The organism is Streptococcus sp. 68 (genome assembly GCF_013277415.1).
Lineage (GTDB): Bacteria > Bacillota > Bacilli > Lactobacillales > Streptococcaceae > Streptococcus.
On record NZ_VMMX01000014.1, the window covers coordinates 1 to 113,213 of the forward strand.

At 40.1% G+C, this 113,213-nt stretch carries 97 protein-coding genes, 1 tRNA gene, 3 pseudogenes and 3 riboswitches; of the genes and pseudogenes, 11 read left to right on the plus strand and 90 right to left on the minus strand.

The genetic code is table 11. The features are described from left to right. Nucleotides 1-101: 101 nt before the first annotated feature. The 20 genes from holA to HT720_RS08360 all read right to left on the minus strand — a co-directional run bounded on the left by holA (nt 102) and on the right by HT720_RS08360 (nt 20,384). Entirely contained in the window at nt 102-1,139 is a 1,038-nt protein-coding gene (gene holA, locus HT720_RS08265; protein ID WP_173275589.1) for a DNA polymerase III subunit delta, read from the minus strand. A 32-nt stretch (nt 1,140-1,171) separates the two neighbouring features. After that, nucleotides 1,172-2,107, minus strand: coding sequence for a dihydroorotate oxidase (locus tag HT720_RS08270; RefSeq protein WP_173275592.1), 936 nt, complete (start codon nt 2,105-2,107; stop codon nt 1,172-1,174). Nucleotides 2,108-2,436: 329 nt separating this feature from the next. Continuing rightward, on the minus strand, nt 2,437-3,627 hold the full coding sequence (gene metK, locus HT720_RS08275; RefSeq protein WP_112443480.1) for a methionine adenosyltransferase: 1,191 nt from the start codon (nt 3,625-3,627) through the stop codon (nt 2,437-2,439). Between the two features lie 369 nt (nt 3,628-3,996). Then, on the minus strand, nt 3,997-5,340 hold the full coding sequence (locus tag HT720_RS08280; RefSeq protein ID WP_173275595.1) for a DEAD/DEAH box helicase: 1,344 nt from the start codon (nt 5,338-5,340) through the stop codon (nt 3,997-3,999). Nucleotides 5,341-5,480: 140 nt separating this feature from the next. After that, complete coding sequence (locus HT720_RS08285; protein WP_173275599.1) at nt 5,481-6,296, minus strand: endonuclease/exonuclease/phosphatase family protein; 816 nt, start codon at nt 6,294-6,296, stop codon at nt 5,481-5,483. Nucleotides 6,297-6,347: 51 nt separating this feature from the next. Continuing rightward, a complete protein-coding gene (locus HT720_RS08290; protein WP_173275602.1) occupies nt 6,348-8,528 on the minus strand; it encodes a PTS transporter subunit IIBC in 2,181 nt (726 codons plus the stop codon). A 418-nt stretch (nt 8,529-8,946) separates the two neighbouring features. After that, nucleotides 8,947-9,873 carry a permease-like cell division protein FtsX gene (ftsX, locus tag HT720_RS08295; RefSeq protein ID WP_000625541.1) on the minus strand — a complete coding sequence of 309 codons (927 nt, stop codon included), beginning with the start codon at nt 9,871-9,873 and terminating at the stop codon, nt 8,947-8,949. Beyond that, nucleotides 9,866-10,558 (minus strand): cell division ATP-binding protein FtsE, encoded by a 693-nt coding sequence (ftsE, locus tag HT720_RS08300; protein WP_000022265.1) that lies wholly within the window; start codon nt 10,556-10,558, stop codon nt 9,866-9,868. The genes ftsX and ftsE overlap by 8 nt, the downstream gene beginning before the upstream one ends. Before the next feature lie 17 nt (nt 10,559-10,575). Next, a protein-coding gene (prfB, locus tag HT720_RS08305) for a peptide chain release factor 2 (RefSeq protein ID WP_100104218.1) occupies nt 10,576-11,671 on the minus strand; the annotation gives its coding sequence in 2 pieces (ribosomal slippage) (nt 10,576-11,598 and nt 11,600-11,671; 1,095 coding nt in all). A 107-nt stretch (nt 11,672-11,778) separates the two neighbouring features. Next, nucleotides 11,779-12,435 (minus strand): CBS domain-containing protein, encoded by a 657-nt coding sequence (locus tag HT720_RS08310; protein ID WP_000268659.1) that lies wholly within the window; start codon nt 12,433-12,435, stop codon nt 11,779-11,781. Between the two features lie 414 nt (nt 12,436-12,849). Further along, nucleotides 12,850-13,560, minus strand: a complete 711-nt coding sequence (locus HT720_RS08315; protein ID WP_000062200.1) for an ABC transporter ATP-binding protein — start codon at nt 13,558-13,560, stop codon at nt 12,850-12,852. After that, a complete protein-coding gene (locus HT720_RS08320; protein ID WP_001185995.1) occupies nt 13,560-14,324 on the minus strand; it encodes an ABC transporter ATP-binding protein in 765 nt (254 codons plus the stop codon). The genes HT720_RS08315 and HT720_RS08320 overlap by 1 nt, the downstream gene beginning before the upstream one ends. After that, nucleotides 14,324-15,280 (minus strand): branched-chain amino acid ABC transporter permease, encoded by a 957-nt coding sequence (locus tag HT720_RS08325; RefSeq protein ID WP_000662286.1) that lies wholly within the window; start codon nt 15,278-15,280, stop codon nt 14,324-14,326. The genes HT720_RS08320 and HT720_RS08325 overlap by 1 nt, the downstream gene beginning before the upstream one ends. 3 nt (nt 15,281-15,283) lie before the next feature. Continuing rightward, on the minus strand, nt 15,284-16,153 hold the full coding sequence (locus HT720_RS08330) for a branched-chain amino acid ABC transporter permease (protein ID WP_000941427.1): 870 nt from the start codon (nt 16,151-16,153) through the stop codon (nt 15,284-15,286). A gap of 116 nt (nt 16,154-16,269) precedes the next feature. Continuing rightward, complete coding sequence (locus HT720_RS08335; RefSeq protein ID WP_000726146.1) at nt 16,270-17,430, minus strand: ABC transporter substrate-binding protein; 1,161 nt, start codon at nt 17,428-17,430, stop codon at nt 16,270-16,272. An 84-nt stretch (nt 17,431-17,514) separates the two neighbouring features. Continuing rightward, nucleotides 17,515-17,781 carry a YlbG family protein gene (locus tag HT720_RS08340; protein WP_050223575.1) on the minus strand — a complete coding sequence of 89 codons (267 nt, stop codon included), beginning with the start codon at nt 17,779-17,781 and terminating at the stop codon, nt 17,515-17,517. Nucleotides 17,782-17,859: 78 nt separating this feature from the next. Further along, nucleotides 17,860-18,450 (minus strand): ATP-dependent Clp protease proteolytic subunit ClpP, encoded by a 591-nt coding sequence (gene clpP, locus HT720_RS08345; protein WP_000613475.1) that lies wholly within the window; start codon nt 18,448-18,450, stop codon nt 17,860-17,862. 172 nt (nt 18,451-18,622) lie between these two features. Next, nucleotides 18,623-19,252 (minus strand): uracil phosphoribosyltransferase, encoded by a 630-nt coding sequence (gene upp / locus HT720_RS08350; protein WP_054370555.1) that lies wholly within the window; start codon nt 19,250-19,252, stop codon nt 18,623-18,625. 88 nt (nt 19,253-19,340) lie between these two features. Beyond that, a complete protein-coding gene (locus HT720_RS08355) occupies nt 19,341-19,808 on the minus strand; it encodes a cytidine/deoxycytidylate deaminase family protein (protein WP_000136976.1) in 468 nt (155 codons plus the stop codon). An 18-nt stretch (nt 19,809-19,826) separates the two neighbouring features. Continuing rightward, nucleotides 19,827-20,384, minus strand: a complete 558-nt coding sequence (locus HT720_RS08360; protein ID WP_000004136.1) for a TetR/AcrR family transcriptional regulator — start codon at nt 20,382-20,384, stop codon at nt 19,827-19,829. Between the two features lie 124 nt (nt 20,385-20,508). On the opposite strand from HT720_RS08360, the gene HT720_RS08365 reads away from it, so the two are divergent. From HT720_RS08365 to HT720_RS08375, 3 genes are read left to right on the plus strand one after another with little or no spacing between them, the layout of a single operon-like run. After that, nucleotides 20,509-21,354: a DegV family protein gene (locus tag HT720_RS08365; protein WP_173275605.1), complete on the plus strand. Its 846-nt coding sequence runs from the start codon at nt 20,509-20,511 to the stop codon at nt 21,352-21,354. Between the two features lie 57 nt (nt 21,355-21,411). Further along, entirely contained in the window at nt 21,412-22,584 is a 1,173-nt protein-coding gene (locus tag HT720_RS08370) for an NAD(P)/FAD-dependent oxidoreductase (protein WP_173275608.1), read from the plus strand. Nucleotides 22,585-22,632: 48 nt separating this feature from the next. Then, complete coding sequence (locus HT720_RS08375; protein WP_173275611.1) at nt 22,633-23,154, plus strand: DUF1697 domain-containing protein; 522 nt, start codon at nt 22,633-22,635, stop codon at nt 23,152-23,154. Nucleotides 23,155-23,195: 41 nt separating this feature from the next. Here the strand turns inward: HT720_RS08375 and HT720_RS08380 are convergent. Next, a pseudogene (locus tag HT720_RS08380) lies at nt 23,196-23,936 on the minus strand (MerR family transcriptional regulator). A 339-nt stretch (nt 23,937-24,275) separates the two neighbouring features. Between HT720_RS08380 and HT720_RS08385 the strand changes: the two are divergent. After that, nucleotides 24,276-25,616, plus strand: coding sequence for a sodium-dependent transporter (locus tag HT720_RS08385; protein ID WP_173275614.1), 1,341 nt, complete (start codon nt 24,276-24,278; stop codon nt 25,614-25,616). A 41-nt stretch (nt 25,617-25,657) separates the two neighbouring features. Here HT720_RS08385 and manA read toward each other — a convergent pair whose 3' ends face one another. The 8 genes from manA to HT720_RS08425 all read right to left on the minus strand — a co-directional run bounded on the left by manA (nt 25,658) and on the right by HT720_RS08425 (nt 33,219). Further along, a complete protein-coding gene (manA, locus tag HT720_RS08390) occupies nt 25,658-26,602 on the minus strand; it encodes a mannose-6-phosphate isomerase, class I (RefSeq protein ID WP_173275617.1) in 945 nt (314 codons plus the stop codon). A 258-nt stretch (nt 26,603-26,860) separates the two neighbouring features. Next, nucleotides 26,861-27,121 carry a SemiSWEET family transporter gene (locus tag HT720_RS08395; RefSeq protein ID WP_173275620.1) on the minus strand — a complete coding sequence of 87 codons (261 nt, stop codon included), beginning with the start codon at nt 27,119-27,121 and terminating at the stop codon, nt 26,861-26,863. A 178-nt stretch (nt 27,122-27,299) separates the two neighbouring features. After that, complete coding sequence (locus tag HT720_RS08400; RefSeq protein ID WP_173275623.1) at nt 27,300-27,467, minus strand: hypothetical protein; 168 nt, start codon at nt 27,465-27,467, stop codon at nt 27,300-27,302. Nucleotides 27,468-27,748: 281 nt separating this feature from the next. After that, nucleotides 27,749-28,096 carry a VOC family protein gene (locus HT720_RS08405; RefSeq protein WP_173275625.1) on the minus strand — a complete coding sequence of 116 codons (348 nt, stop codon included), beginning with the start codon at nt 28,094-28,096 and terminating at the stop codon, nt 27,749-27,751. A 110-nt stretch (nt 28,097-28,206) separates the two neighbouring features. Beyond that, nucleotides 28,207-29,982, minus strand: a complete 1,776-nt coding sequence (gene spxB / locus HT720_RS08410) for a pyruvate oxidase (RefSeq protein ID WP_173275628.1) — start codon at nt 29,980-29,982, stop codon at nt 28,207-28,209. Nucleotides 29,983-30,188: 206 nt separating this feature from the next. Then, a complete protein-coding gene (locus HT720_RS08415) occupies nt 30,189-32,432 on the minus strand; it encodes a heavy metal translocating P-type ATPase (protein WP_173275631.1) in 2,244 nt (747 codons plus the stop codon). 9 nt (nt 32,433-32,441) lie between these two features. Next, the gene (locus tag HT720_RS08420; protein ID WP_173275634.1) at nt 32,442-32,813 is read right to left on the minus strand and encodes a cupredoxin domain-containing protein; all 372 of its coding nucleotides are present in this window, start codon (nt 32,811-32,813) and stop codon (nt 32,442-32,444) included. Nucleotides 32,814-32,823: 10 nt separating this feature from the next. Then, nucleotides 32,824-33,219 (minus strand): CopY/TcrY family copper transport repressor, encoded by a 396-nt coding sequence (locus HT720_RS08425; RefSeq protein WP_173275782.1) that lies wholly within the window; start codon nt 33,217-33,219, stop codon nt 32,824-32,826. A gap of 184 nt (nt 33,220-33,403) precedes the next feature. After that, a riboswitch (TPP riboswitch) is annotated at nt 33,404-33,501 on the plus strand. A gap of 83 nt (nt 33,502-33,584) precedes the next feature. Here HT720_RS08425 and thiD point away from each other — a divergent pair. Next, a complete protein-coding gene (gene thiD / locus HT720_RS08430) occupies nt 33,585-34,376 on the plus strand; it encodes a bifunctional hydroxymethylpyrimidine kinase/phosphomethylpyrimidine kinase (RefSeq protein ID WP_173275638.1) in 792 nt (263 codons plus the stop codon). A 159-nt stretch (nt 34,377-34,535) separates the two neighbouring features. Here the strand turns inward: thiD and thiE (HT720_RS08435) are convergent, their stop codons facing one another. The 22 genes from thiE (HT720_RS08435) to typA form a co-directional block, all read right to left on the minus strand. Further along, nucleotides 34,536-35,168, minus strand: a complete 633-nt coding sequence (thiE, locus tag HT720_RS08435) for a thiamine phosphate synthase (RefSeq protein WP_173275641.1) — start codon at nt 35,166-35,168, stop codon at nt 34,536-34,538. After that, nucleotides 35,161-35,964, minus strand: coding sequence for a hydroxyethylthiazole kinase (locus tag HT720_RS08440; RefSeq protein WP_173275643.1), 804 nt, complete (start codon nt 35,962-35,964; stop codon nt 35,161-35,163). Before HT720_RS08440 ends, thiE (HT720_RS08435) begins: the two co-directional genes overlap by 8 nt. Then, a complete protein-coding gene (gene thiW / locus HT720_RS08445; RefSeq protein WP_050236841.1) occupies nt 35,964-36,488 on the minus strand; it encodes an energy coupling factor transporter S component ThiW in 525 nt (174 codons plus the stop codon). The genes HT720_RS08440 and thiW overlap by 1 nt, the downstream gene beginning before the upstream one ends. A 4-nt stretch (nt 36,489-36,492) precedes the next feature. Next, complete coding sequence (gene tenA / locus HT720_RS08450; protein WP_112443460.1) at nt 36,493-37,185, minus strand: thiaminase II; 693 nt, start codon at nt 37,183-37,185, stop codon at nt 36,493-36,495. Nucleotides 37,186-37,195: 10 nt separating this feature from the next. After that, on the minus strand, nt 37,196-37,846 hold the full coding sequence (locus HT720_RS08455) for an energy-coupling factor transporter transmembrane component T (protein WP_112443459.1): 651 nt from the start codon (nt 37,844-37,846) through the stop codon (nt 37,196-37,198). Nucleotide 37,847: 1 nt separating this feature from the next. Next, on the minus strand, nt 37,848-39,233 hold the full coding sequence (locus tag HT720_RS08460; RefSeq protein ID WP_173275646.1) for an ABC transporter ATP-binding protein: 1,386 nt from the start codon (nt 39,231-39,233) through the stop codon (nt 37,848-37,850). Then, nucleotides 39,234-39,794, minus strand: coding sequence for an ECF transporter S component (locus tag HT720_RS08465; RefSeq protein ID WP_050242359.1), 561 nt, complete (start codon nt 39,792-39,794; stop codon nt 39,234-39,236). Between the two features lie 156 nt (nt 39,795-39,950). Further along, nucleotides 39,951-40,039: riboswitch (TPP riboswitch) on the minus strand. Between the two features lie 208 nt (nt 40,040-40,247). Continuing rightward, complete coding sequence (gene thiE / locus HT720_RS08470; RefSeq protein ID WP_173275649.1) at nt 40,248-40,877, minus strand: thiamine phosphate synthase; 630 nt, start codon at nt 40,875-40,877, stop codon at nt 40,248-40,250. 1 nt (nt 40,878) lies between these two features. Then, the gene (gene thiM, locus HT720_RS08475; protein WP_173275652.1) at nt 40,879-41,661 is read right to left on the minus strand and encodes a hydroxyethylthiazole kinase; all 783 of its coding nucleotides are present in this window, start codon (nt 41,659-41,661) and stop codon (nt 40,879-40,881) included. Nucleotides 41,662-41,789: 128 nt separating this feature from the next. Then, nucleotides 41,790-42,458, minus strand: coding sequence for a TenA family protein (locus HT720_RS08480; RefSeq protein ID WP_173275654.1), 669 nt, complete (start codon nt 42,456-42,458; stop codon nt 41,790-41,792). A gap of 215 nt (nt 42,459-42,673) precedes the next feature. After that, nucleotides 42,674-42,762, minus strand: a riboswitch (TPP riboswitch). Between the two features lie 148 nt (nt 42,763-42,910). Next, nucleotides 42,911-44,047 (minus strand): L-lactate oxidase, encoded by a 1,137-nt coding sequence (lctO, locus tag HT720_RS08485; RefSeq protein WP_049531486.1) that lies wholly within the window; start codon nt 44,045-44,047, stop codon nt 42,911-42,913. Between the two features lie 622 nt (nt 44,048-44,669). Beyond that, on the minus strand, nt 44,670-46,160 hold the full coding sequence (gene lysS, locus HT720_RS08490; protein WP_094753782.1) for a lysine--tRNA ligase: 1,491 nt from the start codon (nt 46,158-46,160) through the stop codon (nt 44,670-44,672). A 372-nt stretch (nt 46,161-46,532) separates the two neighbouring features. Beyond that, complete coding sequence (gene pyrE, locus HT720_RS08495; protein WP_000170917.1) at nt 46,533-47,165, minus strand: orotate phosphoribosyltransferase; 633 nt, start codon at nt 47,163-47,165, stop codon at nt 46,533-46,535. A gap of 33 nt (nt 47,166-47,198) precedes the next feature. Next, nucleotides 47,199-47,900 carry an orotidine-5'-phosphate decarboxylase gene (pyrF, locus tag HT720_RS08500; RefSeq protein WP_001206732.1) on the minus strand — a complete coding sequence of 234 codons (702 nt, stop codon included), beginning with the start codon at nt 47,898-47,900 and terminating at the stop codon, nt 47,199-47,201. Nucleotides 47,901-48,132: 232 nt separating this feature from the next. Further along, nucleotides 48,133-49,344, minus strand: a complete 1,212-nt coding sequence (locus HT720_RS08505; protein ID WP_173275657.1) for a cell division protein FtsQ/DivIB — start codon at nt 49,342-49,344, stop codon at nt 48,133-48,135. A 9-nt stretch (nt 49,345-49,353) separates the two neighbouring features. Then, nucleotides 49,354-50,412, minus strand: coding sequence for a UDP-N-acetylglucosamine--N-acetylmuramyl-(pentapeptide) pyrophosphoryl-undecaprenol N-acetylglucosamine transferase (locus HT720_RS08510; RefSeq protein WP_173275660.1), 1,059 nt, complete (start codon nt 50,410-50,412; stop codon nt 49,354-49,356). 1 nt (nt 50,413) lies between these two features. Beyond that, complete coding sequence (gene murD / locus HT720_RS08515) at nt 50,414-51,766, minus strand: UDP-N-acetylmuramoyl-L-alanine--D-glutamate ligase (RefSeq protein WP_173275663.1); 1,353 nt, start codon at nt 51,764-51,766, stop codon at nt 50,414-50,416. Nucleotides 51,767-51,975: 209 nt separating this feature from the next. Further along, a complete protein-coding gene (locus HT720_RS08520) occupies nt 51,976-52,617 on the minus strand; it encodes an ABC transporter ATP-binding protein (protein WP_000571283.1) in 642 nt (213 codons plus the stop codon). A 1-nt stretch (nt 52,618) separates the two neighbouring features. Continuing rightward, complete coding sequence (locus HT720_RS08525) at nt 52,619-54,640, minus strand: bacteriocin-associated integral membrane family protein (RefSeq protein ID WP_173275665.1); 2,022 nt, start codon at nt 54,638-54,640, stop codon at nt 52,619-52,621. A gap of 70 nt (nt 54,641-54,710) precedes the next feature. Then, a complete protein-coding gene (locus HT720_RS08530) occupies nt 54,711-55,013 on the minus strand; it encodes a lactococcin 972 family bacteriocin (RefSeq protein ID WP_173275668.1) in 303 nt (100 codons plus the stop codon). 393 nt (nt 55,014-55,406) lie between these two features. Further along, the gene (locus tag HT720_RS08535) at nt 55,407-55,661 is read right to left on the minus strand and encodes a DUF3165 family protein (RefSeq protein WP_050306033.1); all 255 of its coding nucleotides are present in this window, start codon (nt 55,659-55,661) and stop codon (nt 55,407-55,409) included. 19 nt (nt 55,662-55,680) lie between these two features. Next, complete coding sequence (gene typA / locus HT720_RS08540; protein WP_000164111.1) at nt 55,681-57,522, minus strand: translational GTPase TypA; 1,842 nt, start codon at nt 57,520-57,522, stop codon at nt 55,681-55,683. A 161-nt stretch (nt 57,523-57,683) separates the two neighbouring features. On the opposite strand from typA, the gene HT720_RS08545 reads away from it, so the two are divergent. Further along, complete coding sequence (locus HT720_RS08545) at nt 57,684-58,409, plus strand: 16S rRNA pseudouridine(516) synthase (RefSeq protein ID WP_173275671.1); 726 nt, start codon at nt 57,684-57,686, stop codon at nt 58,407-58,409. A gap of 34 nt (nt 58,410-58,443) precedes the next feature. On the opposite strand, the gene HT720_RS08550 is transcribed toward HT720_RS08545, so the two are convergent. After that, nucleotides 58,444-58,827, minus strand: a complete 384-nt coding sequence (locus HT720_RS08550) for a rhodanese-like domain-containing protein (RefSeq protein ID WP_173275674.1) — start codon at nt 58,825-58,827, stop codon at nt 58,444-58,446. After that, nucleotides 58,827-59,057: a YqgQ family protein gene (locus tag HT720_RS08555; protein WP_001808324.1), complete on the minus strand. Its 231-nt coding sequence runs from the start codon at nt 59,055-59,057 to the stop codon at nt 58,827-58,829. The genes HT720_RS08550 and HT720_RS08555 overlap by 1 nt, the downstream gene beginning before the upstream one ends. 102 nt (nt 59,058-59,159) lie before the next feature. Between HT720_RS08555 and HT720_RS08560 the strand changes: the two genes are divergently transcribed. Beyond that, a complete protein-coding gene (locus tag HT720_RS08560; protein WP_001222592.1) occupies nt 59,160-60,068 on the plus strand; it encodes a LysR family transcriptional regulator in 909 nt (302 codons plus the stop codon). A gap of 53 nt (nt 60,069-60,121) precedes the next feature. Here HT720_RS08560 and HT720_RS08565 read toward each other — a convergent pair whose 3' ends face one another. From HT720_RS08565 to miaA, 5 genes are read right to left on the minus strand one after another with little or no spacing between them, the layout of a single operon-like run. Next, nucleotides 60,122-60,877, minus strand: a complete 756-nt coding sequence (locus tag HT720_RS08565) for an SDR family oxidoreductase (protein ID WP_173275678.1) — start codon at nt 60,875-60,877, stop codon at nt 60,122-60,124. Nucleotides 60,878-60,897: 20 nt separating this feature from the next. Then, nucleotides 60,898-61,827 (minus strand): ribonuclease Z, encoded by a 930-nt coding sequence (gene rnz / locus HT720_RS08570; protein ID WP_173275681.1) that lies wholly within the window; start codon nt 61,825-61,827, stop codon nt 60,898-60,900. Between the two features lie 14 nt (nt 61,828-61,841). After that, on the minus strand, nt 61,842-62,465 hold the full coding sequence (locus HT720_RS08575; RefSeq protein ID WP_173275684.1) for a cystathionine beta-lyase: 624 nt from the start codon (nt 62,463-62,465) through the stop codon (nt 61,842-61,844). After that, complete coding sequence (hflX, locus tag HT720_RS08580) at nt 62,458-63,696, minus strand: GTPase HflX (RefSeq protein WP_173275687.1); 1,239 nt, start codon at nt 63,694-63,696, stop codon at nt 62,458-62,460. Before hflX ends, HT720_RS08575 begins: the two co-directional genes overlap by 8 nt. Then, nucleotides 63,689-64,573, minus strand: a complete 885-nt coding sequence (gene miaA / locus HT720_RS08585) for a tRNA (adenosine(37)-N6)-dimethylallyltransferase MiaA (RefSeq protein WP_173275690.1) — start codon at nt 64,571-64,573, stop codon at nt 63,689-63,691. Before miaA ends, hflX begins: the two co-directional genes overlap by 8 nt. Before the next feature lie 120 nt (nt 64,574-64,693). Here miaA and HT720_RS08590 point away from each other — a divergent pair, with 120 nt between their 5' ends. Further along, the gene (locus HT720_RS08590; protein ID WP_001051780.1) at nt 64,694-64,864 is read left to right on the plus strand and encodes a DUF3042 family protein; all 171 of its coding nucleotides are present in this window, start codon (nt 64,694-64,696) and stop codon (nt 64,862-64,864) included. A 165-nt stretch (nt 64,865-65,029) separates the two neighbouring features. Here the strand turns inward: HT720_RS08590 and HT720_RS08595 are convergent, their stop codons facing one another. The 18 genes and pseudogenes from HT720_RS08595 to HT720_RS08680 form a co-directional block, all read right to left on the minus strand. Further along, nucleotides 65,030-65,869: a thymidylate synthase gene (locus tag HT720_RS08595; protein ID WP_173275693.1), complete on the minus strand. Its 840-nt coding sequence runs from the start codon at nt 65,867-65,869 to the stop codon at nt 65,030-65,032. 96 nt (nt 65,870-65,965) lie between these two features. Continuing rightward, the gene (locus HT720_RS08600; RefSeq protein WP_173275696.1) at nt 65,966-66,925 is read right to left on the minus strand and encodes an ROK family glucokinase; all 960 of its coding nucleotides are present in this window, start codon (nt 66,923-66,925) and stop codon (nt 65,966-65,968) included. 110 nt (nt 66,926-67,035) lie between these two features. Then, a complete protein-coding gene (locus tag HT720_RS08605; RefSeq protein ID WP_173275699.1) occupies nt 67,036-67,728 on the minus strand; it encodes an excalibur calcium-binding domain-containing protein in 693 nt (230 codons plus the stop codon). Between the two features lie 58 nt (nt 67,729-67,786). Next, a pseudogene (locus HT720_RS08610) lies at nt 67,787-67,885 on the minus strand (alpha/beta hydrolase); the annotation flags it as partial. Beyond that, nucleotides 67,886-69,607 (minus strand): aminodeoxychorismate synthase component I, encoded by a 1,722-nt coding sequence (gene pabB / locus HT720_RS08615; protein WP_173275702.1) that lies wholly within the window; start codon nt 69,605-69,607, stop codon nt 67,886-67,888. Between the two features lie 74 nt (nt 69,608-69,681). Continuing rightward, nucleotides 69,682-70,494, minus strand: a pseudogene (locus HT720_RS08620) (ZmpA/ZmpB/ZmpC family metallo-endopeptidase); the annotation flags it as partial. A gap of 184 nt (nt 70,495-70,678) precedes the next feature. Continuing rightward, entirely contained in the window at nt 70,679-76,534 is a 5,856-nt protein-coding gene (locus tag HT720_RS08625) for a ZmpA/ZmpB/ZmpC family metallo-endopeptidase (protein ID WP_173275705.1), read from the minus strand. Nucleotides 76,535-76,555: 21 nt separating this feature from the next. Continuing rightward, on the minus strand, nt 76,556-77,119 hold the full coding sequence (locus tag HT720_RS08630; RefSeq protein WP_173275708.1) for a TIGR01440 family protein: 564 nt from the start codon (nt 77,117-77,119) through the stop codon (nt 76,556-76,558). A 124-nt stretch (nt 77,120-77,243) separates the two neighbouring features. Beyond that, nucleotides 77,244-78,926: a sensor histidine kinase gene (locus tag HT720_RS08635; RefSeq protein ID WP_173275710.1), complete on the minus strand. Its 1,683-nt coding sequence runs from the start codon at nt 78,924-78,926 to the stop codon at nt 77,244-77,246. Continuing rightward, nucleotides 78,923-79,660, minus strand: a complete 738-nt coding sequence (locus tag HT720_RS08640) for a response regulator transcription factor (RefSeq protein WP_173275713.1) — start codon at nt 79,658-79,660, stop codon at nt 78,923-78,925. Before HT720_RS08640 ends, HT720_RS08635 begins: the two co-directional genes overlap by 4 nt. A 70-nt stretch (nt 79,661-79,730) precedes the next feature. Then, a complete protein-coding gene (gene msrB / locus HT720_RS08645; RefSeq protein WP_173275716.1) occupies nt 79,731-80,843 on the minus strand; it encodes a peptide-methionine (R)-S-oxide reductase MsrB in 1,113 nt (370 codons plus the stop codon). Between the two features lie 10 nt (nt 80,844-80,853). Then, nucleotides 80,854-81,420, minus strand: a complete 567-nt coding sequence (locus HT720_RS08650; RefSeq protein WP_173275720.1) for a redoxin family protein — start codon at nt 81,418-81,420, stop codon at nt 80,854-80,856. Nucleotides 81,421-81,439: 19 nt separating this feature from the next. Continuing rightward, nucleotides 81,440-82,150, minus strand: a complete 711-nt coding sequence (gene ccdA2, locus HT720_RS08655) for a thiol-disulfide oxidoreductase-associated membrane protein CcdA2 (RefSeq protein ID WP_173275724.1) — start codon at nt 82,148-82,150, stop codon at nt 81,440-81,442. A gap of 307 nt (nt 82,151-82,457) precedes the next feature. Next, complete coding sequence (locus HT720_RS08660) at nt 82,458-83,318, minus strand: YihY/virulence factor BrkB family protein (RefSeq protein WP_173275727.1); 861 nt, start codon at nt 83,316-83,318, stop codon at nt 82,458-82,460. Nucleotides 83,319-83,496: 178 nt separating this feature from the next. Beyond that, nucleotides 83,497-85,551, minus strand: coding sequence for a cation:proton antiporter (locus HT720_RS08665; RefSeq protein ID WP_173275730.1), 2,055 nt, complete (start codon nt 85,549-85,551; stop codon nt 83,497-83,499). An 11-nt stretch (nt 85,552-85,562) separates the two neighbouring features. Continuing rightward, nucleotides 85,563-85,817: a hypothetical protein gene (locus tag HT720_RS08670; RefSeq protein ID WP_000361085.1), complete on the minus strand. Its 255-nt coding sequence runs from the start codon at nt 85,815-85,817 to the stop codon at nt 85,563-85,565. Next, entirely contained in the window at nt 85,810-86,367 is a 558-nt protein-coding gene (locus HT720_RS08675) for a class I SAM-dependent methyltransferase (protein WP_164226849.1), read from the minus strand. The genes HT720_RS08670 and HT720_RS08675 overlap by 8 nt, the downstream gene beginning before the upstream one ends. Continuing rightward, nucleotides 86,351-87,307 (minus strand): TIGR01212 family radical SAM protein, encoded by a 957-nt coding sequence (locus tag HT720_RS08680; protein ID WP_004249825.1) that lies wholly within the window; start codon nt 87,305-87,307, stop codon nt 86,351-86,353. Before HT720_RS08680 ends, HT720_RS08675 begins: the two co-directional genes overlap by 17 nt. Nucleotides 87,308-87,398: 91 nt before the next feature. Between HT720_RS08680 and HT720_RS08685 the strand changes: the two genes are divergently transcribed. Next, entirely contained in the window at nt 87,399-87,758 is a 360-nt protein-coding gene (locus tag HT720_RS08685; protein WP_164226850.1) for a DUF3397 domain-containing protein, read from the plus strand. A gap of 76 nt (nt 87,759-87,834) precedes the next feature. Here HT720_RS08685 and HT720_RS08690 read toward each other — a convergent pair whose 3' ends face one another. The 6 genes from HT720_RS08690 to HT720_RS08715 all read right to left on the minus strand — a co-directional run bounded on the left by HT720_RS08690 (nt 87,835) and on the right by HT720_RS08715 (nt 98,716). Next, complete coding sequence (locus HT720_RS08690; RefSeq protein WP_164226851.1) at nt 87,835-88,146, minus strand: hypothetical protein; 312 nt, start codon at nt 88,144-88,146, stop codon at nt 87,835-87,837. Between the two features lie 483 nt (nt 88,147-88,629). Continuing rightward, the gene (locus HT720_RS08695; protein WP_173275733.1) at nt 88,630-95,199 is read right to left on the minus strand and encodes a S8 family serine peptidase; all 6,570 of its coding nucleotides are present in this window, start codon (nt 95,197-95,199) and stop codon (nt 88,630-88,632) included. A 744-nt stretch (nt 95,200-95,943) separates the two neighbouring features. Further along, nucleotides 95,944-96,016 (minus strand) — tRNA-Thr (locus HT720_RS08700). 100 nt (nt 96,017-96,116) lie between these two features. After that, the gene (locus HT720_RS08705) at nt 96,117-96,902 is read right to left on the minus strand and encodes an ABC transporter permease (RefSeq protein ID WP_173235024.1); all 786 of its coding nucleotides are present in this window, start codon (nt 96,900-96,902) and stop codon (nt 96,117-96,119) included. Nucleotide 96,903: 1 nt separating this feature from the next. Beyond that, nucleotides 96,904-97,722, minus strand: coding sequence for an ABC-2 family transporter protein (locus HT720_RS08710; protein WP_000594187.1), 819 nt, complete (start codon nt 97,720-97,722; stop codon nt 96,904-96,906). 1 nt (nt 97,723) lies between these two features. Then, nucleotides 97,724-98,716, minus strand: a complete 993-nt coding sequence (locus HT720_RS08715) for an ATP-binding cassette domain-containing protein (protein ID WP_173249981.1) — start codon at nt 98,714-98,716, stop codon at nt 97,724-97,726. Between the two features lie 324 nt (nt 98,717-99,040). Here HT720_RS08715 and HT720_RS08720 point away from each other — a divergent pair, with 324 nt between their 5' ends. Both HT720_RS08720 and HT720_RS08725 read left to right on the plus strand, forming a co-directional pair. Then, nucleotides 99,041-99,328, plus strand: coding sequence for a type II toxin-antitoxin system RelB/DinJ family antitoxin (locus HT720_RS08720; protein WP_173275736.1), 288 nt, complete (start codon nt 99,041-99,043; stop codon nt 99,326-99,328). Then, nucleotides 99,318-99,659, plus strand: a complete 342-nt coding sequence (locus tag HT720_RS08725) for a type II toxin-antitoxin system RelE/ParE family toxin (protein WP_173275741.1) — start codon at nt 99,318-99,320, stop codon at nt 99,657-99,659. The genes HT720_RS08720 and HT720_RS08725 overlap by 11 nt, the downstream gene beginning before the upstream one ends. A 512-nt stretch (nt 99,660-100,171) precedes the next feature. On the opposite strand, the gene HT720_RS08730 is transcribed toward HT720_RS08725, so the two are convergent. The 8 genes from HT720_RS08730 to HT720_RS08765 form a co-directional block, all read right to left on the minus strand. Beyond that, nucleotides 100,172-107,053, minus strand: coding sequence for a YSIRK-type signal peptide-containing protein (locus HT720_RS08730; protein ID WP_173275744.1), 6,882 nt, complete (start codon nt 107,051-107,053; stop codon nt 100,172-100,174). Nucleotides 107,054-107,584: 531 nt separating this feature from the next. After that, nucleotides 107,585-108,274 (minus strand): 50S ribosomal protein L1, encoded by a 690-nt coding sequence (rplA, locus tag HT720_RS08735; RefSeq protein WP_001085675.1) that lies wholly within the window; start codon nt 108,272-108,274, stop codon nt 107,585-107,587. Between the two features lie 207 nt (nt 108,275-108,481). After that, entirely contained in the window at nt 108,482-108,907 is a 426-nt protein-coding gene (gene rplK, locus HT720_RS08740) for a 50S ribosomal protein L11 (protein WP_001085807.1), read from the minus strand. 122 nt (nt 108,908-109,029) lie between these two features. Next, on the minus strand, nt 109,030-109,746 hold the full coding sequence (gene ldcB / locus HT720_RS08745; protein ID WP_166736776.1) for an LD-carboxypeptidase LdcB/DacB: 717 nt from the start codon (nt 109,744-109,746) through the stop codon (nt 109,030-109,032). Between the two features lie 2 nt (nt 109,747-109,748). Beyond that, nucleotides 109,749-110,219, minus strand: a complete 471-nt coding sequence (locus HT720_RS08750; RefSeq protein WP_061088295.1) for an HIT family protein — start codon at nt 110,217-110,219, stop codon at nt 109,749-109,751. 1 nt (nt 110,220) lies between these two features. After that, nucleotides 110,221-111,258, minus strand: a complete 1,038-nt coding sequence (locus HT720_RS08755; protein WP_061088296.1) for a M42 family metallopeptidase — start codon at nt 111,256-111,258, stop codon at nt 110,221-110,223. A gap of 97 nt (nt 111,259-111,355) precedes the next feature. Further along, nucleotides 111,356-112,681 (minus strand): branched-chain amino acid transport system II carrier protein, encoded by a 1,326-nt coding sequence (gene brnQ / locus HT720_RS08760; protein WP_173275747.1) that lies wholly within the window; start codon nt 112,679-112,681, stop codon nt 111,356-111,358. A 170-nt stretch (nt 112,682-112,851) separates the two neighbouring features. Then, complete coding sequence (locus tag HT720_RS08765; RefSeq protein ID WP_173275750.1) at nt 112,852-113,139, minus strand: rhodanese-like domain-containing protein; 288 nt, start codon at nt 113,137-113,139, stop codon at nt 112,852-112,854. Nucleotides 113,140-113,213: the final 74 nt, after the last annotated feature.

Here is a 113,213-nt window from a genome sequence, read left to right on the forward strand (position 1 = left end):
AGTTTGCTCTTTGATTTTCCTTGAGTATAAAACAAGCAAATTAGCAAGAACCCCATGACAAAATAATAATCTTGACACGGGTTATAGTTTCAAAAATAATTTCAATTTACCTGACTAGCAATCTGTAGGAGTGCCTTTTCAAAAAGGAAACCTTTTTCATAAAGACCTGTCTTAATCTGATAGTCTGTCTCAATCAAATAGGAAATAGCTTGCTTCAAAAAGCTCAAGGAAAGTCCTCGCGAATCCCTCAGCGCAAATTTGATTTGATAGGGATTTGGATTACGTCCGAGAAAACTGCCTAAACTACTTGCTATCTGCGATTCTGTTTGCCCAGACTCTGACAAAATTTTCACCTGAGTAAAAGTCCGAAATTGTCCCAGCATGACTGCAATCAGTTTGATTTCATCTTCCCCTTGCAAGGTCAAGTCTCTCACCAAATCGCGCGCCTGATCCATCTTTTTAGTCAGAATAAACTGAGTTAAGTCAAAGATATTGTCCTGCAAGGTCTTAGGAATTGCCTCGACAATGTCCTTTTCCTCAATCACCCCATCTGATTTATAGGACTGTAAAAAGAGGAGATTTTTCTGAATTTCGCTAAATTGAAAACCCGACTTGATGAGGAGATTTTCAAAAGAATGATTGGTAAACTGCAGACCTTGTTTCTGGCTCCACTTTTGGAAATACTGGCGCAATTCTTGTTCTTTGGCTTCTACTGCATCAAAGCCCCTGGCATCACGCTTAAGTAATTTGACTAACCGTCTTTTGCTGTCCAGCTTTCCTTCCGCAAAGATTAACAACTTGGTTGTTGGTGAAGGATTATCAAGGTATTCCTCAAATGACTTGAGCTCATCACCTGTCAAAAAGCGCTTTTTAGCAGTCGTGATATCGACAAAATGGTCTAGTATCACGATTTTCTCATCCGCAAAGAAAGGAAGGCTGACCAACTCCAGTTCTACATCTTTATAAACTACTTCTTTCATATCAAAGTAGGCAAAGTTGAGGTCAGCAGAATCATAGCCAATTTGTTTCAACACTTGACCCTTCATCACTTCAAACTGACCCTGGTCTGTCCCTGTAAAAAGGCTCAGGCTTGGTAAATTTGATAAAGTCAACTTCTGACTCTCTTCAATGGCTAGCATCTTCTCTCCTTCCTTCTGACTTTTTAATTCATTTAATCGATATAGCACAATTTCCCACGGAAATCTTCTAGGCTCTCGTACCCTTTTTCCGCCATGATTGCTTTCAGTTCATTGGTAATACGTTCGAAAGCACCGACGCCTTCTTTGTGAAGGGTGGTTCCCACCTGCACCATACTGGCTCCACAGAGGATATGTTCAAAGGCATCACGACCAGTCAACACGCCACCTGTTCCGATGATTTGAATCTCTGGATTCAAGCGCTGATAAAAAGCATGGACATTAGCAAGGGCTGTTGGTTTGATGTATTCTCCACCAATCCCACCAAAGCCATTCTTAGGACGAATCACGACTGATTCATCTTCTATATAAAGACCATTTCCAATAGAGTTGACACAATTGACAAACTTAAGAGGATACTTATTGAAAATAGCTGCCGCTTGGTCAAAGTGAACAATATCAAAATATGGTGGCAATTTAATTCCAAGAGGTTTGGTGAAGTAGGCAAATACTTCTGTCAAAATCTGATCTGTTGTCTCAAAATCATAGGCAATCTGAGGTTTACCTGGAACATTTGGACAGGAGAGGTTTAGCTCAGTCAGACCACGAAAATCACTCTCTTGGACTTTTTTCAAGATAGTATGGGTTTCCTCTGGAGACATGCCGACTAGAGATAGGAAGAAAGTTCGGTTTGGCTCTTTTTCCTGCAAATCCAAAAGATAATCCAAATAATAGTCTAAGCCATTATTCGGCAAGCCCATAGAGTTGATAGAACCAAGTGGAACATCTTGGTAACGTGGCTCAGGATTTCCCTGACGGAAGTCCAAGGTCGCTGTCTTTGTGACAAAGGTTCCTGCAACTGAGTTTTTAACCCCTTCTAGCTCCTCTATCGTCATACAAGCCACACCTGCTGCATTCATCAAGCAATTGTCAAACTCAAAACCAGCAATTTGTGTTTTCGTTGATACCATGATTCTGATCCTCCGGATTCCTTTTATTGCTAATATTATACCACAGTTTTAATTCTAGGTTTACTAGATTCTATGGTTCTATCTATTTATTCGGAAAAGAAAGTCTAGTGCAGAAGTCATGCTATGGAAACAGCTAGTGTATTGGAAGTTTGAACAAGGCTTGGGTAACAGACTTTTGAATGAAGTCCAAGCAACAAGGAGAAATCTCAACCTTTGTCATTTTTAAAGAAATACATGTAAATCTCTACTTTCGCAAAATAGATTTTCAAAACAGTATCCCAGTATAGTTAAAAACTATAAAAAAGAGAGGAAGTTCCCCTCTTAAGATTTTATTTGATTGCTTCTTTTAAAGCATCTACCTTATCCAAACGTTCCCATGGAAGGTCAATATCTGTACGTCCCATGTGTCCATAAGCTGCTGTTTGACGGTAGATTGGACGTTTAAGATCCAACATTTGGATAATTCCTGCAGGGCGAAGGTCAAAGATTTGACGAGCCGCTTTTTCAAGCTTGCTTTCAGCTACTGTTCCTGTACCGAAAGTATCAATACGGACAGAAACAGGCTGGGCAACACCGATAGCATAAGCCAATTGCACTTCCGCTTTTTTAGCCAAACCTGCTGCAACGATATTCTTGGCAATATAACGAGCTGCATATGAGGCAGAACGGTCCACCTTAGTCGCATCCTTACCAGAGAAGGCACCACCACCGTGACGAGAGTAGCCACCATAAGTATCTACGATAATCTTACGACCAGTCAAACCTGAGTCCCCTTGAGGCCCACCGATTACAAAACGTCCAGTTGGATTGATGAAGAATTTTGTTTGCGCATCCAAGTAAGAGGCTGGAATAACCTCTTTGATAACCTTGCTAATGACATCATTGTGAATTTGTTCGTTGCTGACTTCTGGATCGTGCTGAGTTGAAATAACGACTGTGTCCACACGTACTGGACGGTCATTTTCATCATACTCAACTGTAACTTGTGATTTAGCATCTGGGCGAAGATAGCTGATTTCCCCAGACTTGCGAAGTTCTGCCAGACGACGAACCAATTTATGACTGAGTGAAATTGGCAATGGCATGAGCTCCTCTGTTTCATCCACAGCAAATCCAAACATGAGACCTTGGTCTCCAGCACCAATCAAGTCCAGCGGATCTTGATCTGCATTTCCACGAACCTCCAAGGCTTCGTTAACACCTTGAGCAATATCTGGTGACTGCTCAACAAGTGACGGATGAACTCCCACCGTCTCAGCAGAAAATCCATATTCTGTATTGGTATAGCCAATCTCTGCAATGGTATCACGAACCACACGATTAATATCCACATAGGCATTTGTAGAAATTTCACCAAAAACGTGGACGGAACCAGTATATACAGCTGTCTCAGCAGCAACGTGCGCCTCTGGATCCTTAGCTAAAATAGCATCCAAAATCGCATCTGAAATTTGGTCTGCAATCTTATCTGGATGCCCCTCAGATACAGATTCAGACGTGAATAATTTACGTTCTGACATAAAAATGTCCCCCCTTAAAAATAGTGTTATAGAGTTACAAAGTACTGATAGGTATTTTCATTTTCTAAGAGTTACGACGCGAAAGAAATAAAAACGATACTTTTTTATTTCTGAAGCTAGTAAGGCGCATAGGGTGACCGACTTATAGCGACAACCGTAGAATGACGAGCGACTACTTTGGAGCCGTCATTCTTTGCGAGTTGCGACTCGCAAGAAAAAATAGAAATACCTACCATCTTATCGGGACTATATAACTTTATCATTATACCATTTTTAATCGCAATTTGCAGTCTTTAATGTGGTATTTCGGTTTAGATAGTTCGTTCTCATAAAGCAAAAAGTTGGAGTTCAGTACTCCAACAATTTCTATTAAAATGTTTGGCGTTTAGCTTTACGCTCTGCACGACCGCGAGCGCGATTTTCAGCACGCTTGGTTTTGCGGCGCTTTTCATCAAACGCCCATTGAATTTTCTTCTTATAACCCGGTTTGACTTTTTTCTTTTTCTTTTTGACCAGACCAATCATTTCAATATCAAGTTTATCTTGTTTTTTCTCACGGTTGGCACGACGATCACGGTCATAAGTATCTTGGAATTCTCCATCTTTTACCATCTTAGGAGTAAACTTGATTCCCAATTTCTCCAACTCACGGATATCCGAGTCATCACTTGGCTGATAAAGGGTAATAGCTGTACCTGGTAGGCCATTTCGTCCAGTACGACCAACACGGTGAACAAAGAAGGACAAATCTTGCGGAATGGCATCATTGATGACATGGCTGACACCTTCAATGTCTATTCCACGCGCTGCCAAATCTGTTGCGACAATATACTCAAAATCCAGATTTTTCACCTGGTTCATGATACGTTTGCGCTCACGAGGGGCAATATCCCCATGGATTTTTGCCACCTTCAAGCCTTGAGCAGTCAGATATGAATGCAATTCATCAGCACGCGTTTTAGTGTTAACAAAAATCATTGCCAAATACGGTTGCATCAACTGAGTTAACTGGTAAATTTGAGCATTCTTGTCACGTCCCTTAGTCGAAATCAACCAATTATCAATGGTATCAGAAATGACCGTTTTGGTCTTGATTTTCTCCATAACAGGATTTGACAAGTATTTTTTCAAGAATGGTTGCAGTTTTTGTGGGATAGTCGCTGAGAAGACCATGAATTGCAAGTCTTTTGGAAGGCTTCCAGCAATCTTATCAACAGTTTCCAAGAATCCCATATCCAAGGTCATATCTGCCTCATCGACCACAAAGGTCTTAGCCTTGTGAATAGCTAGGTCACCAGACTTAACTAAGTCATAAATACGGCCAGGCGTTCCGATAACAATATGAGGCTGATTGCTTGCCAATTTCTCAATCTGGCGAGCCTTATCTGTACCACCCACATAATTAACCACACGAACTTCGACATCTGAGTGAGCTGCAATCTGACGCGCTGCTTGGTAAATTTGAGTAGCCAACTCACGACTCGGTGCAGTAATCACTGCTTGTACACTATCGCTGGCTTCATCTAATTGCTGGAAAATCGGTAACAAGAAAGTATGAGTCTTACCTGAACCTGTTTTTGATTCTCCAACCAAATCTCGTCCTGCCAAAACAATGGGAATCAACTTATCTTGTACCTCTGTTGGAGTTGTAAATTTCAACTCCTGCAAGGCTTCTCTAATATAGTTTTTAAATTGAAATTTCGTAAATGACATAATATCCTCGATTCTATCTATCCTATCAATTATACCACATTTTATTCCATTTCAGTAGCCTCACTTATTTAGGCTATTTCCAGTAGCTTCTCTAGTCAGAAAAAGGCTGGAACTTCATGATTCCAACCTCTTTTCAGTCATTATTTCCAGTTTAAAATAGCATTCAAGCCATAGTGATCACTAACTTGCGGACTCTTGTTACCATCAAATACGACATGTAATTTTTCCACCTCTAACTCTTTGGTAGTAAAAACATAGTCGATTCGAAGGGGTTCTGTGTTCCCCTTCCAGCCATCAATTTCTGGTGGAACAGTATAGCTACCACTTTTCTCTTGAGCAACTTCAAATGCGTCTTGTAAGCCTAATGGACTAGCTAAAATAGCTTGGTAACCTTCCTGACCAGCCGGATTGTTGAAATCTCCAGCTAGCAAAAGCGGCTTGTTCAATTCTTTCAAGACAGCCTCAAATCGTGCCCATTCTTCTTGGAAACCTTTATCCCACCAAGAAAGGTGGACACTGGCAACTGCAAGTTCCTTACCATCAACTACAGTTTCAGCCAAGGCAACACGGCGTGTATGATAGTCTGTTGGATCATCCACATCTGAAACTAAAATTTCTCTGGCTTCAATAGGTGTTTTAGACAAGATAGCTACACCTTCATGGTAGCGGTCATAACCGATATGGTTATAGGCCCAAGTCCAGTAGTAATCTTTTCCTTGCTCAGACAACTTTTCAACCAAAAGTCTAACATAGTGGTCTTGGTGAATAGGTTCAGCAGCTGGCAAAGCTTGATAAAGGTCATTAACCTCCACCTCTAGCGAAGTAATATCCTGATTGATTTCTTGGAAACATATCAAATCATAGTCTTTATCAAGAATATCTTCAAGCAAGAGCTGGAATTTTTCCTCAGCTTCTTTTTCCATCCAGCTATGAGTATTGAGTGTTAAAAATTTCATTCTTTTCTCCCAAAATAAGAGGTTGGAATACAGCTTCCAACCTCAAGTATATTACAATTCTACTTTAGCAACTGCTGTTTTAGCTGCAAGAGAACCTGTTTGTTCTAATTTAACTGATTTAATTGCATCACCATTTGTGAAGACAACTACTGTAGAAGTTTCACGACCTGCTGCACGGATAGCATCCAAGTCAGCTGTGACAAGAAGATCACCTGCTGCAACTTTTTGTCCTTCAGCTACATGAACAGTAAATGGTTTACCTTCAAGACTTACTGTGTCCAAACCAATGTGAACAAGTACTTCAAGACCTGCTTCAGTCACAAGACCAAGAGCATGTTTTGTAGGGAAGATGCTTGATACAGTACCTGAAACTGGAGATACAATGTTTCCATTTGCAGGTTCTACAGCAAATCCGTCACCCATCATTTTTTGAGCAAATACTGGATCTTTTACTTGTTCCAAAGCAACAACTTGACCGTCAGCTACTGAGTAAACTTCCTCTGTTACACCTTTGTAGTGTACAGTGTTTTGTTGTGCTTCTGTCATTTGACTTGGAAGAGTTTCAGGAATGATTTCACCTGAATCAAGGATATCTTGGATATCAGATTTCAATACGTCTGCTTTTGGACCGTAGATAGCTTGAACTCCTTGTCCTTTCATGACAAGACCCATAGCTCCTTCTGCTTTCCATTGTTCTGCATTACCGACTTTGTCAGCATCTTTTACAGTTACACGAAGACGAGTCATACATGCGTCTACATCAACGATGTTTGCACGTCCACCAAGAAGGTTGATAATATTTACAGCTTGAGAACCTGCTGCAACTTTCACTTCGCTGCTAGATTCTTCTGAACCTTCAGCAGTTTCGTAGTTTCCGTTACGTCCTGGAGTTGCGTAGTTGAATTTTTGAATCATGAAGTTTGCGATAAAGTACATGATTACAGCAAAGAGAACAGTTACCCAGATAAAGTTAACGATATCCATACCAATACCAGCATTAATTGCTAGTGGTGTACGAGTCAAGAACTCGATTGAACCGAATGAGTGGACACGTAGGTTTACTACGTCAGCCATAGCGAAGGCAGCACCTTGAACAAGTGAGTAAACAAGATACATAGGTGTTGCTACAAACATGAACATGTATTCGATTGGTTCAGTAACCCCTGTCAAGAATGTTGCAAGAGCTGTCGCAATCATCATACCTTTATATTGATGTTTCTTATCAGCATCGACATTACGGTAGATAGCCACGATCACACCCATCAAGATACCGAATGAACCGATCATTTGTCCAACTTTGAAACGAGCTGGGTGAACAGTATCTAACAATTGTTGGTAATGACTTGCATCTGTACCTTTAAGGTTAACAAGGTCTGTTACCCATGCAAGCCATAGTGGGTCTTGACCAAATACTTGAGTACCTTTAGCTGCACCAGTTAAAATGTCATAAGTACCACCAAGAGCTGTATAGTTCATTGGGATAGTCAACATGTGGTGAAGACCAAATGGCAAGAGCAAGCGTTCCAAAGTACCATACAAGAATGGTGCAAGGATTGGTGCAGTTTCTTGTGAGTTGGCAATCCAGATACCAAAGCTATTGATACCTGTTTGAACTACTGGCCAGAAAGCAGCAAGTAGAATTGCAGCGATTGCTGAACGAAGAATAACTACAAATGGTACGAAACGTTTTCCGTTGAAGAATGAAAGTGCATCAGGAAGTTTACGGAAGTTGTAGTATTTGTTGTAAGCAGTTGCCCCTACAAAACCTGAGATAATCCCTACGAATACACCCATGTTCAAGGCTGGAGCTTCAAGAACACTGATAAAGTAATCAGCAACTTTGATTGAACCACCAAAGAAAGTAGTTACCATAGCATCTGGATTTTTCAACATATCGCCTGATACACCAAAGATTGTACCAGTGATACGGTTAATCAAGATGAAGGCAAGACCTGCCGCAAACGCACCACCAGCACGTTCTTTAGCCCAGCTTCCTCCAATGGCTAGGGCAAACAAAATGTGAAGGTTACCGATAACTCCCCAACCGATTTGCTCTAGGACACCACCAGTAATAACGAGTGGAGCAAAGTTAGGGTTAATCATCACGATAGACTTACCGATTGAAATCATCAAACCAGCAGCCGGCATAACCGCGATAACCACCATCAAAGCCTTACCGAATTTTTGCCAAAATTCGAAAGACAAGACATTTTTGAATGTATCTTTCATCATTCAAATCTCCTTTATTTTTATTTAGGCAAACGTTTTACGAAAACGTTTGCACCTTTTATGATTTAATTATACCACTTTAATTTTTTTTGTAAAGGCTTTTATTCAAAAAAATACTCTTTTTTCAAAAAAATTTCTAGTGCCAAATTTCAAGTTCAAGTTAGCAATCAAGAAGTCTTCTCTGAGCGACTTCTTTATACTCTTCGAAAATCTCTTCAAACCACGTCAGCGTCGCCTTACCGTATATATGTGACTGACTTCGTCAGTCTTATCTATAACCTCAAAACAGTATTTTGAGCATCCTATGGCTAGCTACCTAGTTTGCTCTTTGATTTCCATTGAGTATTAGAAGTCCCTTTTCTAAAATTTTTGTAGCAAAAAAGGAGATTTTACAACCTCCTCATAAAAATAATTATTTTACCTAAATCTTCAAGAATCGGCGCATGGATATTCCTGATCCCAATGAACCAATGAAAATTCCAATCACAAATAGTAGGGCAATCATCAAAGGACTAAATAAATCTGGACTAATCATGGATAGATTTTGCCCTACCAACGATTTATTGACAGATTGGTAAACCATTTGATAAACAATAAAGACCAAAACAGATGGTGCGATAGCTCCCAATAAACCGATAAAGGCTCCTTCTAACAAGAACGGCCCACGGATATAACTGTTTTTAGCTCCGACCAAGCGCATGATTTGAATTTCGCGACTGCGGGAAATAATGGTAATACGAATGGTATTTGAAATCAAGAAAACTGCGACAAAAATTAACAAAGCAGCAATCCCTAGTCCCCAAACACGGATAAATGAAGCTAACTTGAAGAGTCTTTCTGTATTGGCACCGCCATCTTGAACCTCAGAGACACCTTCAATTTTTTTAGCATCTTCGGCTATAGTTTTTACATCATTTGGAGTATTTGCCTCTACAATATAGGCATCATAGAGAGGATTGGCATCTCCTTCAAAGATTTTCCAGTTATCTCCCATTGTCTCGGTTAACTTTTCATATTGTTCTTCTTTACTTGAAAAGGTAACACTCTTAACCGTAGACATGTTCTTCAAAGAATCATATACCTTGTGGTAGTCATTATTTGTAACAGTTTGACCTTCTTTTTCAATTGTCTGACTGTTATCTTCCACATCCTTTCGGATATAAACTACTACACGGACATTATTTTCAATATCTGTAGCTAGTTTCGCTGTATTAAAAATAACAGATGCAAATATTGCCACCAAGGTCAAAGTAATCATGACTGAACTGACAGCAGCTACTGTCATCCAACCATTTCGTTTCAAACTTTTTAAGGCTTCAAATAAATGGCGAAAAAATCTACTAATCATCGTATCCATACTCTCCTTTTGATTCGTCACGAACAACACGGCCATTTTCAATGGCAATGACACGGTGGCGCAAGGTATTTACAATCTGGCTATTATGAGTCGCCATCAAAATAGTTGTCCCTTGTAGGTTAATCCGTTCCAAGAGATTCATAATTTCCCATGAATTATCAGGGTCCAGGTTTCCTGTTGGTTCATCGGCTATCAATACTTTTGGATTGTTTACAATAGCACGTGCAATCGCAATCCGCTGTTGCTCTCCACCTGAGAGCTCATTTGGGAAAGAACGAACCTTGTGCTTCAACCCAACCAAGTCTAAAACTTCCATCACACGTTTTTTGATATTACGGCGATTTTCCCCGATTACTTCCATAGCGTAAGCAATATTTTCATAGACAGTTTTCTTTGGTAACAATTTATAATCCTGGAAGACAACCCCAACACTACGACGTAGAAGCGGGACATCTTTCTTTTTGATCTTAACCAGATTAAAACCAGCAACTGATAGGCTTCCTTTATCGATTTTTACTTCACGATACAGAGAACGAATAAAGGTTGACTTCCCTGCTCCTGAAGGTCCTACGATGTAAGCAAATTCCCCCGGTTGAACGCTGACCGAAACACCGCGTAGAGCAGTCGTTCCGTTGTCGTATTTTTTGACGACATCTCTCATTTCAATGATTGACATGTGAGTTCCTTTCTATCTTAGCTAATTCGCCACTTGAGATAGGCATCGATAAAACCATCTAGGTCACCATCCATAACCTTATCTACCTGAGCAACCTCAAAGCTAGTTCGGTGATCTTTTACCATAGTATAAGGTGTGAAGACATAAGAACGGATTTGGCTTCCCCATGTGATTTCTTTTTTCTCACCCTTGAGAGAATCTACCTCCGCAGCCTTCTTCTCTTGCTCCATTTGATAGAGCTTAGCCTGCAACATCTTCATGGCACGATCTCTATTTCCATACTGGGTACGATCCACTGTTGATTGGACAACAATTCCAGTTGGAATGTGGGTTAAACGTACACCTGTTGAAACCTTATTGACGTTTTGTCCACCGGCACCACCTGAACGGAAGGTATCCATCTTGATGTCATCTTCACGGATTTCCACTTCAATAGTATCGTCCAACTCTGGCATCACTTCTACAGATGTGAAAGAGGTATGGCGACGTTTAGCAGAGTCAAATGGTGAAATACGGACCAAACGGTGTACCCCCATTTCTGACTTGAGAAGGCCATAGGCATTAGGCCCTTCAAATGATAAAGTTACTGACTTGATACCAGCTTCATCTCCTGCTTGGTAATCCAATACTTCCACTTTAAAGCCTTTAGCATTACCATAACGAGTATACATACGAAGCAACATATCGCCCCAGTCCTGCGCCTCAGTACCACCAGAACCTGGATGGATTTCCAAGATGGCATTGTTGTGGTCATAAGGTTCTGACAAGAGTAGAGTCATCTCATAGCTGGTCATCATCTTATCAAGTTCGGCTAACTGCGCTACCAGTTCTTCTTGAACCGACTCGTCTTCTGCTAAAAAGTCCAATAAAATTTCAACTTCATCCTGCAACTCTTCCATCTTATGGAAGGTATTGTAGGTGTTTTTTAATTCATTTAATTCTTGCGACGTTTTTTGGGCCGCGATATTATCGTTCCAAAAATCAGGTTCTGTCATCTTGTTTTCCAAGATGGCAATCTCTTCTTCTAAACCTTCGAGGTCAAAGAGACCCCCTGAAAGAAGCTAATTTTTCACGATTTGCGTCAATTTTTTGACGGATTACTGAAATGTCCATAAATACTCCTTTTTTATATCATTTCATTATAGCATATTTTATCATTTCTTTCCATCTTTTGCTATAATCCCTTTTTTATGAAAAAAGAAGCCTTTCGGCTTCCCTTCTTACAAGACTTTTGCTGAAGTGCGAGTGATTTCTTCCACTTGAATACCATTTGCTTCAAATTTTTCTTTCAAAGCTGGTAAATCAATTGATCCATCGATTTGCACTTCGATAATCACCTTACCATCCTTACGTGGAATATTGACTGTATGGGAGATATTCAAATTTTCTTCTGCAATCAAAGAAACAATCTTTCCGAGGACACCGACTTCATCTTCTGTAACAAAGCGCACACGAATTCCTTCTTCACCATAACCAGCAATTTCAAGAAAGGCTTGGAAAACGTCACGGTCCGTAATAACTCCGTATACTTGATGATTATCTACGACAGGAAGAATACCAATCTTGTTTTTCAACATCAGATAAGTTGCATCCTCAAGACTGGCATAGCCTGAGACAGTGACAACATCGCGAATCATGACATCTTTTACTTTTGTCTTATTCAGAAGATAATTCATCTCATAGATAGAAAGACTTGTTGCTTTCGATGGACTTGCTTGTGCAATGGTTCCCTCAGTCACCAAACCAACTAATTGATCATTTTCGATAACGGGCAAACGGTGCAAGCCTTGCTCTCTCATCAAATCTGCTGCATGAGATACTGTTGTATCTGGACTAATATAAACTACCTTGCGGGTCATAAAATCTTTAACTGCCATGAGACTTCTCCTTTTCTATTCTTATCCCTATTATACAATCTTTTTGTAAATCTATCAAACGCTTACATTTCTTTTTCAAAATTCTGAAAAGTATGAATAAGCTAGCAAAAAGAGCTCTAAAATCGAGCTCTGTGAATGAAGAGTGGTACGCTTCATTCCGTTCTGTTTCAATGATTAGGAGCTAACCTTCCAGTGCAGATGAGAATTGCTTCGCAATCTTCATCCACCGATTAAAAAGGTCCCCCGGACTATAATGATGATTACTTCGTAATCCTCATCCACCGACTAAAACAATCCACTGGATTCTGATGATTGCTTCACAATCTTTATCTGCAACCTAAACTAGTCTCCCAGACTATGCGAAGATTGCTTCGCAATCTTCATCTGCCGACTAAAACAATCCACTGGATTGTTTTAGCCACCTAGATACGCTTTTCTTACTTCTTCTGATGAGGCGAGTTCTTTTCCTGTTCCTGATAGGACGATTTTGCCTGTTTCCAGTACATAGCCTCGGTCAGAGATTGCGAGTGCCTTATTGGCATTTTGTTCAATCAAGAGGACAGTTGTCCCTTGCTTCTGAATATCTTGAATGATATCAAAAATCTCTTGGATAAAGATTGGGGCAAGTCCCATTGAAGGTTCATCTAAAAGAAGAAGTTTTGGTGTTGACATAAGAGCGCGTCCCATGGCAAGCATTTGTTGTTCTCCTCCAGAAAGAGTGGCTGCGTCCTGGTTCTTGCGTTCTTCAAGACGTGGGAAGCGTGAAAAAACCTTCTTCAAATTAGCTTGATTTTCTTCACGATTTTTCTTTAAGAAAGCTCCCATTTCAAGATTTTCCATAACAGTCAAGCCAGGGAAGACGTGGCGGCCTTCTGGAACTTGTGAAAGACCACCTGCCACGATTTTTTGAGCTGGCATTTTTTGGATTTCTTGACCTAAAAATTCAATCTTTCCAGAACTTGGTCTAACCAAACCAGACAAGGTACGGAGAATGGTTGTCTTACCTGCACCATTGGCACCGATAAGAGAAACAACTTCTCCTTCATTTACTTCAAAGCTTACATCACGGACTGCTTGGATCATGCCGTAATGTACAGAAAGATTATCAACTTTTAACATAGACATTAGGCTTCACCTCCTAGATAAGCTTCGATAACGCGTTTATTGGTCTTAATTTCGTCTGGAGTTCCTTGTGCAATCAAACGACCGTATTCAAGTACGTAGATACGTTCTGTTACTTCCATGACCAGATTCATATCGTGTTCAATCAGCATGATTGTAATCTTAAATTCATCTTTGATACGGCGAATTAACTCAGTTAATTCTGCTGTTTCCTGCGGGTTCATACCTGCTGCTGGTTCATCTAAAAAGAGAATTTTAGGTTCCGTAGCGAGGGCACGAACAATTTCCAAACGACGTTGTTGTCCGTAGGCAAGATTTTTAGCGAGAGTTTCTGCATCACCATCCAAATCAAAGATTTTCAGCAATTCCAAAGCTTTAGCCTTTAATTCTTTTTCACTCTTGTAAAAAGCTGGTAAGCGCAAAAAACTAGCAAAAACATGTTGTTTGTGATGGTTGCCAAAAGCAATCAAAACATTGTCCAAAACGGTTAAGTCTTTAAAAAGACGGATATTTTGGAAAGTACGTCCAAGTCCCAAAGAAGCAATCTTATAAGGTGCCTTTCCATTCAAAAGGTGACCATCGAGGGTAACTGTTCCCTCACTTGGTTCATAAACACCCGTCAAGAGGTTGAAAAGAGTGGTTTTCCCAGCTCCATTTGGACCGATTAGTCCAACCAGTTCCCCTTCGTTCAATTCAAGAGTCACATCTCCAACAGCTGTTAGACCGCCAAAATGTTTGGTTAACTGTTTTACTTCAAGTAATGCCATTAGTTTTGTTCCTCCTTCTTAGATTTTTTAAAGAAACGTGATAGGCTCAATTCCCATGTTCCAAGAAGTCCACCTGGTCTGAAAATCATTACCAAGACCAAGGCCAAAGCGTAGATGATCATACGTACGCTAGCAACATCTTGGAGAAGCATATTCAAAATTCCAAGAACAATAGCTGAAACGATGGCACCTGTAATGGAACCAAGTCCACCAAATACAACAATAATCAATACGTTGATTGAGTTAATGAATGTGTAATCTTTCGGTACAACAGACCCGATAAATCCTGCCTGAAGTGACCCTGCAATACTTGCAGTAATGGCACCAAAGACAAAGGCGATGATTTTAATTTTAGTCGTATTAACCCCAACTGACTCAGCAGCGATTTCATCCTCACGAACGGATAGGGTTGAACGTCCAATTGGACTACGCAAGAAGTTCAAGGTTGCAATGGTTGTAATCACGACAAAGAAGTAAACCATTTGCCAAGTTGTAAAGTTAGGAATTCCCAAGATACCTGCCGCACCATTTGTAAGGCTTCCACCATTGATGATAAAGATACGGATAATTTCAGAAACACCTAGAGTCGCTACCGCAAGATAGTCCCCCTTCAAGCGTAAGGTTGGAATTCCGACAAGCAAGGCAACTGCCCCTGAAAGCAAAGCACCTATCAGCATGGCTCCAAAGAAGGCACCGTAGGTTGGTGATTTAGATCCAATAATAGCAGCGGCATAGGCACCAATCGCCATGAAACCAGCATGACCAAGTGAAAATTGTCCTGAAAAACCAACGATTAAGTTGAGACCAACAGCCAGAATAATATTAATTCCAATTTGTTGTAAAATCTGTACATAGAATAGGTTGAGTACTCCGACTGAAACCAGTACACTAATCAAGCCATAGCCAGCTAACAAAAGGAGTAACCATAGAATATTAACTTTTAAATTTTCTTTCATCGCTTACACCTTCTCTTTCACATTTTTACCAAGGATACCAGCTGGGCGGACAATCAAGATCAACAACAAAATTCCATAAACAATGGCATCACGGAAGTCTGACATTCCAAAGGCTGTCGCAAAGGTTTCCAATAGACCAATCACAAAACCACCAAGAGCCGCACCAGGAATGATTCCGATACCACCAAGTACTGCGGCAACGAAAGACTTAAGACCTGGAGTAACCCCCATCAAAGGCTCAAGAGAGTTATAATAGAGGGCAATCAGAACACCAGCTGCACCCGCAAGAGCTGAACCCAAAGCGAAGGTAAAGCTGATCGTACGGTTTACATTGATCCCCATCAATTGCGCCGCATCGCTATCTACGGATACTGCACGCATGGCTTTCCCCATCTTTGTCTTTTGAACAATGACTTGTAACAAAATCATCAAAATCAAGGAAATGGCCAAGATCATTAACTGCACGTTTGTTAAGCTAACTGGTCCCAAATCATAGCGAACTGTTTGAATCGCTTGAGGGAAGGCACGGGTATTGGCACCAACCAGATAGACCATGCCATACTCCAATAGGAAAGAAACCCCAATAGCTGTAATCAAAACAGCAATACGAGTAGAGTGACGCAAAGGTCGGTAAGCAAGGAACTCAATCACGACACCAAGAATAGCTGTCGCTAGCATAGCTACAATAAGAGCTACAAAGAAATTCATTTGGAAAGAATTGATCAAGAAATAACCGATAAAGGCTCCCATCATATAAATATCACCGTGGGCGAAGTTGATGAGCTTGATAATTCCGTAAACCATGGTATATCCTAGGGCTAACAGCGCGTATACACTACCTAGAATCAAACCATTTACTAGTTGTTGGAGCATAAGATTCACTCTTTCTATTTATAATTCCGAGGGTTTTCCCTCACTTTTTGATAGGTTCTTAAACATCGAAACAGGGAGTGAGTCCGAGGCTCATTCCCTATTTCAACATTTTTCTATTATGGTTTTACAACTTCTGCTGCTTCAACCTTACCATTGTTCATGGTCATCATGTAAGCAGTTTTGACTGTATTGTGGTCTGCATCGAAGCTTGTTTGACCAGTTACACCTTCAAAATCTTTTGTTTTAGCAAGGTTATCCTTGATTTCACCAGAGTTTTTAGCACCTTTTGCTGCGTTTGCTACAAGGTGAACTGAGTCATAAGCCAAGGCTGCAAATGTTGAAGGCTCTTCATTGTACTTAGCGCGGTAAGCGTCAAGGAAGGCTTTGGCTTTAGCTGAAACTTCTACAGTAGTTGAGAAACCTGAGATAAAGTAGATATTTGATGCTTTTTCAGCAGTTGCTTGTTGTACAAACTCTTCACCGTTAAATCCATCACCACCAACGATTGGTTTGTCAATTCCCATACCACGCGCTTGGTTTACAATCTTACCAGCCTCATTATAGTAACCAGGAACAACGATAGCATCAAAGTCTTTCCCTTTCATTTTTGTAAGGGCTGCTTGGAAGTCTGTGTCACCTGCTACGAAAGTTTCATCTGCAACGATTTCACCCTTGTAGGATTCGCGGAAAGATTTGGCAATCCCTTTAGCATAGTCACTGGCATTGTCAGTGTAAAGAACAACTTTCTTAGCATTTAATTTTTCAGAAACATAGTTTGAGATAATTTTTCCTTGGAAGCTATCTTGGAAAGTTCCGATAAAGAGGTAATCTTGACCTTTAGTCAATCCATCTTGAGTCGCACTTGGTGAGATCAATGGAACACCTGCTTTTGTAGCGTTCGCTACCGCAGCTGCAGTCGCACCAGATGTCGCAGGTCCTACGACTGCTGATACTTTAGATTGGGTTACAAGGTTAGTTGTAACAGAAGCTGCCTCAGCTGTTTCAGACTTATTATCTTTATCGACTACTTCGATTTGTTTTCCATCGATACCACCTGCGGCATTGATTTCATCAACAGCCAATTGGGCACCTTTTTGTTCAGCTGTTCCGTATGCAGCTAAAGAACCTGATTCTTCAAAGTTAAACCCGATTTTAATTGTCTTTTCCTCTACTGAGTTACCAGCAGTGTTGACTGCTCCAGACTTCACTTCTCCACAGGCTGCAAGAAGTGCTACACTTGCAAGCGCCACAAACGATAGGGCAAATTTTTTCTTCATCTTTTTTTGTCTCCTTATTTCTTAAATAGTCTGTTAAGAATATACCGAATTATCAGAAAATTGTCAACACTTTTCTTTAAATTTTTATCTGATAACGTTTTCCTCTCGATAAAGATTGCCCACAAAGGGTGTTTCCAGCTCTTGGATATGACAAACTCTGACTTTTTTTATAAACTTTTCCTTGCTCAAGCGCCCGACCAATTGCTCCACTTCTTGAGTTGGAACATAGAGTTGTAAGTAACGATGTTTCTTGGAATGATAGGTAATATCTCCATAATCCTGCAGTTTTTTTGCATCACGATTATAGTAAAGATAGATAATCAAGCCAGATCGATTGACTTTTTCAAACATGGTAAATCCTCTTTCTAAGAAATCTCTCCCTATTATACCAAAAAAAGCAAACCCAGTCGAGTTTGCCTCCTTTGATTATTAGTTCAATGAATTGTTGGCCATGATTTCATCAATAAAGCCATATTCAAGCGTTTCTTGGGCACTCATCCAGTTATCGCGTTCTGCATCTGCGTGAACTTTTTCGATTGACTGACCTGAATTTTCAGCCAAGATTTTTTCCAAGGTGTTACGAGTTTTAAGCAAGTGTTCTGCAGCGATAGCCATATCAGTTTGTTGGGTACCACCACCTGTACCACCCATTGGTTGGTGAATCATATACTCTGCATTTGGAAGCATGAAACGTTTGCCTTTTGCTCCACTTGATGCAATGACTGTACCCATAGATGCAGCCATTCCCATAACGATGGTTTGGACATCTGCCTTGATAAAGTTCATGGTATCAACGATTGCCAAACCAGCTGATACAGAACCACCAGGTGTATTGACATAAAGGTAAATATCTTTTGTACTATCTTGGGCATCTAAGAAAAGCAATTGGGCAATAACAGAGTTGGCCATGTTGTCTTCAACTGGACCTGTCAGCATAATGATGCGGTCTTTGAGAAGACGTGAGTATATATCGTAGGAACGTTCTCCACGGCTTGTTTGTTCAATAACTACAGGAATCATTTATTTCTCCTTTTGAATTTTAATTTTGTTGGTCAAATGACTGAAGATAAGACTATTATAATATCTAGGTCAAAAAAGGTCAAATTTTTGCTCTGTTTTCATTAGACAGAAACAAAAATTCAACCTCCTTTCGTGATTGGAACTTATTATCCAAGTCAATCTCTTTTTAATTTTATTTCGTACCGAACAAGCGATCTCCAGCATCTCCAAGACCTGGAACGATATAACCGTGTTCGTTCAAACGTTCATCCAAGGCTGCTGTAAAAATTTCTACATCTGGATGAGCTTCTTGAAGGGCTTTAACACCTTCTGGAGCAGATACAAGGCAGACAAATTTGATATTTGATGCCCCACGTTTTTTAAGGGAGTCAACAGCCAAGATTGCTGATCCACCTGTTGCCAACATTGGGTCTACTACAAAAATTTGACGTTGGTCAATGTCCTCAGGCAATTTCACCAAGTATTCAACTGGTTGAAGTGTTTCTTCATCACGGTACATACCGATGTGACCAACTTTAGCAGCTGGAACCAAGCTCAAGAGCCCATCAACCATCCCGATACCTGCGCGCAAGATTGGAACGATGGCCAATTTCTTACCTACCAATTGTTTTTGAACTGTTTTTGTAATTGGTGTTTCGATTTCCACATCTTCTAGTGGAAGATCACGAAGTACTTCATACCCCATCAACATTGCAATCTCATCTACTAGCTCACGAAAAGCTTTTGTGGAAGTATCTGTACGACGCAAGATTGACAATTTGTGTTGAATCAGCGGGTGATTAATAACTTCAATTTTTCCCATTTTTGGAATTCCTTCTTTCAATTTATTCTTCTTATTATACCAAAAAACGGTTTAAAAATCTTTCTAAACCATTTATTTTTGATATTTTTTACATTAGATCAGCCTCTTTAAGAGCTGTCTGTACGGTCTCAAGTGGTAAATGAGTCAATTCTGTTCCCTTTTCTTGATAGAGGTATTGGGCGTAGTCATCCATTCGGTACTGGTTGATATAAACCACACGCTTACAACCGACCTGAAGCAATTGTTTTGTACAGTTGAGACAAGGAAAATGGGTTACATAGGCTGTAAAGCCTTTAGGAACACCACGTTCTGCACCTTGAAGGATAGCATTGACCTCAGCGTGAAGGGTGCGAACACAGTGACCTTCAATGACCAGACATTCGTGGTCAATACAATGCTCGGTACCTGACACCGAACCATTGTAACCAGTGGAAATCACCTTATTATCCTTAACCAGAATTGCACCCACTTTAGCGCGTTTACAAGTGGAACGATTGGCAATTAGTAATGCTTGGGCTGCAAAATACTCATCCCAGGCCAGTCTTTTTTCAGTCATATCTCTTCTCCTTTTTCTCTATTTTTTAAAAAATGGTAACCGTAAATCTGCAATCTTTTCAGCAGGTACCTTCATGCCATCCTTAATCCATTTTAGAAGGACAGAGACGATAGCCGAGCTCCAGAAGGAATGAAGATAAGAGCTGACACCTTTTGATTTTCCATGGTATTTTTCCAGAAACTCCTGCATGGCTTGGACAAAGATTTTTTCCAGATGGTAATCCAAGGCCAGTTGAATCACTCTGGCTTCCTTTCTGGCCTCTCGGAAAAGGTGAACCCAGACCAGATAAAGGTCTGTCTTTAAATCATAATGATGCAACTGTTCCATAATATTGTGGACAGTTCGTTTAAAGACACTTTCTAAAATCTCCTCTTTGGAATCATAATTGCGGTAAAAGGCCGCACGCGAAACGCCTGCACGTTTGACCAATTCAGAAATACTAATCTTAGTCAAGTCCTTTTTTTCCAAGAGTTGTAAGAGGGCTGTTTCAATGGCTTCTCTGGTTAATAAATTGGATTCTTGGTTTGATTTCCTGAGATTTTCAAGAGACTTTTCAGAGATTCTACGTTCAGACATAACATTTTCTTTCTACTTGTCACAACAGACGGATGAGGCTTTTGTTTCAAGGGTTTTCATGATATAATTGTAAAAAAAGACAGAACCTTTGTCAATGTATAACTGACAAAGATGGAGAATTTCTATGACTTGGAAGATTATTGCTGACTCTGGTTGTGATTATCGTCAGCTGGAGACACCAGCTATTGACACGACCTTTGTAAGTGTCCCCTTAACCATTCAAGTAGCTGATCAGGTCTTTGTTGATGATGCCAGTCTTGATATTGACCAAATGATGGAAACCATGTATGCAACTGCAGAAGCTTCAAAATCAGCTTGTCCAAGCCCAGATGATTATTTGCAAGTATTTGAAGGTGCCAAAAATATTTTCCTAGTAACCATCACAGGTACTCTCTCTGGCAGCCACAATAGTGCTCAACTAGCAAAAAATATTTATCTGGAAGAACATCCTGATACTAAGATTCATGTGATTGATAGTTTGTCTGCTGGCGGTGAAGTTGACTTGCTCGTAGAAAAATTAAATGACTTGGTTGACCAGGGCTTATCTTTTGAGGAAGTTGTTGAAGCTATCACTGCCTATCAAGAAAAAACCAAGTTACTTTTTGTCCTAGCCAAAGTCGATAACTTGGTGAAGAACGGCCGTTTGAGCAAGCTTATCGGTACGGTCGTTGGCCTTCTCAATATCCGTATGGTTGGAGAAGCTAGTGAAACTGGAACCCTTGAATTGCTACAAAAAGCAAGAGGAGCAAAGAAAGCGATTCAGGCAGCCTATGAAGAGTTAGTAAAAGCAGGATATACTGGTGGCCGTATCGTCATGGCCCAACGTAATAACGAGAAATGTTGTCAACAGCTCTCAGAGCGAATTCGCGAAACCTTCCCACAGGCGGATATTAAAATTCTCCCGACATCTGGTCTCTGCAGTTTCTATGCAGAAGATGGCGGTTTGTTGATGGGATATGAAATCAACTAAGATCATTAGCAACAAGAGATGTCGAGCATCTCTTGTTTTTTGTGGTACAATAGATCTATGAAACATTTTGATACTATTGTCATCGGTGGAGGGCCTGCGGGCATGATGGCTACCATTTCCAGTAGCTTTTATGGTCAGAAAACTCTTCTCATCGAAAAAAATCGGAAACTCGGAAAAAAATTAGCTGGTACTGGTGGTGGTCGTTGCAATGTAACCAACAATGGTAGTTTGGATGACCTGCTAGCTGGAATTCCTGGAAATGGACGCTTTTTATACAGTGTCTTCTCCCAGTTTGATAACCATGATATCATCAACTTTTTTACTGAAAATGGGGTTAAACTCAAGGTCGAGGACCACGGACGCGTCTTTCCTGCTAGTGACAAATCTCGTACCATTATTGAAGCCTTGGAAAAGAAAATCACTGAGCTCGGTGGTCAAGTTGCTACTCAAACAGAAATTGTTTCGGTTAAAAAGGTGGATGACCAATTTGTTCTTAAATCAGCTGACCAAATCTTCACTTGTGATAAACTGATTGTCACAACTGGTGGAAAATCCTATCCTTCCACTGGTTCGACTGGTTTTGGACATGAGATTGCCCGTCATTTTAAACACACCATTACCGAACTTGAGGCTGCTGAAAGTCCATTATTAACGGATTTTCCACACAAAGCACTTCAGGGGATTTCACTAGACGATGTGACCTTAAGCTATGGAAAACATGTCATCACGCACGATCTGCTTTTTACCCACTTTGGTTTGTCTGGCCCTGCTGCTCTGCGTATGTCTAGCTTTGTCAAGGGTGGGGAGGTTCTCTCACTGGATGTTTTCCCTCAACTTTCTGAGAAGGACTTGGCTGCATTCCTAGAAGAAAATCGTGAAAAATCCTTGAAAAACGCTTTAAAAACTTTGCTTCCAGAACGCTTGGCAGAATTTTTTGTACAAGGCTATCCAGAAAAAGTCAAACAACTGACTGAAAAGGAACGCGAACAACTTCTCCAGTCTATCAAAGTACTCAAAATCCCTGTGACCGGAAAAATGTCCCTTGCCAAGTCCTTTGTTACCAAAGGGGGTGTCAGTCTCAAGGAAATCAATCCCAAAACTCTAGAAAGTAAGCTGGTACCTGGACTCCACTTTGCTGGCGAGGTACTAGATATCAATGCCCACACGGGTGGCTTTAACATCACTTCTGCCCTCTGCACTGGTTGGGTGGCGGGATCAAACCCAATCTAAATCTGAATTATTTAATGGCTAAATCAGCCCCAAAAGAAAGGAAGTCCTTTGGAACATATTATCTTGTTAAGGGGAGTTACTCCTAATGGAAAAAATGCTATCCCTAGAATGTCTTATCTAGTAGATATCTTAACAGAAGCCGGTTTTCAACAAGTTCGAACCTATATTCAAAGTGGTAATATCATTCTTGAAAGTAACTTAGCCTTAGAAAAAATACGAGAACAGGTTCATACTCTAATAAAGGAAAAGATTGGAGCCGATCTCAAAATAATCATTAAGAATAAGGATATTTTTAAAAACATTGTCCAAGAAAACCCTTTTGGAGAACACTATCTTTATGACCGTATACACGTGATTTTTTATCAAGAATCTATTCAAAGCCTCCCTTTAGACAAATTGAAAATTGATTACGGTGAAGAAGAAATTTGTATCGGTAACCATTGTCTTTACCTCTATCTCCCTAGAACTGCAAAACAAAAGAAACTCCATACCAACTATCTTGAAAAGCTTTTTAATGTAGATTTGACCATGCGAAAACTAAATGTAGTAGAAAAATTATTAAGCAAGTAGTGCTTGAACTTAGTAAAAATCGGAAGAATACTCCTCCGATTTTATTTTGTCTGAGTTTGGACATAGTGGGCAATGACATCTGATGTGTACTGGGCAGTGCCAGTTCCAAATTTATCAATGTTTTCCTTAAACTCTGGGTTGTAGACGTAGCCTTTACCGATATGACCGAATACCTCAATGGAGCAGTCAAATCCATAAGTACGAATAGCTTGCAAGAGCTTAGCAGCTTCTTCTTGGTTTTAAGTTGCTGTTACAGGCAGACCAGCTTGAAGATTTTGTGCCAATGCTTGAAAAACTTGGTTGAAGGCAGCCGTAGCCTCATCTTCGTGACCTTTTTGGCGCTCCAGCGCTTGGTCCATGACTTCTTGTCCATATTTCTCTACCGCCTCTTGGTGGTATTTTTGATGGTCTTTGTAGTTAAATCCAGCAAATTTCTCTTGAATGCTCATTTCTCTTTCTCCTTTTTGTTCTTGAATGGTTTTTTGCAAGGTTGAAATCAAGCTATCCAGATGTTGCCTTTCTCGAGTCAAATAGTCCAACTGTCTGGTCAAATGAGGCAATAAATCTGTCCTTTCTTCCTTTAATAGCTCTGCTATTTTTTCTAAAGAAAAACCTAGATATTTATAGTAAAGAATAACCTGAAGGCGTTCCAAATCTTCTTTACTGTAGATTCGATAACCGTTTTCTGACTTTAAAGGAACTAAGAGTCCTATCTTGTCGTAGTGGTGCAGGGTCTTGACGGAGACACCTGAAAGCTGGGCAGCTTCTTTTATATGGTACATGATTTCCTCCTTATACTCAATGAAAATCAAAGAGCAAACTAGGAAGCTAGCCGCAGGCTGTACTTGTGTACGGTAAGGCGACGCTGACGTGGTTTGAAGAGATTTTCGAAGAGTATTACATTGATAGTATAACCCCTCCCCTTAGGTCAGAGTCAAGCGTTTTTGCGAAATTTTTTACTTTATCATAACATGAAAATGGTTTTCTTGACAGACCTTAGAAAACATGATAGGATAGTCAAGTCTATCAATCAAAAGAAACGCTCACTTTAAGTACTTACGAGTCTATTTGCCAAGGGCAGTAGCTTTTTCTTTTGTAACACTAATTTTAGGAGTTTAACTATGTCTGAAAAATCGCAATGGGGTTCTAAACTGGGCTTTATCCTAGCATCTGCTGGTTCAGCCATCGGACTTGGAGCCGTTTGGAAATTCCCCTACATGACTGCTGCTAACGGTGGAGGAGGCTTTTTACTGGTCTTTCTCATTTCCACTATTTTAATCGGTTTCCCTCTACTGCTTGCTGAGTTTGCCCTCGGCCGAAGTGCTGGTGTTTCAGCTATCAAAACCTTTGGAAAACTAGGCAATAATAGCAAGTACAACTTTATCGGTTGGATTGGTGCCTTTGCCCTCTTTATCCTTCTCTCTTTCTATAGTGTTATTGGAGGATGGATTTTAGTCTATCTAGGAATTGAGTTTGGAAAATTGTTCCAACTTAGCGGAACTGGTGATTATGCTCAGTTATTTACTTCAATCATTTCAAATCCAGCCATTGCCCTAGGAGCTCAAGCTGCCTTTATCTTGTTGAATATCTTTATTGTATCACGTGGGGTTCAAAAAGGGATTGAAAGAGCTTCGAAAGTCATGATGCCCCTGCTCTTTATCATCTTTGTTGTCATCATCGGGCGCTCTCTCAGTTTGCCAAATGCCATGGAAGGCGTTCTCTACTTCCTCAAACCAGACTTTTCAAAACTGACAAGTTCTGGTCTCCTCTATGCTCTGGGACAATCTTTCTTTGCCCTCTCACTAGGGGTTACAGCTATGTTGACCTATGCTTCTTACTTGGACAAGAAAACCAATCTAGTTCAATCAGGGATTTCTATCGTTGCCATGAATATCTCAGTATCCATCATGGCAGGTCTAGCCATTTTCCCAGCTATGTCAGCCTTCAATATCCAGTCTGAAGGGGGACCGAGCTTGCTCTTTATCGTCTTGCCTCAACTCTTTGACAAGATGCCTTTGGGAACCATTTTCTACATCCTCTTTCTCTTGCTCTTCCTCTTTGCGACGGTCACTTCCTCTGTCGTGATGCTGGAAATCAATGTGGGTAATATCACCAATCAGGACAACAGCAAGCGTGCCAAATGGAGTGTGATTTTGGGAATCTTGACCTTTGTCTTTGGAATTCCTTCGGCCCTATCCTATGGAGTTATGGCGGATGTTCACATCTTTGGGAAGACCTTCTTTGACGCTATGGATTTCTTGGTTTCCAATCTCCTCATGCCATTTGGAGCCCTCTGCCTTTCACTCTTTACTGGCTACATCTTTAAGAAGACACTTGCTATGGAGGAACTGCATCTTGATGAAAGAGCATGGAAACAAGGACTTTTCCAAGTCTGGCTCTTCCTTCTTCGTTTCGTCATTCCAATCATCATCATCGTGGTCTTTATCGCCCAATTTATGTAATCAAAAAGGACTTGAGTAGTGAACTCAGGCCCTTTCTTACTTTATGGATGGCTAACAATCAATTCCAAACCTTGCCCTTCCAGAGTCCAAGCTTCAACATCACTTGGTAGGATAAAGTGGCTGCCTTTTTGGATTGGATAGTTTTTTCCGTCAACAGTTAGCTGACCTTGACCAGCTAGGACACTGAATAAGCTGTAGTCAGCTGTCTTTTCGAAGTCAACTTTTCCAGTAATTTCCCACTTGTAAACTGCAAAGAAATCATTGGATACAAGGAGAGTGGAACGCAAATCATCTGCTTTAACAGTTACAGGACGGCTATTTGCAGGCTCACCAATATTCAAGACATCAATGGATTTTTCAAGATGAAGTTCACGCAAGTTGCCCTTGTCGTCCTTGCGGTCAAAGTCATAAACGCGATAGGTAGTATCACTAGACTGTTGGGTTTCAAGAATCAAGATGCCTGCACCGATAGCGTGCATAGTTCCACTTGGCACATAGAAGAAATCTCCAGCCTTAACTGGTACTTTTGTCAGCAAGGCATCCCAGTTTTTATCTTCGATTTGCTGGCGGAGTTCTTCTTTTGACTTGGCATTATGCCCGTAGATAATCTCTGAACCTTCATCCGCAGCGATGATGTACCAGCACTCTGTTTTTCCAAGCTCGCCTTCATGCTCGAGTCCATAAGCATCATCTGGATGAACTTGAACACTGAGCCAGTCATTGGCATCGAGAATTTTGGTCAAAAGTGGAAATACAGGTTCAGGACGATTGCCAAATAACTCACGGTGTTCTGCATACAAAGTAGCTAGGTCTGTTCCCTGGTAGCGTCCATTGGCAACTTTAGAGACACCATTTGGATGGGCTGAGATGGCCCAATATTCTCCGATTTTTTCACTTGGGATGTCGTAGCCAAACTCATCACGTAGCTTGGTACCACCCCAAATTTTTTCTTGCATAACTGATTGTAAAAATAATGGTTCTGACATCTTGATCTCCTGTCTGATTTTTCTCCCCTCATTATAGCAAAAAAAGAGTTCGAATTGAACTCTTTTTAACATCTTATAAAGTAGGGAGAAGATTTTATAAAAATAGTAACCATATACTTTTTTCTTTGATAGAGACGAACATAAAAAACTCTCGTAAAGCTAGCTGTAACTGGACTTTTTCCCTCAACTCTCATTCAAAAATTACTTTAATGAAGCATCTATTTTCATAAAATAAAAAGACTGAAACCAGTCTTCTTTTTAAATCAATGCCGTAATAGCTGTTACTAAGCCAAAAACGATACCTGGTGCATTAGCAGCTGCAAGTGGAATATCTCTTTCCCTCTTGAAAAGACCATAGTAAACCCAGAGACTACAGTTGATAGCTGCGACTAGGGGTTGAATGAAGTTGCCTTTTTGACCGGCAAGATTATTCATGATTTGTGGGAAATATGACACATACATCATAACAGACATAAAGGTCGCTGCCCAACCCAACACTTTCATTTGTTTTTCAGACATTTTCAAAACCTCTTTTATTCTTTTATACTTTCTATTTTATAATTTAATACAAAAACAAGCAAGAATTTAAGACTTTTATTATAAAAATGTAAACTATCACAGTCTTGTAATAAGAAACAGACCGGATTGCTCCGATCTGTTTGATCCATAAAATGTAAAAATGAATAGCTCTTGTCAATCAATGAATAGATTGATTGATAGTTTGATTGATTATCAGCAAGCCGTGGTTAATGATTGCAGCAATATCTTCAAGACCATGAAGAATAAAACTTCCTATAATCAATCCTAGAATAATTGAACAGATAATCATGGTCACACAGATTAGATAAATATCCTTTTTTTGCATCTCTTTCCTCCTACTATCTATTCATGGAGATATTTCAATCCCAAGTTCCAGTGAAATAAGAAAATTCACTTACTACAGCTGTTTAATCATATTTCTCCTTTCCACATCAGTCTTATTTTCTGCTATTATATTTTTATTATAATGTTTTAAGAAAACGCTGTCAACCTTTTATATGCAATTGCTTTATATTAAAAGACCGGATTGCTCCGATCTTTCAATAGTTCATATTCTCAATTTCTGTTTTAAGAATGGTTAAGGTTAACGTCAAATGACTAAGCGTCCTATTTCATACGATAAAAATCAATCACTAGACCAGCTGGACCTTTAACTAATAAGGACTCTGTTCCCCAATCCGTTTCACAAATACCGTTTAAAATCTCGACACCGATCTCTTTTAAACGTTGGTAATTCTGGTCTACATTCTCAACCTCAAGGTGAAGAATGATTCCTGACTGAAAGTTTTCCAAAGGAACCAAATGATTTTGAGACAACATCAGACAGTGACTGCCAATCGTAAACTGAGCAAAACCATCATCAGCATAATCTGCCTTTTTATCCAAGATATACTCCAAGTCAGTACAGACTTGGGGAACATCTGCAACGATAATATCTAATTGATTTAAATTCATTTACTCTCCTCCATAAAAAGACCGGATTGCTCCGATCTTTTCAAGTTCCGCTCTATGAAAATCAAAGCATAAAATCTACAAGTTTTATATTTGATTTTCGACGAGAGGAATTATTTAATTGCGCGTGATTGCAATCCTTCTTCTTCCAAGAAGAGACGGAATGGTACGAGTTCTTCTGCTTCGTATTTTTCTTTGAAGGCTTTGATAGCTTCTTCTGAGTGTTGTTTTGGATCCAACTCAAGTACTTCTACTGGAAGTGGACGGTGTGGAGTGATGCGAGCATCGATCACAACAGTTTTACCTTCTTTGTTCAATTTAACAGCTTCTGCAACAACTGCATCGATGTCTTCGATACGGTCAACTGTAAATCCAACAGCACCTTGCGCTTCAGCGATTTTCGCATAGTCAGCATTAGGGAAGTCACAACCAAACAAGTGTTTGTTTGTGTCTTCGTATTTGTCCTTGATGAAGGCATATTTACCATTTGAGAAGACAACGTTGATAACTGGAAGGTCGTATTGAACGTTTGTGATAACGTCTGGGTAGCACATGTTGAATGCACCGTCACCCATGATGTTCCATACTTGGCGATCTGGATTGTCTTTCTTAGCAGCGATACCACCAGGAAGGGCAATACCCATTGTCGCAAAGAGTGGAGATGTACGCCACATGTTCTTAGGTGTCATGTGAAGGTGACGAGTAGATGTTTGAGTAGTGTCACCTACGTCGATTGAGTAGATAGCGTCTTGATCAGCATGTTTGTTGATTGCATTGTAAACTTGATACAATTGCAATTCACCCTCAGTTTTACCTTCGAGTTTGTTCATGTAATCACGCCAGTTTTGGTTGTTCTTAACGTTTGCACGCCACCATGGAGTAGATTCAACTGGATTCACTTTGTCAAGGATTGCTTTCGCTGCTTGACCTGCGTCACCAAGGATTGAAGCGTCAAGGGCGTGACGTTTACCAAGTTTGTAAGGGTCAATATCAACTTGGATGAATTTTTCAGTGTTCTTGAATGCTTCATAAACTTCAGCAAATGGGAAGTTTGAACCAAGGAAAAGAACTGTGTCTGCTTCAAAGACCACTTCGTTGGCTGGTTTCCAACCAACACGGTAAGCAGAACCTGTCAAACCTTCATAGTTCCATTCGAAAGCTTCAAAGTTTTTACCAGTTGTGATGATTGGTGCTTTGATTTTACGTGACAATTCAGTAATCACTTCACCAGCTTTCACACCACCGTAACCAGCATAGATAACTGGACGTTCAGCATTGTTCAAGATTTCAACAGCTTTGTCGATTTCAACTTCGTTCAAAGCAGGAGCGATGAATGAACGCTCGTATGAACCTGATCCATAGTATGAGTTTTCGTCGATTTCTTGGAAACCGAAGTTTACTGGGATTTCAACAACAGCTGGACCTTTTTTAGAAACTGCAGCACGGCAAGCTTCGTCAATAACTTTTGGCAATTGCTCAGCGTAAGCTACACGTTTGTTATATACAGCGATACCGTTGTACATTGGGTTTTGGTTCAATTCTTGGAAAGCATCCATGTTGAGTTCGTTAACTGGACGTGATCCAAGGATTGCTAGGAATGGAGTGTTATCCATAGCTGCATCGTAAACACCGTTAATCAAGTGAGTCGCACCTGGACCACCTGAACCAACTGCAACCCCGATTGAGCCGCCGAATTTAGCTTGCATAACCGCTGCAAGAGCACCTGTTTCTTCGTGACGAACTTGCAAGAAGCGGATATCTTTGTCTTCAGCCAAAGCATCCATCAATGAGCTGAGTGTTCCTGATGGGATACCGTAGATTGTGTCTACGCCCCATGTTTTCAATACATTAAGCATTGCTGCAGATGCAGTAATTTTCCCTTGAGTCATAGTGATAACTCTCCTTCAATTTTTTTAGACTTGGAGAATACGATTACATAGAATTGGAAACGTTCTCCAAACTTTTACTATTCCACTGTATCATATTTATGCTGACTTTTCTAAAAATCTGCTCAAAACTCTCTATTCTCTATTCTAATACAGTTTTGAAAGTGCTGCCATTCCTGTTTTATAACAAAGAAATCTAGTCATTACTTTTAGTATATTTTACTAAAGTTTAGTAAGAGTGAACTAGTCAGAACAGATACAGAACTAAAGGCCATGGCTAGACCTGCCAATTCTGGATTGAGCGCCAGTCCAACACCAGAAAAGACTCCTGCTGCAATCGGAATTCCTACGACATTGTAGATAAAGGCCCAGAAAAGATTGAGCAGAATTCGATGAAAGGTTTTCTTACTCATGTCAAAGGCACGCACCACTCCTAGGAGGTTATTAGTTGTCAACACCAAATCTGCTGACTCGATGGCGATATCTGTTCCAGCTCCCATGGCAATCCCCACATCAGCTACACTGAGGGCAGGAGCATCATTGATACCGTCCCCAACAAAGGCTACTTTGCCTGACTGTTGCAGTTTATGAATTTCATGAGCTTTTTCTTCTGGCAAGACACCTGCAATGACCTCTTCGATTCCGATTTGATCTGCAATAGCACGCGCTACACCTGCATTATCTCCTGTCAGCATGACTGTTTTAAGACCACGCTTTTTCAACTGACTGATGGCTAGCTTAGCATTTTCCTTAGGAATATCTTGCAAAGCAAGCAAGCCTTTGATTTCATTGTCAACAGCCAAAAACACAACTGTCTTAGCTTCTTTTTCCAGTTCTTCTAGTTTATCTTGATAAGTGCTAGAAATATCCATGCCATCCAGCATTTTAGCATTTCCAAGTAAAACTTGTTTTCCATTGATTTTCCCTGAAACACCTTTTCCGTGCAAGGCTTGGAAATTTTCCACAGTGTGAAGCTCAAGTCCAGCTTCATTCGCTCGCTTGACAATGGCCTCAGCTAGTGGGTGTTGAGAAGCTTCTTCTAGGGAGGCTGCCAAGCCAAGCACTTCTACTTCGTCGCCGATGATATCGGTTACCACAGGCTTCCCTTCCGTCAAAGTCCCTGTTTTATCAAAGACAAGAGTTTGAACTTTCTGGATTTCCTGTAGAACCATTCCATTTTTGAGAAGAACCCCCATCTTGGCACTGCGTCCTGTCCCTACCATAAGGGCTGTCGGTGTTGCAAGTCCCAAGGCACAAGGGCAGGCGATAATCAAAACAGCCACCCCATAGAGAAGAGAAGAGACAAAACTCGCTCCAAGCACGACTACACTATCCCTGAGCAAGACGAACCAAACCCAAAAGGTCACAATCCCTAAAATGACAACTGCTGGGACAAAAATCCCTGAAATTTTATCCGTCAAGTCCTGAATCGGCGCACGACTTGTCTGAGCTTTCTTCACAAAATCCACAATCTGAGCCAAAACAGTCTCTGAACCAACTTTTTCTGCTCTAAAAACAAGTGTTCCACTATTATTGATGGTTGAACCAATGACGGTATCTCCAACTGTCTTGTCCACAGGCAGACTCTCACCTGTCACCATAGACTCATCAATACTAGAGATACCTTCTACTACGACACCATCAACCGCAATCTTTTCACCGGGACGCACTCGAATCAGGTCACCTACCTTGACTTGCTCCAAAGGAACTTGAACATAGCGATCCTCACGCAAGACTTCTGCTGTTTTAGCCTGCAAGTCCAGCAATTTCTCCACAGCTTGGGAAGTATTTTTCCGCATTTTCTCCTCAAAAACGGCTCCCATAAGAACGAAGAAGAAGATAAATGCAGCACTTTCAAAGTAAACGGGGAGACCAGCGAAGAGGGCAACTAAGCTATAGAAATAGGCCACTAGGGTTCCCAGAGCAACCAAGGTATCCATGTTGGCATTGTGCTTTTTAAAACTAGCCCAAGCACTTTGGATATAAGGACCACCTGCTACTAGCATAATCGGTGTTGTGGCTAAAAAGGTTCCCCAACGCATAACTTGGTGACTAATTCCTCCTGTCGACATCCCAATCATGAGAATCACAAGAGGCACAGTAAAGATACTAGTAATCCAAAAACGCTGTAAAAGTGATAGAGATTTTCGAGTCTTCTCAACTACGGTATAACTCACCTTTTGCATCTTCATGCCACAAGAAAATTCATGTTGACCTAATTCTTGAGGGGTAAAACGAATTGTTTTCTCTTCGTCTACGCCGATTGGTTCTAGAATACCTTCTTCTTCAAACAGAATTTCCTTATAACAGTTTGAAGGTGTTACACGGTGAAAGGTGATCTCAGCAGGAACTCCTTTTTGCAGTTGAATGTGGGCTGGATGGTAGCCTTTGTCTGCCGTGATACGGATTTTTTGAACACCATTTTCAAGACTTGCTTTTACAATTTCAGTCATATCATTCTCCTATTCTACAATCATCTTGCCGTGCATCATATTCATGCCACAAGAGAAACCATACTCTCCAGCCTGCTCAGGCGTGATTTCCACTATATACTCTTCCCCCATAGGCAGGTCCGCATGTACACCAAAATCTGGAAAAACAATTTGATCCAGACATGGTGAAGGATCCTTACGGTCAAAGACAATGCGGGCTGGTACTGATTTCTTGAGGATAATCAACTCAGGCGTATATCCCCCCATGACCTCCACTCGAATCTCTTGGTAGCCCTTTTTTTGCTGGGCCTTTTGTCCAGACTTTTCAGGCTTTTTGAAAAACCAAAACAAGATAAACGCGACAAGGGCAATACAAATAATGGTTACAATACTATTTAACATGACGTCTCCTTTACATACAATTACATCTTACTTCTCTCACAGCGTTTGATTTCTTCTCAGAAATCACAGCTTCCAAGTCTTCCAAGTCAGCCAGAGTAAAATCACATTCCATAATCAAATCAGCCAACAAATTCTTAATCCTACGGGAACAAACCTTATCTTTGATATCTTTAACAAGCAAGTCTCGACTTTGGTCCAAAGTTAAAAGGGCTGAATAGACAAAGGACTTGCCTTCTTTTTTCCTCGTCAGGCACTCTTTCTCAACCAAACGAGCCAAAAGAGTCTGAATGGTCGACTTGGACCAGTCGAACCGCTCCGCCAGAACCCTGATCAAATCTGAACTGGTCTGCTCTCCTTGCATCCAAATAATCTTCATGACCTGCCATTCTGCATCTGAAATCTGCATCATCACACCTCCTAAATCTACATTTGTCAATTACATTTCTTAGTATACTCTCAAAACCTACATTTGTCAATTATAAAATCAATCTTTTTGTCGAAAAATAGGATTTTAATCATTTGAAAAACGATTTGCAGTCAAATATTACTATATAAACAATAAAAATATGCTATACTAAAGAAAAAAAGAAAACAACCACTAGGGGTGCGTAAAGCTGAGATTAACGACTGTTAGACCCTTTGACTCAATCTAGGTAATGCTAGCTGATGGAAGTGGAAATGATAATGGGGACTAGCAGTCTTCTATTGCCTTCCTGAAACAGACTAGCTTGTTCTTGAGAATACAAACTTCAGTTGGTTGGGAGGTTTTAGATGACTTATTTACCCGTTGCTTTGACCATTGCAGGGACTGACCCTAGTGGCGGTGCTGGCATTATGGCTGATTTAAAGTCATTCCAAGCGAGAGATGTCTATGGAATGGCCGTTGTGACTAGCCTTGTTGCTCAAAATACCAGAGGTGTTCAGCTAATCGAGCACGTTTCTCCTCAAATGTTGGAAGCCCAATTGGACAGTGTCTTTTCTGATATTCCACCTCAGGCTGTAAAAACTGGGATGTTGGCAACTACTGACATCATGGAAATCATCCAACCCTATCTTAAAAAACTGGATTGTCCCTATGTTCTTGATCCTGTTATGGTTGCTACAAGTGGAGATGCCTTGATCGACTCAAGTGCTAGAGACTATCTCAAAACAAACTTACTACCTCTTGCAACTATTATTACACCGAATCTTCCTGAGGCGGAAGAGATTGTTGGTTTTTCAATCCATAATCCGGAAGACATGCAACGTGCTGGTCGCCTGATTTTAAAAGAATTTGGTCCTCAGTCTGTTGTTATTAAAGGTGGGCATCTCGAAGGCGGTGCCAAGGATTTCCTCTTTACCAAGGATGACCAATTTGTCTGGGAAAGTCCACGAATTCAAACCTGTCATACACATGGTACTGGATGTACCTTTGCTGCAGTGATTACTGCTGAACTAGCCAAAGGAAAAAGCCTTTATCAGGCAGTTGATAAGGCCAAGGCCTTTATCACGAAAGCCATCCAAGACGCCCCTCAACTCGGTCATGGTTCTGGCCCAGTCAACCATACAAGCTTTAAAGATTAAAAAAACTCTCTAGTTCCCACTTTAAGGGAATTAGAGAGTTTTTATAGTCTTCGAAAATCTCTTCAAACCATGTCAGCTTTATCTGCAACTTCAAAGCTGTGCTTTGAGCAACCTGCAACTAGCTTCCTAGTTTGCTCTTTGATTTTCATTGAGTATTAATTAGAAAATAATGTCATCCAACTTTGTTAAAAAAGCTTGTGTTTTTGCCTCTATATCTTCTGCCTGCATCAAATCACGCACTACAGCTACACCAGCTATACCCGTGCCGATAAGTTGGTCAATGTTCTCTGAAGTCAGGCCTCCAATAGCAACTACTGGAATGGCGACCCTTTGGCAAATTGTTTTCAAGGTTGAAATCAGGGTGATAGGCGCATTTTCCTTGGTCGTAGTCGGGAAAATGGCTCCTGTCCCTAAGTAATCCGCACCTGATTCTTCCGCTTCTAGGGCTCTTTTTACAGTTTTAGCTGTGACACCAAGTATTTTGTCAGGGCCCAAGACTTGTCTGGCAACCGAAACTGGTAGTTCATCGTCTCCGATATGCAGACCTGCAGCATCAACTGCAAGACAGACATCCAAACGATCATCGATGATCAAGGGTACCTGATAGGCATCTGTTATTTCCTTGACTTGTTTTGCCAGTTGATAATATTGATTGGTTGTGAGATTTTTTTCTCGTAATTGGACTATGGTAACACCTGAACGGCAGGCAGTCTCAACTTTTGCAAGAAAGCTTTCCACGGAATCTTGGTAGCGATTGGTTACCAGATACAGTCTAAGCGCCTCTCTATTCATAAATATCTCCTTTGATAGCATCTAGCCAGTTTTCATCTCTTTTGAGGAGCGAAAGCTGATTGAGTACTTGGTAACGAAAATCTTCCAATCCCATTCCTTGAACAACTATTCTCTCAGCAGAGATATTGAGATAAGAGACGGCTAGGCAAGAAGCTTCAAAACCAGTCTTTCCTTGACTGAGAAAAACGGCTGTTAAAGCTCCAACCAAATCTCCTGTCCCTGTTATCCAGTCTAATTCTGCACAGCCATTCTCCAATACAGCAACCTGATTCTCTGAAACGATGAGATCCTTGGGGCCAGTAACTAAGAATGACATACCAGTATAGGTTTGACACCAGTCTTTCAAGACTTGAATCAAATCCTCAGTTTCTTGATCTTTAGCACTCGCATCGACCCCAACGCCGTGGTGCTTTAAGCCAACAAGACTTCGTATTTCTGACATATTTCCTTTAAGAACCGTAGGGCTATAGTCTAAAAGGTCTCTGACTAGTCCCTTACGAATGGATGAAGCTGTTACGCCAACCGCATCTACTACCATTGGAAGAGAAACTTGAGCTGCATAAGAAGCTGCCATACGGATTGCTTTTTCCTTCTCAGCTGACAAATGCCCCAAATTGATGAAGAGAGCCTGGCTTTGCTTAGTAAAATCAAGAACCTCACGGGGATCATCTGCCATGACAGGTTTGCATCCTAGAGCCAAAACCCCATTTGCCAGCATCTCACAAGAAATCTCATTGGTAATACAGTGAATGAGGGAAGTCGTTTCCAGAGGAAAAGGATTTGTCAATGCCTGCATCAGTCTATCCTTTCAGCAAAGAAATATCCCTGCACTTTTTTAAAGAATTCCTGCTTGATTAAAAATCGAAAGGCAATAAAGGAAATCGCTGTACCAATCAAGGTTGCTCCGAAAAATCGAGGAGTGTAGATAAACCAGCTAAGCTTAGCAGCCGATCCTGTAAAAAGTACCATAACAGGATAGGAAACAATAGAACCAATAATACCTGTTCCCAAAATTTCTCCCAAGGCAGAAAAATAAAATTTTCGACCGTACTTATAAAAGAGACCTGCCAGAAGGGCTCCAAAAGTCGCTCCTGTAAGAGCTAAAGGCGGAATCCCTTGAGTCGTCATACGGATAAAGGCTGTCACTGTAGCCATAGCCAAGGCATAAACAGGTCCCATCATGATTCCTGCTAGAATATTGACTACACTGGACATCGGTGCCATTCCCTCAATTCGAAAGATAGGTGTAAGAACTACATCAAGGGCAATCATCATAGATAAAATGGTTAATTTGTGAACTTGTAATTGGTGCTTTCTCATGCTTCTATTCTTCTCCTTTTTCTAAAGACTGTAAATCGCTCTTCCATGTCTGGTGTTGGTAGGCCATTTCCCAAAACTTGGCTTCCATATGAACACTGATGTGGAAGGCATCTAGCATTTTTTTCTTGTCTGTCTCGTCACTTTCTCGATAGAGTTGATTGACTAGCGCTTCTTCCTCTCGAATCTGTTGCTCCAACTCATCCGTAATATACGTTTCAATCCATTGTTGGTAGAGAGGATTTGGTGATGGTTTAAGATTAAGTGATTTTCCTATATCATGGTATAACCAAGGACAAGGTAGCAAACTTGCAAAGGCAATGCCCAAGTTCGGCTCTGCAAATTGTCGATAAATATGAGAAATGTAATGATAACAGGTGGGAGCGATTGGATGTTGCTCCATTTCCTGATCGCTGATTTCCAATTCCTTGAAAAATTGTTGGCGGATAAATAACTCACCCTCCACTAAACCCTGAGCATTTTGTTTCAAGAGTCTTTTCATCTCTTGGTTTGAAGTCTTATCAGCCAAGAGGTGATAGGCTTCTGAGAAGGCCTTCAAATAGTAGGCATCCTGAATCAAGTAATAGCGAAAGATGGACGGATCTAAATTTCCCTCTTGTAACTGTAATACAAAGGGGTGATGAAAGGAAGTCTGCCAAGCTTCCTTGGATAATTCCATCGCAATATCTGTAAATTCCATAATAACTCCTTTATAAAAATAGACTGGTTTGAAGCAATAAAAAGAAAAGCAGGTAGATTAATTTTGTTTTTTTAGCAATATAAAAAGTCCGATAGCGATTCTCCACCTGTGCATGTTCGTCATATCCATGCGCCGACAGGGCTCTCAGGTAAAGATGGCGCCACCTAAAGACTGTCATCAGAACCTTGCTGTAAATCAAGGGAGACCAAAAATGCAGTTCTTGACCGCGTAATAGGCAAGCTTCCTTGAGAGACTTGATTTCTTGCTGAATGAGGGGGAAGGAATTGAATACCACAATCAAGGCATAGGCCCAAGACCGTGATAACCCCTTTTGAGCCAAGTACAAGAGAAGTTCTTTTAGGGAAATAGAGGAAACAAAAACAAGACCAATACAAACGGTCACAAAGGCCCTCGTTCCAAGCATGACTGCCTGCGAAGCATCTCCATGTAACTGAACTGCCCAGTAGTTGGCAAAGGATGGCAAAATGGCGAGAAGAATCATCCAAGCTAACATTTTAAATCGCCGGTAATAGAGCATAAAGAGAATACAGAATGCGACTACCGAAAGATTCAGAGCAATCGAAGGAATAAAAGATGTTTCCAAGGATAAAATCAGCAAAAAGAGACTGATAATCGGTGTCTGAGTTGCTACTTTGACCATACTATCTCACCTCCCCTTGGATATTGCTACTCTGAGATGTAAGTGGTTTAGTAATGGTCACTGATTTCACATGACGAAGACCCTGACTAGTCATCTCAATCCAATAATCAACCACAGAGATCAAGGGATCTAAACGATGGCTAATGATCAGAAAACTTCTTCCTTGATTTCTCTCCTCCACAATCCACTGACAAAAATAATGGCAGGCTCTATCATCCAAACCTGCAAAAGGTTCATCTAGCAAGATCACAGAAGCCTTGCTGGTCAAGATGGTCAAGAGCTGAAAAATCTTTTGCTGGCCACCACTTAATTGATAGGGACTCTTATCAAGAGCCTGCTCCAGATCAAAATATTGTAAAGCTTGGAAAATTCGCTGATTTCTTTCAGAATCAGGTCCATCTAATTGAAGCTCTTCTCGCAGACTGGCTCTGATAAACTGCTTCTCAGCTTCCTGAACAACACCCGTCAGGTCACGATACAAGCTCTTTTTCTTTTTCAGGACTGTCCCCTTCCAGGTAATGCGCCCCTTATACTTTTGAAATTGAAGAATAGACCGAAAGAGGGTGGATTTCCCGACACCATTATCACCCAAGATACAAGAAATTCCTTGGTAGAATGTAAAATCTGCAATTGAAAAGAGGGAGCGCTTATTCAGCTCACAAGTCGTTCTATCCATATGGAATAGTTCTGGGCTAGAAGCAGCTTCCTTTGAAGTAACCTGTATCATCTCAGAAATAGGGATTTGATTTATTTCCCTTAGTTTTCCGTCTCTTAGCTCCACCATATGGTCGATATAGGCTTCATAATCAGATAAATCATGGTCGCACAAAATAACTGTCTTCCCATCAGAGACCAACTCTTTTAGAATCTCCAATATCTCTATCCTGCTCTTGCGGTCAATGGAAGCGAAGGGCTCATCCAAGAGATAGACCCTAGGATTCATAGCAAAGAGAACAGCCAAAGCAGCCTTTTGCTTTTCTCCACCTGATAAGTGATGGATGGGACGGTGCAAGATGTCCTTGCAACGACATTGCTGGACCACCTCTGCTATTTTAGAATCAATTTCCTGAAGGTGATAGCCGATATTTTCCATGGTAAAAACCAACTCCTCAAACAAGCTCTCCATGGTAAATTGATGATTAGGATTTTGCAAGAGAATACCAACCGTTTGGACACGTTCGATGATAGAAAGCTGACTGACTTCACTCCCATCTATCAGTACTTGACCGCTATAGGGAAGAGAACTAACTTGGGCAATAACTTGAAAGAGGCTCGATTTTCCAGACCCACTACTCCCAACTAACAAGGTAAAAGCTTGCTCATGAAAAGTAAAATCAAGCGGTTCCGAAAAAATTGGGGCCTGAATCTCCCGTAATTCCAGCCCCATCTATGCCTTTCCTCCAGTTGCAAACTGATGATAGAGTTTGACAATGGCACGAACCAAAATGGTACAGAAGAAATAAACAGAAATAAAACGCACCACAAGCAAGGAAAGGACAAAAGGAAGGGAAAAGGCGTAGTAACCTAACTTAATGTATTCATAGACAAAGCTAACAAGCGTAATCCCAATACTATTAGCAGTTAGAGAGAGCCAACTTTCATAGCGATTTCTAGTTACGATAAAACCAAGTTCACTTCCCAGACCTTGAACCAAGCCGGACAAAAGGGCACCTAGACCGAATTGGCTACCATAAAGGACTTCAGCAAGCGCAGCTAGCACTTCTCCAATCGTTGCACTTCCGACTCGCGGAACAAAGATAGCAGCAATGGGCGCAGCCATACACCAGAGTCCAAAGAGGATTTCATTGGCAAAAGCCTGTAAACCAAGAGGTGTTAAGAGTAGGCTGAGAATATTATACACATATCCTGAACCAACGAAAACCCCACCAAAAAAGATAGACAAGAAAGCAAGCAAGATAACATCTTTTAACTGCCATTTTTTCAACATAAAAAACTCCTTTTTTAAAGAAAAGTGGGGCACTCAAGGTGAGCTACCAAAAGGCTTTATATCACCTTCATCCAGTTTCGTAAAAGAAAAAACTCTAATTGCAGATAGGAATTAGAGTTTAGCTTACAAGATTAGACCGTTCTTTTCGACATACGAAAAAAACATTTCACATTTCCCTTCGCCAGTATTAACTGTATCAGGTTCAATGGGTATCATCTCAGCCTAAAGCACCCCAAATGTCTTTATTATTTAATTATGTGATTATTATAACACACATTTTATACTAGTTCAAGAAATTGAACTGGAAATATAGCCTTGCACTCACAAAGACAGCAGATCTTTCTTTTGCAAAAAACAAATGACCTGTTTGATGAATTAGCCATTCAAGATGAATCCGGACATAGCTTTTTAAAAAAGGAAAATCCTACTTACTTAGAATCCAAGGATAGATACCTATTGTTCACTCATTTCTCGAACAGTTTTTTCTATATTTTTTGCATACGATATTGCTGAAATGATTGAAACACCGTCAACATTGGTCTTCATAATGTCTTTAATATGTTGCGTCTGTATCCCACCAATTGCAACTAAGGGCATTTGTGGCAATAGTTTTCTCATCAATTTAAGACCTTCATAACCTATAGCGCCACCAGCATCATCTTTTGACTGGGTATCAAATACAGGACCAACACCAACATAATCTACATATTCAACTTTTGATTGTTGAAATTCTTCCTCGTTTTTTATAGAAAGACCAATTATTTTATCTGGCATCAATTTTCTAATTTCATCAACTCCAAGGTCATCCTGTCCTACATGTACGCCATCAGCATCAATTTCCATTGCCAAATCAATATCATCATTAACAATAAACGGAACATTGTATTTTTTACAAAGATCCTGTAGTTTAATTGCTACTTCGACTTTTTCTTTACCTTCTAAGGCTCCCTCACCTTTTTCACGAAATTGAAATAAGGTTATACCACCTTTTAAGGCTTCCTCAACGACTCTATATAGATCTTTTCCTTGGCAAGTAGCCGTTCCACAAATAAAATATAGTTTTAGTAATTCTTTATGAAACATCTTACTTCACTCTTTTGAATTCCTTTACATCTTCGTCTGTAATCTCGTATAAGGCATTTATAAATTCAACTTTAAATGTTCCAGGAAGATGTCCATTTGGACGTTTTTCTGCCATTTCTCCAGCGATATTGTAAACCAACATTGCTGTTTCTAATGATTTCAATTCTTGACCTTTTTCTAGTCCGATAAAGCTTGCTACTACAGCACCTAATAAGCATCCTGTCCCAATAACTTTTGGCATCATGGCACTACCATTATGAGTCGTTACCACTTCTCCATTTACCGCAATAGCATCCACTTCACCTGTTACTATTATAGGAATATTGAACTTCTCATTTGCTGCTAGAGCAATTTCGTCAATATTATCTACACCTGCACTATCTACTCCTTTAGATGCCACATTTATTCCTACTAAAGAGGCAATCTCGCCAGCATTTCCCCTAATCGCTGCGAGCTTGTAATTATTTATTAAATCTTCGGATACTTTTTTTCTATAAGATCCTGCTCCACAAGCTACAGGATCTAAAACTGCTGGGACATTATATTTCTCTGCAATTTTCAGAGCAGCTTGGTATAATTTCCAATTTTCATCTGTCAATGTTCCTATGTTTATTAATAAACCACCAGCATACTTTAACAAATCCTCTAAATCTGCTGGAAACTCACTCATGGCTGGTGATGCACCTAGTGCTACTAATCCATTTGCTGTGAAATTTTTTACTACATCATTGGTTATGCAGATGACCAAAGGTGCTTTTTCTTTTAATAATTTTAAACTTGTCATATTGAAATACTTCCTTTTCACTTTATACGATATACTGATTTCGATTTATCTCTATCTTTCGTTAAGAAATTTTTTCAGTTACATTGAATGATTTACCTCATCAAATTTGTAACTATCCTAAACCTTCTCTAGGCGTCATAACCAATATCAAAAAAGGCTAATTCTAAAGCGACCGCTTGATTCCAGCGTTGCTGAAGTTCTGTCAAATCTTCTCGACCTTTCCCGACACGATTGAGTTCGTCAACCAGAAATTGAACCCACTCTGCAAAGAAAGGACCTCTGTGGAGATTGATCCATTCCGAATGAATATAGCCTTCAGGTATAGGCAGATCTTTAGAACCCCAGTCTAAATAGAGACCTTCTGCAATGACCAGCATGACCAAAAGATGGGCATAGTCTGATGAAGCCACTGCCGAATACATTAGATCCTGAAAGGCTTTTGTTACAGGATGCAAGGTCACTTCCATATAGTCATTCTCTGCTACTTTTAACTCTTTGAAAGCCTTTTGGAAATAGCCATCTTCATCTGCTTCAAGAAAACCTAGTTGCTTGGCAAAACGAAGCTTGGATTCAAGCTGGTCTGCGTGGGCTACGCAGGCACCCAACATGGATAGGAAGGCATCAAAGAAGTGATAATCTTGAATTAGGTATTCTTTTAAGACCTTATTCTCAATTGTCCCCGCAAAAAGTTCCTTGACAAAACGATGATTGATTGAATCCTGCCAATTCTTCTGACTGCTTTTTAATAATTCTCCAACAATCAAACCTGGCTGAAATGCATAAACCTGTGTTTCCATATTTATTTTTCCTCTCTTTACTCCTTAGTAATCAATAAAATATCAAGAGATACCAAGCAAAATCCTAGTTTCACTTGATCCTTTTAAAGAACATCGAGGGCATTTGCAGAGAGCCACCTAAACAAGCCTATCCAGTTTATATAAACAAAACAACTCCAATTACAATCAAGAATTAGAGTTGACTTACAAGATTAGATCGTTCATTTCGCCATACGAAAAAACTGTTCACATTTCCCTTCGCCAGTCTTAACTGTATCAGGTTCAATGGGTATCATCTCAGCTTAAAGCACCCCAAATGTCTCTATTATTTAATTACTGAACCAGTATAGCAAAAAATGAAAGCCCTAGCAAGATATTTGACCGAAAAATATCTTTATATAGTTTTTGATAGCGATTTATTCTTCCAATACACGAAGAAAAACCTCCACATTCAGTGGAGGCAATCTCTTTTATCAATACAATTTTAAGTCACGAGGGTCAACTGGGAAGGTTGGGTTGTATGGGTTGTGACGAAGCTTGAAGTGTTTGACATCTTCAATAGTCTGAGTTCCAGACAACTGCATAACTGTCTTCAATTCCGCATTCAAGTGTTCAAAGACTTGACGTACACCGACACTACCTCCGAGAGCCAAGCCATAGATAACAGGGCGGCCAATAGCTACCAAGTCTGCTCCTGAGGCCAAGGCTTTAAAGACATGTTGACCACGACGAACACCAGAGTCAAAGACAATTGGCACACGTTTGTCAACTGCTTCTGCCACTTCTTGAAGCGAGTCAAAGGCAGCTGGTCCACCGTCGATTTGACGACCACCGTGGTTGGTTACCCAGATACCAGAAGCTCCTGCAGCAAGCGAACGTTCAACGTCCTCACGGCATTGTGGTCCCTTGACATACACAGGAAGTCCAGAGTATTCAGCGATAAATTCTACATCACGTGGAGACAAGCGTTGTTTAGCTGATTTGTAAACAAAGTCCATTGATTTACCAGCACCTTCTGGCAGGTATTCTTCAACAATCGGCATGCCAACTGGGAAGACAAAACCATTACGCTTATCCACTTCACGATTACCCCCTACAGTAGCATCTGCCGTCAAGACAATCGCCTTATAACCTTCAGCCTTCACACGGTCCATGATGTGGCGGTTAATCCCGTCATCTTTACTAAAGTAAAATTGGAACCAATGAGGTGTCCCTTGGAGGGCTTCAGAAATCTCTGGAAGGTCAACAGTAGAGTAAGAACTGGTTGTGTAAAGAGAACCGAACTCATGCACACCACGCGCAGTTGCCACTTCACCTTGTTCGTTTGCCAATTTATGAGCCGCAACAGGCGCCATAATGATTGGTGAAGACAATTTTTCACCTGCAAATTCAATTTCTGTACTTGGATTTTCTACATTGCAAAGCGTATGCGGAACGATGAGTTTGTGGTTAAAGGCGCGGATATTCTCTCTTAAAGTGAAAGTATCTTCCGCCCCACTAGCTATATAACCAAATGCTGCTTTAGGGATCACTTGTTGCGCCATTGGCTCCAAATCATAGGTATTGATGAAATCTACATGCCCTTCTGCATTGCTTGTTTTGTATGACATAAACTGTCCTCCTTGATTAAGTAAGCGTTTGCTTTTTACTATACATCTATAATAACTCTTTTTTCAATCATTTTCAAGAGTTTTGCTTAAAAACCATCTTATTTTTTCATACAATATACTATCCTTACTTTCCTTAAACTCTAAACTTTAGTCTATATTAAGTGAATCGTTGAGATCTTTTGCTGCCAAGCATTTGAACTACTTTTTTATTTGCTGAGTCTATCTACTAATGCTATAAAAAACAAGTGAATAAGATACCAGAACATCCTCTAATAGGGCCTATGGACTTATATCAGTCCCATATATACTGTTTAAGCAATATACTATCCTAGTTGACGCTAACTTCCTATCCCACTTATTAATTTTTTATTTATAGTGAATCTGAACAAATCAATTGGGGATCCAAGTCAATTTCTAGTACTTTTTGAAAAGTTTCAGCGTACTATCGTAAAATGAAATAAAACATGCGCAAATTGATTAGAGAATTTAAACCAATTTCTAACAATGTCTTAGAAATCAAATTGTACTATTTCAACTTCAACACACTATACTTCATTTTCTCCTTAAATTCAATCTTTTTTTGCATCAAAAAATCCCCTGACAAGAGCCAGAGGATAAGAGTTTATTTCATTGTTGGGAAGAGCAATACGTCACGGATAGTGGTTGTATCAGTGAGAAGCATGCAGAGACGGTCGATACCGATTCCCAAACCACCTGTTGGTGGCATACCGTATTCAAGAGCTTCAATGTAGTCGTAGTCGATACCTGTCGCTTCATCGTCACCAAGTTCTTTAGCTTTAGCTTGGGCTTCAAAACGGCTAAGTTGGTCGATTGGGTCGTTGAGCTCAGTAAAGGCATTACCGTACTCCTTAGTCATGATGAAGAGCTCGAAACGGTCAGTAAAGCGTTCGTCTTCAGGATTTTTCTTCGCGAGTGGAGATACAGCTACTGGATGGCCATAGACAAAGGTTGGTTGGATCAAGGTTTCTTCAACAAACTCTTCAAAGAAGGCATTGATAATGTGACCAACTTCAGTATAGTGTTTCTCAACTGGAACTTTCTTCTCAGCAGCGATAGCTTTGGCTTCTTCCAAAGTCATGTCTTGCCAGAAATCTACACCAGTAATTTCTTTGATAGCATCCACCATGTGAACACGTTTAAATGGTTCGTTAATCTTGATTTCAGTTCCTTGGTAGTTGACTGGGCCGTCGCCTTTAACTGATTTAGCAGCGTGTTGGATAATGCCTTCAGTCAAGTCCATGATGTCCTGGAAGTCTGCGTAAGCTTGGTAAACTTCAATTGAAGTGAATTCAGGGTTGTGAGTAGCGTCCATTCCTTCATTACGGAAGATACGGCCGATTTCATAGACACGTTCCATACCACCCACGATAAGGCGTTTTAAGTGAAGCTCAGTCGCGATACGAAGTACCATGTCAATGTTTTGGGCATTGTGGTGGGTGATAAATGGACGGGCAGAAGCACCACCAGCTTCGTTATGAAGAACAGGCGTTTCCACTTCAAGGAAACCTTTTTGGTCAAGATAACGACGGATTTCAGAGATGATTTTTGAACGAGTGACAAAGCGTTCAAAGCTTTCACGGTTAGAAATCAAGTCAAGGTAACGTTTACGGTAAATTGTTTCAACGTCTGTCAAACCGTGGAATTTCTCAGGAAGAGGACGAAGAGCCTTAGACAAGTGTGTGATGTGAGTAGCCTTGATAGAGAGTTCTCCCATATCCGTACGCATCACTTCACCTTCGACACCAAGGAAGTCACCAAGGTCTGCTTTTTTGAAGATTTCGTAGTTTTCTTCACCGACAGCATCCTTACGAACGTAGATTTGGATTTGACCTTCGCGGTCTTGAAGGTGGGCAAAGCCAACTTTTCCTTTACCACGTTTGGTTACCAAGCGTCCTGCGATAGTAGCTGTTTCGTTTTTATCATGTAATTGTTCTTTATCGAGGTCGGCATATTTATCTTTTAATTCTTGTGAATTTGCAGTACGTTCAAAGCGTTTTCCGAAAGGATCGATTCCTTGTTCACGGAGCGCAGCCATTTTTTCACGGCGAACGATCTGCTGGTCATTTAGTTCTTCCATATGTTCTGTTGACATGGGATCCTCCTAGTTTTACTCAAAATTGAATACGATGAGTCATTTTTTGCGATACTCCCATTTTATCATAAATAACCAAGAAATTCACGGATAATCTTTCAAAACTAAAAAGAACTTGACGCTAAAATCACTGAAAAAACTGGGATAAGCAAGAAATTTCAACATCTCAGAAAAGGGATCTGACCATGTTTATGGATTATACTTTAACCCTTGTAACTTTCATGACGTGTGCTACTTTTTATATAAGAGCAAGCCAAGCAAATCTAAAACTGAAACAATTGACGTAAAAAACATTAACAACTTCAATCTTGTCATTCATATACCTGATATGACAGAATAGTATAATTTTTAACCTTTTAGTCTTTTGATTTTTTACACTTCTTGCCAATTTTCTTGGTCTTCTTTAAAGCGTTTTAGGAGATCCAAGCCTTCTGGGGTGATATAGCCTTCTTCTTGGGCTAGATGGATAAGCTCGCTATAGTTTGAAAGTGTTACTAGTTTGACACCAGCATCTGCAAAATTCTTATCTGCTTTTTGCAATTGGTAACTAAAAATCGCTACAACTCCAAGCACATCTGCTCCTTCTCGTTTAGCGGCTGCTACGGCTTCGAGAACAGAACCACCTGTTGAAATAAGATCTTCAACCACCACCATTTTTTGACCTTGGGCTACACGGCCTTCAATTTGATTACCAGCTCCGTGGTCTTTTGGTTTGCTACGGATGTAGGCAAAAGGCAAGTCCATCTTATCAGCAATGATAGCTCCGTGTGGAATCCCTGCTGTCGCAGTTCCTGCAATCACTTCTACCTCAGGAAAGGCTTCTTTGATGGCTTCCACAAAGCCATTTTCAATGAGAGTACGAGTTTCTGGATAGGCTAGTGTCACACGATTATCCGTGTAAATAGGCGACTTGATACCAGATGCCCAAGTAAAAGGCTCCTCTGGTTTGAGGTAAACGGCTTGGATTTTCAAGAGATGGCTAGCGATATCTTTAGCAAGTGTCATGGTATTCTCCTTTTATTTTTATAATCTAGTTCTTTAATTCCAGTCCTGTGTCCATTCATCCTTGATGGCATGATAAGCTGCAACAGGATCCTCAGCTTGGGTAATGGGACGTCCCACTACGATATAGTCACTGCCGATTTGATAGGCATCAGCAGGTGTCATCACACGTTTTTGGTCTCCAACAGCAGCTCCCTGAGGACGAATGCCCGGTGTTAGACAGATAAAATCTGGATTGGTAGCCTGCTTGATGAGTTGCACTTCCTGAGCCGAGCAAACGACACCATCCAAACCCGCTTCAGCTGTCTTCTTAGCATAATGAATGACAGACTCTTGCAGGCTGGTTTGGATATTTTGAAACTCCTGCATCTGCTCTTCTGAGGTTGAGGTCAGCTGAGTCACTGCAATCAATTTGGCTTGGATTCCAAGACCTTCACGCGCAGCCTTCATCATCTCTACACCACCAGCAGCATGAACATTGGTCATATCCACACCAAGCTGAGACAAGACCTTCATGGCTGACTTGACTGTATTGGGAATGTCATGAAGTTTAAGGTCAAGAAAGACGCTATGTCCCAAGTTTTTAAAATAGGAAATAATCTCAGGCCCCGTTGCGTAATAAAGCTCCATCCCTACCTTTAGATAAAGGCTTTCTTCTGCTGGAAAAAGAGCTAAAAATTCCTTGACTGCCTCAAAACTAGGAAAATCAAGAGCAATGACTGGACGATGTTCTCGCATAGGTTTCTCCTTTTACCTTTGCTAGTGAGAGAGGCTGGGCAACAGAAACCACGAAAAAAGGAACCTGCCAACAGCAAGGTTCCACGAAAAATGGGTAGTCTCCACCCTTTCACCGTCTAACCTTAGCTGCCTCTCTGGACTGCTTTAAAGGTTTTCTATTATTCTATTATTTCTACTAGCACTTGTCAAGTAAAAACATGGCAACCAAAGAGCTATAGGAGAAACGCTAAACCTAGCGACGCGATGAGCGCTGGGTCGTTTGGTTTCGATTGCTCTCTTCCTCTTGTTTTTTCTGTTCTTCTTCTAAACGTTTACGTTCTTCTTCCTGCTTTTTCTCAGCTTGCTTGGCCTCTTGTTTGGCTTTTTCCTCAGCTTCCATAATCAATTTATCCGCTACAGTGTAGCTATAGATTCCAGCTTCCATGTCGACCACACTCGGTTCTGACAATTGAGGTTTAATCTTACTGTAGTAAGGTAATTTCTTACTCATTTCAGACAGGGGAACCAAGACTTCGTCCGAATCATTCATGGTCAATCGAATTAAATCTGAAGTCACCTTGCTTGGGGCTAGTTCCACCTTTTGGATAGCAGATTTGAGTTCTGGGCTAATTTGAGCAAGTTCTGAGACAAAAGCCTTGATTTGTTCGCTGTCATTAAAGAGAACTGATATATAAGTTTCTGGCAGACTCACCAAACTTACCGCACTGGTCTCAAGCTGGCCACTGGAAAGAATAGGATAATGATTTTCACCAGAAATATAGTAGGCAACAATATCATATTCCTTAACCTTGATAGTAAACTTGGTTGGAAATTGATAAACAAGCTGAGCTGATTCAACCCAATAGTTAGACTTAATCTGCTCTTCATATTTTGCCCTGTCTAGCAGAAGGTTAATCGTATAATCCGAATCCTGAATGCCTGAAGCCTGTCGAATATCATCAGCCGTAGTGTGCACCGTTCCCTCAACACGGATATCCTTCATGGTCCCATAAGGACTGAGCAAGTAAGCAGAGACAATCAATAAAAGCAGACTTGGAAATAAAATCGTTAGAGCTCGCAAGATATGGAGGCCAGGAATCTTTGCTTTGGCTGGCTTTTCCTTTGTAGCAAGCTTTTTATCCTGTTCTTCGTCCTCTTTAGGCCCTGATTCTTCTATCTCTTCTTCCTCTTTGTCACCCTCTGGGGCTTCTACTTTTTCTTCAGACTCTTCCTTAGCTGATTCTGGGTCCTTTGCTTCAAGCTCACTCTCTTTGTCTTCAGTTTCATCTGACTTTTCAGATTTTGAAGCCATTCGAGCTTGTCTTTCCTTTTCCTTCTCCTCAGCTAGGGCTGCCTCTTCTTCAGCCTTCTTTTTTAGGTATTCTTGGTTTCGTTTCTGCCATTCTGATAACTCTTTCAATTCTTCGAGGATTTCTTTGCCCTCATTTTTCTTATCTTTTGACATTTACTTTCCTTATGATAAATCTTTTTTCAATAATTGATAAAAATCTGCTAGAGATTTCAATTCCTTAGAAGCCTTCATCTTAGCTTGGTAGTCTTCCTTGTGGCTTAGTAAGTGAGACAGCTTCTCTTCTAAACTGTCCAAGGTCAAATCGCTTTCTTGAAGCTCTTCTGCATAGCCTTTTTTTACAAAGTAGGCTGCATTTTCAATCTGGTCACCACGACTTGCTTCACGACCAAGTGGCACAATAACATGCAATTTTGCCATGGCCAAGAGCTCAAAAATCGTATTGGCACCACCACGTGTCACAACAATATCAGCCAATTCCATCAAGGGTTGATAGAGATTGGTCACATAGTCAACACGAAAAAGATTTTGGCTCAACTCATTCAGGTTAGAATCTCCAGTTAGGTTGATAATATTGTAGCGCTCTGTCAGCTCTTTCTTATGGTCTGTCACCAATTGGTTAAAGACACGAGCACCTGCAGAACCACCGACAAACAATATAGTTGGCAATTGGGGATTAAAGTGGGTTTGAATATCCACCAATTCATCTGGTTCTGGAGTGTTTTTGTCCGAAACCTTGGTCACCGCTCCCACATGCTCGACCTTAGACAAACTTGAAGCTTGTTCAAAGGTTGAATACATCTTCGTCGCAAATTTATAGGCGATTTTATTGGCCAAGCCCATAGACAGGTCAGATTCGTGAATAAAGACTGGCACTCCTGAAACACGTGCTGCGATAACAGGTGGCACAGAGACAAAGCCTCCCTTTGAAAAAAGAGCCTGTGGACAAAGTCGCAACATGATAAAGAGCGATTGGACAATTCCCCATCCAACTTTAAAGACGTCCAGCATATTTTGCCAAGAGAAATAGCGACGCAATTTTCCGGTCGCAATGGAATGGAAGGTGACATCTAGACCCGACTTGAGGATTTCTTGGTGTTCGATGCCACGTTTATCTCCGATATAGTGGACTTCCCAGCCATCTTCGATGAACTTGGGCATTAACAAAAGATTGAGGGTAACGTGTCCAACCGTCCCCCCACCTGTAAAGACAATTTTTTTCATATTATTCTTTTAACTCCGCTACTGTGTCGATAAAGAGGTCGCCACGTACTTCAAAGTTAGCATACATATCCCAGCTGGCATTGGCAGGACTGAGAAGAACCACATCTCCTTGAGTCGCAAGTTCATAGGCCTTGCGGGTCGCATCAGCAATATCAGTCGCATCCACATAAGACACACCAGCCTTGTCTGCTGCCCGTTTGACACGTTCGGCAGACTGACCGAGGATGACCATCTTCTTGAGTCCAGTAATGTCTGGAACCAATTCGTCAAACTCATTACCACGGTCCAAACCACCTGCAATCAAAATGACCTTGCTGTTGTCAAATCCTGACAAGGCTTTTTGAGTAGCCAAGATATTGGTTGACTTGCTATCATTATAGAATTTGACACCCTTGATTTCATCCACAAATTGGAGACGGTGTTTGACACCACCAAAGGCTGAAAGAGTTTCCTTGATGGTTTGGTTGTCTACACCACGGATCTTGGCTACAGCAATAGTCGCAAGGGCATTTTCCACATTGTGGCTACCTGGAACACCGATTTCACTAACTTCCATGACCACTTCTCCACGAAAGTAGAGCTGACCATCTTCCAGATAAGCTCCATCAACCTTTTCAAGTGTTGAGAATGGTACAACTGTAGCTTGTGTTTTAGTAGCTAATTCTTTTGCCAAGTCTTGGTTAAAGTTCAAGACAAGGAAATCAGCCACTGTCATCTTGTTCTGGATATTCCACTTGGCTGCTACATATTCCTCAAAAGAACCGTGGTAGTCGATATGAGTTGGCATGAGGTTGGTAATAACCGCAATCTCTGGATGGAATTCTTGAACTCCCATAAGTTGGAAAGAAGAAAGTTCCATAACAAGAGTGTCCTTGTCTGATGCAGTTTGAGCCACTTGACTAGCTGGATAGCCGATATTTCCTGATAAAAGACCATGTTGTCCAGCCGCAGTCAAAACTTCCCCAATCATAGTCGTTGTGGTTGTTTTACCGTTCGAACCTGTGATACCGATAATTGGCGCTTCTGAAATCAAGTAAGCCAATTCCACCTCAGTCAAGACTGGAATTCCCTTTGCCAAAGCCTTTTCAATCATAGGATTGCTATAGGGGATGCCTGGATTTTTCACCATAAGGGCAAACTCTTCATCCAAGAGTTCCAAAGGATGACCACCTGTGATAACCTTGATCCCTTCTTCCAGCAAACTTTGCGCAGCTGGATTGTCCTCGAAAGGTTTCCCATCATTTACTGTCACAATGGCACCTAGCTTGTCCAACAAACGAGCTGCAGATTCACCAGACTTGGCCAAACCTAAAACAAGGACTTTCTTATTTTTAAATTGATCTATTACTTTCATGTCTCGAACTCCATTTCTACTCCTACTATTTTACCATTTTTATGGAAATAAAAAAGCCACAAAGTGTGTTTGTGACTCTTTCTTCTAACTGATACTCTTCGAAAATCAAATTCAAACCACGTCAGCTTCGCCTTGCCGTACTCAAGTACAGCCTGCGGCTAGCTTCCTAGTTTGCTTTTTGATTTTCATTGAGTATGAATCTTACCATATCATCTATGTGATAAATCGGTAACTCGAATGACTTGGTCCACTTGTTCCCAAATCAGAGGATTGTGGGTCGCAATAATAATGGTCCGATTCGGATTTTTTAAAGATTCTAAGATAGAAAGTAATTCCTCAGAGTTTTTGGGGTCTAGTGAAGCGGTTGGTTCATCTGCGAGAATCAAAGGTGGATCCTTTAAAATTATCTTCGCTAGTGCAACACGTTGTGCTTCTCCTCCTGATAACTCAAAGATAGGTTGCTTCAAATCCAAATAAGAGAGGTTTACACGGTTTAGAGCTTGTTTCATCAAAGAGATTTTCTCTTTTTCCTTCAATTTTTTACCAACTAAACCCAGATTGAGATTCTCTTTGACGGTTTGGCTTTCAATTAAGCCAAAATCTTGAAATAGATATCCCAAGTAATCTCTAAAGAAAACAGAAGGCTTGATGTCCTTAAGAGAGGTGCCATCATAGATGATTTGTCCTTTGTCATACGGCTCTAATCGTCCAATCATATTCAAGAGTGTTGTCTTACCACAGCCACTTGTACCGATTAAGGCATAAATTTTCCCACCTTCAAAATGAAGATTCGTATCTGAAAATAGCTGACGGCTTCCAAATTTTTTAGATATATTCTTTAGTTCAATCATCCTATTTTCCTTTCATAATTGTCATAGAAACACGAGATTCTTTCTGCGCTTGACGGTAAAGCGTCAGAATTGCACTAGCTAGAAAGACTAATAAAGTGAGCAAGCCAATCACCAAGTCTCGACTGCTTAAAATAAAGAGACTAGCACCAAATACAAAACTGGCAAATTGGCTAACCATATACTGAGCATGTGTTTCAAAAAATCGTAAACCTGAAATTCGTTTAATCAAGATATCTCGGCGGAATTGCTCGAAATATAGAAGATTGACAGAATAAAAGAGTAACAAGGAACTAGCTATTCCAACAATAGCTCCTAGGATTAAAGTTGCTGTTTCAGTTTGAACTTCATTATAACGAGTTAGATAAACACTTCTTCCTTCTTTAAGATAGGATACTTGCTCATAAATCCCAGCTTTCTTTAAGAGTTCTAGCCCACTCTCATATCCTTTGATAAAGAGTTGTTTTCCAGCATTGATAGACCAACTAGATTTGGAAATGATACTATCACCTGTAGATGTTGGAGTAAATACAACTAAAATCGGATCGGTTAAGTACTGGATGGATACTGGGCTTTCACCGTTATTATAAATAAATCGCTTTTCTCCAGTTGAAAGATAGCTAACAATCGCTCTCATTTCATACTCTAAAGGAGCGTTTTTATCCTCACTTGATTGTCCGTAATAGTTCAAACTCTCTTCAAAAACTTTCTTAAGTTCTGCTTCCTGTGAACGAAGAGATTCTGGTAGTAAGAGTCCAAATTCTCCTTTTTGAAGATGGACTAACTTCTGTTTGGTCTCAGCATCTACCACGACCTTTTCCTTGTCCAAATAACTTGGGCTGACATAGAGAACATTAGCATCTGGACTATAGGTATCCAGTGTCTCTCCCTGTTCATTTTTTCCTTGAGGATTTGCAAAATGAATGAGATTATCTTTTACAAATAGGGCCTGTTCTTTTTCAACTGCTTCTTTGGAAAATTCATACCACTTATTCTGATTTTCTGTATCTTTTACTCTATCACCTAAACCAAAAGAAATTTGATAATAGTCTGCTCTGTCCTTCCATGCTTGTTTTGAAATTTCAAGTTCTTTCAATCGTTGGTAAGACGTCAAACCTGTCTTAACAGCGTATCCCACTGTAAAGACAGCAACCAACTGACACAATAGGGTTAAAGCCATCAAGCGTTTAAGGGGTAATCTCCCCTTAATAACAGGAACTAATGCTTTGTAACTCAAACTCATTAGATAAAGAAGCATTAGTAAAATTGAAATCGCCAATAAAAACAACAGATAGAAACTAATCCCAAAACCATAGGTGGCTAACAAGATAGGATAAAACAAACCTTGACTAAAAAGAACGACTCCCCCACCTAGGAAGGAAAGGAGGGCTGATAGAAGGAGCCACTTGATATCAGTCGATAAAGAATGCCCCATAATGGATAAGAGAGTCTGACCAGAAAAGAGTTTTATACCTGCTGCTCTCATTTCCTTAATCCGAGTGATAATCACTAAAGCAAAGAAAGATAAGCCAAATATTGCTAAACTAATTAAAATAAGTGGATTTAGTAACATTCGAAAAGCAAGAGAATAGGGAGGTGTCTTTCGGTCAGCAATTGCTTTATAACCCAAATCTCCTAATTTATCGGCAAGCTTTTCTTTCGTCAAGGAGCCTGACAAAAGGAGATAACTATTTAGCGGATCACTACGTTCACGACTTTCTTGGCTAGCTTCTTGGAATTCTTTTGGTAAAGTTCCTTGACCATAAGTTGCATAAGTAAAGTGAGTCGTCCCATCCTTACTCGGCTCTACGATTCTTCTAGCTATTAAACTCTGTTCTGAGTTTACAAAATTCTCCAATTCCTGTTCAAATACCTCACGCGTCGGTTCCTGAGTATCTTTTTTGACACGAAGTAAGGAAACGGAATCATAGCTTGCAAATAAATATTGTGGCGCACGTAAGACAATAATCCAAGCAAGGAAGAAGCTGAGAAAAAAAGTTGATAATAATATGAATAGTTTCTTCATAGTAGACTCCTTATAAACAAAATTCCCCTTGTAATTTCTTACAAAGGGAATTATCTAAGAAAACTAAATATTAGTCGTCATAATCATAGTAAAATGATACTTGTTCCCCAAATTTAGTCCAAATCCAAGCCTTTGAAGTTTCTCCTGCAACTGCTTCTCCTTTATTTGAATGACTATCCCATCTACTTACAAGAGAAGAATAATGATATTTTTTACCATGATAGTAATTTGAAAAAGCCCAACCACCTCCTGAGCCTTCTCCGTATGTCCATACTCCTCCATCTGGATATTGTACAGCGGCTGATGCAGCTCCCAATAATGTAAAGCTTGAAATAAGAGCTAGAGCAAGTAATCTATGTTTTTTCGTTTTCATTTTATTTTTCCTTTCAAAAAAAGCACACCCTGAGCAACAATGCAACAAAATAAATCCTCCTCTCTCTTTTTTTGAAACCGATTTCTTATATAATAAGAATAGCATTTTTATTATTTGTTGTCAAGGAAAAAATCGAATTTTTTAGATATTTTACTATATTACCTTTATGAATAATATTTTTATATTACCTATATGAATAATATTATATAGTAGTTTTATTTCAAAATAATATGCAACCAGTACTAACCAAATATAAAATAGATGTCATTGACAAATTTTATTCAAGTTTTTCCCATTCATATTATCCAAGCAAAAGAGATGATGTTATAGTAAAAAAACAATTCAAACTATTGTAAAATTCCTACCAAAAAAAGAGAGCCAAAACTCTCTTTTTTATCTTCTTTTACCTTTTTTGACTGGCATGAGTGTGATGTCTCTCACACTAAAGTAAGCTAGGATTAACATGGCTATTGCTAGGAATATTTCTGTTGGTAATTGAAAAATTTTCAGAAAAGATAGAGCCAACAAAACCAAGAGTGCCACTAAAATACATACCATAGCGACGATATTGACTGTCCCTTTAATGCTTTCTGGTGTCGCAAATACATAGAGTAGGAGCAGTAAAATCCCTAGGACTAAATAAACCATCTTTCTCTCTTTCTAGCTCTTATTCAGCTGATTTTTTCTTCTTGTTAGCTTTCTCACGCTCTGCCTTGTTAAGGATTTGTTTACGCAAACGGATAGACTCAGGCGTTACTTCCATGTACTCATCGTCATTCAAGAACTCAAGAGACTCTTCAAGTGTCAAGATACGAGGTGTCTTGATAACAGCTGTTTGGTCCTTAGTAGCTGAACGAACGTTGGTCATTTGTTTAGCCTTAGTGATGTTAACTGTCAAGTCGTTTTCACGAGAGTTTTCACCGATGATCATTCCTTCGTAAACTTCAGTACCTGGGTTGACAAAGATAGTACCGCGTTCTTCGATAGACATGATGGAGTAAGTTGTAGCTTTACCAGCATCGATAGAAACAAGGGCACCACGGTGACGACCACCAATTTCACCTGGAATCAATGGCAAGTATTGGTCGAAGGTATGGTTCATGATACCGTAACCACGAGTCATTGACAAGAATTCAGTTGAGTATCCAATCAACCCACGCGCTGGAACAAGGAAGACCAAACGAGTTTGACCATTACCAGTTGAAATCATATCCAACATTTCACCCTTACGTTCAGAAAGACTTTGGATAACAGACCCTTGGTATTCTTCTGGAGTGTCGATTTGAACACGTTCAAATGGTTCGCATTTAACACCATCGATTTCTTTTACGATAACCTCTGGACGAGATACTTGAAGTTCATATCCCTCACGACGCATTGTTTCGATAAGAATTGACAAGTGCAATTCTCCACGACCTGAAACAGTCCATTTATCTGGTGAATCAGTTGGGTCAACACGGAGGGAAACGTCTGTTTGCAATTCTGCCTGCAAACGTTCTTCCACCTTACGAGAAGTTACCCATTTACCTTCTTTACCAGCAAATGGTGAGTTGTTGACCAAGAAAGTCATTTGAAGAGTTGGTTCATCGATGTGAAGGATTGGAAGAGCTTCAACTGCGTCTGTTGGAGTAATGGTTTCACCGACAAAGATATCTTCCATACCTGAAACGGCAATCAAGTCACCCGCTTTAGCTTCTTGGATTTCACGACGTTCCAAACCAAAGAAACCGAAGAGTTTTGTAACACGGAAGTTTTTAGTTGTGCCATCAAGTTTAGACAGAGTAACTTGGTCCCCAACCTTAACAGTACCACGGAAGACACGACCGATACCGATACGTCCAACGAAGTCATTGTAGTCCAAAAGTGATACTTGGAACTGCAAAGGCTCATCTGAGTTGTCTACTGGAGCTGGAATATGGTCGATAATCGTGTCAAAGATTGGTGCCATAGTAGCTTCTTGGTCAGCTGGATCATCTGACAAGGAAGAAGTTCCGTTGATCGCTGAAGCATAAACCACTGGGAAATCAAGCTGGTCGTCATCTGCACCAAGCTCGATGAAAAGTTCCAAGACTTCGTCCACTACTTCAGCTGGACGAGCTGATGGTTTATCGATTTTGTTAACAACCACGATTGGGACAAGATCTTGTTCCAAGGCTTTTTTCAATACGAAACGAGTTTGTGGCATGGTTCCTTCGTAGGCATCTACGACCAAAACAACACCGTCAACCATTTTCATGATACGCTCAACTTCTCCACCGAAGTCCGCGTGTCCTGGTGTGTCCATGATGTTGATACGAGTTCCGTTGTAGGCAACAGCTGTATTTTTAGCAAGGATGGTAATTCCACGCTCTTTTTCGATATCATTTGAGTCCATAGCACGCTCAGCCAATTCAGTACGCGCATCAAGCGTTTCTGACTGTTTCAATAATTCGTCAACGAGGGTTGTTTTACCGTGGTCAACGTGGGCGATAATCGCAATGTTACGGATATCTTCTCTTAATTTTGTCATGATTTCCTCTATAATATTCAAAATTTATTTTCTAACTGAACGATTATACCATAATTTCAGGTAAATAACATAACTCAAGCAAGTGTAAATGTTTTCACTATGTTTTTCTTTTCACGTCAAGACTTTTCAAAGCAAGCGACTTATGATAAGATAAGCACAGTATGCGTTTAGATAATTTATTAGCCCAAGAAAAAATCAGCCGAAAGGCCATGAAACAAGCACTCCTCAAAGGGGATATTCTCGTCGATGGTTGCCCAGCCCGCTCCCTAGCTCAGAATATCGATACAGGACTACAAGAACTCCTTTTTCAGGACCGAATCATTCGAGGCTATGAGCACACCTACCTTATGATTCATAAGCCTGCTGGTGTCGTTACAGCCAATAAAGACAGGGAACTTCCAACCGTCATGGACCTCCTTCCGCCTGACATCCAGTCTGATAAGCTCTATGCCGTCGGCCGACTGGACCGAGATACGACAGGACTCCTCCTCTTGACCGATAATGGTCCCTTGGGCTTTCAGCTCCTCCATCCCCAATATCATGTCGATAAGACTTATCAAGTTGAGGTTAATGGACTTCTAACACCTGACCATATCCAAGCCTTTCAAAAAGGAATTGTCTTTTTAGATGGTACTGTCTGTAAACCTGCAAGACTAGAGATTCTATCTGCAAGTCCTTCTTTCAGCCAAGCCTCTATCACCATTTCAGAAGGAAAATTTCATCAGGTCAAGAAAATGTTTCTCTCGGTTGGTGTCAAGGTGACCTCACTCAAACGCACCCATTTTGGACCTTGGAGCTTGGATGAGAATCTTCAAGCAGGAGACTATCGCCCCCTAAACTCCCAAGAATTAGCAAGCATTCGTGACTTTCTCAGAAAAAGTGGTTAAAAAATGAGCTCGGAAAATATCCAAGCTCGTTTTCTTATTTCTCAACTTTGACTTTCCCTTTCCAAGAATCCAATCCATAAGAAAGGATATAAATCTCAGAAAAACCTTGTTTTTTCAAGTAAAGGGCTGCATTTGTAACACGCTGCGCACGTTGATTTTCGTAAAGAAGGACAGGTTTATCCTTACGAAGAGCTGCAAGACTAGTTTTCAACTGACTTGAAGGAATATTGCGCGCACCCAGGATATGTTTTCTGTGGAATTCAGCTGGATCGCGCAAATCAATCAATTGACCCGTACGAATCAAGGCTTCAAACTCCTCATTGTCTACGATTTTAGCCGTACGGCGAATACGAAGATAGTTAAAGCCCATCCACGCCAACATTGCTAGTATAAGTGCCCACAAAATCCAAGTAACCATTAGTTCTTTTCTCCATTTTTCTCAATATAATCCAATTCTACCTTGTGCTCTCTGCGAAGAACCGCTTCTGCTTCTAGATAGTCTAATTTGTCCATCAACCCTGCATCGTAAATCCGAGAGAGTTCCAACTTCATCAGTTCAATATCATATAAGCGTTTTCCCATGTAAACAATAATACCAAATCGTTTGAGGAATTGCTGCACATCATAGAATGTTTTCATAAGACTCATTCTAGCAAAATTTTGTGTTTTTTTCAAGAAGAGACTTACACAATACTCCTGATTTTCCTATCTTCTTTGGCGATTCTGTTGCAAGTATGGTACAATAAAAACATGAGAATTCAACAATTACATTATATTATCAAAATCGTCGAAACTGGCTCCATGAATGAGGCAGCCAAGCAACTCTTTATCACTCAGCCCAGTCTTTCCAATGCGGTGCGAGATTTGGAAAATGAAATGGGGATTGAGATCTTTATCCGCAATCCCAAGGGAATCACCTTGACCCGTGATGGGATGGAGTTCCTCTCTTATGCCCGTCAGGTTGTCGAGCAAACTCAGCTTCTGGAGGAACGCTATAAAAATCCTGTCGCCCACCGCGAACTCTTTAGCGTTTCGTCTCAACACTATGCCTTTGTGGTCAACGCCTTTGTCTCTTTGCTCAAGAAAAGCGATATGGAGAAATACGAGCTCTTCCTTCGTGAAACTCGTACTTGGGAAATTATCGACGACGTCAAGAACTTCCGTAGTGAGGTCGGTGTCCTATTTTTGAACAGCTACAACCGTGATGTTTTAACCAAGATGCTGGATGACAACCACCTGCTGGCTCACCATCTCTTCACAGCGCAACCGCACATCTTTGTCAGCAAGACCAATCCTCTGGCAAAGAAAGACAAGGTCAAACTATCTGATTTAGAAAACTTCCCTTATCTGAGTTATGACCAAGGAACGCACAACTCCTTCTACTTTTCAGAAGAAATCCTTTCCCAAGAGCACCACAAGAAATCCATCGTGGTTAGTGACCGTGCTACCCTCTTTAATCTCTTGATTGGTCTGGACGGATACACGATCGCAACAGGGATTTTGAACAGCAACCTCAACGGAGACAATATCGTTTCTATCCCACTGGATATTGATGACCCTATCGAGCTGGTCTATATCCAGCATGAAAAAACCAGCCTGTCTAAGATGGGCGAACGCTTTATCGACTATCTACTAGAAGAAGTCCAGTTTGATAGTTGAGAAATAAAAAGAACCAATATGTAGGCTAGCAACAACCTGCACATTGGTTCTTTTTACTTATAATTAAAAGTTTCCCCTGCCAACTTATCTGCTAGCTTGGGGAAGAGAGTATAAAACTTATGGGCTATGTTCAACAAAATCGGGAGATTAAGTTCTCGTTTGTTTTTTCCTATAATCTTGACAATCTTTTTAGCCACTGCATCTGGTTCTAGCAGGAAGCGGTCAACCGACTTAAGATAAGTCCCATCTGGGTCGGCTTGGTCAAAAAATCCTGTGCGGATTGGCCCTGGATTGACCGTCGTTACATAAACACCGTAGGACATGAGTTCTAGTCGCAGAGCATTTGAAAAACCAATAGCCGCAAACTTGGTCGCTGAGTAGAGACTAGACTTGCCAGTAGCGATCAAACCTGCCATGCTGACGATATTGATGATATGGCCTTTTCGACTTTCCTTCATTCGAGCCGCAAGGCGACGAGACAGATTCATTAGGGCAAAGGTATTGACCTCGAACATCTGATGAATATCTTGGTCAGAAATCTGGTCAAATTCTTCAAAAATCCCGTAACCAGCGTTGTTTATCAAAACATCAATCTTTCCATAGCGGAGATAGAGGTCTGCTACCAGAGTTTCTAAGGCTGAATCATCGGTAATATCAATTTCAATCAATTCTGCATGAGGATGATTTCCGTAGAGTTGGACTAATTTTTCCTTATTTCTACCAAGCAAGATGAGTTGGTCATTTTGCAAGAGTTTGACCATTTCTTGGGCTAGGCCACCGCTAGCTCCGGTAATGAGAATAGTAGGCATACTGTTCCTTTCTGTGACTGCTAGATTTCCACTTCTTCCAAGTCCTTGACCACATGCACATTTTCAAAAACACTAGCAGCGTCTTTTTTGAGCTTGCCGATATCTTTTGAAAGGAAACGGGCACTGATATGGTTGAGCAAGAGGCGTTTGACACCTGCTTCTACTGCAACCTCCGCTGCCTGCATGTTGGTTGAGTGGCCATGATTACGAGCAATTTTTTCATCGCCCTTGCCATAAGTCGATTCATGGACAAGGACATCAGCATTGACAGCCAGACGCACACTGGCATCCGTTTTTCGAGTGTCTCCTAAAATAGTGATAATTTTACCTGGACGTGGAGCTGAGATATAGTCTGCTGCCTTGATTTCAGTTCCGTCTTCCAAAACAACATCCTGACCGTTTTTGATTTTCCCAAAAAGTGGGCCAAATGGGACACCAGCAGCCTTGAGTTTTTCAGCATCCAGCGTTCCTTCCAAGTCCTTTTGAATGACACGATAGCCAACACAGAAAATAGTATGATCCAGCTCCTCTGCATACACCGTAAATTTATCGGTCTCAAGGATTTTTCCTAAAGAATCTTGGTCAAACTCATGAAAATGAATGCGGTAGGGCAAACGAGAACCCGACACACGAAGACTGGTTAAAACAAATGACTTAATCCCTTGCGGTCCATAGATTTCCAAATCTGTCTGCTCTTCATTGGCCTGAAAGGCACGGCTAGAAAGGAATCCTGGCAAGCCAAAAATGTGGTCTCCATGTAGGTGAGTGATAAAGATTTTGCTGACCTTACGTGGTCGAATTGTGGTTTCCAGAATGCGATTTTGCGTACCTTCTCCACAGTCAAAGAGCCAAACTTCGTTAATCTCGTCCAAGAGTTTCAGGGCGAGACTTGAAACGTTGCGGGCTTTAGAGGGCTGACCAGCCCCCGTTCCTAAAAATTGAATATCCATTCGATACTTTCTAATTAATCAATATATAACATGGCTGTGCGGTTTTCCGATCGGAAATAGCGCTTGCCAGAAAAAGCAGCAGCTTCTTGCAGTAAATCCTCTTGGCTGTAACCTTTAAGACGCTTGCGACCATCAGCCAAGCTTTCCAAATCAGTCAAAGCTGTTAGACTCTCCATGCTAACAACTTCCTCATCTCCAACAGCCTTCATATAAATCTTGCCAGACTCCTCAAAGACCAGTTGATGGGGGAAAATTTGCGCAACTTCAAAGAGCAAGTCATCCGAAATCTTCTCCTCATTTTCAGAGAAAATTCGACCCAGACCCTCACTCTCATAACAAAAACCAAAGGATTTACCAGACAGGTTAAGGCGAATAAAAGGTTTGTTTTCGAGAGTGAAACTAGGTTCAGTATTGTAAAGATTCAGTTCCTGACTGAGTTCCGCAAAATAATCCGTCGCAGCCTCAGGACTTTTTTTTTGATATAGTTCTGCAAAGTAAGCATTGACCACGCTGGGCGGAGGGGTGATAATAACCAACTGCTCCTGCTCTGTCTTTCCAGCTAGAAGCTGATCCAGATAGACCTTGTCCAGACTTGTATAGCCCCCATATTTTAGAGCTAAGGTTTTAATATCAGTCATAAAATTCTTCTAACCTCCATTTATTTTTCTCGGAAATGTAGCCTCTAATCACTTCGCCGTCCTCCTGATAATCGCGTTCTTCCAAAATCGCAACACTTTCTAAATCATGAATCTTGTAGGACTTAGAAAAAGGCACGCGCAGGGTAAAGACTTCAAAAATATTCTTGATTTTCTCTAAAAATAGTGCCTGCAAATTCTCACGACTATCCTCAGACTTGGCAGAAATGAGGGCATAAGGTGTTTGGGTAGGTGTAAAGTCCTTCACCAAATCCGATTTATTATAAAGGGTCAGGCGAGGAATATCCTCCATATCCAGGTCTTTCATGATGGACAGAACTGTTTTTTCATGCTCCTCATGGTAAGGATTGCTGGCATCGATAACATGAACCAGAAGATCCACATGCTTGCTTTCTTCCAAGGTTGACTTAAAACTGGACACCAACTCTGTCGGCAAATCTTGGATAAAGCCCACGGTATCTGTCAAAGTTACTTGAAGATTGCCCCCCAGATGGATACTCTTAGTCGTCGCATCCAGAGTCGCAAAGAGCTCGTCAGCCTCATACTGGGTCTTACTGGTCAAGGTGTTCATGATAGTTGACTTCCCTGCATTGGTGTAACCAATCAGACCAATCTTAAAGGTGCTAGACTCCAGACGTTTTTCTCTGACAGTCGCCCGATTTTTCTCAACCACCTTGAGCTGGCGCTCGATATCCGTGATTTGATTGCGAACGCTACGACGGTTCAGCTCCAGCTGGCTTTCACCAGGTCCACGGGAACCAATTCCCCCAGCCTGACGGCTGAGCATAATCCCCTGACCAACCAAGCGGGGCAAGAGATATTTGAGCTGGGCTAGGTGGACTTGGAGCTTCCCTTCATGGCTTCGAGCTCGCATGGCAAAGATATCCAAAATCAACTGCATACGATCAATGACCTTAACACCCAGAACTTCTTCTAAATTGACATTTTGCCGTGGTGTCAGACGGTTGTTGACGATGACAGTGGTAATTTCTTCTGCATCCACCATAAGCGCAATCTCTTCCAACTTACCAGATCCGACGAAGGTCTTGGAGTCATACTTTTCACGCTTTTGCCTGTAGCTATCCACTACGACTGCACCAGCTGTCTTGGCTAGACTGGCCAATTCTTCCATGGAGAGGTCAAAATTGTCCATGCCCTGGAGTTCAACACCAATCAGCAGGACTCGTTCCTCTTTTTTCTCCGTTTCAATCATCTAAAAACTCCTCTATCTGGCTTAAAATGCGGTCTTGCACACCAGACTCTCCAATCTGATAAAAGGTGACCTGCATGCGATTACGGAACCAGGTCAGCTGACGCTTGGCAAAACGACGGGTAGCCTGTTTGAGACTCTCACTGGCTTCTTCCAAGGTCTGCTCTCCACGGAAATACGGAAAGAGTTCCTTGTATCCAATACCTTTAGCAGCCTGCACATCAGGGTAATGGTCAAACAACCACTTGGCCTCATCCAAAAGCCCAGCCTCAAACATCAGATCCACGCGGTGATTGATACGCTCATAGAGCTGACTCCGCTCATCATCCAAGCAGATAATCAATGGTTCATACAAGGTCTCTTGATTTTCCAAATCCTGACCAAAATGGGCAATTTCCAAGGCACGCATAGCACGACGACGATTAAACTGGGGAATCTCAAGACCTGCTTGCTCCACCAGATGAGCTAATTCCTCATCTGTATAAGGCTCCAAGCTAGCCCGATAGTCCAAAATCTCTTCATGGGGAGTTTCCCCACCCAGATGGTAACCTTCTAGCAAGCTCTGGATATAAAGTCCAGTCCCACCGGCTATAATGGCTAGCTTGCCACGGCTGTGAATATCCTCAATAGCCATCTTAGCTTCTGAAACAAAATCAAAAGCCGAGTAAGACTCGGTTACCTCTCTAACATCGATTAAATGATGAGGAACAGTTGCCTGCTCTTCTGGACTAGCCTTAGCCGTTCCAATATCCAGTCCTCGATAGACTTGCTGGCTATCGCCGCTCACAACTTCCCCACCAAAGCGCTTGGCCACTTCAATGGCTAGAGCCGTCTTTCCAACAGCAGTCGGTCCAACAATCACAATTATTTTTGTTTTCATCTTTTTTCCTTGAAAAATTCCCATTTTTTCGTTACTATTATTATAACACAAAAAGGTCAGTCAGAAAAATGTGACCTCTTGAGGAGGCTGGCTGGTATAGAATATAAAGGAGGAAGACTCATGGCTAAAGGATTCGCTAAAGGTCTTGTAACAGGTGTTGCAGGAACTGTCGCTGCCGTTGCAGGTGCAGTATACGCATTTAAAAAGAAAGTAATCGAACCAGAAGAGCAAAAAGCAGCTTTCATCGAAGAAAACCGTAAAAAAGCAGCTCGCCGCCGCGTATCACGTTAAGAAATAAAAGAAGTTGGGATTATTCTCAACTTCTTTTTTCTATTCTTTTATACTCAATGAAAATCAAAGAGCAACTAGGAAGCTAGCCGCAGGCTGCTCAAAACACTGTTTTGAAGTTGTAGATGAAGCGACGCTGACGTGGTTTGAAGAGATTTTCGAAGAGTATTAAATAGCTAGATCAAACTTCAACTGTGGCTTGACAGGGTCATAATCCACCAACTCAAAATCTTCTGCTTTTATATCAAAGAAATTGGTCCCATCTGAAACATTCAAGACCAAACGTGGTTGACAGTTTGACGGCTCACGACGGAGCAATTCCTCAGCTTGTTCAAATTGATTGTCATAGATATGGAGGTTGTTGATAAAGTAGAAGAACTTCCCAACCTTCCAGCCAAAATGCTTGGCAATCATCATTTGAAGAGCCACATACTGCATAGCGTTGATGTGATGGGCCACCAGCATATCGTTCGAACGCTGGGTCAAGGTCGCATCCAGATAGATTTCCCCATCTACACGGCGGACATCAAACATGGTCTGAAAGGCGCATGGAAGGAGGCCCTCTGTCTCCTCAAAAGCTTGGTAATCCCAAAGGGAGATAATGTTGCGACGGTTCCAAGGGTTGGCTTCCAACTGCTTGAGAATCTTATTGATGATATCGTGTTTCTTAACAACGGCACCATAGCGCTCACCAATGGTTCCCGTGTCTCCAACTTCCCAGTCATTCCAGTAGTGAACATTGTACTTGTCATTAAGCACTTCTAAGCTATTTGACTGGTCTTGGTAGATCCAGAGAACTTCTTTGATAGCTGATTTGATGGCAATGGGACGCAAAGTTGTGATGGGGAATTCCCCTTTTGCCAAGTCATACTCAGCAAAGGCACCCGTTACATATTTAGAGTTAGCAACAGTCCCATCCTTGTACTTGGGACGGGCCTGCTCAGAAAAGACACCGTCTTTGAGGATTCGTTCAATATTTTCTTTAAAAATAGTATCTGCTTTTGTCATTCTCTCTCACCTCATTTATTTCCTAACTAGTATAGCATAAAAAAGAAAAGAGGAACATTACTAACTCTAGGTTAGCATTTTTCCTCTCTCATTATCTTATTGCAATACAAGTGATGCTGCTCCGATAACTCCAGCGTCATTTCCTAGAGTTGCAAGAGCTAATTTAGTGGATGTGCGTACTTGTGGGAAACTATTTTCGTCGTAAACTTTTTGAACACCTTGTAGAAGGAATTCTCCCGCAGCTGATACTCCACCACCAATTACGATTGTTGATGGGTTGAGGATTGAACCGATGTTGGCACAAGCGATTCCCAAGTAACGTGAGAAGTTACGGTAAACGATCAAAGCAAGGTCGTCTCCTTCTTTTGCCAAATCAAAGACAGTCTTAGCGGTTACTTCTTCTCCATTATCAATCAAGCGTTTCAAGGCTGCATCGCCTTCGTATTCATCGGCATAGCGACGAGTCAAGTTGACAATCCCTGTTGCTGAAGCAACTGTCTCAAGGCAACCTTTCTTACCGCAAGTACATGCGATTGGTTGGTCAAAGTCAACAGTGATGTGGCCAAGTTCACCTGCTGCACCAGCAACACCATGAAGCAATTTGCCTTCAGCGACGATACCGCCACCAACACCTGTACCAAGTGTCATAAAGACAACGTCTGGTTGGTTATCACCAGCACCCATCCAGCGCTCACCGAGAGCGGCCACGTTGGCATCATTATCGATGAAGAATGGAATACCCAAGGCTTTTTCAATTTTTTCTTTGATTGGTTGAAGGGTTTTCCAGTTCAAGTTGTAGGCACCAATAACAGTTCCTTTTTCACGGTCAACCACACCTGGTGATCCCATCCCAATTCCTTGGAAGTCCGCTGCTGCCAATCCAAGCAAGGCCAAACGATGTTGAATAGACTCAATCATATCATCTACGATATGACTTCCCTCATCCAAAATGTTGGTCTTGATAGACCATTTTTCTTGGATTTCTCCCTCTTGAGTTAAAATTGCGAACTTGATAGATGTTCCACCAAGGTCAATTCCAATAATCTTTTGACTCATCATATTCTCCTTTTTTATTATGAATTAATTGAAAATGCTTACAGTATTAGTATAACAAAAACTAATCGTTTATGCAAAGGTTTGCATTAACTTTCTGAATTTTATCTGATTTATGGTTTCCAGAGACCTGAGGCATCTACATAGTAGCGGCCTCCATCAACTCGCTCATTCTTAGCCATTTTACCATCTGATTTCAAATAGTAATTTCCTTGCCATGCATTGCGAGCGTATGAACCATCTGATTTCAAGTAATACCAGGCTTGATAAGAAGAGTCATAAACCCACTCATCTTGTGCCATTTTACCGCTTGACTTAAGGTAGTAAGCTCCTTGCCATGCATCCTTTGCATAAGATCCATCTGATTTCAAATAATACCAAGCTTGATAGGAAGAATCATAAATCCATTCGCTCTGTGCCATTTGACCATCTTCTTTCAGGTAATAGCTTCCCTGCCATGCATTTTTCACTGGATTGCCATTTCCATCAAAGTAATACCAAGTACCATCCTGCTTAACCCAACCACTTGTTGTTGCTGAACTTGTATCAGTTTGAGTTGTAGTCTCTTGTTTTGCTTTAAAGGCACCCTTAGGGGCATTTTTCAATTCACAAGCCACACCATCATGATCGCGATCTAACTTGGCAGAATACCCAGGTTCTCCCTCGTGAATATCTGCGTATCCATTCGCCCAAGCTTCTTTACAACTAGAAAAATGGATGTTTTCTTCCGCTAAAACTGGTTGTGAAAACAAAGCTAAAACTGGTAAGGTAGCCAGACTCATTTTTAAAAATAGACGTTTGTTCATTTGGTTCTCCTCTAACGATGTTATCGATTTCAATATTATTTTATCAAACTTATTTCAGCAATTCAAGAGTCTCTGTGGGCTTATCCCTCAATTGATTCCGAACTTCTTTCCAAGACTCTGCTGACTGCCCCAACCCATGCAAAAATATCAGTTTCATCTAATTCTCCTCTAGGTTTAATTCATACAAGCCTCTCACTGCATTACAGCCGTAAATAGCTTCTGCTTGGGCTAAGTCTGCCAAGGTCAAGACTTTCTCTTCTACCTGTCCTGTTTCTAGTAAATACTGACGGTAAATTCCTGGCAAGATTCCCAGTCGGATAGGCGGTGTGTAGAGTTTTCCAGCGATTTTCAGAACCAAATTTCCGATTGAGGTTTCCAATAGCTCTCCAGCTATATTATGGTAAATAATTTCTTGTTCTCCTAAACTCAAATGCGGTCGGTGAGTCGTTTTAAAGTAGGTAAAGGATTGATTCAAAGCAGCTTCTTGAAGGCAGACTTGGGCCTGACAAAAGCTTGTACTAAGAGGGGTTAATACTTGACGATTGACTTCTATCTCTCCAGATTTGCTGAGAGAAATTCGCAAGCGGTAATCTTGATTAACTTCACAATCCTGACACTCTTCCTCTATCTTTTGTTTCAAGTTTTCTGAATCAAATGGAAAGGCAAAATACCGACTAGCTTTTCTCAGCCTTTCTATATGTTGATTCTCAAACAGCAAGCACTTCTGGCTGATTTTCCCTGTAGTAATCAGTTTGAAACGAGCTTGTTTACGATAGAGAACAGCTGCCTTTTGATGAACCTCTCGATACTCAGATTCCCAAGTGCTATCCCATGTAATGCCTCCGCCAACTCCATAGATGGCTTTCCCTTGATACAGTTGAATCGTCCGAATGGCCACATTAAAAATCCGTCGTCCATTTGGAAGCAAGAAACCAATCGTTCCGCAGTAAACTCCACGCGGTTGCGGCTCTAGGTCCTTGATAATCTCCATAGTCGCAATTTTGGGAGCTCCCGTTATGGATCCACAAGGAAAGAGAGAGCGAAAAATTGTAACTAAATCAACATCTGCTCGCAACCGACTCTTGATGGTCGAAGTCATCTGCCAAACAGTTGAATACTGCTCTACCTGACACAGACGCTTCACGTGCTCGCTCCCCACCTCAGAAATACGGTTCATATCATTGCGCAAGAGGTCCACGATCATCATATTTTCAGAGCGATTTTTGGGATCCTGCTCCAGCCAACTAGCCTGTTCAAGATCTTCTTGGTCAGTTATGCCACGCTGAGTCGTCCCCTTCATTGGTCGTGTTGTCAATTCACGGTCATTTTGCTCAAAAAAGAGTTCTGGGCTCATAGAAATCACTGCCATCTCATCATGTTCCACATAAGCATTGTAGCCTGCTTCCTGCTCTACCACCATGCGATTGTAAATGGCAAAAGGATTGGCACTTAAGTCCTGCTTGAGTTGAACGGTGTAGTTGACCTGATAGGTGTCCCCTTGCCGCAAATGATGATGTATCTGTGTAATAGCCTTTTCATAGTCCTCTGCAGACGTTACTTCCTGCCAGTTTGAAGGCAAATCAACCTCGTCATAAATCAGAGGAATAGGGGATGTTTCTACCCTATTATGAACTGTAAAATATAGCAGATACTCTCCCAGTAAAGGAGCTTTATGAACTGCTAATTTCTTCTCAAAAGCAGGTGCAGCCTCATAGCTGACATAACCCACCACATAATAGCCTTGCTCTTGGTAGCTTTCCACTTGTGCCAGCAAATCTGCCACTTCTGCTATATTTCTCGTTTTCAACTCTTTAATCGGCTGGGTAAAGGTGTATCTCTCCCCCAAAGCCCTAAAATCAATCACTGTTTTTCTATGCATACCTTAAGTATAGCATAAAAAGGCAGATACAGACAAAGCTGATCTACCTTTTTTCATTTTACTAGTCCTATCTACTATTTAGTGAATAAATCTCCAGTAAATCCGTCTGATTTCTGCAATAGTTGTTTGTAAACTTTCCATTTAAGATTCACTGTATTATCAAATTTATTACCTTGAAGGTCTTTTTCAACTGCAGCATCGAATAGCTCTTGAAGTTCTTCATGTGTTGAAATCTTTTGACCATCAATTTCAATTTCTACAAAACCTTTCTCAGCTTTAGCTCTGACTTCTTTATACCATTCTTTCTTCCACTCTTCTAATGTATTAAATCTACCTTTAGAAACTTTTTGGATGATAAAGTCATCACCTAGACCTACGTTGCCGGCTGCTTTAGATTCTTGTTTATACTTGTTAGATGCATACCCTAAGAATCCATCAAGGTAACCGTAGTAGCCCCACATACGGAATGTATTGTGTTTGAATGAGATTGAGCCAGCCGTACTCTTACTTGTGTTACCACCGTAAATACCAGTCATCATATTCACAACAGTATAAGCAGAATCGAATCCTTCAGTACGGTAATGACCATTGCCTGGTAGCCCGTGTTTAGTAGCGAAGTTGTTATCTACAAGTTGATCAATAGCTGTCAGTTTCATACTCTTCTCATCATCATTTAAATCGCGAACTAAATCCCATTGATGTGGTGCACCTTCTAACTTATTATAGCTAGCTTTTTCGCGATATTTCTTATCGATTCTCTTGAACCACTTATCGTTAGTTCCAGTATTTTTCTTGATGACAGATTCTGCTTCTAAGTAATCAAGCATCATCATAGATTCATTATAGTTCTTCATGTAGTGGTCAATTTTCTCACGGAGTTCTTCTGGTGTCAAATACGTAGTACTATCCGTTACAATCGCAATTTTCATTTACTAGACTCCTTTTCTTAAAATTAGCAATCACGTTGCTTTCTATAGTATACCCAAAATATATATTAGGAGCAAACGTTGGAAATTAGCAGAACCACAAAAAGGAGCTAGGCTTTCACCTAAACTCCTTAACACTAAAATTTTACTTTGTAAAAACTTCTTCTTTAAAACTATTTGTAGCTTGTAATAATTTTTTAAAGACTTTTTCTTTCAGTGAAACTGTGTTTGTATATGATTCTTTGCTTGTTCTAGCCATTTCTTCTTTATCTTTTTGAACTGCTTCTTGGAATAGTGTTTCCAATTGCGCATATGATGAAATGGTTTTTCCGTCTATCTCAAATTCATGTATCCCATCTTTAGCTTGGGCTACAACTTTTTTGAAATATGCCTTCTTCCAATCTTCTAAAGTATGGAATTCACCTTCAGAAATTTTTTCAATAATATAGCTATCACTTAATACTTTATTTTCTTTTCGAGCTTCTGCACTATATTTATTTGATGCATAACCGACAAACCCTTTTTCATATCCATAGTATCCCCACAGACGGAATGTATTGTGTTTAAATGATAATGCTCCTGGAGAACCTTCACTCGTATTTCCTCCATAGATTCCTCCGGTAATTCGAACATTGACATATGCTGTTTGGAAGTCTTCAGGTTTATATAAACCATGGAAATCTCGATTTGTAATGAAATTGTTCATAATTAAATCATCGACAGAATTTAGCGGTACTTGTTTATCAGTATCATTCAACGGACGAACATTGTCCCATTGATCTTTAGAGTTAGCTGGATTTCGAAGTTGTTTGTCCATCTTCTTGAACCATTTGTATTTTAATGCTGTATCCTGTTGTTTAACAACCGTATCCCCTTCTAAATAATCTAAGAGCATTAACGTATCATTATAGCCTTTCATATAATGATCAATTTCCTCACGTGATCTTAATTCGTTTGGATTTGTATTATACCATTGATTTCCATTGTTTGGACGAACGTAAGCCATATTCAATCCTAACGCTCCATATTCTCCTTGGTGCCCAATTTCAGAAGGCGATTGTAACATTCCTTGCGCAAACGCTTCAACATTAGTTCCCGGACGATGTCTCCATCCACCTAAGTAAGCCATACGGTCGTTAACGTGTGTCGTTTCATGCGTAAAAGCTGAAATCCCAAACGGACTAATCATATTGGTAAGCATAAAGAATACTGATGCTTCAGGTCTATTCGGATCATCATAGATAGAGGCCATTGCCCCCATACGTGTATCAGTATTATGATATGTTCCTGTCGGTCCGAACACTTCCCGAATCGGTGCAATTGCTGTTCCTTGATTTGAATACCCTAGACGATTTGCAGATACACCTGGATATAATTGATTATCCCAGACCGGAGTTGGTACTATATTTTTACTCTTCAACAGACGTTCTCGAACATTTGGTAACGCTAATCGAGACCAGAAGTCTAAGTACGCTTGTTGAGCTGTAGCCACCTTATCAATTTCCGGTTTAAATGCATTTCTTTCTTCTTCCGTCATCTTGCCATATTTCTCAAATGAACTAAAGGCTAATGTATTATAAGTTGAAATTAAGAACATATGCGCATTCTTTACGTTTAGAAGCGGTAAAATCATCTTAGCATGGGTACCATTATTCAATCCATCGTAAGCACGATGTTTCTTATCTTTAAAATCTTCCGTTGTTGTCTCTGGTTCCGAAACATATACATGATCTCTCGTTGCATCAATAAACCAATCATTCATATTATCAATATTTGTAAATAATTTACGATTATAATCTAAGAATTGATGTAAATTACCAGACAATGTATCCTTCGCTAAGACTTCACGGAATGCATCTTGCGTACGGTTACCTTTGAGGTTATTCTCTTTTGAACCAATCTCAATCAATCGATCCAATACACTTACGTTTTTACCATAGAAATCTGGTTTGAATAACATTAATTCTTTAATATTTACCTCTCCAAATTTTACTCCGTAATAACGATGTAGATACGTTAATCCAAGAATTAAAGCCGCTTTATTCTTTTCAACTTTATCTAAGATCATTTGTTGTGCTACTAGAGAATCATTTAATTGATGATTTTCGTTTTGAACTAACTTAGTCACTAGTTCTGTTAAGTTATTCTTCACATAATCAAAGCTTTCTTCTAAGTAAAGATTTTTCACTGCATCAAATCTTCCTGATCCCAGTCGGTTAAAGTGTTTATAAATAACATCTGATTGTAATTCAATCGGAATTAATTTTGAAACAATTCCATTCACTAAACCATCATAATTTTTTTGAACAATATTTAATGTATATTTAACTCCTAAATCTGTTACAGTGTATTCTTTAACATTACTTAATCCTTCTGTACTGCCAGATAGATTTAAGTATTCTTTTGTTCCATCCGCATAGTGAATCATAATTTTATTCACTTCTTCTAAATTTGTAACGAATTTTGTATCATGCATTGGTGTTACAGAAAGAACTTCTTTCGTATTTAAGTTATGTGATTTATCCAATTTATTAGCTTGATGTACAATATATTCTTTATTATAGAATGGTTGTAATTTTTCAAAATTCTTATATGCTAATTTATATTCATCGTTATAATCTTGGATTTGATCATAAGCAGAATTTTGAGACACTGTTGCGTTTAATGTAGCCACTAGTGATTTTTCGCTTTCAAAAGTATTAGCAGTAATATTATAGCTAGCTACTTTTTCATCAGCTTCCTCTTTTGTCAATTCAATTTGTTTATTAGGATATTTAGTGTATGACTTTTTACCTTCACTATATCCAGCTACACTGTATAATTTATCAATTTGTGGATGTGCATAATCATCATCAATATCATTTGAACCAAATAACATTTCTGCATTTTTCACTTTTACATAACTAACATTATCTTTTACTGTACCAAAAGGCCATGTCTTACTTGCAAACGCTCCAGTTTGTACTGGCGTAACTACATTAATCATTCCTTTGGCAACAGATTTGGTCAAGTTTCCTTTAGTTCCAGTTAAATAATCGCCTACCATTCCGTATTCAACATATGGAATTAATGAGCTGGCTCGTACGTTATTACCTGTTAATATTGCATCTACATAAGTTCTCGTTACAATGCCTCGATAATTTTTATCAGCAATACCACCTAACATAGAACCATTTGCATGTAATTTTCCGATGAATGCAACATTTTCAATGCGAGTTCCATCGTTCATATTATTAACAACACCCGCTACATTATTACGTCCAATAACAGAACCTGTAATTTTAACATCTTCAATGACAGAAGTGCCATTCATTGTATTTGCTATTGTAGCAACACCATCATCATTTTTACGATCGATATCGACATCTTCAAAATTAATATTTTTTATAGTAGCATTCTTAATAACATTGAATAAAGGTCGTTCTAACTCTGTAATAGCATAACGTTTTCCGTCTTCACTTAATAATTTTCCTGTAAATTCACTCGTGATATACGATTTTCCATTCGCAGATGCATTTCTAGCACTCATACTTTGACCTAATCGGTATTCTCCTGCTGGATCTTTTTGCATTGCTGAAACTAAATCTTCAAAATCATAATAAACATTTCCGTTAGCTGCAACTGATTTTTCAATGTAATGAGTATATTCAGATTCAAATGTTTGATCTTTTTGACGCCCAACTAAATTATCTGCTGTTGCAGTTACTTTATACATTTGTTTTCCATCAACGGTTACTTCTTCAATATTTTTCACTGCTAATAATGTTGATTTTTGATCATGTGAAGTGACTTTTAAGTAGTATTTACTCTTATCCTCTGGGATTGATTTTAATCTAGATTCATTCGTTTCTGTTTCTTGATCATATTTAATTAAATCAGTTCTTCGAATATCTTTGATTTCAACTTTTTTAAGATCTAATTGAATTTTTTTATCTTCTAATGTTTGAGTTTCTTCTCCTTCTCCACGATCATAAACCATTGTAGTAGATAGGGTGTAACCTTGATAATATTTCAAGTCTTTTAATGTTGCTTGTAAATCATTTTCCGGCACGTCAACTTCTTTAACTACTTCACCAGCTTCATTTTTTAAAGCAACTTTAATCGATTTAATCGTAACTCCAACTGGTTTATTTAAAGTGTATTTAGCTGTCGCACTCTTCTTCAAGACATCTTTTTCAGTATTAGCCCATTGTAAAGTAGGTTTTTCTAACCCTTTTGTACCATTCTTAATAATTTTATCTTGAGGTTGTAAGATAACTTTTTCTTCTACTGTTGGAGCTTCGTTTGTTTTTTCTCCGCGAATTGTTTTATACGTTTCAGTAATTTGTTTCTTACCGTTTACACCTTCTTGAGCAACTGTAGTTGTTCCACGTTTTAAAGTGTCATCATCTTCTGTTTTTGTAGCAAAAGGAATGGCTTCTTCTCTTGTTTCAACTGTTGTTCCTTCAACTGGTTTTGTTCCTTTTTTAACGACTTTAGAAACGGCAGGCGTTTTCACTTCCGTACTGGTAGAAAGAACTTTATCTGTCTCTACACCTTCCACTGTTTCGTAAGTTGTTTTGGTAACTTGAACTCCTTTAGCCCCTTCACGTTCAACAACTTCTTCATCTACATATTTTGTGTCATCCGGAACTACTTCTGTTGTGAAATCTAATTCACTTTCGGTAGACTTCTCAACTGTACCTGTTGTTACTTTATATTCTGGGTTTACTTCTTGTACTGGTGCTTGACCTTCTTTGCCTTCTTCTTGCGTACCTTTAGCTGTTTTGGTCTCCTCTGTTGGTTCTACAGTTTCTTCAACCTTAGTCTCTGGAGATACTTCTTCTTGTTTCGGTGTTTCTTCCGCAGTCTTCTCTTCTTCAGGAGCTTCTGGTTGCTTTTCTGGAGAGACTGGTGCCTTTTCGTCTTCACTTGGCGCGACTGGTTCACCTGCTTGTTCAACTTTTGGTTCCGTTTGTTTTTCTACAGCAGGCGTTTCCACTTTTGGTTCTTCAACAGGTTGATTAGCAGCCTCCTCTTTTGATTCTACTACTGCTGGCTGTGCATCTTCTTGTTTCGGTGTCTCTTCCGATACCTTATCCTCTTTAGGATCTTCTTGTTGTGATGAATCTTTTGGTATCCTTGGTTGCTCAGGTTGTTCTGGGACTTTTGGTTGTTCTACTGGAGTTGCAACTTTTGATTCCTCAGCTGGTTTGTCTGATGGTTGACTTTCCGGTTTGACTGGTGCTTGTTCATCTGTTTTTGACTCAACTACTCCACTTACTTCTTCAACTGGAGCTGGTTCTGCTGAATCTTCTTTTTCATCTTTTCCTTTAGGGAGGGGGTCGTCAGTAGGTTTTACTTCCGATTTTGGTTCTTCCTTTGGATCTTCTTCTATTTTAGGAGCTTCTTCTACTGAAACTTCCTCTACTCCTGCTTGGGTTTCTACCCTAGGTTGTGCTTGACTACTTGTTACTTGGGGATTCTCAACTTCGACTACAGTCACCTCTCCAGGTTTAGCTGAGGCTTCTTCTAAAACAGTGTCCAAGCCAAGCGTTTTGAGGATGTCACCTGATAGATAACCAACATAGCGATAGCCCTCCATTTCAACAACACCCTCTCGACTAGCCGGTGCTAGGGTCGCAACTGGGTCTACAGCTCCTGCACTAGGAAGGACTACCAATCCCATAGCTCCAACTAGAAAGACGCTGGCAATTTTCTTTCTCTTGTAGATTACAAGTAAGCTCCCAACAGTCAGCAAACCAAAAGCTGTCAAAACAGATGCTTCTGTCCCTGTTTGTGGCAGCTGGTCTTTTTGATACACCAAACCATAGACAACTTCATCTCCATCAGGCTTTCCTGTCTGGATTAAATCTTTAGCTTCTTGTGAAATAACCTCTTTATCTACATAGTGATAGGTAGCTGCGTCCACTACAGAAGGAGCCATCAAAAGGCTTCCAAGAAATACAGAACCTACAACTCCCTTAATCTTACGAATTGAAAAACGGTCTTTTTTAAACACTTTCATCTCCTTTATTCATTCTCACGACTTTCTGATAGAATCTTGCGGATAATGCGCACGCGCACCTCCAATTAATTTTGGACGACTAGCAAGAGCCGTTACATGGGCATGACCAATCTCTCTCAAAAGAGGGCGAATCGGAACCTGAACATGCTTGACATGCATGCCAATTGCAGTATCTCCGATATCCAATCCAGCATGAGCCTTGATAAATTCAACCTCAACTGGATCTTGCATAAACTTGAAGGCTGCCAACTGACCTGAACCTCCTGCATGAAGGGTAGGAAGGACACTGACGATTTCCAGACCAAACTGCTCTGCCACTTGACGTTCAACGACGAGGGCACGATTGACATGCTCACAGCCTTGAACGGCTAAATGGATACCTCTACTACCTAGAATACCCAAGACAGTCTCCACTATCAGCTCACCAATCTTTTGACTGGATTCTTTCCCAATCTGACCACCTATCACCTCACTAGAAGATAGACCTAAAACAAAAAGGGCCCCCTGCTTCAAATTGGCCTTTTCTAAAACATCTTCTACTATCTGACGTGTTTCTCTTTGAATCTGTGTCTCGTTCATCTCTGTCACCTCTTTTGTCACCCTTCTATCATACCGTTTTTTCTTGTTTTTAGCAAGATAGACAACCTAGAAAGCTTGCCCAATTACGCATAAAACTCCCAGAATTGACTGGGAGTTAGCTAGTTTATATTCTATTTATGTATATTTCCACTTTCGTTCCTTTTGAGGGGGCAGATTCAATCTTCATCTGGTAATTGGCTCCAAAATGAAGTTTGAGCCGTTGGTCAACATTTTGAAGACCAACTCCCCCACGTTTGAGTTGACTTTGACTACTATCACCAGCATCTTGGAAGCCAACGCCATCATCCTCAATACGGATGACCAATCCTGAATCCTGTTTCTGAACAGAAACTCTAATATGTCCCTGACCTTCCTTTTCCTTAATGCCATGGTAAAGAGCATTTTCCACCAAGGGTTGTAACACCAACTTGGGCAAGATTAGATGATCAAAGGCAGGATTTTCAACAATCTCGTATTCCAGCTTATCTCCATAGCGTTGTTTCTGGATAAAGAGATACTGGCGGACATGATTGATTTCGTCAGACAGACAAATCAAATCCTTGCCTTGATTGAGCGCTAAGCGGAAGTAGGTCGCCAAGGACTTGGTCACCTGAACCACTCTCTGACTATCCTGAAATTCAGCCATCCATATGATGGTGTCCAAGGTGTTATAGAGGAAATGCGGATTAATCTGGCTCGATAGAGCTTGAAGTTGGTACTGACGGGTCGTTTCTTCCTGCCTGCGAATAGCTGCCATCAACTGATCAATCTGATCCAACATGACATTGAACTGGCGAATCACTTCTCTCAGTTCATGGGCACCAGTTTCCTTGGCACGCAGATTCTGATTACCAGAAGCAATCTCCAGCATGGTTTCTCTCAAGTCATTCAGAGGAGCAATCCAGCGTTTGAGACTAAGCCACACCAAGCAGAGACAGGCAAGAAGAGATGTGAAACTGGCTCCAAGCAAGGTCCACATGAGTTGACTCCTAACCTTGTCTAACTTCTCCAACGAAGACACACCAAGCACCGTCCAATCAGTTCCAGCAATCCTTTCCTGACTGACGTAGGATTTGTGATCTGGAGTATAGCCCTGCCCTGTCTCAATATAGGGTTTCATGGCCTCCATTTCGCTAGATGAGCTATAGACTGTATGTTTAGGATGATAAACAAATTCATGATTTTCATTGATGATAAAAGCAAATCCCTGCTGCCCCAACTGTAGCTGGTTGAGATAGGCTTCCAGAGTTTCATAAGAAATATCCAAACGAAGTACACCCAGATTGGCTCCCTTTGCATCAACAAGTTCTTGAGTGACAGAAATGACCCACTGACTATCTGATTTACGAGCTGGAGTCAAAACGGGCATGGCTCCCTGATGAATGGCCTTTTGGTACCAATCCTCAGCCATCATATCTGAGGAAGTTTTCATTTGCACACTGTCATCTGTAGAAATGACCTGACCGGATTTGGTCACCAGCACAACAGTTTTCAAGTCCTGATCTGCCTTTAAGATGGTCAAAAACAGATCTCGAATTCCCTTGATCTTGTCTTGACTGGGATTCTCAGCATAGGCCAGAACATCCGTCTGCTGGGTCAAACTAGTCGAGGTGGTTTCTAATTTTTTGATATAAGACTGGATAAAGTGGCTAGTCTGGCTGATGGTCGTTTGGCTGTTTCCTTCAATGCTAGCCTCAATGGCTGAAGAACTAGATTGATAGTAAAAAGTCCCAACCAGAGCTAGGAGAATGAGAAAGACCAGAAAGATGGAAATAACCATTCTGACTAGGAGAGAAGAACGCTTCATCGACCTCCCCCTTTCTTAAACTGACGAGGTGTCACACCTGCAATCTGTTTAAAACGTTGGGTAAAGTAATTCATATCTTCAAAACCAACCTTCTCTGCGATCTCATAAATCTTCAGATCTGTGGTTAGAAGCAAGAGCTTGGCTTGTTTGACACGTTCTCTCACCAGATAATCCTGAAAAGGCAGACCCAACTCTTTCTTAATCAAAGAACTCAGATAAGTCGGGCTAAAGCCCAAGTCACTGGCCAAAGACTTTAAACTAAACTGGCTATCAGCCAGATGGGACTGGATTTTCTGGGCCATATTTCCTTCAAACTTATCGGTCAATAAATCTTGTAACTGCTCTTCCTTTTCTTCCTTATCCAACTTTTGCTTGATTTTCCCCAACATCTCCTCAATATCCTGACGAGAAAAGGGTTTAAGCAGGTAATCGTCCACACCTAGTTTGACAGCAGACAAGGCATAATCAAAATCATCGTAGCCTGTCAAAAAAACTAGATGCACCTGAGGATAGGTTTCTCGGACCAGACTGGCCAACTGGATTCCATTTAGCTGAGGCATGTTGATATCGGTTAAAATGATATCTGGAACCTGCTTTTGTATCAATTCCCAAGCCTGCCTTCCATTTTCAGCCTGACCGATGATTTCCATATCGTAGGCTGCTACATTGACCAGCTTGGTCAAGCCTTGTCTTACCAGATACTCATCTTCTACAATTAAGATTGTGTAGGTCATGCTCTGCTCCTTTACCACTTACTAGTATCAGTATAGCAAAATTCTCCTCTAACTGCTTAGGATAGACTTCTTAATCGACATAATTTAGTAAATAAGCATAGCCTTTTTCTTCCATTTGGTCTTTGGGAATAAAACGGATAGAGAGACTATTAATACAGTAGCGCAATCCACCCTTGTCCTGTGGTCCATCCGTAAAGACATGGCCAAGGTGAGAATCTCCCACTCGGCTCCGCACTTCCATGCGTGTCATATTGTAGGACTTATCTTCCTTGTAGGTGGCAACATCTGGACTGATTGGTTGGGTAAAACTAGGCCATCCACAACCAGACTCAAACTTATCCTTTGATGAAAAGAGAGGTTCGCCAGTTGCCACATCCACATAGATACCAGATTCAAATTTATCCCAGTAGCGGTTTGAAAAAGCTCGCTCTGTTTGATTTTTCTGGGTAACTGCATACTCCTCAGATGACAGGGTCTTTTTCAATTCTTCATCACTTGGTTTGGGATATTTGCTGGCATCAATGACTGGATAGGCAGCCTGATTGACATTGATATGGCAGTAGCCATTTGGATTTTTCTTGAGATAGTCTTGGTGGTAATCCTCAGCCACCACGAAATTCTGCAAGGCCTCCTTTTCAACTGCTAGAGGTTGATCGTATTTCTTAGCCACCTCATCAAAGACTTGGTTGATTACCTCCAAATCCTTGTCATCTGTGTAATATACACCGGTACGGTACTGGGTCCCCACATCATTTCCTTGTTTATTTTTGCTGGTTGGATTGATAATGCGGAAATAATGAAGCAAAATTTCCTTGAGGGAAATTTGATTGGCGTCGTAAGTGACATGGACGGTTTCCGCATGTCCTGTTTGGTTGATCAATTCGTACTTGGTTGTTTCCCCTCTACCGTTTGCATAGCCTGAAACGGCATCTGTCACTCCGGGAACGCGGGAGAAGTATTCCTCCACTCCCCAGAAACAACCTCCAGCTAGATAAATTTCGTGCAAGTCTGCGTCTTTACTAATTTCTGTTTTTTTCACTGTTTTTCCTCCTTGGCTGACTGCCGCTTTCTCAATTTGCGAGGCATCTGTCTGCCCTGCATTTCGCATCAATAGAACATAGAAACCGGTTATGGCTAGGAAAAATACTCCTAGCAACAAGATGATTTTTAGCTTATCATTCATAGGACACCTCCTAGGCTAATTCCTTCAAAGTTTGCAAAATCGCATCTTTTTCCATGAATCCTGGTTGGGTTTTGACCAATTTTCCTTCACCATCTATAAAGGCTTGAGTTGGGTAAGAGCGAACGCCATAAGTTTCCAAAAGTTTGCCTGATGGGTCAACTAGGACTGGGAAATTTTTATAATCCAAGCCCTTGTACCAGTTCTTAAAGTCCGCTTCTGCTTGTTCACCCTTGTGTCCAGGAGACACCACTGTCAAGACCACATAGTCGTCGCCAGCTTCTTTAGCAATTTCATCCGTATCTGGAAGACTAGCCAGACAGATGGAACACCAAGAAGCCCAGAATTTGAGATAGACTTTCTTGCCCTTGTAATCAGACAAGCGATAGGTCTTGCCATCTACTCCAGTTAGCTCAAAATCAGCCACTTCTTTCCCTTTAGCTGCGCTTGTTTTACTAGCTGTCTGCTCCATCTTCATTTCATCTTTCATTTGGTGTTCACTGGTCATGGACTTGCCTGAACAAGCCGTCAAACAAAGGAGCGAGCCTGCTCCAAGAACACATGTTTGCCATTTTTTCATACTGATATTCCTTTCCATTTTATTCAAATAATTGACTTAAAATTGAAGCATTTCCAAATAGAACCAAGAGTCCCATCACAATAATGAGAAAACCACCCACTTTTTTGAGAATCCCGAGATAGGGATGAAGTTTTCGGAAATGTTTCAAAACATAACTAGAGGCCAGAGCTAGAAGCAAGAATGGTAGCGCCAAGCCCAGTGTATACACCAACATGAGACCCGCTCCCTGCCAAGCTCCTGAACCACCTGAAGCCGCCAAGGCTAAAACAGACCCCAGAACCGGCCCTACACAAGGCGTCCAAGCAAAACTAAAGGTCAAACCCAGCAAAAATGCCTGACTATAGCCCTTACCATGTTGCCCCTGTCCTTGCAGTTGTAACCTCTTTTCCTTATAAAGCCCCTTAAAGCGTAGAATCTCCATCTGGTGCAAGCCTAAGAGAATGATAACCGCACCCGTCACATATTGGAACCAAGAAGCATAAAGCAAATCGCCTAAAAAACCAGCTCCATAGCCCAACAAAATAAAGATAAAGGAAATTCCTGCTATAAATGCCAGAGTTCGCAATAAGCTAGTAACTGAGATTGAAAATTTGTTGCTAGAAGCCTGAGCACCATCCTTATCATCCAACAAGACTCCTGCATAGACTGGTAACAAGGGTAAGATACAAGGAGAAAAGAAGGATAGAATCCCTGCCAAAAAGACACTTAGAAAAAAGAAAATATGACCCATAAAGTTCCTCCTATCATTTTATTGATAGGTTTATTATACTCCTTCCATTTTCGAAAAAACAGGGACAATGATAAGGGAAAATAGGAATTTAATCAGATGATTTAGAAATCTTGGACAAAAACTATACAAAAAACTGTCAAAGCACAAAAGCGCATAGTATCANNTGATACTATGCGCTTTTGTAATGAATGAAGAATGAGTTAGACTCAATGAAAATCAAAGAGCAAACTAGGAAGCTAGCCGCAGGCTGTACTTGAGTACAGCAAGGCGAAGCTGATGTGGTTTGCACTTTGATTTTCGAATAGTATTAGTCTTTTTTAAAGCTCTTATCTTTCAAACTCTGCACACTGGCATTGATCACTGCACCTAGAATAACAATTTTAGCAATCAAGATAAACCAAAACATCATAACAACAAGAAGAACTGAACCTAAAATTCGGACGTCCACTAAATGATGGACATAGTAATTGAGATAACTAGAGAACAGAGTTAGTAGAACTAAAATCACTAAGAGAACAAAGGCACTGCCTGGTAGGGTATAGCTAATTTTCCTGTTAGATAGATTGGGAAGAAAATAATAAAGCATGACCAAGATAGCAAAGAGCAGGGCGTAAGTCAGAGGACCTGCCAACCCTTGTAAAGCCTGATAGATAATGCCATCTTTTGTCCAATAATGAGCAAGTAAATCCAAAATCATCTGCCCAAATAAGCTCAAAAACAAGGCAAACGCAAAGAGGAGCTGCAAGCCAAAACTGACTAGGAGACTCACCATCTGATGGGAAATAAGTCCACGACTCTTTTCGACGCCATAAGCCTTGTTAAAAGCTTTTTGCAAGAAATTCATAGATTTTGAAAAACTCCATAGCGCCGACAAGACAGAAAAACTCAATAAACCTGTTGAAGGTTGGGTCAAGACTTCTCTGGCTATTTTTTCCACACCTTCATAGAGGCTTGGGGGCAGGACGTCTTTCACAAAGCCCAGAAATTCTCCCACAGGAATCTGAAAATAGGGGAGTATATTGACCACCACCAAAAGCAGGGGAAAAATCGAAATCAACCAATAGTAGGCTACTGCGACACTGGTCAACTCACTATCTGATGCTTGATAATAATGCAAAAAAGCTTTTAATAGAGGCTTGTCTATCAGCTCTTTCCACCACTTTTTCATGTCACACTCCTTCACTTATAATCTTATACTCGATGAAAATCAAATAGCAAACTAGGAAGCTAGCCGCAGGTTGCTCAAAGCCCTGCTTTGAGGTTGTAGATGAAACTGACGAAGTCAGTCACATATATAATCCAAGGCGACGCTGACGTAGTTTGAAGAGATTTTCGAAGAGTATTAACTAATTTCTTCTTACCAATTCCACCATATCATAAGGCAGGGTATTGGCAGCTTCCTTCAAGGAATAGTTCTCTAAGTTATTGACATTTTGTCGTAACTTCTTGGCATACTTGGTCGTAATCAATCGTTTTTCTTCGTATTCGAAAATCAACTTACGCTCCAGATAATATCCTCTCAGCATTTCATCGATATTGTTGGGCTTGACACGATTGATAACCCGTTCGACAAAAGCACCACTGCTGATAATAGCTGTTTCTCGGAGACGAGACTCCTGCATAAAACTAATCAAAGAGCGTCTATAGACTCCCTTCAGGTTTTCCAAACTTTCAATAATCATCTCTGTATTGGCAAGATAGAGCTCTGCAATTTGGTCATAATCAAGAGCACGGAGACGGCTTTGCTCCTTGTCCTTCCAGCTACGGAAGGTCTTTCCGAGAGTAAAAACTTCATGAAGGAGAAAACGTAAAATCCGCAAAGAAACAAGGAAATAATAGGTCAATCGTGACGCAAACTTACGATTGATTCCTCGTTCTATATTTTTCAGATAACGTTGGTAAACTCGGTAAGCACGATTACTAATGTTCCCCTCTTCATAGGCCTGTTCCAATCCATCACTTTCAATACTAAGAATCAAGAGTTTCAAAGCAGCCCAGTCTTCTTGATCATCCTGGTTTTCTTGGCTTAAAATGAGATTTTCAATACGTCCATGATAATTGTCAATAGCCGCATAGAGGGGAAGTTTATTTCTGGTGTCTTCCAACTCTTTTTCCAACTCTATCGTTACTTCATTCAAAATGGCGATATGCATGAGATAGTCCTTGCTTTCTTCCTGCTCATCAGAAAGATGAGGCAAGACCACGAGGCCTGTTAAAAAGCTTACAAGCGTCACACCTGCGACAAGGAAAAGTAAGAGAGGATACTCCTGCTCTAAATTACTCGGTATCAGAAGGATCGTAGCAATCGACACGGTTCCCTTAACACCTGAGAAGGTCAAGAGAAGCATATCCTTCATATACTTATTTAGCTTTTTCTTGAGACGTCTAGTCCTATAGGCATAATAGCCATAAATCATGACAAAACGAATAGCAAAGAGGACAAAGGTAAGGGCTATAAGAGATACCAATAAAAGTAGGGGATTATAGATTGGATTGGCCAAGATAGGCTCTGCTATCATTTCCAACTCCATCCCTAAAATCACAAAGACAGAACCGTTGAGCATAAAGTTCACTGTCTGCCAGACCGTCTCGGTTACCGTATCCACTTGGGCTTCAAGGAGTGTAATTTTCTTAAAACGGCTTGCCTTTAAAATCCCAGCAACTACAACAGCAATAATCCCTGAAACGTGTACTTCTTCTGCTAGAAAGAAGGTCACCAGAGGCAAACTCAATTCCAGAAGGAGTTCACTAGCTATATCCGTTGCGCGCACACTTAGCAAGAAGCTATGGAGGAAACGGTTGGTCATGGCTGTTAAAAATCCAATTAAAAAACCACCTAGGATTGAAAAGATGAGCGAACTACTCGCTTGCCTAAGGGAAAAAGCTCCTGTTGTCCAAGCTGTCAAAGCTACCTGAAAAGCCACCAAACCAGAAGCATCATTCAAAAGTCCTTCACCCTTAAGGATATTGGAGACGCGCTTAGGAAAGCTAAAGCGCTCCGAAAGAGAGGCAAAGGCCACCAAGTCCGTAGGCCCAAGGGCCGCCCCAACAGCCAAGCAAGCTGCCAAGGGAAGGCTGAGCCAAAGAAGATGGGCCAAGCCACCCAAACTCAGGGTTGAGATGAAAATCACTGGAAATATGAGATAGATAATGATTCGCCAGTGTTTTAAAATAGCTGTAATATCAGCTTCTTCCGACTCTCGGAAAAGCAAGGGACCGATAACCAGTGCCAAAAACAACTCCGTATTGAGATGAAAGTCGGTATTGGGTAAAAAGAGACCAATCACAATTCCCAAAAGAATTTGCACCAAAGGAAGGGGTAAAAAGGGCAGGAGCTTATTGGTTGTACTTGAGACAATCAAAACCAGTAAAAATAGGATGAGGTAAATCAATAATTCCACGCACGTCCTCCTTAATCTTTTTTACAACAAGATTCAAAAATCTCCTTCTGCTCTTTGATTTTTTGGTCAATCTTGGAACAATCCTTGTGCTCAATTTTTCTCTGGCACCGTTCCATTTCAAGAGCAACTAATTTTTTCTTGATTTTAAGCATTTTTTTGCTCATGTGTGCTTGATCTAGCACCCCCACCGCTCGTTCGTGGTGGGTTGATTCAACAAAATTCTGGCGCATGGCATCCAGCTTTTCACGTAGGTATTGTTTATCCATGTCTATATCTCTCTAATTTTTCAATCATTACTAAAAATGGTGGGTTGTTAACTTGATTAAGCGTTCGGTAAATGGCAGCTGTGTACTCTTGTTGGTTCAACTGGCTAACAAAATCCAAGACAGCATCCCTCTCGAGGTCGCCTCCTTCATGACCATAGTAGATCATGATGGCAATCCGTCCACCTTTGACAAGCAAATGGCATAACTTTTCTAATGCTTCAATCGTTGTCTGAGGTTGGGTAATGACTGACTTATCAGCTGATGGCAAATAGCCCAGATTAAAAATCCCTGCCTTGGCTTCTGTCACAAACTGGTCCAGTGTCTCATGGCCTTGCAAGATTAACTGGGCATTTGTCATTCCAGCTTGGTTCAAACGCTCTTGCGTCTTTTCCAAGGCTTGTTCCTGAATATCAAAGGCATAGACTTTCTTGGCTAGCTTGGCTAGAAAAAGCGTGTCATGACCATTTCCCATAGTCGCATCCACTACGATATCGTCCTGAGTTACTACCTCAGCCAAAAAATCATGTGCCATCTCAAGTGGTCTTTTCATTTTCAAACTCCTGTTTTACAGCCTTGCATCCTTGAACACTTCCACGACGTCGCATCTCCATCTCAATGCTGTTGAGAACTTCCCATTTATTGAGGCTCCACATAGGGCCAATCAGCATATCCCTAGGTGCATCTCCCGTGATTCGATGGATGACGATATGTTTGGGAATGATTTCCAGTTGGTCACAGATGACCTTGACATATTCTTCCTGACTCATCAATTGTAAACGTCCCTCATGGTAATCTCGTTGCATACGCGTATTGGTCATCAGGTGAAGCAAATGCAGTTTAATCCCTTGAATATCGTTATCCGTGACACAGCGGCGGACATTTTCAATCATCATCTCATGAGTTTCACCAGGAAGTCCGTTGATCAGATGGGAAACAATCTCAATCTTGGGATACTTTCTCAAACGCTTGACCGTTTCTACGTACAATTCATAGGAATGGGCACGGTTAATCAGGTCAGAGGTTTCTTCATAAGTAGTCTGCAAGCCCAATTCAACCGTCACATGCATGCGCTCCGACAACTCAGCCAAATATTCGATGGTTTCGTCCGGTAAACAGTCTGGGCGCGTTCCGATATTGATTCCTACTACACCTGGCTCATTGATAGCCTGCTCATAGCGTTCTCGGATGACTTCCACCTTTTCATGGGTGTTGGTAAAATTTTGAAAATAAACCAGATACTTCTGAACATCTGGCCATTTACGATGCATAAAGTCAATTTCCTTATAAAATTGCTCACGGATAGGCGCGTCTGGTGCTACGATAGCATCTCCAGAACCTGAAACCGTACAAAAAGTACATCCTCCATGAGCCACAGTCCCATCACGATTTGGACAGTCAAATCCCGCATCAATAGGGACTTTAAAGGTCTTTTCTCCAAAGAGTTTTCGATAATAATCATTCAAGGTATTATAAGATTTCATAACCTTCATTATAACAAAAAACACCCACAATCTCAAAAGCCTGACTTTCCTATAAATTCCTCTGTTTCTCGTTTCCATTAGCGATTTTTTATGATACAATATGGATATGATTTTAATGAAATTAGCATCTATTTTATTATTGATACTGACCTTAGTAGTCTGCATTATCATAACCAAACTTTTTAGATTAAAAAAACTAGGACGAAACTTTGCGGATTTGGCTTTTCCAGTCTTGGTATTTGAGTATTACTTGATCACAGCTAAAACCTTTACCCATAATTTCCTCCCTAGACTGGGCCTAGCCCTCTCAGTCCTAGCCATTATTCTCGTCTTTTTCTTCCTTCTGAAAAAACGCAGCTTTTACTATCCTAAATTCATCAAATTCTTCTGGCGTGCAGGATTCTTATTAACCCTTGTCATGTATATCGAGATGATTGTTGAATTGATGACCCAGAAATAAAAAAATGAAATTGAAAACACCTCAATCAAGCTGAAATACAGTGATTGAAGTGTTTTTTTCTTTATCTATTTTTTCATCAATTCCTATTTTCTTTATCAGGAAAGAGGTAACCAATACCTACACAAGCCAGCACACCTGCTCCAATCACCAAGCCACTTGAAATTGGTAACAGGTCCAAAATTGCATTGGCGATGATAAAGGCAATAATCAAACACATCAGACTATCCTTGTAGTCTTTTTTCAAAAGATTCTCTAGAGTGAAAAAGAGGAACAGGCCTACCGGAATCAGGGACCATAGGTTGACATCCAAACTTGGCCATCCAACAGAACCAAAATACACTACTGTCGCTGCTGCTACTAAAAATACAATCCCCAATAATTTTTTCATTTCTTTATCTCCGATTTCTTTTTTAGGAACTTGAGTTATCTGATAGTGACGCCTCCTGTTCCTTACAAAAATCATTATAACAGAGGTCAATTTCAAGAACAAGTTCGTTTGCCTATCTGGTCTCAATCTCGGTCTAAGTGGCTCAATAATAGCCGTAAAATAAGGAAATAGGTGAAAAACTTCCTTCCAAATAAAAAGGAATTAAGCAACCAAACGCTACTTAATTCCTTGAAATTGTCTCATCACCTCTATTAGCCTTTAAATTTTGATAGACTCTATTTTCTAATCAATATGACCAATATTGTCAATACTAACCCTTTCAATCAATTCATTAGTTATCGAAACTAAGTCTATTAATAGATCCAAAAAAGAGTATCAATAGTAAAGTAAACTAAATAATTAAGTTATAAATAGCTATTTTTACAAAACTGTTTCATCATCATACTATCTCAGTACACAAACCATTTTTCTATAGCTTTTGTCTTAATCTTGATCTTTTTTCTTTAATCCAAGAAATGCACCTAAGGTAAACATTATTCCAGCAATGAATGGTGTAAAACCTTCTCTAACTGTTCCGGTTTTTGGCAATCTATCAGAATTGTTAGTATCCGATTTACTATCGATATTGGTATGTTTATTAGCTATATTCTCTGGTTCATTAAGATAAACTTCCTTCTTATTTTCAAAGTTTTTATCATTTTTATCAGGAACTGGAGCTGTAACATCCTTAGTTGAATCAGATCTTTGACTTTCATCTAATTGACTATAATTTACTTGTACAGAAACTGTAGATTTGACATCCTTAGTTGAATCAGGTTTTTGTGAATGATGTTCTCTTTGTAAATCCTCCTTTTTGTAATTTTCATCTAATTGACTATGATTTGCTTGTACCTTATCTTTCTTTTTCGATACATCAAAAGTAGGTTTATTTTCCTCCTCCTTTTTCTCCTCTATTTTCTTGAATACAGGTTTTATAAGGGTATCTTTTGATAGATTAAGAACATAGCCAACGTCTTTTTTCCCTTCGAAACCAGAAATTTCCCAGCCATCAAATTGATATCCTTTTTCTAATTCACCCTCATAGACAGGTAAAATGAAATCTTCTTCCGACACTATCGTTGAACTCATTTCTTTTCCATTTTGAATGGTCACAGTTACCCTATGAGGTTTTAGTTCTCTTACCTCTCCCGTATCTTTGTTTAAAATGAATTCTTTTACGGTTGTATTTCTTGCGAAATCTTTTACAAGAATCTTAATATTTAGTGTCTTATCTGTTAGTTGTTTAATATCATCAAATGATTTATATTCTTTTCCATTTACATAAATATGTTTGTCTTGAATCTCACCATTGAATCCATTATCTCTTTTATCATTGATGTTAAAGACTACAGATTTTCCATCAGCATATTCGATACTTGTATTTCCCTTGGGATCAATGTTTACTTCTGGTTTAACATTATCATATAAAAATTGATAGTGTACTCCAACCGCTTTCGCATTCAAATTGCTATAGCCAGTTTGAAGATAAACATTTCCATCCATATCTGTTACCTTATCTGGAAATCCGTTTGCTTTATAATCTTTCATCCCCCAGTCCATGATGTCACCGTCTTTAACATTAAGCTTAACGTTAAAATCTCTAGTGTTATCAATGTGTAAATCTCCGTAGATTAAATAATTATCTACAACAGATTCATTAACTCTCAATTCCCAGTTAAAACCACCCTTATCAGAAATCTTACCTCTTAAATAAAACTCTGGATTTCGTACATAAATTTTATTAAATTTAGATGGATTAAAGTAGTTCTTGTCCATTGAAAGATTTACTGGTTTTGCATCAATAAATAACGTAGAGCCATCTTCTTTTATAGCTTCTACATTGGACTTATCCTCTCCAGTGTACTCTTTACCATCCTTACCAAATAATACAAGTTTAGACGGATCTGTTACAAGATTTCCGTCTTTATCGATTGCCTCCCCTTTATCGTTCATTTTAAATGTAAACACTTGATACCTTACAATGTTAAAGCCGTCCAAAGCCGACATTAATACAGCTTGAGTACTTCTTCCATCTTCAACATTTCTACTGTCAGAATAAATTATTTTTTCTGAAAGGGCTCTTAGATTAGGATTGGAATTTTGTATTTTTGCTATATCTTCCTTGCTATAGACTCCATTTCCTTCTAACATATCCGTTTTTCCAGGATTATAGGTAGTCACTTTTAGTGCATAGCCTTTTCTCAGAATGATATTATCCTTTAATAGATATTGTTGTTTTTCTGAATCAGAATAGATTTTACCAGATTCCATTTCAGTTAAATTATTTGGTTTGTTCTTTGAAAGATCTCCTTCCCCTAATTCTATTATATTCCCATAACTTGATGCATAGGGATATTCTGTCTTAGTTTCCCTATTTTTTTTAGGCATTCTAATCTTCGTTTCAGCTTTTCTCTGACCATCATCTGTAACAAAGAATCTCATATCTCCTGCAAAAGCTAATCCATCCACAATATCATTAATATTAGCGTATAAATCAAATGTCATCGTTTTTGAATTGGAATCATACTTGGTCGCTTTGATTTCTATATATTTATAGGTATTTCCATAATATACCTTGGCATTTTTAGACACATTACGTATCTTTCCAAGAATTTCAAAGTGTCCATCTTTAGACGGGCTTAGAACACCATAAATTTTTGATTTGATTTCGTCAAGTTTTTCAGTTTCATATTCTAAGGCGCTACCATCGTCATAGGCAGCTATATTTCCTTTATCGTCATATCGATAATCAAGTTCTACTGTTCTTGTACCACCATTTACAAAGTCCTCTTCTTCCCTATATTTCTTTTTAATGAGTTTCTTTAGGTCTTTATTTTCAAAGTTTCTAATTGTTGAAATAGTTTTATTTATTTCAAGGCTAGCTTCTCCCTCAACTGAACTTTCTTCATCTGGTTTTGAATCTTCATCCTTAGCTTGATTATTATTGGTATTTTCCTCTGAGCTCTTTGCATTTTTGAGTTTATCTTCAGAAATTTCACCAAGTTTTTCATATTTAGAAGCATCTTTGTCAGGATCTACTAGGTAATAAGAAATCATCCCCTTTTCATCAGCATGATCAGCAAATTTAATTCTATGAATCTTTGTGAAATTACTAGAGCCATCTAATGCAATGACTTCAATGATTTTTCCTCTTAAATCTCCTGCACCATTAATTTCATAAATAGTATTTCCGTCTTTGTCAAGTTTTCTGTTTCTTCCTTGACCCTCACCTGCATAAGTTACTTCAAGATTTTTCTCAACCTCTCCATCTTCATTAACAAGAGCGGCGCCAGCATACCAAACTTCGTTTGCAATCTCGTCAAATTTTTCAGGATGTTCTTTTTGATCTCTCGCAAATAGGGTTTCATTCTTGTATTGGTCTTTTACCTTGTGATAAGTATCCTTTGTGATCAGCTTAATTTTTTCAGGATTTGAAAAATCAACCGAAACAATCTTAGGGGCTGTGTTATCAATTTTTACAGGAATATAGGAAACCTGCCATGGATAATCTTTAGTTAATCTATATTTAAATTTATAGAAATATTGACCTTCCGCAATCGGTTCAAATTGACCTCTTATCTTAGTAGCAGGATCTTGATTATCCTTACTTTCTGGTGCATTTTCTTCTCTACCTCTAGGATTATAGATGAGTCCATCCCACTTCAAGTCACCCCAAACTTTTAGTTTAGATGATTTGATTCCCTTTGCATCATTGCTTTTAGAGTTTAAAATTCCTTTAATAAAGTGTTCTCTCGAAATGACTTTTAAGTCTCTTTGATTTTCTCCCTCTTTATTTGTATTTACTATTGAAATTAATCCTTCTTCTGCACTTCTTAATACAAGTGGAGAAGGTGTTAATCCTCTTTCAAGTTGAGCCTTTTGAGGATTTCCATTTGAATCTAAAGGATAAATGTTAGCAATATTAGAACCACTTGATGATGCATTTAGCCCTTCGTTATTGAAAGCAAATAATTCTGGATTTTGATCTAGGGATGTTCTATTTTTATCTTTTCTATTTTGTATAACTCCTGCTGGATTAAATTTATCTATACCATGTTCTCCACCAATTCCCTTATTTAAGGTTCCTGGAATTTTCGGTTTACCATCATCATCATAACCTCCCATTGTTTTTGATTTTGATCCTTCTTCCCAAGCCCATTTATCAAGGATTGGTTCGTGGTTCCAATTCCCAGCAAATCCCATTAGAGGCATTGATAAAGAAGGTTGGAAGTTTATTTTCTTCCCGTTAGAGTTTAGAGCTTCCATTTCTTCTACTGACTCAAAATGAATAAATGATTCTACAAATTTATTTTTGTCTTTAGCCTCTCCAACATTTATAACCGCATTCAAATCAAAGCTAGAATTTGCGCCTATAGTGAAAGTATCATGCTCAAATGTGATATTTGCTCCTTTGATTTTTTCTGGGTGGATTTCTGGAACAATTTGCTTACCATCTGGAGATTTTTCATCTTTGTATGTTTCATCCAGTTTTAGTCTGTCAGTTAGAGCATCTGTAGTTATCGCTGATGCTGAAACTTTAAAAGTCAAAGGTCTGTTTGATGTATTGTGAAGCTTAATTGTAAAATATTTTTCTTCTCCTTTTATTTCTTTAAGAGAAATAGAACCATAAGAGTTTACCAAACCTTTAGAATCCTTGTTTTTGAAAGTCGCTACAACTTCATTTCTCAAAGCATTGGCCACATTAATTAGCCCTGCTCCCTGTTGTCTAGGTGATGCAAAGTATTGACTTTTTTCTTTCCAAGACGTTGCATCCATCATCGGTCGCGCAGTATTTTGTAGAGCAATTTTTGTAAGACTTGTAAGATCTATTTTGTCATCTCCCTCAAGATTTTTCAATACAGGTCTTTCAAGCATTTCCTTTAACTTCGGTCTAATCAAAACAGTAGAAGCTGCTACGATTGGAGTTGCCATACTAGTTCCTGACATATAGCCATAAGTTGATTTCCCATTAATGACATTGAGAGTAGATTTAATGTTTTTACCAGGTGCTGAAACATCGGGTTTTAAAAGTAAATCTATTCTTGGTCCCCAAGATGTGGATCCTGCTGGAACGATGACATCTTCTTTATACAATTCTTTGTCTGTGTCAGGTGCAAACTTAAAGTCAATCTCTTTTTCGTCACCTACATTCGGTTTATTAGAATTATAGCTTGCCATATCAATTGGATAGTATTGCTCCAATTTATCTTTGAAATCTTCCTTACTATTTCTTTTAACCTCAGTTTTTTTATCAGGATTAATCATGTTCCATAACTTTACACCATCATCTCCTGAAATTGAAAATACTTGACTTTTAGTCCCTTCATCCGCTTCATATCCCATAGCTGGAAGCTCTGTCCAATTATCTCTATTGTAGTAATTGACAGTATTTACAACCATAATGGCGCGTGCGCCCTTATCCGTAGCTTTTTTAAAAGCATTTTTTAAATCCTTTGTATAAATTCTATCCATTACTGCAATTTTGCCCTTAAGATCCAAACCTATCAACTCTTGGTCTTGGCCTTTGCCTATATATACAAATTTCAATTTATCAGGAGCTTTTGAACCATCTTCATTTGTTGTGATTTTATTCTTATCGAAAAAGGCTCCTATATTTCTGTATTTAAAACTTTTTCCTCCAATCTTAACTTTATCAAACTCAACTGTTTGATTTTTAGCAGATGCAACCGCTATCGCATCTTCATGTGCTGCTGTTCGCGTTACATTTCCAGTGTCGGTCATTTTCAGATGATTATTTGCCACTAAATCCCAAGAAGAACTTGAAGCAGAAGTCGCATAGTTACCCGTAGCTACAACCATTGGAATGCCTGCTTTTCTTAATGCTCTAATAGCTTGCCAATATTTCTCACCTACAAGACCTGTTCCTGTAAAGCCAGATGATACCGAAACAACATCGACATTGTGTTTGATCGAATCTTCAATAGCATGAAACATTGTTTCATCTCCTGCGAAGCCAGATCCTGCGTCAGAGTACATTTTATAAGAGAATATCTGTGCATTAGGAGCAATTCCATCTATTCCATTAAAGTTCTTGATGTCTTTTTCAGTATCATTTCCCGCAAGAATCCCTGCAATATGCATTCCATGTGGATCAAAATAATCACTTCCATCATCAGCTTTTTCTACAGTTATTTTACCACCATTATAATAATTGAAAGCATGAGGAATCTTATCACTCAACCAGAAATTTTTATCAGTACCTTTTAAGTCTTCTTTTTTAAATCTCATTGAGTCTTTAGCATCATCATCAATCCTCATGGCCTTATGCCTATAATCTGTCCCGGTATCGATATTTGAAATGACCATACCTCTACCATCAAAGTTTTTCCCAAATTGAGCATTAATGGCCTTTAGGTAATCGATAGCCTCCTCAACTCCAATTTCCTTTCGGGCATGATTCATCATGGGTTGGAGTTTTTGTGACCGTTCAACCGATGAAATACCTTCTATTAGTTTAATTTTATCCAGATTATCTGGAGTTGTTTCTATTGAAACACCATTAAAAATCGTATTATAGGTATATAAAACGTTTGTATCCTTAAGATTGGATAATTCCTTGATTGCTTTTTCTCCAGATTCTTTATCTTTAAATTCAGCAATATAGACAAGTTTATCCTCTTTTTTGGGACTTTCTGGGTCTTTACTTGCAGACGAGTCCGCTTTATCTTCTTTGGATTGATTGGAATCTTCTTTGATTGTTGCTTCTTCATTGCTAGTTTTGTTATCTATCACAGATTCTTTACTAACAACTTCTTTTTCCTCAATAACCGTTGTTTTCTTCTCTTCAGTATCCTTGGAAGTTTCTATATCATTATGAATATTTTCATGTTTTTCTTTATTTTCTGCTTCCTTATCTACTACTACTTTTTCTGTATCAGAGATAGTTAAAGCATCTTCAGAGCTAGATGTGTCTGCTAAGACTACCTCATTAGGGGCATAGGCTGCTAAAATAACTGCAGCTGTGGTTAATGACAATACTGTACTTTTTTTCATTTTAATTCCTTACATATTTATTTAACTTCCAATAGATAGAAAACTTTAACTTTGCTAGCCTTTGTTATAAAAAGTTTTACTAAGTATTATCTAGGAAATAGAGTAGTACATTTATATATAATTGTTAGCTCTCCATAAAAATAGTATATCATTTAAAAAATTTAAGTCAAGAAAAATTAAGGCTGGTTAATTTTATTTTTAACGCATGTTAATAAATGATGCAAAAGTTTCGTACTTAACGGGGATACATTATAAGCACATTCATACCATCAAAAATAGTAGCAATCAAATTGAACCACTACCAAAATCACAAAGTCAAACATCATTGATGAAATATCAGCGCTATTAAACAATATAAATAACCGCTAAGAATAAGGCTTAACGGTTATTTATACATATCTATTTTTTCAAATCTTCAGTCATATGTTCACCTGTGACCTAGGCTTTACGAGTGCCTTGCTCTAGCAACTAATACTCAATGAAAATCAAAAAGCAAACTAGGAAACTAGCCGTAGGCTGCTCAAAACACTGTNNACGAAGTCAGTCACATATAAACGGCAAGGTGAAGCTGACTTTGTTTGAAGAGATTTTCGAAGAGTATGAATACTCACGTCCCTTACAACAATCATTATAGCAGAGGAGTTTCTCAAGAACAAGTTCTTTTGCCTATCTGGTCTCTATATCAGTCTAAGTGGTCTGATTTTCTTTAAAAAGAAAAAGAAGCCTGATGAGACTTCTTCACTTTGCCGATTGCAGGGATCGAACCTGTGACCTAGGCTTTACGAGTGCCTTGCTCTACCAACTGAGCTAAATCGGCTATTACACTTACAGTATAGCACTCTGAGAATAGATGTCAAGGAATTTTCATCTCTATTAGAAAAAGCCTGTCTTGAGACAAGGCTTTGAGTTTCTTCATCTTAGGACCCAGCACTTTCGTAAGAATCCAAGCCCCTGTCCCATAGTTTCAAGGAAATAGCAAAGAAAGCGAGGGAAATCAACATCAAACCTCCGATGTTAAAGATTACACCCTTGTCCTGCAAGAAATAGCTGGCAGGATAGTAGGCCGTAAAGGCAAAAGGTACAATAAAACTGATTAACCACCGAAGAAGAGAATTGTAAATCGAAATCGGGTACTTGGCAAAATCATTGAACATATAGAAGATGTAAATCATGGCGCCTGACTGTTTGGTCCAAAAAGCGATACTAGCTGTCGCGATTTTAAGAGAAGTATAAATCAAGGTCGCAAAAGGAATACAAACTAGGAAAAGCAGGAATTTTGGAAGAGTCCAAGCAATGCTGCTCATGGTTGTTCCCAATAAAATTCCACCAACCAAAAGTTCGCCCAAGGCATCAATCTGAAAGGTCTCAACTAGGATGTGAAAGAGAGGATTGATAGGACGAGTCAGATACTTGTCAAACTCCCCTTTTCTCACCAAACGCTGTCCCAGAGCCCAGAGATTATCAAAAAAGAGATGGTCCAGCCCCTTGGGAATCAAGGAAAATCCATAGATAAAAGCAATCTCTTGAAAAGTCCAACCTTCTAGGGATGGTATGTGTTGAAAGATGACATTGAGAAACAAGAGATTTAAACCTTGAGTTAAAAAAACTCCCAGAACACCAACTACAAAATCCACCTTGTATTCCATAATTTGTTTGATGTACTGTCTGATAAAAATCAGATGCATGCGTTGATATTTTTTCATACTAACCTCCTTGAATGGTGATAAAGGACTGGACCCGTTTCCAAATCAACTGAGACAAGCCCACCATCACTAAGAGCCAGAAAAACTGCAAAGCGAGCGCCTGAAGAATCTGATTGGCATCGTATTTCCCAACGATAATCATGACCGGAGTGTAAATCAAGGATGAAAAAGGCAGGAAAGACAGAATATCTGAAACAAGCTTTGGAAAGAAAGCCAAGGGAATCAAACTTCCAGACATAAAAGCCACTATGGAAGTCTTAAGTAAATTGGAACCCCATAGATTTTTAAACACAAAGGCAGAAAATCCAAAGCAGATATTAAAGAAAAAGTTAATCAGATAAGCTAGCGTTAGACTAAAGAGATAAAGGACAGTTAAACCCAACACTTCAACAACGCCTTGCCCAGATAAGATTTTCATCAAAACAATGACACTTAAAAATGGAAGGCCAACAGAGATAAAAATCAACCACTTGGAACCAAGCTCAGTGAAAAGATAAGAGGCCGCAAAATGCACTGGTCTCAGTAAGCGCATGATGATGGAACCATCCTTGACCTCCTCCCCAATCATAAAAGAGCTATCGGACCTGGTCAACAGATTGGTCACAAAACTCATGATGATGTAAAGGGTGATATCCGCCATATTAAAGCCCTGAATCAAAGACTCTTGTGAGGAATCAAAGACAGCCTTCCAGAGATAAAAGGCCACAAAAGCACCCATGACATCGCCTATCCGATAGAGAATAAAGTTGACTCGGTAAGTAATCAACTCCTGAACCCCTGCATTGATAAAGGGTTTATAACGTCTCCACAATTTGATCATCCTAGAGCTCCTTTCGGTAGAAGCGACGGATAATATCCTCAATATCCGTATCCACCATCTTCAAATCGCGAATTTCAAAATCAGACAGAGTTTGCTTGATAATGTCAGCTGACTGGTAGCGAGAACTATCGAATTCAATGTTGAGGCTACTCCCCTGTCTATCAATAATCATATCAGGCAGACCTTCATAGTGAGAAAGGAGATGACTTTGACCTGGTAGCAGTTCAAATGAGAGCGTCTTCATCTTGCCAAAGGTTTCCTTGAGTTGGCTCACCGTTCCATCAAAAATCTCCTGCCCCTTGTCTATCATAAAAATCCGATCACAAAGTTGCTCAATGTCGCTCAGGTCGTGAGTGGTCAAGAGAATGGTAGTCTCTTCCTCCTGATTGATCTGGGTAATGGCGCGACGAATGTTATCCTTGACCGAAACGTCCAAACCAATGGTCGGCTCATCTAAAAAGAGAACCTTGGGATTGTGAAGTAAGGAAGCCGCAATATCCGCCCGCATCCGTTGACCCAGTGAAAGAGTCCGCACGGGATCCTTGATAAAGTCCTTCAAATCCAAGACTTCATTCAAAAAATCCATGCGCTTATGGAAGAGCGAATCTGGCACATCGTAAATCTCTTTTAAGACCGTGTAGGTCTCTTGCAGGGCCAAATCCCACCATAGCTGGGTGCGTTGTCCAAAAACTACGCCAATATCTTTGACATAATCTTGACGATTGTCCTGGGGAATCTTGCCGTTAATCCGACAAAAACCAGATGTCGGTTTTAAAATCCCTGTCAGCATTTTGATTGTTGTTGACTTCCCAGCACCATTGGCCCCGATAAAACCTAAAATTTGCCCCTTGGGAACCTCAAAGGTCAAATCCTTGACCGCTTCAAAGGTCTGCTTTTCAGGATGAATAAAGGAGCGCAAAGCCCCCTTCAAGCCCGGTTCCTTAACAGTCTTCACAAAATTTTTCTGAAGATGTTCCACTTCTATCATTGCCATATCTATCTCCCTATGGTAAGGAATTGCAACATTGTCTTTTGACTACAAATATTCTAAATCCTTACTTTCTACACCTTCTACATTTTATTACTACAGAAGGCTTTATACCAACCTATTATAATCTAATAAAAAATAGAATGCAAGCGTTTGCCTAAAATTTGTGAAATTGAAAATTTTTCTCTTAAAATAATACTTTTAATCAAAAATTCTGTTTGATAGTTTAAATTACCAACCTACCACCCTTCCTACTAAAACAGCCCTTGACTTTCTCGATCTTTTTTTGTAATGTATATGTAATACAATATCATTACAAGGAGAAATGCCATGTCAAGACTTACACGAGACCGAGTTTATAACTTCCGCGTCAATACTCAACTATTTGAAGAAGCAAAAACCATCCTAGAAAGCCAAAACATCAGCCTTTCAGATGCCCTCAACCTCTTTGTAGAACAAATCGTCCTTGAAAAAGGTCTCCCAATTAAAACAGCCGACCAACTCAAAGCAGAAATCTTCCTAGGCGAACTCAAGGCAGAACTAGATAAAGGCTACCAAGACATCATCAAGGGGCGTCTCTACGACGCAGACGAGGTCTTTTCAAAGTATGGACTATAAAGTACGCTTCACAGAACAAGCTAGACAAGACTTGGACGATATTTTCATCTACTACTCCACAGAGTTCAGTGAAAACATAGCCAAGAAAGTCATCACTCGTCTCCAACAAATTACCAATCTACTCACCTTCTCACCAGAGGGCGGTATTAACTTTGACCATAAAATCGGATACTCCCTCTATCCAGAAAATATGCTCAGAATGATTGTCTCTAAACAATACCTACTCTTTTACCTCATTCATGAAAAAGAAGTCCATATCCTGAAAATTATCAATTCACGCACCGACTACCTAAACCAACTCGACCACCTCTTTCAACATATCCAAGACTGAGAAGTAAGCTCTCAGTCTTTTTATCTACTACAAATCGATTGCATATGAAAAAGCATAAACAAGGATTTTTTAAAACTCCCAATCCTCTAACATATCGAGGAGCTCCCCAACGTTCTACTCATGCACAAGCTCACGTTTGTAGAGAACAGTAATCAAAGCATGGAAACCATTCTCTTTTTAGACTCAAAATGACGAAATTGTGGACCTCTACATATCCAATAACTTTTAACATTATAGTTGATTGAATCTGGAATAGTCCGCCGAGTTTTCTAAAACATTGTTAGAAATTGGTTTAAATCCCCCAATCAATTTGTCCATTTTTTATCTCATTTCACTATACAATAAGTGAGACTGAAAAAAGTCTTTAAAATTAAAAAACGCATAATATCAGGTCTTGAAAACTTGATACTATGCGTTTTATTGTGGCTTCATTTTATCCTGAAATGAAGTTTTTGCCCATCCTCATTAAGGACAATCTGTTCATTGCAAACAAATTATACCCATTAGAAAGATTAGTCTTCTTTTTTCTTGCGAGCAAGAAGTCCAAATCCACCTAGGACTCCAAGAAGTCCAAGCGCTGCGAGGCTAGCGTTAGCTTCTGTACCTGTGTTAGGCAATTCTTTTTGACCATCAACATATTTAGGTGTTGCTGGCATTTGAGATTTAGCTGGCTGTTCAGGTATTGCTGGAGTTGCTGGCTCTACCGGTTGTACTGGTTGAGTCGGTTCAACCGGTGTTGGAGTTGGCATCTCAACTTTGTGGAAGATATGTCTGATATTACCATTTGAATCTGTCACAGTCTTCACATATTCGTAACCTGGAATTGTTCCCGGTTCTTTAGAACCTGGCTCAGTTGGTTTCAATGGATTTCCATTCTCATCAGTCCAAGTAGTTGTATTTTGCTTACCTGGATTTGGTTGAGGAGCTGGTGGTGTTACTTTTTCATAAACATGAACAGTATCTCCATTTGACAGTTTCTTAGTCTCTACGAATCTGTATTCTGGAATGTCTTTCTTATCTACTGTACCTGGCTCACTTGGATAGTTTGGAATCTCTTTGCCTTCTTTATCTTTGAAGAAGGTACTTACTTTTTCGTAGATATGTTCAGTATCACCATTTGGTAATTTCTTAGTCTCTACGAATCTGTATTCTGGAATCTCTTTCTTATCAACTGTACCTGGCTCACTTGGATAGTTTGGAATCTCTTTGCCTTCTTTATCTTTGAAGAAGGTACTTACTTTTTCATAGATATGTTCAGTATCACCATTTGGTAATTTCTCCGTTTCTACGAATCTGTATTCTGGAATATCTTTCTTATCTACTGTACCTGGCTCACTTGGATAGTTTGGAATCTCGTTTCCGTCTTTATCTTTGAATGAAGTTGTTACTTTTTCGTAGATGTGTTCGATATCTCCGTTTGGAAGTTTCTTAGTCTCTACGAATTTATAACCTGGAATCGTTTTAGCCGGAGTTTCTCCTTCTTCTGTTGATTTCACAGGGTTGTTGTCTTTATCAACAGTAATAAGATTGCCTTCCTTATCCTTGAATGTTGTTGTTACTTTTTCGTAGATGTGTTCGATATCTCCGTTTGGAAGTTTCTTAGTCTCTACAAATTTATAACCTGGGATCGTTTTAGCTGGGATTTCTCCTTTTTCCGTTGATTTCACAGGGTTGTTGTCTTTATCAACAGTAATAAGATTGCCTTCCTTATCCTTGAATGTTGTTGTTACTTTTTCATAGATATGAGTTGTATTACCCTTGTTATCAACTTTAGTTTCAACAAATCTATAACCTGGGAAGTCCTTCTTATCAACTTTGCCATCTTCTGTAGTACTTCCTGAAACAACATTCCCATCTGTATCTTTAAACTCCGTTACAGGACGCACAGTTGGAGTATAAGTTTCAGAAACTACCTTACCATTGACGTCTTTCACTTGAACTGTTACTCCAGAAGTTTTCCCTACAAAATCTTTTTCTGGTGTAAATTCAACGACTCCATCCTTGAGTACATATGTTCCTTCTCCTGGAACTACAACTTCTTTCACTTCTTTACCAGTTTTATCAACTAATGTTAGAGTAGACTTATCAAGTTCAACTTTTTCATGACCTTTATTAAAGTTTACTGTTGTATTATCTTGATCTGGCGTATCAAATACTACAGGAGATGTTTGAATAGTTCCACGAGCTCCTTCAGTAACCGATGAAGCACCTGTTGGAGTTACAGCTGTTACCGTTGGAGTGTAAGTCGTTGTTGTAATTGTTCCGTTGGCATCCTTCACTTGAACTGTTACTGGAGTTGCCTTTCCTACGAAACTTGAAAGAGGTTGGAAGGTGATGGTGTTGGTGTCTTTGTTTAGACTGTAGGTACCTTGATTTGCCACTGTGACAGTTGTAGTTTCTGCTCCATCGGCATCAAGAAGCGTTACCGTTCCCTTATCTAGCTCGACAGACTTCTCAACAGTTTCAACCATAGCACTACCTTTAGTAAAGTTCACAGTGCTAGCGTCTGTATCTGCAGTGTCATACTTAATAACTGAAGTCTGGGCTTGTCCTTGCGGTCCAGTTGTCTCTGAAGCTTCAGAGCTTGGTGTTACTGGAATAACTGTTGGGGTGTAGGTAGCTTCTTTCGTAATGCTTGCAGTTTCATTCTTGGCATTTTTAACAGTCGCAGTTGCTTCAACTTTGATGGCATCTGGTGTCCCCTTATACGCACCATCTGGTTGGAAGGTTACTTTACCTGTCGTTGAATCAATTGTATACTTACCAACTGATTGAACAACTACAGATGTTTCATCTGTCGCTTGGCCTGTAGTTGGATCCACAAGCTTATAGCCTGTGATAGTCGTTGTTGCTTCTGCTCCATTTGACAAGGCAAAGGTTGGAGTTCCTTCTTGTTCTGCCCCTTGAATATCTTTCGATGTCACATCAGTCGACGTTAGAGAAACTGGAGTAACTGTCGGAGTGTAGGTAGCGGTTGAGGTTTCACCATTTGAGTCCGTTGCTTGAACAGTAACACCTGTCCCCTTCTTTTTGTATGATGGATCTGGTACGAAGGTCACAAGACCTGTTGTTGGTTCAATTGTGTATGTTCCTTCATTTGCAATTGTAACACTAGTAGTTGGTTGCATCGTTGATGGATCAAGCAACTGACGTGTTGCAATCGTTACTGATGGATCTGATGTTTCAAATTCTGGAGTTCCACTTTGAGTAGCCCCTTGAATACCAGTCGATGTAGCATCTTCAGATGTCATGGTCACAGCTGTTACCGTTGGAGTGTAAGTCGTTGTTGTCGCTGTTCCGTTGTCATCCTTCACTTGAACTGTTACTGGAGTTGCCTTTCCTACGAAACTTGAAAGAGGTTGGAAGGTGATGGTGTTGGTGTCTTTGTTTAGACTATAGGTACCTTGATTGGCCACTGTGACAGTTGTAGTTTCTGCTCCATTGGCATCAAGAAGCGTTACCGTTCCTTTATCTAGATCGACAGACTTCTCAACAGTTTCAACCAGAGCACTACCTTTAGTAAAGTTCACAGTGCTAGCGTCTGTATCTGCAGTGTCATACTTAATAACTGAAGTCTGGGCTTGTCCTTGCGGCCCAGTTGTCTTAGAAGCTTCAGAGCTTGGAGTTACTGGAATAACTGTTGGGGTGTAGGTAGCTGTCGCAGTTGCAGTGAGTGGGTTGCCAGTAGTATCATTAGCAAATGTTACTGTCAAACGTACTGTAACTGCTGGTGCTTCCCCTGTAAAGTCTTTTTCAGGAGTGAAAGTGACCAAGCCTGTATCTTTATCAATCTTGTAAGTACCTATTGTCTTACCATCTTTTGTAGCCGTTACAGAGCCATCTATCGCTCCTTCAAGGCTATAGAGTTTTGTTCCCTGATCAATCTCTGTCTCTTTCTCAGTCTCAGTTTCGGTATCTGTTTTAAACTCAAATGTTGGGTTACCTGATTGTGGACGTCCTTGAATAGCCAATGATTTCGTAGGTTGACCCTCTATATCCAGAGGAGTAACAGTAATAGTGTAGACTGTTCTTGCCGTGGATGTGTTTGCACCATGATCTGTCCCTGCTGTTGTCTCACCAACGTTTGTCTCATCAACTAGGTTAGTATTACTATCCATAACATCTACTGTAACCGTATAAACACCAACTTCTGTCAATTTTAAGCTTGTTGCATCTGGGTAATTATGAGCATCACCAGTCTTTGTGTAAGATGCAACCACCCCACCATTTGGATCAGTTACTGTAATAGTTGTTATCTTGGTATTGTGACTAGTCTTGAAAGTTTTCTCAGCATCACTTGTAGATGGAAGTGAGTCATCTTCTGCATCAGCTACTGTCACATGAGCATTAGTTGTTACCGTACTTACTCCGTCCAAACTGCGATCTACTAAGTCTACAGTTGTATTCATCTTAGTTGTATAAGAAGTCGAAGTAACAGTTGGTTTTCTATTGATAATCGTAGCTTCGTCCGTTGATTCTGCTGTAGTAGCCTTAACCACACCAGAAAATCCTGATGAAGTAGATACTTCCCAATGATCAGCATCTGTCTTTCTAGCTGTCACTACTGACTGATCCGATGACGACCATGTGTTCGTAGCTTTATCGTAAGAAACTGTTACATAGGTTCCATTCCCAACTCTTGTAGCTAAGGTATTTTCTCTCGCATAAACTGTTTCTTTACGAGTCACATCATTAACTGCTGTAACCTTTCCTGTAGCATCATAACTACGGTTATAGGCATAAATATAGAACTTGATAGAGCCATCCGCTTGCACAGAGGTGTAAACTTCTCTATTCGTTACATCATAAGTACCATCTCTGTGATCGGTTCTAACAGTCGCATATTCAGCTGGTAGTTCCCAACGTCCACTTGTTTTATTCAAGGTTGCAACATGTGACGAGTTATCATTATCTTGGAGTGTGACAGATGAACGCATCAAGGATGCTGTAACAGCTTCTGTTTTAGCATAAACAGATATCTTATTTACACCAGCTGTTGCTGTCATTTCACTTGTAACTTTTAATTTAAATTGTTCACCAACTGTTCCGACTAATTCACCAGCTGTCACTGCTGTATTTGTAGTTCCCTCCGCGGCAACATACCACTTGCCTTCTCTATTTTCAAGTGCTGTGACACTTCCATCAGGCATGGTTACCTTGGCATAGGTAGCTCCTTTAGAGATAGTCACTGGGACTTCTGTTCCATATGCAGCAATGTTGAGGACATCAATTTTCGGTGCTACCTTAACTGTGATACCTGCATGGGTTTCTTGCCCCTGGGTTGTCCAACCATTTGCACCTGTTGGCTGGTTCCAGTCCTTAGCATAGGCTGTAACATAATAAATACCAGCTTCCGTTGGAGTCCCACTAATCAAGGCCTTCCCTGTATAACCCGTAGTCACACCGTCAGGACTAGTTAAGGGTTTACTACCATCTAGTGCATAGGTCAATCCCGGAATCTCTGTATCCACGGCACGAGCTGTTCCAGTAGCTGTCACAATATTACCCGAGATTCCTGTAGTACTTGGTCCGTATTGATTACGGACTGTAACATTCGTCCCATCTGCTAGCGTATAGCTAACATTAGCACCGCCAGACATAGCACGAGAACCTGAAGTATCTGAGTAGTGGATATCAATACTATTTGTAGAGTGACCTTGTTCATTGGTAAAGCTACTTTTACCAACCTTTCCTTCAAAGACCTCTCCATTGGTTCCAATGTTTGGTGGAGTTGTATCTTGCCAACCAATCCAACCCCCACGAAGATTTCGGTACACTGCACGTACAGTAGCATTGGTCTGTTTATTGGTATAGGTCACATACATCCGCGTATCATATACCCCATTTGCCAGACCATCTGTCACAATCTTCCCCTGAATAGTATCTGTAGCTGCATTATAGGTTAAACCTGTTGGTAAGTTTGTCGGCTCTACCTTTGAAACCTCCCAGCCAGCTTTGGCTGCTTTCTCTGTCACACTAAATCGTCCCTTGATTTTTTCGATATAAACACGGTCAGTACCTTGTTCATAGACATAGTGATAGATGTGGGTTGCAAGGTATTCATATCCTCCTCCTGCACCAAAAACTACATTATTACCTGTTGAAATTGTTGACCCATCTGCACGGAGTTTTCCTTTCCAGAGGGGAGCTTCTGCAGCCAAGGCTTCTGCTTGTTCCTTGGTTAGAGGAAAATCCATTCGACCTTTATTATTATTTCCTTGACCTGAGTTGCCAGGATTCGTGTCGGTACCTGTCCGTTGGTGAGAGTACACGACTGCTTCCAGAGTCGTAATATCTCCACTGATTCTATCCGTTGAGACATCTCCTCTTGTAGCGGCAGTTGCACCAAAGGTATAGATATCCTTACCTGTTGCAGAGGCTTCTGTTATAGCTGTTGAAACTATCTTATAAGTGCCATCCCCCTGCGGAATGGATATATAATCTTTGGCATTTGGTTGTGCAATTACACCACCGGCAGGAGGCGTATCAGCCAAGGAAACAGAAAATTCTTCTTTGCCTGTTTTACGGAGAGTAACATAGACAGCTTCAATAGATGACTTCAGTTCTGCCATCGATTGGTTAAGGGCTTGGGCACTCGCATCACCATTTGCTAAAGCAGCCTTTGCTTCTGTAATTTTAGCAGCATTGCTGGCTATGGCAGCTCTAATAGCACTCTTGACATCTTCAGAAAGACTTGAATCATTTGCTTCTTTTTCCAAAAAACTATTTGCTAAACGATTGGTTACATCCGCCTCTGACACTCGCTTTTCTAACTCTACTTTTTCAGATGATTGATTTGTTTCTGCTGTATCGACTTGATTAGCTTGTGCTTGACTAGACGCCTCTGCGATTACAGTAATAGCATTTGTTAGGGCTTGAACTTGCTGAGCGACCTCTTCTTGACTTGTTTTAGCTTCTAAAACTGCTTGCGCACTTGTCAATGTTTGATTAGCAAAGTCAAGAGCTAGACTGTCTGTCCCCTTAGTAGCCGACTGGATTGCAGTACGTAAGGTCAAAATTTTCGATTGTAGTTCCGTCTTATCTGCAACTGTTTCTGTAGAAGAGCTAGTTGCCGCTGCTTCGGTATTCTCATCGCTAGCTTGGGATGAGGCAGTATCTTCACCGCCGTCCCTAGTTAGGACTGGTTTTGCGTCATAAGTAGTGGATTTAGATGAGTTAGCACCTTGATTAGCACCCTCATCGCCTATGGTCGGTGTTGGAGTAGCTGTTGAAGATAGTTCATTAACTCCTTCTACTTCTGTTGCTGATACCGCACCAGCTCCAAGAAACATCAAACCAGCCGCAATTGCCACTGATGCTGCCCCAAAACTATACTTACGAATACCATATCGAAGGTATCTTTCAGTTCTAAAATCTTGTTGACCTCTCTTCATGAGATTCAACCTCCTTGATTTATTTTATTCGTGTTGATTTAAAGCATTAGGGCAAATAAAAAGCCCCCCCCTTAAATTTTTTAGTAATATTAAGAGAAGAACATCTTAAAAAAGATTGCTATATGATTGTAAACACTTTAACTGATTATAACATTTAAATTTATAGCATTCAAGTATTATAACTGATAATTATTGAGTTTGAATGAGTGTTTTTTAATTTTATTAGAGATTTTTCTATTTTTCATTAACGATGATCAATGCTTTAGTATAAAACCAATTTAAATACTCTTAAAGAGTATTGTATTGAAACACGTGACCCTAAGAATAACAGCAGTAACTTAAATTTATACTCTTCGAAAATCTCTTCAAACCACGTCAGCTTCACCTTGCCGTACTCAAGTACAGCCTGCGGCTAGCTTCCTAGTTTGCTCTTTGATTTTCATTGAGTATTACCTTACAAGAAGATATTTTGAAATCAAAAAAAGTTGAGACATAGCGTCTTCAACTTTTTTACATTAGATTAACTACTGATTAAAGTGAGTTTACGTCAACTTTGATACCAACACCTTGAGTAGTTGTGATAGTCAAGTTTGTTACGTAAGTTCCTTTAGCTGTAGCTGGTTTTGCTTTTTGGATTGTTTCGTTGAAAGCTTTGAAGTTTTCAACCAATTTTTCAGCTTCAAATGATACTTTACCGATGATTGCTTGAACGTTACCTGCACGGTCAGCACGGTAAGTGATTTTACCACCTTTAGACTCTTCAACTGCTTTAGCAACATCCATTGTTACAGTACCAGTTTTAGGGTTTGGCATCAAGTTACGTGGTCCAAGGACACGTCCAAGACGTCCAACAAGAGCCATCATGTCAGGTGTAGCGATAACTACGTCGAAGTCCAACCAACCGTCGTTAATTTTAGCAACAAGGTCATCTTCACCAACAAAGTCTGCACCAGCAGCTTTTGCTTCTTCAGCTTTTGCACCACGTGCGAAAACAAGAACGCGTGAAGTTTTACCAGTACCGTTTGGCAATACCATTGCTCCACGGATTTGTTGGTCAGCTTTTTTAACGTCGATGTTCAAGTTGTAAGCAACTTCTACAGTTGCGTCAAATTTTGCAAAGTTAGTTTCTTTTGCAAGTGCTACAGCTTCTTCTACGCTGTATGCTTTTGTGCTGTCGATTTTCTCAAGAGCAGCACGAAGTTGTTTGCTTTTTTTAGCCATTTTCTATTCTCCTTGTAAGTGGTTCAATCGATTTTCATCTCCCACGTCACTTCTCGAAATGATGAAGTCTTGCGGGTTTTCAGTCTATTACTTTCCTTTTCCTACGACCTTAAGTTCCCTTGCTGTACCCAAGTACAAGCATCAGTCACTTGCCTAGTATGAAAAGCAACTAATAGACTGCTGTGAGATTTTCTACTGTGTTATTGATTAGTCAACAACAGTGAATCCCATAGAACGAGCAGTACCTTCGATCATACGCATTGCAGACTCTACGTTTGCTGCGTTCAAATCTGGCATCTTAGTTTCTGCAATTTCTTGTACTTGCGCACGAGTAACTGTAGCAACTTTAGTTTTGTTAGGTGTACCTGATCCTTTTTCAACACCTGCAGCTTTTTTCAAAAGAACAGCAGCTGGTGGTGTTTTAGTGATGAAAGTAAATGATTTATCTTCGTAAACTGAGATAACAACTGGAATGATCATACCAGCTTGGTCAGCTGTACGAGCGTTGAACTCTTTTGTGAATCCCATGATGTTGATACCAGCTTGACCAAGAGCAGGTCCAACCGGTGGAGCTGGTGTAGCTTTACCAGCAGGGATTTGCAATTTTACAAGTTTTTCGACTTTTTTAGCCATTTTTAAATCCTCCTTTGTGGTTTTGGCGGTAATTAGAAATTTTTACCTCCCACAAGTATGCTTTTCACATACCCATCTATTATACACTATTTATCTGGAATTGCAAGAGAAAAGTTTATTTTTTAATCGACGTAATCTCCGCCTTCAAAGCCATAGTATTCTTCCAAACTGAGACCACTCTCAGCAATTTCTTTAGCTTCTTTTCCGACATAACGAAGGTGCCATTCCTCAGCCATATAGCCTGTTTCCTTTTCCTTACCTTTGAGATAACGGACAACAAAGCCATAATCAGCAGCATGATCCAAGAGCCATTGAGCCGCTTTTTCTTCTGTTACTAAATCACCATCAGTCCCAATCACATCAAAGGCCAAGCCAGTTTGGTGTTCGCTATAGCCAGGACGGGCAGAGTAACGGTCAGCTGCTGCTTTCCCATCTTGATTAACATAATCTTGGTAGAGCTTGGTCTGAGTTTCATAACTTCTAAAACCACTATAATGATCACTAATTGGGAAACCTGCCTCTTGCATCGCTTTGATGAGTTTGACCAACTCTGCCTTGGCTGTTGGATTTTCCCCTGGATTATAGTCTTTAGACAATGGATAGTGTTTATTGGCTACGATGATTTCATCGTATTTCCCTTGAATGCTGTAATAGTCTCCTTTGTTAACCACTTCTGCTTTTTTCTGGGCAGCTCCTTGAGACTTACTGCCGACTGTCCCATCAGCTTTAGCAGTTTGCTCTGTCTTAGCTGCTCCATTTTCATTTTTTGATTTTTCTTGTGAACAAGCTGCTAGACTCAAGGCTAGCAAGGCTGTCAAGATAAGGTATCTTTTTTTCATTTCTACTCCTTTATTTCTAATAGTTTATCTACTTCTGACGATAAACATTCGACTAATCTTTTAATCTCTTCCGGTTTTACTTGGCAAGTTTCTGCTGTCATTTCTTCAAAGGGAACCCACCAAACTGGCCCACGACCTTTAAGACCGTGGCCATTCATATCACCTGTCCGTCGTGGAAACAGATGCCAATGAAGATGGGCATCGCCATTTCCTAGCAGCTCGATATTCATTTTCTCAGCAGTAAAGGCCTTGGCAACTGCCTCTTGGACTAGACTCATTTCTTCGAGAAAACGGAGTCTTGTTTCCTTTTTCAAATGGTGTAATTCGGTGACATGTTCCTTGGCTAGAAAAAGACTATATCCTGCAAAATACTGGTGATCTCCAATCACAAGATAGCCTGTTTCCAACTCTTTGACAAAATAGGGATTTTCTCCCTTCTTGATGAGATCAATTCTCTGGCAAATCAGACACATATCAATCTACCAACGCGCTCTTAAGGTAAGCATCAACCATACGCTCGGTTGCGACCACCGAGTCAATATGAGTACGCTCATAAGAATGACTAGACTCGATACCAGCACCAAGCAGAGCGTGTTTGACTTCTGCACCTGCGGACATAGCCGCTGAAGCATCCGAACCATAAAATGGATAGATGTCCAGCTTAAATGGAATATCTTGCTCTTTCGCCAAGGCAACCAAATGTTGACGGAAGTCATAGTGATAAGGTCCAGAAGCATCCTTGACACAGATGGACACTGTGTACTCATCTGTCTGCTGGTCATCTCCCATAGCTCCCATATCCACAGCCAGATATTCTACTACCTGAGCAGGAATATTAGAGTTAGCACCGTGGCCTACTTCTTCAAAGACTGAAAAAGCAAAATGAGTTGTTACTGGTAATTCAATCTTCTCTTCCTTATAAATACGAAGAAGATTAAGTAAAATCGCTGCACTGACCTTATCGTCCAAATGACGAGACTTGATAAAACCCGTCTCTGTCACGACGGTTCGTGGATCAAAGCTGATAAAATCACCGACCTCAATACCAAGAGCACGAGTTTCTTTTTCACTGGTTACTTTTGCATCCAAACGCACTTCCATATTTTCCTGCGTGCGTTCTGCAGTTCCTGCATCCTTATAGACATGACAAGAAGTTTGGTGGATGAGGATGGTTCCTGATACTTTTTCACCTGTGCTAGCCACATGAACGGTACAGTTTTCACCTTCAATCATGTTCCAAGGAAAACCACCGATACGGTCCATTTTGAGACGGCCATCTGGTTTGACAGCACGGACAATAGCACCAAGCGTATCTACATGGGCAGTCACATAACGTTGTTGCTCATCATTTTGACCTTTAATAGTTACATTGACACCGCCCTTGGCCGTGCGAACCGGTTGGTAACCAAAACCTTCTAGAGTCTTGACTAAATAGTCCGAAATCTCCCGAGTGAAGCCCGTTGGCGACGCAATGGCTGTCAGTTCTTTGATATATTCTACTGTTTGATTCATTTCTTCACCTCTTTTGCTACCTATTATAACACATTTATCATCGGATAAAAAAAGAAAATCACTCCTGTAGACTTGGCTACAAAAGTGATTTTAATGATTATTCCATTTCAAAAACATCGCTTTCTTGCTTGTTTGGTAGAACCAATGAGAGCAAGATTCCGACAACGGCTGGTACCAACCATGGGAGTGATGCCTTAGCAAAAGGAAGAGCGTTGACAAGATTTGCAAGAAACTCAACCTTAAACGAGCTTCCTAGTACGCTTGCAATGGCAATAGCTGTAACAACAGCAATTGTCAACTGCATACCTGGTTTTGAAAGGGCAACAAATTTGTTGACAATGACAATCATAACGATGGCAATGGTGATTGGGTACAAGATAACCAGTACTGGAATTGAGTACTTAATAATCGCATCAAGACCCAAATTGGCAATGGCAAATCCAATCAAGGTAAAGGCTGTCGCATAAACCTTGTAGCTGATTTGTGGGAAGCGTTCATTAAAGAACTCAGCTGTCGACACAATCAAACCAACTGTTGTTGTGAAGCAGGTTACAGTAACCATAGCTGCAAGGAAGAGTTGAGCTGTTGAGCCGAAGATTTCTTGAGTGGCTTGTGACAAGATGTAAACACCAGGAGTTCCACCCTTCATAGCCTCAGCTGGTACCGGGAAATGATTTCCAAGGAAACCTAAACCGATATAAAGAGCGCTGAAGGCAAGGGCAACAACGATACCAACCACCCAAATAGTTGAAATGTATTCTTTCTTACTTGAGAACCCAAGTTGTTTCAAGGTTTGAACTGCGATTACACTGAAGGCAACTGAGGCAAGGGCATCCAAGGTATTATAACCTTCTAGGAAACCTGTACCAAAGGCAGAAGCTTGATAAACAGCTGAAGCAGCTTGAGGACTTGTTCCACCGTATTTGATAGCTCCTAGGACAACCAAGATAACAATCAAAATCGCAAAGACTGGTGTTAAAATACGGCCGATACGGTCTAAGATTTTTGATGGATTAAGCGAAATCAAATAGGCTGCTGCAAAATACAGAACTGTAAAGACAATCAAACCAAGACCTTTATTTGCATCCGACAAAAGGGGGCTAATCCCTACCTCGTAAGCTGTTGTAGCTGTACGTGGGATTGCAAAGAATGGACCGATTGACAAGTAAAGAACTGAGAGGTAAAGAGTCGCAAACCAAGGCGCTATCTTTGTTGAAATCTCGTAGATATATCCTTTAGGATTTAGCGTTCCAATAATAAGAGTCAAGACGGCAATACCGACACCTGAAAAGACAAAACCTGCGATGGCAGGAAGAAAATGTTCTCCAGATAGAGCACCTAGAGAAGGCGGAAAAATCAAGTTCCCCGCACCAAAAAATATTCCAAACAGGAGTAAACCTGTTAGGGCACCTTTTTTAGCCATGAAAATCTCCTTCATATTTATAAAATACTGACCTAGTATATCATGAATAGGAGCATGAAAAAAGCTTCACGAAGTAACTATTGAATGTTTTCAAGATTCTTAAAAATGAGAATTGTCTAAAAATAAAATCCCCTACCCAGTCCACACTAAGTAGGAGAAAATTCTAATATTTAAAGTTCTTCAAAGGCCATCATGCCACCTTGTACATTGATAACCTCATAACCTTGTTCTGATAAGAATTGGCAAGCACGCGCCGATCTCATTCCAGATTTACAAATAACATAATGTAACTGGTCCTTGTCCAATTGATCATAGGTATCAGTCAGTTGACTCAGAGGAAGATTCTGGGCATCTTCTAAATGAAGTGCTTCAAACTCATCCACTTCTCTCACGTCCACTAAAGAAAGTTGCTCATTTTGGTAAAGCTGGTAAAATGCGTCAAAGGTTATTTCTTTCATTCTTTTTCTCCTAATACTCTTCGAAAATCTCTTCAAACCACGTCAGCGTCGCCTTACCATAGGTATGGTTACTG

What these genes read in the sequence shown, in the direction of transcription:
- holA (WP_173275589.1), bottom strand. Translation starts at nt 1,139, where the DNA reads ATGCTAGCCATTGAAGAGAGTCAGAAGTTGACTTTATCAAATTTACCA.
- HT720_RS08270 (WP_173275592.1), bottom strand. Translation starts at nt 2,107, where the DNA reads ATGGTATCAACGAAAACACAAATTGCTGGTTTTGAGTTTGACAATTGC.
- metK (WP_112443480.1), bottom strand. Translation starts at nt 3,627, where the DNA reads ATGTCAGAACGTAAATTATTCACGTCTGAATCTGTATCTGAGGGGCAT.
- HT720_RS08280 (WP_173275595.1), bottom strand. Translation starts at nt 5,340, where the DNA reads ATGTCATTTACGAAATTTCAATTTAAAAACTATATTAGAGAAGCCTTG.
- HT720_RS08285 (WP_173275599.1), bottom strand. Translation starts at nt 6,296, where the DNA reads ATGAAATTTTTAACACTCAATACTCATAGCTGGATGGAAAAAGAAGCT.
- HT720_RS08290 (WP_173275602.1), bottom strand. Translation starts at nt 8,528, where the DNA reads ATGATGAAAGATACATTCAAAAATGTCTTGTCTTTCGAATTTTGGCAA.
- ftsX (WP_000625541.1), bottom strand. Translation starts at nt 9,873, where the DNA reads ATGATTAGTAGATTTTTTCGCCATTTATTTGAAGCCTTAAAAAGTTTG.
- ftsE (WP_000022265.1), bottom strand. Translation starts at nt 10,558, where the DNA reads ATGTCAATCATTGAAATGAGAGATGTCGTCAAAAAATACGACAACGGA.
- HT720_RS08310 (WP_000268659.1), bottom strand. Translation starts at nt 12,435, where the DNA reads ATGGCAGTTAAAGATTTTATGACCCGCAAGGTAGTTTATATTAGTCCA.
- HT720_RS08315 (WP_000062200.1), bottom strand. Translation starts at nt 13,560, where the DNA reads ATGTCTATGTTAAAAGTTGATAATCTTTCTGTACATTACGGCATGATC.
- HT720_RS08320 (WP_001185995.1), bottom strand. Translation starts at nt 14,324, where the DNA reads ATGGCATTACTTGAAGTAAAACAGTTAACCAAACATTTTGGCGGTCTA.
- HT720_RS08325 (WP_000662286.1), bottom strand. Translation starts at nt 15,280, where the DNA reads ATGAAAGAAAATTTAAAAGTTAATATTCTATGGTTACTCCTTTTGTTA.
- HT720_RS08330 (WP_000941427.1), bottom strand. Translation starts at nt 16,153, where the DNA reads ATGCTCCAACAACTAGTAAATGGTTTGATTCTAGGTAGTGTATACGCG.
- HT720_RS08335 (WP_000726146.1), bottom strand. Translation starts at nt 17,430, where the DNA reads ATGAAGAAAAAATTTGCCCTATCGTTTGTGGCGCTTGCAAGTGTAGCA.
- HT720_RS08340 (WP_050223575.1), bottom strand. Translation starts at nt 17,781, where the DNA reads ATGTTTGAAAAAGTCAATCGATCTGGCTTGATTATCTATCTTTACTAT.
- clpP (WP_000613475.1), bottom strand. Translation starts at nt 18,450, where the DNA reads ATGATTCCTGTAGTTATTGAACAAACAAGCCGTGGAGAACGTTCCTAC.
- upp (WP_054370555.1), bottom strand. Translation starts at nt 19,252, where the DNA reads ATGGGAAAAATTGAAGTTATTAATCACCCGCTGATTCAACACAAATTG.
- HT720_RS08355 (WP_000136976.1), bottom strand. Translation starts at nt 19,808, where the DNA reads ATGACTGAAAAAAGACTGGCCTGGGATGAGTATTTTGCAGCCCAAGCA.
- HT720_RS08360 (WP_000004136.1), bottom strand. Translation starts at nt 20,384, where the DNA reads ATGTCTGAACGTAGAATCTCTGAAAAGTCTCTTGAAAATCTCAGGAAA.
- HT720_RS08365 (WP_173275605.1), top strand. Translation starts at nt 20,509, where the DNA reads ATGACTTGGAAGATTATTGCTGACTCTGGTTGTGATTATCGTCAGCTG.
- HT720_RS08370 (WP_173275608.1), top strand. Translation starts at nt 21,412, where the DNA reads ATGAAACATTTTGATACTATTGTCATCGGTGGAGGGCCTGCGGGCATG.
- HT720_RS08385 (WP_173275614.1), top strand. Translation starts at nt 24,276, where the DNA reads ATGTCTGAAAAATCGCAATGGGGTTCTAAACTGGGCTTTATCCTAGCA.
- manA (WP_173275617.1), bottom strand. Translation starts at nt 26,602, where the DNA reads ATGTCAGAACCATTATTTTTACAATCAGTTATGCAAGAAAAAATTTGG.
- HT720_RS08395 (WP_173275620.1), bottom strand. Translation starts at nt 27,121, where the DNA reads ATGTCTGAAAAACAAATGAAAGTGTTGGGTTGGGCAGCGACCTTTATG.
- HT720_RS08400 (WP_173275623.1), bottom strand. Translation starts at nt 27,467, where the DNA reads ATGCAAAAAAAGGATATTTATCTAATCTGTGTGACCATGATTATCTGT.
- HT720_RS08405 (WP_173275625.1), bottom strand. Translation starts at nt 28,096, where the DNA reads ATGAATTTAAATCAATTAGATATTATCGTTGCAGATGTTCCCCAAGTC.
- spxB (WP_173275628.1), bottom strand. Translation starts at nt 29,982, where the DNA reads ATGACTCAAGGGAAAATTACTGCATCTGCAGCAATGCTTAATGTATTG.
- HT720_RS08415 (WP_173275631.1), bottom strand. Translation starts at nt 32,432, where the DNA reads ATGACTGAAATTGTAAAAGCAAGTCTTGAAAATGGTGTTCAAAAAATC.
- HT720_RS08420 (WP_173275634.1), bottom strand. Translation starts at nt 32,813, where the DNA reads ATGTTAAATAGTATTGTAACCATTATTTGTATTGCCCTTGTCGCGTTT.
- HT720_RS08425 (WP_173275782.1), bottom strand. Translation starts at nt 33,219, where the DNA reads ATGCAGATTTCAGATGCAGAATGGCAGGTCATGAAGATTATTTGGATG.
- thiD (WP_173275638.1), top strand. Translation starts at nt 33,585, where the DNA reads ATGACTTATTTACCCGTTGCTTTGACCATTGCAGGGACTGACCCTAGT.
- thiE (WP_173275641.1), bottom strand. Translation starts at nt 35,168, where the DNA reads ATGAATAGAGAGGCGCTTAGACTGTATCTGGTAACCAATCGCTACCAA.
- HT720_RS08440 (WP_173275643.1), bottom strand. Translation starts at nt 35,964, where the DNA reads ATGCAGGCATTGACAAATCCTTTTCCTCTGGAAACGACTTCCCTCATT.
- thiW (WP_050236841.1), bottom strand. Translation starts at nt 36,488, where the DNA reads ATGAGAAAGCACCAATTACAAGTTCACAAATTAACCATTTTATCTATG.
- tenA (WP_112443460.1), bottom strand. Translation starts at nt 37,185, where the DNA reads ATGGAATTTACAGATATTGCGATGGAATTATCCAAGGAAGCTTGGCAG.
- HT720_RS08455 (WP_112443459.1), bottom strand. Translation starts at nt 37,846, where the DNA reads ATGGTCAAAGTAGCAACTCAGACACCGATTATCAGTCTCTTTTTGCTG.
- HT720_RS08460 (WP_173275646.1), bottom strand. Translation starts at nt 39,233, where the DNA reads ATGGGGCTGGAATTACGGGAGATTCAGGCCCCAATTTTTTCGGAACCG.
- HT720_RS08465 (WP_050242359.1), bottom strand. Translation starts at nt 39,794, where the DNA reads ATGTTGAAAAAATGGCAGTTAAAAGATGTTATCTTGCTTGCTTTCTTG.
- thiE (WP_173275649.1), bottom strand. Translation starts at nt 40,877, where the DNA reads ATGTTTCATAAAGAATTACTAAAACTATATTTTATTTGTGGAACGGCT.
- thiM (WP_173275652.1), bottom strand. Translation starts at nt 41,661, where the DNA reads ATGACAAGTTTAAAATTATTAAAAGAAAAAGCACCTTTGGTCATCTGC.
- HT720_RS08480 (WP_173275654.1), bottom strand. Translation starts at nt 42,458, where the DNA reads ATGGAAACACAGGTTTATGCATTTCAGCCAGGTTTGATTGTTGGAGAA.
- lctO (WP_049531486.1), bottom strand. Translation starts at nt 44,047, where the DNA reads ATGTCATACAAAACAAGCAATGCAGAAGGGCATGTAGATTTCATCAAT.
- lysS (WP_094753782.1), bottom strand. Translation starts at nt 46,160, where the DNA reads ATGTCAACAGAACATATGGAAGAACTAAATGACCAGCAGATCGTTCGC.
- pyrE (WP_000170917.1), bottom strand. Translation starts at nt 47,165, where the DNA reads ATGACACTTGCTAAAGATATCGCTAGCCATCTCTTGAAAATCCAAGCC.
- pyrF (WP_001206732.1), bottom strand. Translation starts at nt 47,900, where the DNA reads ATGCGAGAACATCGTCCAGTCATTGCTCTTGATTTTCCTAGTTTTGAG.
- HT720_RS08505 (WP_173275657.1), bottom strand. Translation starts at nt 49,344, where the DNA reads ATGTCAAAAGATAAGAAAAATGAGGGCAAAGAAATCCTCGAAGAATTG.
- HT720_RS08510 (WP_173275660.1), bottom strand. Translation starts at nt 50,412, where the DNA reads ATGAAAAAAATTGTCTTTACAGGTGGGGGGACGGTTGGACACGTTACC.
- murD (WP_173275663.1), bottom strand. Translation starts at nt 51,766, where the DNA reads ATGAAAGTAATAGATCAATTTAAAAATAAGAAAGTCCTTGTTTTAGGT.
- HT720_RS08520 (WP_000571283.1), bottom strand. Translation starts at nt 52,617, where the DNA reads ATGATTGAACTAAAGAATATATCTAAAAAATTTGGAAGCCGTCAGCTA.
- HT720_RS08525 (WP_173275665.1), bottom strand. Translation starts at nt 54,640, where the DNA reads ATGAAGAAACTATTCATATTATTATCAACTTTTTTTCTCAGCTTCTTC.
- HT720_RS08530 (WP_173275668.1), bottom strand. Translation starts at nt 55,013, where the DNA reads ATGAAAACGAAAAAACATAGATTACTTGCTCTAGCTCTTATTTCAAGC.
- HT720_RS08535 (WP_050306033.1), bottom strand. Translation starts at nt 55,661, where the DNA reads ATGGTTTATTTAGTCCTAGGGATTTTACTGCTCCTACTCTATGTATTT.
- typA (WP_000164111.1), bottom strand. Translation starts at nt 57,522, where the DNA reads ATGACAAAATTAAGAGAAGATATCCGTAACATTGCGATTATCGCCCAC.
- HT720_RS08545 (WP_173275671.1), top strand. Translation starts at nt 57,684, where the DNA reads ATGCGTTTAGATAATTTATTAGCCCAAGAAAAAATCAGCCGAAAGGCC.
- HT720_RS08550 (WP_173275674.1), bottom strand. Translation starts at nt 58,827, where the DNA reads ATGGTTACTTGGATTTTGTGGGCACTTATACTAGCAATGTTGGCGTGG.
- HT720_RS08555 (WP_001808324.1), bottom strand. Translation starts at nt 59,057, where the DNA reads ATGAGTCTTATGAAAACATTCTATGATGTGCAGCAATTCCTCAAACGA.
- HT720_RS08560 (WP_001222592.1), top strand. Translation starts at nt 59,160, where the DNA reads ATGAGAATTCAACAATTACATTATATTATCAAAATCGTCGAAACTGGC.
- HT720_RS08565 (WP_173275678.1), bottom strand. Translation starts at nt 60,877, where the DNA reads ATGCCTACTATTCTCATTACCGGAGCTAGCGGTGGCCTAGCCCAAGAA.
- rnz (WP_173275681.1), bottom strand. Translation starts at nt 61,827, where the DNA reads ATGGATATTCAATTTTTAGGAACGGGGGCTGGTCAGCCCTCTAAAGCC.
- HT720_RS08575 (WP_173275684.1), bottom strand. Translation starts at nt 62,465, where the DNA reads ATGACTGATATTAAAACCTTAGCTCTAAAATATGGGGGCTATACAAGT.
- hflX (WP_173275687.1), bottom strand. Translation starts at nt 63,696, where the DNA reads ATGATTGAAACGGAGAAAAAAGAGGAACGAGTCCTGCTGATTGGTGTT.
- miaA (WP_173275690.1), bottom strand. Translation starts at nt 64,573, where the DNA reads ATGAAAACAAAAATAATTGTGATTGTTGGACCGACTGCTGTTGGAAAG.
- HT720_RS08590 (WP_001051780.1), top strand. Translation starts at nt 64,694, where the DNA reads ATGGCTAAAGGATTCGCTAAAGGTCTTGTAACAGGTGTTGCAGGAACT.
- HT720_RS08595 (WP_173275693.1), bottom strand. Translation starts at nt 65,869, where the DNA reads ATGACAAAAGCAGATACTATTTTTAAAGAAAATATTGAACGAATCCTC.
- HT720_RS08600 (WP_173275696.1), bottom strand. Translation starts at nt 66,925, where the DNA reads ATGAGTCAAAAGATTATTGGAATTGACCTTGGTGGAACATCTATCAAG.
- HT720_RS08605 (WP_173275699.1), bottom strand. Translation starts at nt 67,728, where the DNA reads ATGAACAAACGTCTATTTTTAAAAATGAGTCTGGCTACCTTACCAGTT.
- pabB (WP_173275702.1), bottom strand. Translation starts at nt 69,607, where the DNA reads ATGCATAGAAAAACAGTGATTGATTTTAGGGCTTTGGGGGAGAGATAC.
- HT720_RS08630 (WP_173275708.1), bottom strand. Translation starts at nt 77,119, where the DNA reads ATGAACGAGACACAGATTCAAAGAGAAACACGTCAGATAGTAGAAGAT.
- HT720_RS08635 (WP_173275710.1), bottom strand. Translation starts at nt 78,926, where the DNA reads ATGAAGCGTTCTTCTCTCCTAGTCAGAATGGTTATTTCCATCTTTCTG.
- HT720_RS08640 (WP_173275713.1), bottom strand. Translation starts at nt 79,660, where the DNA reads ATGACCTACACAATCTTAATTGTAGAAGATGAGTATCTGGTAAGACAA.
- msrB (WP_173275716.1), bottom strand. Translation starts at nt 80,843, where the DNA reads ATGAATGATAAGCTAAAAATCATCTTGTTGCTAGGAGTATTTTTCCTA.
- HT720_RS08650 (WP_173275720.1), bottom strand. Translation starts at nt 81,420, where the DNA reads ATGAAAAAATGGCAAACATGTGTTCTTGGAGCAGGCTCGCTCCTTTGT.
- ccdA2 (WP_173275724.1), bottom strand. Translation starts at nt 82,150, where the DNA reads ATGGGTCATATTTTCTTTTTTCTAAGTGTCTTTTTGGCAGGGATTCTA.
- HT720_RS08660 (WP_173275727.1), bottom strand. Translation starts at nt 83,318, where the DNA reads ATGAAAAAGTGGTGGAAAGAGCTGATAGACAAGCCTCTATTAAAAGCT.
- HT720_RS08670 (WP_000361085.1), bottom strand. Translation starts at nt 85,817, where the DNA reads ATGGATAAACAATACCTACGTGAAAAGCTGGATGCCATGCGCCAGAAT.
- HT720_RS08675 (WP_164226849.1), bottom strand. Translation starts at nt 86,367, where the DNA reads ATGAAAAGACCACTTGAGATGGCACATGATTTTTTGGCTGAGGTAGTA.
- HT720_RS08680 (WP_004249825.1), bottom strand. Translation starts at nt 87,307, where the DNA reads ATGAAGGTTATGAAATCTTATAATACCTTGAATGATTATTATCGAAAA.
- HT720_RS08685 (WP_164226850.1), top strand. Translation starts at nt 87,399, where the DNA reads ATGGATATGATTTTAATGAAATTAGCATCTATTTTATTATTGATACTG.
- HT720_RS08690 (WP_164226851.1), bottom strand. Translation starts at nt 88,146, where the DNA reads ATGAAAAAATTATTGGGGATTGTATTTTTAGTAGCAGCAGCGACAGTA.
- HT720_RS08695 (WP_173275733.1), bottom strand. Translation starts at nt 95,199, where the DNA reads ATGAAAAAAAGTACAGTATTGTCATTAACCACAGCTGCAGTTATTTTA.
- HT720_RS08705 (WP_173235024.1), bottom strand. Translation starts at nt 96,902, where the DNA reads ATGAAAAAATATCAACGCATGCATCTGATTTTTATCAGACAGTACATC.
- HT720_RS08710 (WP_000594187.1), bottom strand. Translation starts at nt 97,722, where the DNA reads ATGATCAAATTGTGGAGACGTTATAAACCCTTTATCAATGCAGGGGTT.
- HT720_RS08715 (WP_173249981.1), bottom strand. Translation starts at nt 98,716, where the DNA reads ATGGCAATGATAGAAGTGGAACATCTTCAGAAAAATTTTGTGAAGACT.
- HT720_RS08720 (WP_173275736.1), top strand. Translation starts at nt 99,041, where the DNA reads ATGTCAAGACTTACACGAGACCGAGTTTATAACTTCCGCGTCAATACT.
- HT720_RS08725 (WP_173275741.1), top strand. Translation starts at nt 99,318, where the DNA reads ATGGACTATAAAGTACGCTTCACAGAACAAGCTAGACAAGACTTGGAC.
- HT720_RS08730 (WP_173275744.1), bottom strand. Translation starts at nt 107,053, where the DNA reads ATGAAGAGAGGTCAACAAGATTTTAGAACTGAAAGATACCTTCGATAT.
- rplA (WP_001085675.1), bottom strand. Translation starts at nt 108,274, where the DNA reads ATGGCTAAAAAAAGCAAACAACTTCGTGCTGCTCTTGAGAAAATCGAC.
- rplK (WP_001085807.1), bottom strand. Translation starts at nt 108,907, where the DNA reads ATGGCTAAAAAAGTCGAAAAACTTGTAAAATTGCAAATCCCTGCTGGT.
- ldcB (WP_166736776.1), bottom strand. Translation starts at nt 109,746, where the DNA reads ATGAAAAAAAGATACCTTATCTTGACAGCCTTGCTAGCCTTGAGTCTA.
- HT720_RS08750 (WP_061088295.1), bottom strand. Translation starts at nt 110,219, where the DNA reads ATGTGTCTGATTTGCCAGAGAATTGATCTCATCAAGAAGGGAGAAAAT.
- HT720_RS08755 (WP_061088296.1), bottom strand. Translation starts at nt 111,258, where the DNA reads ATGAATCAAACAGTAGAATATATCAAAGAACTGACAGCCATTGCGTCG.
- brnQ (WP_173275747.1), bottom strand. Translation starts at nt 112,681, where the DNA reads ATGGCTAAAAAAGGTGCCCTAACAGGTTTACTCCTGTTTGGAATATTT.
- HT720_RS08765 (WP_173275750.1), bottom strand. Translation starts at nt 113,139, where the DNA reads ATGAAAGAAATAACCTTTGACGCATTTTACCAGCTTTACCAAAATGAG.